110 protein-coding genes and 1 tRNA gene (1 of these 111 running past the window's edge) are annotated in these 114,674 nt (G+C 56.8%); 60 read left to right on the forward strand and 51 right to left on the reverse strand.

The window, feature by feature from the left end; genetic code table 11:
• From AC2FF7_RS07350 to AC2FF7_RS07365, 4 genes are all read left to right on the forward strand, one after another.
• On the forward strand, positions 1–187 hold a 187-nt coding region (locus tag AC2FF7_RS07350), incomplete at its 5' end, for a hypothetical protein (RefSeq protein WP_496905435.1).
• A gap of 514 nt (positions 188–701) precedes the next feature.
• Positions 702–1,274 carry a carboxymuconolactone decarboxylase family protein gene (locus AC2FF7_RS07355; RefSeq protein WP_496905436.1) on the forward strand — a complete coding sequence of 191 codons (573 nt, stop codon included), beginning with the start codon at positions 702–704 and terminating at the stop codon, positions 1,272–1,274.
• Positions 1,275–1,496: 222 nt separating this feature from the next.
• The gene (locus AC2FF7_RS07360; protein ID WP_496905437.1) at positions 1,497–2,276 is read left to right on the forward strand and encodes a methyltransferase domain-containing protein; all 780 of its coding nucleotides are present in this window, start codon (positions 1,497–1,499) and stop codon (positions 2,274–2,276) included.
• 481 nt (positions 2,277–2,757) lie between these two features.
• Positions 2,758–3,609, forward strand: coding sequence for a LysR family transcriptional regulator (locus AC2FF7_RS07365; RefSeq protein WP_496905438.1), 852 nt, complete (start codon positions 2,758–2,760; stop codon positions 3,607–3,609).
• A gap of 163 nt (positions 3,610–3,772) precedes the next feature.
• Here the strand turns inward: AC2FF7_RS07365 and AC2FF7_RS07370 are convergent, their stop codons facing one another.
• From AC2FF7_RS07370 to AC2FF7_RS07380, 3 genes are all read right to left on the reverse strand, one after another.
• Positions 3,773–4,282: a MaoC family dehydratase gene (locus AC2FF7_RS07370; protein ID WP_214648111.1), complete on the reverse strand. Its 510-nt coding sequence runs from the start codon at positions 4,280–4,282 to the stop codon at positions 3,773–3,775.
• A gap of 66 nt (positions 4,283–4,348) precedes the next feature.
• Complete coding sequence (locus tag AC2FF7_RS07375) at positions 4,349–5,140, reverse strand: class I SAM-dependent methyltransferase (protein ID WP_496905439.1); 792 nt, start codon at positions 5,138–5,140, stop codon at positions 4,349–4,351.
• A gap of 62 nt (positions 5,141–5,202) precedes the next feature.
• Positions 5,203–6,123, reverse strand: coding sequence for a sulfurtransferase (locus AC2FF7_RS07380; RefSeq protein ID WP_496905440.1), 921 nt, complete (start codon positions 6,121–6,123; stop codon positions 5,203–5,205).
• 266 nt (positions 6,124–6,389) lie between these two features.
• Between AC2FF7_RS07380 and AC2FF7_RS07385 the strand changes: the two genes are divergently transcribed.
• The 7 genes from AC2FF7_RS07385 to AC2FF7_RS07415 all read left to right on the forward strand — a co-directional run bounded on the left by AC2FF7_RS07385 (position 6,390) and on the right by AC2FF7_RS07415 (position 18,570).
• Positions 6,390–7,670 carry a tetratricopeptide repeat protein gene (locus AC2FF7_RS07385; RefSeq protein ID WP_496905441.1) on the forward strand — a complete coding sequence of 427 codons (1,281 nt, stop codon included), beginning with the start codon at positions 6,390–6,392 and terminating at the stop codon, positions 7,668–7,670.
• Positions 7,671–8,055: 385 nt separating this feature from the next.
• Positions 8,056–9,702: a hypothetical protein gene (locus AC2FF7_RS07390; RefSeq protein WP_496905442.1), complete on the forward strand. Its 1,647-nt coding sequence runs from the start codon at positions 8,056–8,058 to the stop codon at positions 9,700–9,702.
• 192 nt (positions 9,703–9,894) lie between these two features.
• The gene (locus AC2FF7_RS07395; protein ID WP_496905443.1) at positions 9,895–10,671 is read left to right on the forward strand and encodes a hypothetical protein; all 777 of its coding nucleotides are present in this window, start codon (positions 9,895–9,897) and stop codon (positions 10,669–10,671) included.
• Positions 10,664–11,215 (forward strand): hypothetical protein, encoded by a 552-nt coding sequence (locus AC2FF7_RS07400; RefSeq protein ID WP_496905444.1) that lies wholly within the window; start codon positions 10,664–10,666, stop codon positions 11,213–11,215. Before AC2FF7_RS07395 ends, AC2FF7_RS07400 begins: the two co-directional genes overlap by 8 nt.
• Positions 11,216–11,418: 203 nt before the next feature.
• Complete coding sequence (locus AC2FF7_RS07405) at positions 11,419–13,404, forward strand: TniQ family protein (RefSeq protein ID WP_496905445.1); 1,986 nt, start codon at positions 11,419–11,421, stop codon at positions 13,402–13,404.
• A 389-nt stretch (positions 13,405–13,793) separates the two neighbouring features.
• Positions 13,794–17,621, forward strand: coding sequence for a hypothetical protein (locus AC2FF7_RS07410; RefSeq protein ID WP_496905446.1), 3,828 nt, complete (start codon positions 13,794–13,796; stop codon positions 17,619–17,621).
• Between the two features lie 157 nt (positions 17,622–17,778).
• On the forward strand, positions 17,779–18,570 hold the full coding sequence (locus AC2FF7_RS07415) for a DUF1194 domain-containing protein (protein WP_496905447.1): 792 nt from the start codon (positions 17,779–17,781) through the stop codon (positions 18,568–18,570).
• A 210-nt stretch (positions 18,571–18,780) separates the two neighbouring features.
• Here AC2FF7_RS07415 and AC2FF7_RS07420 read toward each other — a convergent pair.
• Positions 18,781–18,855: transfer RNA gene (locus AC2FF7_RS07420), tRNA-Gln, on the reverse strand.
• 282 nt (positions 18,856–19,137) lie between these two features.
• On the opposite strand from AC2FF7_RS07420, the gene AC2FF7_RS07425 reads away from it, so the two are divergent.
• Positions 19,138–20,046 carry a haloalkane dehalogenase gene (locus AC2FF7_RS07425; RefSeq protein WP_480867938.1) on the forward strand — a complete coding sequence of 303 codons (909 nt, stop codon included), beginning with the start codon at positions 19,138–19,140 and terminating at the stop codon, positions 20,044–20,046.
• Between the two features lie 17 nt (positions 20,047–20,063).
• On the opposite strand, the gene AC2FF7_RS07430 is transcribed toward AC2FF7_RS07425, so the two are convergent.
• Positions 20,064–20,555 (reverse strand): SH3 domain-containing protein, encoded by a 492-nt coding sequence (locus AC2FF7_RS07430; protein WP_170353108.1) that lies wholly within the window; start codon positions 20,553–20,555, stop codon positions 20,064–20,066.
• A 168-nt stretch (positions 20,556–20,723) separates the two neighbouring features.
• Between AC2FF7_RS07430 and AC2FF7_RS07435 the strand changes: the two genes are divergently transcribed.
• The 4 genes from AC2FF7_RS07435 (at position 20,724) to AC2FF7_RS07450 (ending at position 27,611) form a co-directional block, all read left to right on the forward strand.
• Positions 20,724–21,710: a 2-hydroxyacid dehydrogenase gene (locus AC2FF7_RS07435; RefSeq protein ID WP_353393464.1), complete on the forward strand. Its 987-nt coding sequence runs from the start codon at positions 20,724–20,726 to the stop codon at positions 21,708–21,710.
• Between the two features lie 43 nt (positions 21,711–21,753).
• The gene (ggt, locus tag AC2FF7_RS07440; RefSeq protein ID WP_496905448.1) at positions 21,754–23,547 is read left to right on the forward strand and encodes a gamma-glutamyltransferase; all 1,794 of its coding nucleotides are present in this window, start codon (positions 21,754–21,756) and stop codon (positions 23,545–23,547) included.
• A gap of 24 nt (positions 23,548–23,571) precedes the next feature.
• Positions 23,572–24,969, forward strand: a complete 1,398-nt coding sequence (locus AC2FF7_RS07445) for an FAD-binding oxidoreductase (protein WP_480867934.1) — start codon at positions 23,572–23,574, stop codon at positions 24,967–24,969.
• A gap of 134 nt (positions 24,970–25,103) precedes the next feature.
• Positions 25,104–27,611, forward strand: coding sequence for a GcvT family protein (locus AC2FF7_RS07450; protein ID WP_170724373.1), 2,508 nt, complete (start codon positions 25,104–25,106; stop codon positions 27,609–27,611).
• A gap of 177 nt (positions 27,612–27,788) precedes the next feature.
• Here AC2FF7_RS07450 and AC2FF7_RS07455 read toward each other — a convergent pair whose 3' ends face one another.
• Together AC2FF7_RS07455 and AC2FF7_RS07460 are read right to left on the reverse strand one after the other, a co-directional pair.
• Complete coding sequence (locus AC2FF7_RS07455; protein WP_170352258.1) at positions 27,789–28,442, reverse strand: DUF938 domain-containing protein; 654 nt, start codon at positions 28,440–28,442, stop codon at positions 27,789–27,791.
• On the reverse strand, positions 28,442–29,506 hold the full coding sequence (locus tag AC2FF7_RS07460; protein ID WP_480867932.1) for an NAD(P)/FAD-dependent oxidoreductase: 1,065 nt from the start codon (positions 29,504–29,506) through the stop codon (positions 28,442–28,444). Before AC2FF7_RS07460 ends, AC2FF7_RS07455 begins: the two co-directional genes overlap by 1 nt.
• 121 nt (positions 29,507–29,627) lie before the next feature.
• On the opposite strand from AC2FF7_RS07460, the gene AC2FF7_RS07465 reads away from it, so the two are divergent.
• Both AC2FF7_RS07465 and AC2FF7_RS07470 read left to right on the forward strand, forming a co-directional pair.
• Positions 29,628–30,020 (forward strand): hypothetical protein, encoded by a 393-nt coding sequence (locus AC2FF7_RS07465; RefSeq protein WP_331251788.1) that lies wholly within the window; start codon positions 29,628–29,630, stop codon positions 30,018–30,020.
• A gap of 3 nt (positions 30,021–30,023) precedes the next feature.
• Positions 30,024–31,256, forward strand: a complete 1,233-nt coding sequence (locus AC2FF7_RS07470) for an HlyD family secretion protein (protein ID WP_496905449.1) — start codon at positions 30,024–30,026, stop codon at positions 31,254–31,256.
• A gap of 40 nt (positions 31,257–31,296) precedes the next feature.
• Here the strand turns inward: AC2FF7_RS07470 and AC2FF7_RS07475 are convergent, their stop codons facing one another.
• The 10 genes from AC2FF7_RS07475 to xdhA all read right to left on the reverse strand — a co-directional run bounded on the left by AC2FF7_RS07475 (position 31,297) and on the right by xdhA (position 41,978).
• The gene (locus AC2FF7_RS07475; RefSeq protein WP_170352261.1) at positions 31,297–31,665 is read right to left on the reverse strand and encodes a ribbon-helix-helix domain-containing protein; all 369 of its coding nucleotides are present in this window, start codon (positions 31,663–31,665) and stop codon (positions 31,297–31,299) included.
• Between the two features lie 16 nt (positions 31,666–31,681).
• The gene (locus AC2FF7_RS07480; RefSeq protein WP_170352262.1) at positions 31,682–31,996 is read right to left on the reverse strand and encodes a muconolactone Delta-isomerase family protein; all 315 of its coding nucleotides are present in this window, start codon (positions 31,994–31,996) and stop codon (positions 31,682–31,684) included.
• Between the two features lie 27 nt (positions 31,997–32,023).
• Positions 32,024–32,419, reverse strand: coding sequence for a VOC family protein (locus AC2FF7_RS07485; protein ID WP_496905450.1), 396 nt, complete (start codon positions 32,417–32,419; stop codon positions 32,024–32,026).
• A gap of 203 nt (positions 32,420–32,622) precedes the next feature.
• Complete coding sequence (locus tag AC2FF7_RS07490) at positions 32,623–33,696, reverse strand: BMP family ABC transporter substrate-binding protein (RefSeq protein ID WP_496905451.1); 1,074 nt, start codon at positions 33,694–33,696, stop codon at positions 32,623–32,625.
• Positions 33,697–33,730: 34 nt separating this feature from the next.
• Positions 33,731–34,651: an ABC transporter permease gene (locus AC2FF7_RS07495; protein WP_170352265.1), complete on the reverse strand. Its 921-nt coding sequence runs from the start codon at positions 34,649–34,651 to the stop codon at positions 33,731–33,733.
• Positions 34,651–35,733: an ABC transporter permease gene (locus tag AC2FF7_RS07500; RefSeq protein ID WP_170753505.1), complete on the reverse strand. Its 1,083-nt coding sequence runs from the start codon at positions 35,731–35,733 to the stop codon at positions 34,651–34,653. The genes AC2FF7_RS07495 and AC2FF7_RS07500 overlap by 1 nt, the downstream gene beginning before the upstream one ends.
• A gap of 38 nt (positions 35,734–35,771) precedes the next feature.
• Positions 35,772–37,289 carry an ABC transporter ATP-binding protein gene (locus AC2FF7_RS07505; RefSeq protein WP_480867925.1) on the reverse strand — a complete coding sequence of 506 codons (1,518 nt, stop codon included), beginning with the start codon at positions 37,287–37,289 and terminating at the stop codon, positions 35,772–35,774.
• A complete protein-coding gene (gene xdhC, locus AC2FF7_RS07510) occupies positions 37,286–38,221 on the reverse strand; it encodes a xanthine dehydrogenase accessory protein XdhC (RefSeq protein WP_496905452.1) in 936 nt (311 codons plus the stop codon). Before xdhC ends, AC2FF7_RS07505 begins: the two co-directional genes overlap by 4 nt.
• The gene (gene xdhB / locus AC2FF7_RS07515) at positions 38,221–40,623 is read right to left on the reverse strand and encodes a xanthine dehydrogenase molybdopterin binding subunit (protein ID WP_496905453.1); all 2,403 of its coding nucleotides are present in this window, start codon (positions 40,621–40,623) and stop codon (positions 38,221–38,223) included. Before xdhB ends, xdhC begins: the two co-directional genes overlap by 1 nt.
• Positions 40,620–41,978 carry a xanthine dehydrogenase small subunit gene (gene xdhA / locus AC2FF7_RS07520; RefSeq protein ID WP_496905454.1) on the reverse strand — a complete coding sequence of 453 codons (1,359 nt, stop codon included), beginning with the start codon at positions 41,976–41,978 and terminating at the stop codon, positions 40,620–40,622. Before xdhA ends, xdhB begins: the two co-directional genes overlap by 4 nt.
• A gap of 343 nt (positions 41,979–42,321) precedes the next feature.
• Here xdhA and dnaE point away from each other — a divergent pair, with 343 nt between their 5' ends.
• The 3 genes from dnaE to AC2FF7_RS07535 all read left to right on the forward strand — a co-directional run bounded on the left by dnaE (position 42,322) and on the right by AC2FF7_RS07535 (position 46,483).
• Positions 42,322–45,822 carry a DNA polymerase III subunit alpha gene (dnaE, locus tag AC2FF7_RS07525; protein WP_496905455.1) on the forward strand — a complete coding sequence of 1,167 codons (3,501 nt, stop codon included), beginning with the start codon at positions 42,322–42,324 and terminating at the stop codon, positions 45,820–45,822.
• Between the two features lie 77 nt (positions 45,823–45,899).
• Entirely contained in the window at positions 45,900–46,112 is a 213-nt protein-coding gene (locus tag AC2FF7_RS07530; protein ID WP_170352272.1) for a YMGG-like glycine zipper-containing protein, read from the forward strand.
• Positions 46,113–46,117: 5 nt separating this feature from the next.
• The gene (locus AC2FF7_RS07535) at positions 46,118–46,483 is read left to right on the forward strand and encodes a hypothetical protein (RefSeq protein WP_480867914.1); all 366 of its coding nucleotides are present in this window, start codon (positions 46,118–46,120) and stop codon (positions 46,481–46,483) included.
• 4 nt (positions 46,484–46,487) lie between these two features.
• Here AC2FF7_RS07535 and AC2FF7_RS07540 read toward each other — a convergent pair whose 3' ends face one another.
• A complete protein-coding gene (locus AC2FF7_RS07540) occupies positions 46,488–46,682 on the reverse strand; it encodes a SlyX family protein (protein WP_170352274.1) in 195 nt (64 codons plus the stop codon).
• Between the two features lie 124 nt (positions 46,683–46,806).
• Here AC2FF7_RS07540 and hisS point away from each other — a divergent pair, with 124 nt between their 5' ends.
• Genes hisS through hisG form a run of 3 tightly spaced genes read left to right on the forward strand, consistent with a single transcriptional unit; the run spans position 46,807 to position 50,072 of the window.
• Complete coding sequence (gene hisS, locus AC2FF7_RS07545) at positions 46,807–48,294, forward strand: histidine--tRNA ligase (RefSeq protein WP_480867913.1); 1,488 nt, start codon at positions 46,807–46,809, stop codon at positions 48,292–48,294.
• Between the two features lie 3 nt (positions 48,295–48,297).
• Entirely contained in the window at positions 48,298–49,386 is a 1,089-nt protein-coding gene (locus AC2FF7_RS07550) for an ATP phosphoribosyltransferase regulatory subunit (protein ID WP_170788148.1), read from the forward strand.
• On the forward strand, positions 49,383–50,072 hold the full coding sequence (gene hisG, locus AC2FF7_RS07555; protein WP_170753491.1) for an ATP phosphoribosyltransferase: 690 nt from the start codon (positions 49,383–49,385) through the stop codon (positions 50,070–50,072). The genes AC2FF7_RS07550 and hisG overlap by 4 nt, the downstream gene beginning before the upstream one ends.
• On the opposite strand, the gene AC2FF7_RS07560 is transcribed toward hisG, so the two are convergent.
• Positions 50,069–50,500, reverse strand: a complete 432-nt coding sequence (locus tag AC2FF7_RS07560; RefSeq protein ID WP_353393499.1) for a DUF1489 family protein — start codon at positions 50,498–50,500, stop codon at positions 50,069–50,071. The genes hisG and AC2FF7_RS07560 overlap by 4 nt on opposite strands.
• Before the next feature lie 129 nt (positions 50,501–50,629).
• Here AC2FF7_RS07560 and AC2FF7_RS07565 point away from each other — a divergent pair, with 129 nt between their 5' ends.
• A complete protein-coding gene (locus AC2FF7_RS07565; RefSeq protein WP_496851119.1) occupies positions 50,630–52,912 on the forward strand; it encodes an adenosylcobalamin-dependent ribonucleoside-diphosphate reductase in 2,283 nt (760 codons plus the stop codon).
• 552 nt (positions 52,913–53,464) lie between these two features.
• On the opposite strand, the gene AC2FF7_RS07570 is transcribed toward AC2FF7_RS07565, so the two are convergent.
• From AC2FF7_RS07570 to AC2FF7_RS07585, 4 genes are all read right to left on the reverse strand, one after another.
• A complete protein-coding gene (locus AC2FF7_RS07570; protein WP_496905456.1) occupies positions 53,465–54,160 on the reverse strand; it encodes an SDR family oxidoreductase in 696 nt (231 codons plus the stop codon).
• Positions 54,161–54,170: 10 nt separating this feature from the next.
• Positions 54,171–54,680 carry a nuclear transport factor 2 family protein gene (locus AC2FF7_RS07575; RefSeq protein WP_496905457.1) on the reverse strand — a complete coding sequence of 170 codons (510 nt, stop codon included), beginning with the start codon at positions 54,678–54,680 and terminating at the stop codon, positions 54,171–54,173.
• 60 nt (positions 54,681–54,740) lie between these two features.
• A complete protein-coding gene (locus AC2FF7_RS07580; RefSeq protein WP_496905458.1) occupies positions 54,741–55,397 on the reverse strand; it encodes an alpha/beta hydrolase family protein in 657 nt (218 codons plus the stop codon).
• Positions 55,398–55,528: 131 nt separating this feature from the next.
• Positions 55,529–55,975, reverse strand: coding sequence for an Lrp/AsnC family transcriptional regulator (locus tag AC2FF7_RS07585; protein ID WP_170753446.1), 447 nt, complete (start codon positions 55,973–55,975; stop codon positions 55,529–55,531).
• 521 nt (positions 55,976–56,496) lie between these two features.
• Here AC2FF7_RS07585 and AC2FF7_RS07590 point away from each other — a divergent pair.
• From AC2FF7_RS07590 to rpsD, 7 genes are all read left to right on the forward strand, one after another.
• The gene (locus AC2FF7_RS07590; RefSeq protein ID WP_170753444.1) at positions 56,497–57,591 is read left to right on the forward strand and encodes an aromatic ring-hydroxylating oxygenase subunit alpha; all 1,095 of its coding nucleotides are present in this window, start codon (positions 56,497–56,499) and stop codon (positions 57,589–57,591) included.
• A gap of 19 nt (positions 57,592–57,610) precedes the next feature.
• Entirely contained in the window at positions 57,611–58,045 is a 435-nt protein-coding gene (gene gloA / locus AC2FF7_RS07595; RefSeq protein ID WP_170352300.1) for a lactoylglutathione lyase, read from the forward strand.
• A 4-nt stretch (positions 58,046–58,049) separates the two neighbouring features.
• Complete coding sequence (locus AC2FF7_RS07600; RefSeq protein ID WP_170352301.1) at positions 58,050–58,448, forward strand: cupin domain-containing protein; 399 nt, start codon at positions 58,050–58,052, stop codon at positions 58,446–58,448.
• Positions 58,449–58,550: 102 nt separating this feature from the next.
• Entirely contained in the window at positions 58,551–59,990 is a 1,440-nt protein-coding gene (locus tag AC2FF7_RS07605) for a glutamine synthetase family protein (protein ID WP_496905459.1), read from the forward strand.
• A 15-nt stretch (positions 59,991–60,005) separates the two neighbouring features.
• Complete coding sequence (locus AC2FF7_RS07610) at positions 60,006–61,022, forward strand: alpha/beta fold hydrolase (protein WP_480867905.1); 1,017 nt, start codon at positions 60,006–60,008, stop codon at positions 61,020–61,022.
• A gap of 950 nt (positions 61,023–61,972) precedes the next feature.
• The gene (locus tag AC2FF7_RS07615) at positions 61,973–62,467 is read left to right on the forward strand and encodes a hypothetical protein (protein ID WP_480867903.1); all 495 of its coding nucleotides are present in this window, start codon (positions 61,973–61,975) and stop codon (positions 62,465–62,467) included.
• Between the two features lie 219 nt (positions 62,468–62,686).
• Positions 62,687–63,307, forward strand: coding sequence for a 30S ribosomal protein S4 (gene rpsD / locus AC2FF7_RS07620; protein ID WP_170352305.1), 621 nt, complete (start codon positions 62,687–62,689; stop codon positions 63,305–63,307).
• 88 nt (positions 63,308–63,395) lie between these two features.
• On the opposite strand, the gene AC2FF7_RS07625 is transcribed toward rpsD, so the two are convergent.
• Entirely contained in the window at positions 63,396–64,289 is an 894-nt protein-coding gene (locus tag AC2FF7_RS07625; RefSeq protein ID WP_496905460.1) for a hypothetical protein, read from the reverse strand.
• Between the two features lie 293 nt (positions 64,290–64,582).
• The gene (locus AC2FF7_RS07630; RefSeq protein ID WP_480867899.1) at positions 64,583–65,044 is read right to left on the reverse strand and encodes an Lrp/AsnC family transcriptional regulator; all 462 of its coding nucleotides are present in this window, start codon (positions 65,042–65,044) and stop codon (positions 64,583–64,585) included.
• A 102-nt stretch (positions 65,045–65,146) separates the two neighbouring features.
• On the opposite strand from AC2FF7_RS07630, the gene AC2FF7_RS07635 reads away from it, so the two are divergent.
• From AC2FF7_RS07635 to AC2FF7_RS07650, 4 genes are all read left to right on the forward strand, one after another.
• A complete protein-coding gene (locus AC2FF7_RS07635; protein ID WP_496905461.1) occupies positions 65,147–66,562 on the forward strand; it encodes an aminotransferase class V-fold PLP-dependent enzyme in 1,416 nt (471 codons plus the stop codon).
• A 65-nt stretch (positions 66,563–66,627) separates the two neighbouring features.
• The gene (gene hisC, locus AC2FF7_RS07640) at positions 66,628–67,713 is read left to right on the forward strand and encodes a histidinol-phosphate transaminase (protein WP_480867895.1); all 1,086 of its coding nucleotides are present in this window, start codon (positions 66,628–66,630) and stop codon (positions 67,711–67,713) included.
• Entirely contained in the window at positions 67,710–68,630 is a 921-nt protein-coding gene (locus AC2FF7_RS07645; RefSeq protein ID WP_480867893.1) for a prephenate/arogenate dehydrogenase family protein, read from the forward strand. The genes hisC and AC2FF7_RS07645 overlap by 4 nt, the downstream gene beginning before the upstream one ends.
• Positions 68,627–69,442: an extensin-like domain-containing protein gene (locus AC2FF7_RS07650; protein WP_480867892.1), complete on the forward strand. Its 816-nt coding sequence runs from the start codon at positions 68,627–68,629 to the stop codon at positions 69,440–69,442. The genes AC2FF7_RS07645 and AC2FF7_RS07650 overlap by 4 nt, the downstream gene beginning before the upstream one ends.
• A gap of 6 nt (positions 69,443–69,448) precedes the next feature.
• Here AC2FF7_RS07650 and AC2FF7_RS07655 read toward each other — a convergent pair whose 3' ends face one another.
• A complete protein-coding gene (locus AC2FF7_RS07655; RefSeq protein WP_480867890.1) occupies positions 69,449–70,069 on the reverse strand; it encodes an FkbM family methyltransferase in 621 nt (206 codons plus the stop codon).
• A 252-nt stretch (positions 70,070–70,321) separates the two neighbouring features.
• The gene (locus AC2FF7_RS07660; RefSeq protein ID WP_480867888.1) at positions 70,322–71,323 is read right to left on the reverse strand and encodes a DUF2125 domain-containing protein; all 1,002 of its coding nucleotides are present in this window, start codon (positions 71,321–71,323) and stop codon (positions 70,322–70,324) included.
• 67 nt (positions 71,324–71,390) lie between these two features.
• Between AC2FF7_RS07660 and AC2FF7_RS07665 the strand changes: the two genes are divergently transcribed.
• The 3 genes from AC2FF7_RS07665 to AC2FF7_RS07675 all read left to right on the forward strand — a co-directional run bounded on the left by AC2FF7_RS07665 (position 71,391) and on the right by AC2FF7_RS07675 (position 74,853).
• A complete protein-coding gene (locus tag AC2FF7_RS07665) occupies positions 71,391–71,921 on the forward strand; it encodes a gamma-glutamylcyclotransferase (protein ID WP_480867886.1) in 531 nt (176 codons plus the stop codon).
• 70 nt (positions 71,922–71,991) lie between these two features.
• Positions 71,992–73,170: a biopolymer transporter ExbB gene (locus AC2FF7_RS07670; RefSeq protein WP_170352315.1), complete on the forward strand. Its 1,179-nt coding sequence runs from the start codon at positions 71,992–71,994 to the stop codon at positions 73,168–73,170.
• Positions 73,171–73,173: 3 nt separating this feature from the next.
• On the forward strand, positions 73,174–74,853 hold the full coding sequence (locus AC2FF7_RS07675; protein WP_480867884.1) for a peptidoglycan -binding protein: 1,680 nt from the start codon (positions 73,174–73,176) through the stop codon (positions 74,851–74,853).
• An 801-nt stretch (positions 74,854–75,654) separates the two neighbouring features.
• On the opposite strand, the gene clpA is transcribed toward AC2FF7_RS07675, so the two are convergent.
• Both clpA and gloB read right to left on the reverse strand, forming a co-directional pair.
• Complete coding sequence (gene clpA, locus AC2FF7_RS07680; protein ID WP_170352317.1) at positions 75,655–77,979, reverse strand: ATP-dependent Clp protease ATP-binding subunit ClpA; 2,325 nt, start codon at positions 77,977–77,979, stop codon at positions 75,655–75,657.
• Positions 77,980–78,154: 175 nt separating this feature from the next.
• On the reverse strand, positions 78,155–78,922 hold the full coding sequence (gene gloB / locus AC2FF7_RS07685; RefSeq protein WP_480867882.1) for a hydroxyacylglutathione hydrolase: 768 nt from the start codon (positions 78,920–78,922) through the stop codon (positions 78,155–78,157).
• Positions 78,923–78,984: 62 nt separating this feature from the next.
• Here gloB and AC2FF7_RS07690 point away from each other — a divergent pair, with 62 nt between their 5' ends.
• The 7 genes from AC2FF7_RS07690 to AC2FF7_RS07720 all read left to right on the forward strand — a co-directional run bounded on the left by AC2FF7_RS07690 (position 78,985) and on the right by AC2FF7_RS07720 (position 85,359).
• Positions 78,985–79,719: a methyltransferase domain-containing protein gene (locus tag AC2FF7_RS07690; RefSeq protein WP_170352319.1), complete on the forward strand. Its 735-nt coding sequence runs from the start codon at positions 78,985–78,987 to the stop codon at positions 79,717–79,719.
• 312 nt (positions 79,720–80,031) lie between these two features.
• Positions 80,032–80,592, forward strand: coding sequence for a F0F1 ATP synthase subunit delta (locus AC2FF7_RS07695; protein ID WP_170352320.1), 561 nt, complete (start codon positions 80,032–80,034; stop codon positions 80,590–80,592).
• Complete coding sequence (gene atpA / locus AC2FF7_RS07700; RefSeq protein WP_170352321.1) at positions 80,593–82,131, forward strand: F0F1 ATP synthase subunit alpha; 1,539 nt, start codon at positions 80,593–80,595, stop codon at positions 82,129–82,131. It abuts the gene before it with no gap.
• A 12-nt stretch (positions 82,132–82,143) separates the two neighbouring features.
• Positions 82,144–83,022 carry a F0F1 ATP synthase subunit gamma gene (locus tag AC2FF7_RS07705; protein WP_170768996.1) on the forward strand — a complete coding sequence of 293 codons (879 nt, stop codon included), beginning with the start codon at positions 82,144–82,146 and terminating at the stop codon, positions 83,020–83,022.
• A 20-nt stretch (positions 83,023–83,042) separates the two neighbouring features.
• The gene (atpD, locus tag AC2FF7_RS07710) at positions 83,043–84,467 is read left to right on the forward strand and encodes a F0F1 ATP synthase subunit beta (RefSeq protein ID WP_170352323.1); all 1,425 of its coding nucleotides are present in this window, start codon (positions 83,043–83,045) and stop codon (positions 84,465–84,467) included.
• 12 nt (positions 84,468–84,479) lie between these two features.
• Complete coding sequence (locus tag AC2FF7_RS07715) at positions 84,480–84,890, forward strand: F0F1 ATP synthase subunit epsilon (RefSeq protein WP_170753407.1); 411 nt, start codon at positions 84,480–84,482, stop codon at positions 84,888–84,890.
• Between the two features lie 118 nt (positions 84,891–85,008).
• Entirely contained in the window at positions 85,009–85,359 is a 351-nt protein-coding gene (locus tag AC2FF7_RS07720) for an H-type lectin domain-containing protein (protein WP_170352325.1), read from the forward strand.
• A gap of 16 nt (positions 85,360–85,375) precedes the next feature.
• On the opposite strand, the gene rpiB is transcribed toward AC2FF7_RS07720, so the two are convergent.
• Together rpiB and AC2FF7_RS07730 are read right to left on the reverse strand one after the other, a co-directional pair.
• Entirely contained in the window at positions 85,376–85,825 is a 450-nt protein-coding gene (rpiB, locus tag AC2FF7_RS07725) for a ribose 5-phosphate isomerase B (RefSeq protein ID WP_496905462.1), read from the reverse strand.
• A gap of 57 nt (positions 85,826–85,882) precedes the next feature.
• Positions 85,883–86,902: a ribose-phosphate pyrophosphokinase gene (locus AC2FF7_RS07730; RefSeq protein WP_170352327.1), complete on the reverse strand. Its 1,020-nt coding sequence runs from the start codon at positions 86,900–86,902 to the stop codon at positions 85,883–85,885.
• A gap of 108 nt (positions 86,903–87,010) precedes the next feature.
• On the opposite strand from AC2FF7_RS07730, the gene AC2FF7_RS07735 reads away from it, so the two are divergent.
• Entirely contained in the window at positions 87,011–87,613 is a 603-nt protein-coding gene (locus AC2FF7_RS07735) for a 2-hydroxychromene-2-carboxylate isomerase (RefSeq protein WP_480867980.1), read from the forward strand.
• An 8-nt stretch (positions 87,614–87,621) separates the two neighbouring features.
• A complete protein-coding gene (locus tag AC2FF7_RS07740) occupies positions 87,622–88,437 on the forward strand; it encodes an alpha/beta fold hydrolase (RefSeq protein WP_496905463.1) in 816 nt (271 codons plus the stop codon).
• On the opposite strand, the gene AC2FF7_RS07745 is transcribed toward AC2FF7_RS07740, so the two are convergent.
• From AC2FF7_RS07745 to AC2FF7_RS07780, 8 genes are all read right to left on the reverse strand, one after another.
• A complete protein-coding gene (locus AC2FF7_RS07745; protein WP_480867875.1) occupies positions 88,429–89,463 on the reverse strand; it encodes a threonine aldolase family protein in 1,035 nt (344 codons plus the stop codon). The genes AC2FF7_RS07740 and AC2FF7_RS07745 overlap by 9 nt on opposite strands.
• Positions 89,463–89,936 carry a YcgN family cysteine cluster protein gene (locus tag AC2FF7_RS07750; RefSeq protein ID WP_170783791.1) on the reverse strand — a complete coding sequence of 158 codons (474 nt, stop codon included), beginning with the start codon at positions 89,934–89,936 and terminating at the stop codon, positions 89,463–89,465. Before AC2FF7_RS07750 ends, AC2FF7_RS07745 begins: the two co-directional genes overlap by 1 nt.
• Entirely contained in the window at positions 89,933–90,865 is a 933-nt protein-coding gene (locus tag AC2FF7_RS07755; RefSeq protein ID WP_170352331.1) for a bifunctional riboflavin kinase/FAD synthetase, read from the reverse strand. The genes AC2FF7_RS07750 and AC2FF7_RS07755 overlap by 4 nt, the downstream gene beginning before the upstream one ends.
• Positions 90,866–90,912: 47 nt before the next feature.
• Positions 90,913–91,356, reverse strand: coding sequence for a MaoC family dehydratase (locus AC2FF7_RS07760; protein ID WP_170352332.1), 444 nt, complete (start codon positions 91,354–91,356; stop codon positions 90,913–90,915).
• 100 nt (positions 91,357–91,456) lie between these two features.
• Positions 91,457–92,332 carry a TIGR01459 family HAD-type hydrolase gene (locus tag AC2FF7_RS07765; RefSeq protein ID WP_170352333.1) on the reverse strand — a complete coding sequence of 292 codons (876 nt, stop codon included), beginning with the start codon at positions 92,330–92,332 and terminating at the stop codon, positions 91,457–91,459.
• 106 nt (positions 92,333–92,438) lie between these two features.
• Positions 92,439–93,515, reverse strand: a complete 1,077-nt coding sequence (locus AC2FF7_RS07770; RefSeq protein ID WP_170753394.1) for a DUF389 domain-containing protein — start codon at positions 93,513–93,515, stop codon at positions 92,439–92,441.
• A 131-nt stretch (positions 93,516–93,646) separates the two neighbouring features.
• On the reverse strand, positions 93,647–94,567 hold the full coding sequence (locus AC2FF7_RS07775) for a manganese-dependent inorganic pyrophosphatase (RefSeq protein WP_170756422.1): 921 nt from the start codon (positions 94,565–94,567) through the stop codon (positions 93,647–93,649).
• Positions 94,568–94,667: 100 nt separating this feature from the next.
• Complete coding sequence (locus AC2FF7_RS07780; RefSeq protein WP_480867871.1) at positions 94,668–95,648, reverse strand: TraB/GumN family protein; 981 nt, start codon at positions 95,646–95,648, stop codon at positions 94,668–94,670.
• A 137-nt stretch (positions 95,649–95,785) separates the two neighbouring features.
• Between AC2FF7_RS07780 and AC2FF7_RS07785 the strand changes: the two genes are divergently transcribed.
• The 6 genes from AC2FF7_RS07785 to AC2FF7_RS07810 all read left to right on the forward strand — a co-directional run bounded on the left by AC2FF7_RS07785 (position 95,786) and on the right by AC2FF7_RS07810 (position 101,585).
• A complete protein-coding gene (locus AC2FF7_RS07785; protein ID WP_209194921.1) occupies positions 95,786–96,460 on the forward strand; it encodes a DUF2161 domain-containing phosphodiesterase in 675 nt (224 codons plus the stop codon).
• Positions 96,461–96,612: 152 nt separating this feature from the next.
• Positions 96,613–96,900 carry a co-chaperone GroES gene (gene groES, locus AC2FF7_RS07790; RefSeq protein WP_170352338.1) on the forward strand — a complete coding sequence of 96 codons (288 nt, stop codon included), beginning with the start codon at positions 96,613–96,615 and terminating at the stop codon, positions 96,898–96,900.
• A 57-nt stretch (positions 96,901–96,957) separates the two neighbouring features.
• Positions 96,958–98,598 (forward strand): chaperonin GroEL, encoded by a 1,641-nt coding sequence (groL, locus tag AC2FF7_RS07795; RefSeq protein ID WP_480549186.1) that lies wholly within the window; start codon positions 96,958–96,960, stop codon positions 98,596–98,598.
• A gap of 184 nt (positions 98,599–98,782) precedes the next feature.
• Positions 98,783–99,625, forward strand: coding sequence for a DMT family transporter (locus AC2FF7_RS07800; RefSeq protein WP_496905464.1), 843 nt, complete (start codon positions 98,783–98,785; stop codon positions 99,623–99,625).
• Positions 99,626–99,663: 38 nt separating this feature from the next.
• Positions 99,664–100,437, forward strand: a complete 774-nt coding sequence (locus tag AC2FF7_RS07805; protein ID WP_480867865.1) for an alpha/beta fold hydrolase — start codon at positions 99,664–99,666, stop codon at positions 100,435–100,437.
• Positions 100,434–101,585, forward strand: coding sequence for an alpha-D-ribose 1-methylphosphonate 5-triphosphate diphosphatase (locus AC2FF7_RS07810; protein ID WP_480867863.1), 1,152 nt, complete (start codon positions 100,434–100,436; stop codon positions 101,583–101,585). Before AC2FF7_RS07805 ends, AC2FF7_RS07810 begins: the two co-directional genes overlap by 4 nt.
• Before the next feature lie 60 nt (positions 101,586–101,645).
• Here the strand turns inward: AC2FF7_RS07810 and AC2FF7_RS07815 are convergent, their stop codons facing one another.
• From AC2FF7_RS07815 to AC2FF7_RS07830, 4 genes are all read right to left on the reverse strand, one after another.
• Entirely contained in the window at positions 101,646–102,713 is a 1,068-nt protein-coding gene (locus AC2FF7_RS07815; protein WP_480867862.1) for a 5-(carboxyamino)imidazole ribonucleotide synthase, read from the reverse strand.
• A 3-nt stretch (positions 102,714–102,716) separates the two neighbouring features.
• The gene (locus AC2FF7_RS07820) at positions 102,717–103,472 is read right to left on the reverse strand and encodes an NAD(P)-binding domain-containing protein (protein ID WP_480867861.1); all 756 of its coding nucleotides are present in this window, start codon (positions 103,470–103,472) and stop codon (positions 102,717–102,719) included.
• Entirely contained in the window at positions 103,469–103,954 is a 486-nt protein-coding gene (purE, locus tag AC2FF7_RS07825; RefSeq protein WP_170352345.1) for a 5-(carboxyamino)imidazole ribonucleotide mutase, read from the reverse strand. Before purE ends, AC2FF7_RS07820 begins: the two co-directional genes overlap by 4 nt.
• A 65-nt stretch (positions 103,955–104,019) precedes the next feature.
• Complete coding sequence (locus tag AC2FF7_RS07830; RefSeq protein ID WP_170352346.1) at positions 104,020–104,244, reverse strand: YdcH family protein; 225 nt, start codon at positions 104,242–104,244, stop codon at positions 104,020–104,022.
• Between AC2FF7_RS07830 and AC2FF7_RS07835 the strand changes: the two genes are divergently transcribed.
• The 5 genes from AC2FF7_RS07835 to AC2FF7_RS07855 all read left to right on the forward strand — a co-directional run bounded on the left by AC2FF7_RS07835 (position 104,243) and on the right by AC2FF7_RS07855 (position 106,876).
• Positions 104,243–104,389, forward strand: coding sequence for a hypothetical protein (locus AC2FF7_RS07835; protein WP_170352347.1), 147 nt, complete (start codon positions 104,243–104,245; stop codon positions 104,387–104,389). The two genes, AC2FF7_RS07830 and AC2FF7_RS07835, sit on opposite strands and share 2 nt — an antisense overlap.
• A gap of 18 nt (positions 104,390–104,407) precedes the next feature.
• Positions 104,408–104,821, forward strand: coding sequence for an Hsp20 family protein (locus tag AC2FF7_RS07840; RefSeq protein ID WP_058280036.1), 414 nt, complete (start codon positions 104,408–104,410; stop codon positions 104,819–104,821).
• Between the two features lie 5 nt (positions 104,822–104,826).
• Positions 104,827–105,051, forward strand: coding sequence for a DUF1150 family protein (locus AC2FF7_RS07845; RefSeq protein WP_170352348.1), 225 nt, complete (start codon positions 104,827–104,829; stop codon positions 105,049–105,051).
• Between the two features lie 80 nt (positions 105,052–105,131).
• Positions 105,132–106,016 carry a PhzF family phenazine biosynthesis protein gene (locus AC2FF7_RS07850; protein ID WP_496905465.1) on the forward strand — a complete coding sequence of 295 codons (885 nt, stop codon included), beginning with the start codon at positions 105,132–105,134 and terminating at the stop codon, positions 106,014–106,016.
• Positions 106,016–106,876, forward strand: a complete 861-nt coding sequence (locus AC2FF7_RS07855; protein WP_496905466.1) for a hypothetical protein — start codon at positions 106,016–106,018, stop codon at positions 106,874–106,876. Before AC2FF7_RS07850 ends, AC2FF7_RS07855 begins: the two co-directional genes overlap by 1 nt.
• A 51-nt stretch (positions 106,877–106,927) precedes the next feature.
• On the opposite strand, the gene AC2FF7_RS07860 is transcribed toward AC2FF7_RS07855, so the two are convergent.
• From AC2FF7_RS07860 to trxB, 4 genes are all read right to left on the reverse strand, one after another.
• Positions 106,928–108,646: a bifunctional sulfate adenylyltransferase/adenylylsulfate kinase gene (locus AC2FF7_RS07860; protein ID WP_170753371.1), complete on the reverse strand. Its 1,719-nt coding sequence runs from the start codon at positions 108,644–108,646 to the stop codon at positions 106,928–106,930.
• A gap of 217 nt (positions 108,647–108,863) precedes the next feature.
• Positions 108,864–110,534: an adenylate/guanylate cyclase domain-containing protein gene (locus tag AC2FF7_RS07865; protein ID WP_496905467.1), complete on the reverse strand. Its 1,671-nt coding sequence runs from the start codon at positions 110,532–110,534 to the stop codon at positions 108,864–108,866.
• A 60-nt stretch (positions 110,535–110,594) separates the two neighbouring features.
• The gene (locus AC2FF7_RS07870; RefSeq protein WP_480867852.1) at positions 110,595–111,053 is read right to left on the reverse strand and encodes an RES family NAD+ phosphorylase; all 459 of its coding nucleotides are present in this window, start codon (positions 111,051–111,053) and stop codon (positions 110,595–110,597) included.
• 3 nt (positions 111,054–111,056) lie between these two features.
• The gene (trxB, locus tag AC2FF7_RS07875) at positions 111,057–111,998 is read right to left on the reverse strand and encodes a thioredoxin-disulfide reductase (protein WP_480867850.1); all 942 of its coding nucleotides are present in this window, start codon (positions 111,996–111,998) and stop codon (positions 111,057–111,059) included.
• 227 nt (positions 111,999–112,225) lie between these two features.
• On the opposite strand from trxB, the gene AC2FF7_RS07880 reads away from it, so the two are divergent.
• Positions 112,226–112,726, forward strand: coding sequence for an Lrp/AsnC family transcriptional regulator (locus AC2FF7_RS07880; protein WP_170352355.1), 501 nt, complete (start codon positions 112,226–112,228; stop codon positions 112,724–112,726).
• A gap of 116 nt (positions 112,727–112,842) precedes the next feature.
• On the opposite strand, the gene AC2FF7_RS07885 is transcribed toward AC2FF7_RS07880, so the two are convergent.
• The 4 genes from AC2FF7_RS07885 to pgeF form a co-directional block, all read right to left on the reverse strand.
• Complete coding sequence (locus AC2FF7_RS07885; protein ID WP_170352356.1) at positions 112,843–113,619, reverse strand: Hint domain-containing protein; 777 nt, start codon at positions 113,617–113,619, stop codon at positions 112,843–112,845.
• 2 nt (positions 113,620–113,621) lie between these two features.
• On the reverse strand, positions 113,622–113,780 hold the full coding sequence (locus tag AC2FF7_RS07890; RefSeq protein WP_170352357.1) for a hypothetical protein: 159 nt from the start codon (positions 113,778–113,780) through the stop codon (positions 113,622–113,624).
• A 173-nt stretch (positions 113,781–113,953) separates the two neighbouring features.
• Complete coding sequence (locus tag AC2FF7_RS07895; protein ID WP_269149638.1) at positions 113,954–114,082, reverse strand: hypothetical protein; 129 nt, start codon at positions 114,080–114,082, stop codon at positions 113,954–113,956.
• Between the two features lie 271 nt (positions 114,083–114,353).
• Positions 114,354–114,674, reverse strand: the final stretch of a protein-coding gene (pgeF, locus tag AC2FF7_RS07900) for a peptidoglycan editing factor PgeF (RefSeq protein WP_480867846.1). Its footprint extends 438 nt past the window's final position; the window shows 321 of its 759 coding nt (coding positions 439–759); the start codon falls outside the window, past its right edge; the stop codon is at positions 114,354–114,356.

The following is a 114,674-nucleotide window of genomic DNA, read 5'->3' on the forward strand; positions in this document are numbered from 1 at the left end:
CACCCGAAACAACTGGGGCATAAACGGGGGCATTTCTGGGGTATCGGTGACCCAAGCGCCTGCTGTCATTCCATGTTGCAAATTGAGCATAAGCGTGCACGAATCAGCACTTTCTCGCATAGGTTGTTCAAAAAGGCCTCTTAAAAACAACAGCTTAAAGAGCGGCAAATTTGATGAAACACCATAACTGTGCAACGCGTAAAGCATAAGCGTGCAAGACCAAAATCAGGAGGCATAAGAGTGCAAAAGTAGAACAAAGACCAAGACCACTAGAAGTGCCGGCCCATGCCGCAAATATTGAAACAACACTCGTCCATCGCAGATTTGATGGGCTTCGGCGAGCATCGCACCTCGAAGACTTTTTCGAGAGCTACCCACTACACCGAAATCGGATGTTGAGATGGCTCGGGTCAACTTCCGCTTTATCGGGCAAAGCTTCGCTTCTCTGCCGCGCAGCATCCCGACTGTACTACGTCAGCGATGCGCAGAATGCTGACTTTGCAAATTTACGAGAACGGCTCAAATGAAATTGCCTTTAACCAAGCAGCAACAAGTTGGGGGTGTCGTCTGGCAAACTTACCGTTCGCAATATCCCAATAGAATCTCTGAGCGGAACCCGAAATTGCTTTAAGGTTGCGTAAACAACGTTGGTTCCTCACTTTGAGAAAACGTAATCCATAGCAAGATTGAAAGAGAATTAAATGAAACGCCTGTTTCCATCTCTGCCGGAGAACGCGAAACTTGGAAGTGTCTATCAAGCCTTTCCAGACAAGCTTTCTCCGCTGTGCGCGTACGAAAGTCTTGTGATGAGGGGCGAGAGCGATCTCTCGGTTGCTGAACGTGAACTAATCGCAGCTTATGTCTCTGGCTTGAATGCTTGTGCGTATTGCCATGGGGCGCACATCGTTTTCGCCAAAGCCTACGGTATTGAAGTCGAGACAATCGAGGCACTGATGGAAAACCGCGATACGGCTCCCGTCGAGGATCGTCTCAAACCGTTGCTGGCATACATCGAAAAGCTTACTGTCTCTCCATCCCGAATGACGGAAGCAGACGCCCAAGCGGTCTATGCGGCAGGCTGGTCGGAGAGTGCGTTGTTCGATGCTATCCAGGTCTGTGGTGTCTTTAATCTCGTGAACCGTTTCATAGAAGGAACCGGTGTTCAAAGCCCTGGCAACGACCCAAGACAAGCAGACGAAGCCACTTTGGATCGATACCGCAGCGACACTTTCTATACCGATTTTGGACGAGAGAACGGCCTCGACATCCCCTGAATTGATGTTGTTCTTACGTTCGAACGACGACAAAAAGCTGGTCCGATAAAACGGCAGATGCGTCCTTCGCTCTCGAGGTTATATCATTCGTCGGATCAAGTCGGCGCATTCATTTGATGTTGGTGGATCCATGCTCAAGACTCAACGATCCATCCTGCTTTTCGTAGATAACCCATTTTCTGATAAGGTTTGGAGACCTGTGGGCTTTGTAAGGGTGGAGAGTTGCTTAAGTTTGACGCTGAAACAACGAGATTACTAGAAACCGCCTATCAGGGAGCTGAATTGACGCGGCGACGACAAGCGTCATTTGATGCGCTGCGCCCTGCTCCCGGTGAAACTATTTTGGACATCGGTTGTGGCAACGGGATGTTAACAGCGGAGTTGGCCCGCGCAGTTGGCTCGGATGGCTATGTCATCGGGATCGATCCAAGCGAGGATATGACAGCAGCCGCAAGAGAACGATGCCGTGACTATGCAAACGTGGAGTTTCATGCTGGTGCCGCGAATAGCTTGCCCATTGAGGATGAGAGTGTTGACAAGGCCGTCTCGGTACAGGTCTTTGAGTACATCGAAGACGTAGACGGTGCGTTGGCTGACACACTGCGGTGCGTCAAACCCGGCGGGCGGCTTGTAATCAGCGATCTGCACTTTGGCAGCTTGATTTGGTTCAGCGATGAGCCTAGCAGAGTGCAAAAGATGCTGACGTCCTGGAACCAGCATTTTGTGAGTGGTTCCGTCCCGGAAAGACTGCCCGCGCTGATAAAGGCTCGCGGCAACCATGTGGAAGATGTCTTGTCGTTCACAATGACAGATCACCAGTTGAAGCCTGATGGCCTCGCAATCATGATGATGCACCTCATGAAGCAATACGCTGTCGCAAATGACCATGTTGATCCCGCAGTTGCGCAATCGTGGTTTGATGAGCAGCTCAGCCTTGCAAGGACTGGACGCTTCTTCTTTTCGATGACCCAATTTATCGTCGTGGTGCGCAAAAAGGGGTGATTGAGCGAAGTAAATCGGCCTAGGTTCTCTCGCGGGCTTCATGAAAGTCGCTATTCAAGAGACCCCCATTGGTGTCACAGTCGCCCCAACAAGTGCTGCGAGTCTTTTGTCCATACTTAATTGTCGTCAGAACCTGCCTGGATACAGATTCATCATGTTCTGTACGTCAAGCTCACTCGAAAACGCATCGGGATTACTCCAGATCACGTCATTAATATAGTCGCGTTCCGCGTGAAGATCGTTGGCTGTAGGCCTCGGCTTCCGGGTTTCGGGAAAGGCTCTTTCGGTCCAACTGAATAGTCCACCAAATACGGTCCAGATGCTGGGTGACATTGTATGAGAAGCCATCTCGTGGTCCTTTCCGAGTTACTTGCGCTGTCGCAACAACGGTAACTGTTCACTCGTTTTTCTGGTATCCGGCACAAAATTGTGCTGTTCTACAAAAATGAAGAGCGGGTTCCGAAATTGGTCGGATATTCGTGTGTTCCTCTCTGTCTTCAGAGAAGGGTCGACGCTTGCGGCCTCCAGAAAGCTAAAGGTCTCCCAACCGACGGTTGCACGACGCATTGATGTTCTCGAAAGAGAAACAGGCTTGACGCTTTTTGAGCGCGGTACGCACGGGTTCAAACCGACCCCAGAAGCCCTTCGCCTCGTTCCCCTCGCCGAAGCAATCGAGACTTCAGTCCTTGAATTTGCCGATTACGCGAAAGAAATGACGTCGACACAACCCATCCGTATCACCGCTTATTCAGCAAACTTCTCTGCACGCATGATTGAAATCGTAAACGAGTTTTCGGCCGACAATCAGGATGTCGCATTCGAGTTTTTGTCCAGCGTTCGGGCGCTGGACCTGATGGCGGGCGAGGCCGACATTGCTTTGCGCCTTGCAAGAACCCATCCCGATCCTGACCTGATCTGTCGTAAGATCAGCACGGCCCGCTGGTCTTTGTTCGGCAGCAGAAATTACGCGGACAAATTTGGCTTACCGGGGTCAACTAATGATCTGGCCGGGCATCAGTTTGTTACCTTTCAGCGGGACGATGTACCAAATGTATTCCACGAATGGTTGACCAATCACGTGGAGCCGGACCAGATCGTCATGTCTTTCACTGAACTGGAGCTAATGCATGCGGCGATCAGGTCAGGGCAAGGTCTTGGGATCAGCAATGTCAAGCTGGTTGAAACAGACATGTCTTTTATCCGATGTTTCGACGAAATCCCTGAACTTGCGGTGCCGCACCTAATGCTCATTTCGCCGGAAGCCTATCGTCGGCCAGAGGTTAGAGCCTTCGTTAAGTTCTTCGCACCTCGCTATGCGGCAATCTACAAGTAGTTATTTAGGCAATAAGGATTGAGAACACGCGAACAAGCTTTTTTGCATGTGCGCCAAGACCGCAATTGCGAATAGAAGCCTTATGCGACGAGCCCCAGGATACTCTTGGAGAAGACAATGGGAGGTCAAATTGATCGGCGCGCCCAAGTCGCTGCAAACTGCCTTAACTCCGATATGCCATCACGTGGTGCATGATCAGATTAAGAACTTCAACATCGTTCTGGTTAAATGTCTGGTATCGGAATTTGACCGTTCCCCGGTCGGGCTTCGAACGTGATGGTGTAATTGCCTCAACCGTGACGCGCACGCTGATCGTGTCACCGGAATACACAGGTGCCAGCCACCGCACCTCGTCCATACCATGTCCACCCAGATTGGTGCCGGTAAGTACACCAGTGTCGCGGAACAACCTGAAAGTAAGCGCTATTGTCTGAAATCCACTGGCTATGAGACCGCCGAAAATCGACTCTGCGGCAGCCACTTTGTTAACGTGGAAGGGCTGCGGGTCATGAACCAGTGCGAAGTCAATAATCGCTCCCTCGGTCAGCGTAACGCCTCCGGTTTCGAAGGTTTCGCCAACCGACAAATCGTCGATGTATTTTCCACTAGCCATGGCAAAAGTATAGTTTGATGCAGACTCAACCGTCAACGCCGAGCCAGGCTCGGCCGCCACTAATGCCGCATTGTCTTTCGACCATGGCAAAGATCGTAATGGAGAACTAAGTCAGTGGTCGTTGACCTATGCCGCGGCGACAAATAGGTGCGCTTCTTGCGGTACGTGCAATACGCCTTCTTTGTCATATCTAGACAAGGCGTCTGCAACCTCTTCCACGACCTTGTTGGTGACGTCAGCACCTGCATCCCTAAGATCGGTTTCGATTGGCAGCGCCATGATTTGCGCGCGAAGATCAATAAATCTTCGCTCAAGTACCAATGGCTCGTGACGAGCTATCTTGAAGCCTGCATCGACCAACAAGTTCGAAATGAGGTCCCCATCTCGAAACGAAAAAGGCGCTCTGGCTTTTACTGCGGCATCTGTTCCAACATGCCGTTCGAGAGCTTTTGCAAGCGCTCCATTGAAGGGCGACACTGCGCGCCAACATGTCAAAAATAGCTGACCGTCATTGCGTAAGATCCTATGAACTTCCTGCAAAGCGGTGGATTTGTCGGGGAAGAACTGAAGCCCCTGTTGTATGAAGGCATAGTCAAACGTAGCATTTTCGAAAGGTAACTCGGTTACATCTGCTGCATACCACTCGAGCACATGACGACAATCCGGCTGATTGGACTGCGCGACCTCAATCATGGTTTCGTTCAGATCTACGCCAACCACCCGCCCTTCGCCCGTCAGTTTCCTTGCAATCTCTCGCGTCAAAGCCCCGGTGCCGCATGCAATGTCGATGACACAAGTCCCGCTTCGAAGCTGAACCTTCTCCATGGTTGCTTCAGCCAATGGGCCGAACATCGCAGGCACACTATGGTTGTTGTACTTCTGCGCAGCTTCTTTGGTCAGCCGAAAATTGTCCGCCATCAAAAAATCCTCCTAGCAACGCGTCAAAAACGGACCACCCTCAGTGACCCAAAATCGTAGTCTCACGATGTTTCAACCGGCAGGCTCTCATCGGCGCTCCACTCAGCCCATGAACCATCATACAGGCGGGACTTTTCAAACCCCATTTGGCGCAGCGCAAGGAGCCCACAAGAAGCAGCTATGCCACGGCCGCAATAGGCGATGACCTCATCGTCAGTTTGAATTCCCTTGTCCTGATAGTGCTTGAGGAGCTTGGAATGATCCGCCAACTTGAATGACCCACGTTCCTTTAGTTTAGCTGCACGTTCGGATATGGGTGTGTGTGCCAAGTCCGGATCGATGTTCGATATCGCCGGTATGTTGACCGCACTGGGGATATGTCCCGAGCGACCTCCCCATGTGTGAACTCCGTCGCCTCGGAAGAGGTCGTTTGGTAGAAAGTCCACAATTCTGACCTCGGGCTTACCCATCGCATCCAAGACATCAGCTTTGCGGGCAATCCAATTGCTCTGCACTGTTGGTTTAAAGTCACCATGCTCAACGGTTGGATCGCCAGTTTCAGTGGGTCGACCTTCGAGTTTCCATTGCTGCAAGCCGCCGTCCAAGACCTGCACGTTTTTATGGCCATAATGCGAAAGTGCCCACCAAAGACGCGCAGACGCCAACGGAAGCCCGGAGTCATCGTAGACCAAGACATGACTGTCGTTGGAAACACCCAACTCGCGCATCCTTTTCCCAAAATCCTCTGGCCCGAGCATCATGTCGGGAATGTTCTGAGTGCTGTCTGCAAGCTCTGTCGACATGCCAACATACACGGCGCCAGGAATGTGCTCGGCTTGGAACTCGCTCCTATCGTCATAGGCCACGCCCTTGCCGTTTTCCTCCCTAAACTTCCAGCGAACATCAATGATGCGTAGTTTCGGGTTAGTCAGGTTATCTGCCAACCAAGCCGTATCAATGAGCGGGCGAGTTTGGGTTGTCATACCTACGTTCTCCTCTAACCGGACGCGGGTCGAGCCGTATGGAATAATCCCCAAAATTGCTTTCGGAGTCCAATTTTGGAAAATCGGGATTTGATATAGCAAATATGGTTTAAACGGCATGTTGATGATTTAATGAGACTTCTGAAAGAAACGGATGCTGAAATCATGGCGCCTCGGAACGTCGATTTCCTTTGACTCGTTTATGGGTAGGCATGCTCATATAGCTCACTGACGGACAGGTTTGGTACAGATAGTGGAAGGTTTGGATGCTTGAAGATCGGTACGGAAGCCCGCTAACGACCACATCACAAACTGCGCGAGACGCCTACGTTGAAGGCATCGACCGATTTCTGGGTGCTTTTGATGATGTTGAAGAAGCTTACCGTTCTGCAATGCAGGCAGATGATAGCTTTGCCATGCCCCATGTTGGGCTTGCGCGCTACCTTGTTACTGTCGGGCGTGGACAAGATGCAAAGCGTGAAATAGCCGTCGCAAAGGAACTGTCGCATGGCGTCAGCCCGCGCGAAGCCGCCCAGATCGACATTATCAGCGATCTCATTGAGGGGCGTGCACCGCAGGCCTACAGGCGCATCCGAGATCACGTCACAGACCATCCGCGAGATATTTTGCTTGCTCAGACATGTACCAGCGTATTTGGCTTAATAGGGTTTTCAGGTCAGGCTGGACGCGAGGCGGAGCAGCTTGCGTACACAACCCTGTTGAAGCCACACTATGGCGACGACTGGTGGTTTCTCTGCCAGCATGCATTTGCCCAGATGGAGGCCGGACAGATCGGCCCGGCCGCGGAAAACATCGAGCGCGCGCTTGAGTTGAAGCCAGACAGCGCACACAGTGCACATGTCAGGGCCCATCTCTACTATGAGAACGGGGAGACGGACGCTGGCTACGCTTATCTGCGCGAATTCTGGCAAGACTATCCCTTCACAGCGTATCTGCACTGCCATCTCAGCTGGCACGTCGCTCTGTGGGCGCTTGAGAGCGGCGATGTGGCAGGTATGTGGAAGCTGTTCGATGATTATGTTTCCCCCGACCGACCTCCTGCGCCACCACTGAACGTTCTGACTGATAGTGTGGCAATTGTTCACCGCGCCTTTTTGACTGGCGAGCAAATTCCTCAGGAGCGTTGGCAACAACTCAGCGACTATGCTGTTCAGTTCTTTCCTTCACCTGGCTTGGCTTTTGCGGATGTTCACGCTGCTCTTGCGCATGCGATGGCTGGAAACAGAGAGCGTCTGGAAACAACCATTGACGGCGCAAAGGGACCCGCAGGCCCCACCGTTGCTTCGGTCGCAGGCGCATTCCGTGCGTTGGCGGATGGAAATGCGGATGAAGCGATTGAGAAATTCGTCAGGGTCATGTCTGAGCACGAACGCCTTGGTGGTAGCCGGGCGCAACGCGACATTATTGAGTTTTCATTGGCGCATGCTCTGGCAATTTCAGGACAATCGAATGAAGCTCGACGCATTCTCAACATGCATCGACCGCATACCTCTCACGACCATGCAGTTGCCACGCTAGAAGGATAGGGTGCCCGCATTTTTGACGCCCGCAATGAGCGCAAATTACACGTTTTCAACGCCACTTAGAACGGAGGCTGTCGCACGACGTTACCAAGCCCCAAAAGTGATAGTTGGCGGAAAAGACCAATCTGACTGCTAACATCAGCTTTCTCAAAAGCCCGTCTTAGGATTGTGCGAGCGGTGTTTGTGGTCTTGTCGGTGGGCTACTGTGGAGGGATTGGACGGCGCGTCACTCACGCGGCCAACAAGCTGATCAGTCGCCCAGAAGAGTGCTTCGATCTAATGGAACTCAAATAAGACGGGTCTATGCCTTGGATCGGCTTTGATGTCGCTAGTATCGAGAAACAACCCATTGTGGTAATCTACTACCTTTAATTTGGGGGTTATTGTGATGGAATACTATGATCTCGGTAGCTACAGCCGAAAGATCACAACCTCGTCGGACGAAGCCCAGCTTTGGTTTGATCGTGGTTTGGCTTGGACTTACGCGTACAACCACGAAGAAGCGATTGTTTGCTTTCAGAATGCCGTGGCTGCGGATCCAAATTGCGCAATGGCGCACTGGGGCATCGCGTATTGTATTGGGCCGAACTACAACAAGCCCTGGGAAACATTCGAAGAAGACGAGAAGCCTGACTGTATCGCCTTGGCGAAAGCGTCAATCCAGGCTGCTGCGTCGTTAAAGGACCGGCTGACGCCTGTTGAACGCGCGCTAATCGATGCCATTCCAGCGCGTTATCCATCCTCATCGGATATTGAGGATTTCAGCCCGTGGAATGATGCCTTCGCTGATGCGATGCGAAAGGTTCACTCCGAATTCGATCAGGACCTGGACGTGTCTGCGATTCTGGCCGAGTCGCTCATGAACCGGACACCTTGGCAGCTTTGGGATTTGCCGACCGGAAAGCCCGCCGAAGGGGCCGATACGCTCGAGGCAATATCCGTGCTCGAAAATGCGTTCGATACACTTTACGGAGCATGGGAGCACGCAGGACTATTGCACATGTACATTCACCTGATGGAAATGTCGCCCCTCCCCGAACGGGCACTGCGTCACGGCGATGTGCTCAGCACGCTGGTGCCCGAGGCCGGGCATTTGTTGCACATGCCGACCCATATCGACGTGTTGTGCGGAGACTACATGAACGTGGTACTGCGCAATCACAAAGCCATATTGGCAGATCGCAAGTTTCTGAAGCGCGAAGGCCCTGACAATTTCTATTCCGTCTATCGGTGCCACAACTATCACTTTAAAATATACGGTGCGATGTTCTTGGGGCAACCATCGGCAGCAATCGAAGCCGCCGATGAGCTGATCGACACCTTGCCGTCAGACACTCTTCGGCCGATGGCGGACTGGTTTGAAGGCTTCATACCAATGAAGCAACATGTGCTGATCAGGTTTGGTCGCTGGCAGGATATTCTCAATCAGGATCTGCCAGAGGATGAAGAGCTTTACAGCGTGACAATTGCCATGATGCGGTACGCAAGGACGGTTGCCTTGGCCAACCTACACAGGGTCGCCGAAGCCGAGAGTGAAAAAGCCATGTTCTATGATGCTCTGGCCAGAGTTCCTGAGACCCGAATGCTGTTCAACAACACATGCCAGGACATTCTGAAGGTCGCTGAGCAAATGATGCTGGGTGAGCTGGCCTATCACGCAGGAGAGTATGAGACGGCCTTTGACCATCTGCGAAAGTCAGTCGAGATCGACGACAACTTGCCATACGACGAGCCCTGGGGCTGGATGCAACCCACCCGTCATGCGCTGGGTGCTCTTCTTCTTGAACAGGGCCAGATGGAGGAAGCCGAAGCTGTTTACCGTGCAGACCTTGGCCTGGATGCAACGCTTAGTCGGGCCTGTCAGCATCCGGGTAACGTCTGGAGCCTGCATGGCCTGCACGAATGTCTCACCAGGCGCGGTGAAACGGTCGAAGCCGCCCACATCAAGCTACAACTGGACAAGGCCACTGCCCGCGCCGAGGTGCCGATCAAGGCATCGTGTTATTGCAGGCAGAAGGCTTTGGCCGCCGAGTAATCACTGATCAACAGCAATGGCCGGGCTATTTGCGAGGCCCGCTTCTGCCCTAGACCGGGACTCGTTTAACTTCGTTGATGGCAACCGTCTTGGCGACCACAAGACTGCCAAGCATCGCTTGGATGCCGTTTTGCGGTAAATCAACCGCATGGTAGCAGTTCATGAGAAAGCTGACGCGCTGAAGGATGGGTGATGAAACAGGTTGTCGACTGGAATGACATCCGCACAAGCGTGCTGAGGGAGCTTGGAGAGCCTCGCCAGGGATGGGCTGACCATCTCGCACTGGTGCTTGAGGATGTAAAACGCAGTGTTGCACAACACCCTGATATCTTTGGGGATGAGTTGCCGGTGGTCGTGCAGATCAAGCAAAAACTCGGCGGATTGCGCATCTACACACGAGAATGCAATCGAAATATCCTCGATGAGCTGGAGACGCGTGTCGAAGAGATCGAGAGGAGGTGTGAGAGATGCGGAAATTCTGCCGAAATCCAAAACATAAGGGGATACTTACTCACCCTTTGTTGCTGGTGTTACAACCGCTACCTCGAAGATCGGTTTGAAGGCGCTGAGATGATGTGGCCAACAGATCTTGAGCTCAACGTAGCAAATCGCTTTCCAGACCTGGTGAGCGCTGATACGGCATCATTATGGCCAAGCATTGGTCCGGGCAGGCTGGTCTTGCTTGGCCGGTTCCTGGCAGAGGCGGAGCATCTGGTTCGAGAGACCTCTGAGACACCGATTCAAGTGCAGATCTCGGATGTGACGACGGGCTCAGACGGTTCAATCCAGATCATCTTCCGTCGGTACGATCAATGCCTGGATCTCCCGCTCGAACGTCTTGTACTGGACAGCAAGCGCACATGTGCAAGATGTGGTCATGTCGGGGGTATCGTACGGAAGAAGAACAAGGCAACTTCCCTGTGCGCGCACTGTCAGGAGCAAGGCGATTGGAACCCCTTCGATGAGTGATGAAAAGAACGAAGTGGAGATCACCAATGGCTCTGGCAGCGTCAACAAGGATCTTGGCTTGCCAGAACCCATTATCAGCCTGGCGTTCTGCGATCTGAGGATCGTCGCCCTCAGAGGACAATTCTACCCAGTTGAAATCGCGGTTTTGAGGGTGGTGGATGACGAAGCCCGAATTTGGTCGTCTCGCATCTACCCTGCACTGTCGTGGTCCACGCAGGTCTTGGACGCATCTCCTATTAACCTTTCGACGGCTCCAGCCGCCGTAGATGTAGCCAATCAAACACTGGATCTTATTGAGAGCTGTGCATCTGGTTGGATCTACTCGGATTCTTCGGCAACAGGAGCCCTAATCGAACGCCTACTTGCGGAGGCAGACGCCGGCTATCTGCAAAAAGTGGACATTCTCCCTGCCAATCAGCTGTCTGATGAGATGCGTGATCAGCTGGAAGCGAACGAGCGGGTCTCAGATGATCCAAGTGATGAGGTAGAGCGGTTGTGGAACTGCTTCCAAGCAGCGAAGGAGATGAGTGATGAGCTGTCTTAAGAAGAGGTGCTCCGTCGTCCGTTGGAATCCGTTTCCACAGATGACTTGTTTGCCGAGATTCGAGCACGGTTGAAAACGGAGGAAGAGTTCTGACCGGCATTGTTAGCTGTTGTTCAAGCGCACGTAGTGAAGGTCGTTCCAAGGCCCAACGAGGTGGCAGAGTGGACGGATGAATGGATTAAAGAGAACAAGTGGCCAAAGGATTGGCAAAAAATCACGAAAGGGTCTCCTTCGCGAATATCAGAACAGCGGTGGACTTAGTAGAGGAGCTTGATCATACAGGCGGAACTGATCCAAGCCGCAGTAAACGATTGCACATTGTGTCCAAGCCTCTTCCCCTTCGCGTCGAACCAAAATTCAGAGAAACGATCCCATCGTTTCTGTCACGTATGGCAGCAGTAAATGGTGTGAGCGCATCTAACTTCGCCTTGGACATGGGTTTTTCACTCAAGAAGATAGTTCAACTGGATGAAGTTGCTTTGGACTACTTGACCACTTGCAGCGGGTTGACGGGAACTGAGGTCGAAGAACTCGTTTCATGGACTGGAAAAGTCGCCGGGGACGTTAGGATGGTTTTTCGGGATGAAGTCCTCGGGTCTCGTTCACTTAGAAATCCGGTAATCCGAGGCTGCCCGCATTGTTTACGTGAAGACGCTGAGATTGAACAAATTAAACCTCATGCTCATATGACGATGCGTGGGGATTGGCAGTTTCGGAAAGTTGATCTTTGCATTAAGCACTCACACCCGTTGGTAGAGCTTTGGGAACGGAATTCCCTAACAGAAAGATATGACTTTTCGTCTCGTTTATCGGCGATTTTGGATGATATCCAAGAACGCCGGTTGGAGCTGCCTCAAGTCGAGATATCGCCCTACGATCATTGGCTCGATTCACGACTGCGAACCGGAGCCGACGACACGTGGCTGTCCGGCCATACTCTTTATGCCGCAACAACATTCTGCACGCTTCTTGGGACAGAGCTCTTACGGTTGGAAGCCTCATCTGACTTGGACCAGTTTGCGCAGCTGCGGAGGGCCCGCGCTCTTGGGTTTCAGGCAGCAAGCCAAGGAGAGGCCAAGATCAATGGCGCTTTAGATCAGCTTGCCAAGCTTGCAGAGGCTGCCAAAGCCGGGCCACAGAAGGCCTTTGGCCGTATGTTTGTTGATTTTGGTCAAGCGCACTTGGAAAAAGTTGACTTCGCCCCGTTCCGAAAAATACTGCGGGACTGCATCATCCGCCACTGGCCAGTTGCTGCCGGAGAAACCGTATTGGGGATAGTGCAACCGGAACGGAAACTGCATTCAATCATTACGGCTTCTCAAGAAACAGGCATCGGGCAATCGCTAATTGAGCAGTTTCTGGTTCACGCTGGCGCAATTGGTTCTGACGACGACAGGCCTGCGGCACGCAAGACTTTTGAAGCCGTAAAATATGCTGAATTGTTGGCTGAAATACCGACGCTGGTCGGCCCAATCGCCATGCAACAAGCGATAGGCGCAACAAAAGGAGAGTTTGCATCGCTGGCTCAAAGTGAAATCCTAGTACGACGGATTCCCAACGCAAAAGTAAAGTCACCTTGGCGCATTTCAGATGGTGTCGCACTGGTTGATGAACTCCACGAGCTCGCGATATCACTCGAAGCAATTGACGAGAGCTGGGAGCGGATTCAAGACGCTAAAAACCGCACTAATCTGAGTTTAGCCGCTATCATCAAGCAGGTGCGAGTCCAGAAACTCCAACTAGGACGGCGGGTGGACCTTGAAGGCTACACCGCTTTTTGCGTTCTGAAAGAAGAAATCGACGCGATGAAGAACGAAGAGGTAGAGTCCACAGGTGGTCCAATGATCACTGCGGCTGCGTTTGGTCGTTCGGTTGGAATACGTACTCAGGGATGGTTTGAAAGGCTTTCTTCTGCCGGCCACACACCCGCAACTCATAGGCCGCATCCAAAATACGGTGGTGACTGGATCTATGCCTCAATCGGAGACATTGAGGAGTTTCACAAACGCTTCGTGACTTCGAAGACAATAAGAGACGACTTTGGTCACTATAGGAGGTTTTTGCTAAAGAAATTGAATAGGTTTGCGCCAAACGGCGAGGACTATGGACCGCTCTTTCTGCGCGAGGATGTCGAAGCTTTACTGCATAAAGATGGTTGGCTGGAGCCAAATCGTCGACGAAATGAGTAAAAATCCGGCGTTCAGTGAGTTTACTTGTTAGAGCGTAGTGCGCAGAAAGCGGTCTTTGCAAAGTCTTGCGGACGGCCCTTTGCTGCCGTTGCCGTTCGGTCTAGATTGCTGCGACGCGGCCCGTCAGAGCTGACTTTCGCTGCGAGCTCGAATTTCGTACTTCGTCTACTCAAAGGATAAATTTCAACGATACGACCGCCGTATGGTTCGCCAGCAGATGACCGAGCGAGAGAGCAAAATGAAGCACGTAAGCAGATTGCTAAGGCAGCCTCGAAAGGTTGGTACGAAACAGCCACCGGCTGGTTCGCTCTAGTTGCAGCAATCACTGGATTGGTTGCAGCTTGTGCTAGCCTTTGATCAGCATTCAACTAAGCGGAATTTCCAATTGCATGATACTTTTCGAACTTGAACCATCTGATATTTCCAACCTCAACGACGCTGATTTGCGCGAACTGGTTGGTAGATTATGTGAGGCAGAAGCTGTCACACAGGGACTGCCCACTTCAAAAGTGAACTGGGGTGGCGCTCAAGAAGCACCAGACGGTGGGCTTGACGTGTCCGTATTCGACCTCGGTGAACTATCTTCCCCAAATTTCTTGCCACATCCGGACACAGGCTTTCAGGTCAAAAAACACTCGATGAGCCGTGCCAACTGCAAGAAGGAAATGCTTGAGAAAGGTAACGTACGTCCAATCATCAGGGAACTCGCAAAGCGAGGCGGAAGCTATATCATCGTCAGCGGCAAAGATGATTGCTCAAAAGACATGCTTGACCGCCGCATCGCTGGGATGAACGAAGCCGTTGCATCCTTAAAGCACCGCAAAAAACTTTATCTCGATTTCTACGGCAGAGACCGTCTTGCGGCATGGTTACGGCGTCACCCTGGCGTTTCTCTTTGGGCGCGGAATAAGCTTGGAAAACCCCTCTCAGGTTGGACTACTTTTGGTAGATGGGCTGCCACGCCGGAAGCTTTGGAAGATGACTATCTGGCTGATGACCATCCATGTGTTCAATTTTCATCTGGGTCAAATCGCGACCCACTACCCCTAATTGAGGCCATCAATGAGACGAGACAACGGGTCCAGCCATTTGGTAGCGCCACAAGAGTTACGGGCCTCTCAGGTGTCGGCAAAACTCGATTTGTTCAAGCGCTTTTTGAGGAGACCGTCGGCGAAGATGCTCTTCCTTCTACTGCGACTATCTACGCAGACTTAGGGGAAGAGCTAGAACCAACCGCCACAGGACTTGTCAGCTCATTGATTGCCAATGATGTCGCGGCCATCCTTATCCTCGACAACTGCCCTCCAGACGTTCATCGGCAGTTGCAGAAAAAGGTTACAAATTCTGGGACCAAACTGCGGCTGATTACCGTTGAATACGACATCTCTGACGACAAACCGGAAGAGACAGAAGTAGTCCACATCGAACCTTCAAGCGAAGAAACAGTATCCAAACTAGTCCGCCGCCGTTTCCCCGACCTCAATCGGGTCAACGCCGACAAGATTTCTGAATTTGCAGGTGGAAATGCGCGGGTAGCCCTCGCACTTGCGGCTCGTGTCGAGCCCGAAGAAACGCTGAGCAGCTTCTCGGACGAAGTATTGTTCAAGCGTCTTTTCAATCAGCGAAATGATGCGAACACAGACTTGTTGGAAAGCGCAGAACTGCTTTCTTTGGTCTATTCATTCAATGTCTCCGCTACTGAGTACAACGACGAACTTGCAACGCTGGCTCGTATTGGTGCGACCAACAAAAGAGATTTGAAGCAGGCGCAAGCCGAACTGCTACGCAGGCAACTCGCGCAAAAGCGCGGCAACTGGAGAGCTGTGCTGCCACATGCACTTGCGAACAAACTTGCCCGCAGAGTACTGGACGTACTTGAACCAGATGAAATCAACGAAGAGCTGTTCAAACCCGAGAATATCAGATTGTTTAAGTCTTGCGCCCACCGCGTGGGGTATCTGCACGACTGTGAACCTGCACAGGAGCTTGCAAAAAGCTGGATTGCGGACGGAGCGCCCCTTCATGACTTGGCAAAATGCGATGAACAACAGCTGGCCTGCTTGGACTACATCGCACCAGTCTTTCCAGAAATAATTCTGTCTTCTTTGGAAGTTGCGTGTCGAGATGCGACCTTCGCCAGCCGAAGCAACCCGAGGTTCAGCACCTTTGTCCATCTACTCAGGCATCTCGCATATGATAGCGAGCTGTTTGACCGCGCAATGGAGCTCATGCTCAAGTTTGCGATGAGTGAAAAACAGGGCGAAAACCATTACAGCGTTGTTTCTCAAATCAAGCAGCTCTTTTCATTGTTGTTGTCAGGCACTCTTGCTTCGGCGAAACAGCGACAGCAAATTGTACGCCGGCTCTTCTTTTCCGCAAACCAGCGTGAGCGAGAAATCTCAGTTGAACTTTTTCATATGGCTCTCAACGCAAACCATTGGACTTCAATTGGCCCCTTCGACTTCGGTGCGCGAAAAAGAGGGTTCGGTTGGCGGCCGTCAAACAAGGAAGAAGCGCTCGAGTGGTACGAGGGTTTCATCGCCATCTTGGAGCAAGGTCTCGCTTCAAATGATGACAACATAGTCGGCACCTCCAAATCTTTGTTGGCGGACCATTTCCGTGGCTTGTGGACTTGGGCTGGCTGCTTCGAGTCCTTGGAAAATCTGATACGACAGTATGGTTCCGGTGGAAGTTGGCCTGCGGTTTGGATGGCAATAAAGAGTGCGCAATACTACGATAAGGAACGTCTCAATGATGAGTATCTCGAAAAGTTAGCGGAACTGGAGGCGTATACCGCTCCGAGCGACCCCTACTCAGAAATTGAAGCCTACGCCCTTACCAACACGTGGGACCATATGGAGTTTCGGGAAGGCAAGCATTCTGAAAACGAGGAACAAATTCGAGACAAGGTTGCTGGCTTAGGCCGCTTGGCAGCGGTTGAACGAAGCTACATTGACCAGCTTGGCGACCGCCTTTGGGAAGACCACATTGACGCTCTGGTTTACTTCGGCATGGGCATCGCAGAAGGGAGTGAGAATAAGAAGGATACCTTTGAATTCTTGGTTTCAAATCTGCGTTCGTCGAGTGCTGAGAAGCATCGCACGACCTTGTTGTTTGGCTACTTGAGACAAGTGCACAACGAAGACCCATCATTGTTCCGTAGCCTTTTGGAATCGACGCTAGGGGAAGAGAAGCTCATCAACCATTTTGTCTACCTTCTGAGCGCTGCTGACATTGCGCCTTGGGGCACGGAAAAACTCATCGAGCTTGCTAAGCAAAAGGCCCTAATGCCGTGGAGCTTTTCGCAAATCAGTGTTGGCCGTATCCACGAACCCATACCTGACGAGAAACTAGCGGAACTCCTGACTGCAATTCTGGAGATGGACGACGGGGTCTTTGTTGTGTTCGACATCTTGAATATGCGCTTTCATTTGGACAAAGACAGCGATTACTACCCAAGTGAAGTCGTGCTGGCGGTTGGCCGCGATGCCATCGAACGCTTTTGCGCAATGCATCGTGAAAGCATAGGAAACCGTCATCAGCACAACCTTGATACAGTAGCAGAGTTTTGCTTAACGGCTGATGCTCCACAAGAACAGGTTGGTGAAATTGTACGCTTACTCTGTGACGGTGTTGAAACCTTCAGACTGTATAGTTTTGAGTTGGGGGAGCTAATTGCACCCTTGATATCGAATTTTTCGAGACTGCTTTTGGAGCGCGTTTATGACGGCAGCGAAAAGGAAGACAGGCTCGCGCACATGATATTCCGCGAACGTATATCCGGTCGTGGCGAGCCCGCACTAAATCGGGCTCCCGTAAGTGAGTTGATTGATTGGGCCAACTCAGAACAGGAAAAACTCGAGAAGCTATCCAAGGCTATAAGGACGTTTTCGACAGTTGAAGCGGGTAATAGCCCACTCGATCATCCTAAGATAGTCGCGGTGAGTGAACACGCAAAAGCCCTTCTTGATGTGGCGAGCGATAAAGAACCTGTGTTACAGATGATTTTCGAAGGAGCTTGGCCTAGTGGATGGTCTGGCTCTCTTGCCGATATTTTGGAGGCCCGTGCAACGGCCTTTGAAGAACTACTGTCGCATCCTTCAGATGTGGTCCGGGCTTCTGTGTCCGAAAAGCTTGAGGTGCTGAGGCAGGCGGTTCGTAGCAATCGAGAAAAGGAATCTGACGAGCACAATAAGCGCGAACAACGGTTCGAGTAAGCGATCCTCTCGCATATCCGCTGAAGTGACATTCGTATCCTCAACGATTGAACCAAGCCGTCGTGTTGTAGAGCTATTTGTCCACAAAAACTTGATCAACCACTTGAAGCTTGACTTAACAGCGCATCGCGCCATCCGTTAAGTGATGCTACGAAACTTGCTCCTGGCAATTGTCGCAATTGCCTCACTCTCGGCAACTCCTGTCGCGTCTGAGAAAATTGAAGTCGATCTGGAACTGGCCCTTCTTGTCGACGTTTCAAGGTCGATGACTGAGCGAGAACTCGAGATTCAGCGGCTGGGTTACGCCGCAGCCTTGATGTCGGATGAAGTCTTCGCCGCTGTTCAGTCGGGCCCTTTGCAACGGGTGGCTTTGACATACGTCGAGTGGGCGGGAACACAAGACGTTATTGTTGACTGGATGCTGTTAGAAACGCGCGCTGATCTGAATGAGTTTGCGGGTGTTCTGACCACGCGTTTCGATCCCGCCTTGCGCCGCACTTCAATCTCTGAGGCCCTGATCTTCGGGGCAAGGATGATCGAAGGGAACAAATTCGAAGGTCTGCGTAAAGTTATCGACGTATCTGGCGACGGGCCCAACAATCAGGGTCGCCCGGTTTTGCAAGCCCGTGAGGCAGTATTGTCGAAGTCGATCACCATAAATGGGTTACCGCTGATGACCCGTGAAGGTATGGGGAGTCAGTGGCACCTCGACGATCTTGATGTCTACTATCAGAACTGTGTGACGGGCGGACCTGGTTCATTCGTAATCCCGGTGCTTGACTGGCAAGGTTTTGCGGAGGCCGTACGACGAAAATTGGTTCTGGAAATTGGGTCAGCGCCAGCAATAGGAGAGGCTATGAAGGCCCAATACATCGCACCCTCAGACTATGACTGCCTGATTGGCGAGAAGATCTGGGAACGGAACCAACAAATCTGGAGCGAACCCTAGACGCGGCCTTTGCATCAACCACCCGAGGTTCGATACAAAAAGTCAGCAGCAATTTTCTGAGGAAAACTAGTGTTCTGCGCTTTCAGTAGAAATGCACAGATGGTGATAAATCTTCGACACAGTGTGAGTAGACAAACTTATTGACATCGATTTGCACGAACCGAGTGAAATTTGCACGCTTATGGGTAATTCGCACATGTTCCGATGAACTGGCTGGGGTGGTAGGATTCGAACCTACGATACACGGTACCAAAAACCGCTGCCTTACCACTTGGCTACACCCCAACGGTGAGGCGCTATCTACGATTGTTGTCTGGGGGGTTCAAGTCCTTTCAGGCAAAAAATCAGCTCAGGTTAAAATATTTTTTCAAACCTGAGCAGCCGCCATACTGGGGTCTTCAGGACAGCATTAAAGGGATCGCTTTTTCAAGGCTCGTAGCCCTCAAGCTCTAGAAGATCGCCGCAAAAACGGTGTGCTCGGAAACCGCTGCTAGGCATTGTGATGTGACAGGCAACCTAAGTGCGTGCCATTCATTTAAATAGCCCATCATAAAAAGTAGGTGAAAGATGAAATATCTGCGCACACCAGACGAACGTTTCCAAGAGTTGTCGGACTACGATTTCACTCCGCATTACACACAGATCGACGACACTGAAGGCGGGTTTATGCGAATCCACCATGTCGACCAAGGACCGCAAGAGGCCGCGCCTGTCTTGATGATGCATGGTGAGCCAAGTTGGTCATACCTGTACCGACATATGATTAAGGGATTCGTTGCGCAGGGTCATCGGGCGATTGCACCGGATTTGATTGGCTTTGGGCGGTCGGACAAACCGACCGAGCGCGACGATTACACCTATGCGCGCCATGTGGCCTGGATGGGAGAATGGCTTCGCAAAACGGATCTACATAACATTACGTTGTTCTGTCAGGACTGGGGCGGTTTGATCGGCCTGAGACTATGGGCAGAAATGCCGGACAGATTCGCACGTATTGTGGTTTCGAATACGGCTTTACCCACTGGTGATCAGCCAATGGGTGAGGCGTTCGAAAATTGGCGGACATTCAGTCAGACTGTCCCGGTTTTTCCGGCAGGTGGCATCCTTCAAGGCGGAACCGAGACGAGCTTGTCCGACGAGACATTGGCAGCCTATGACGCGCCGTTTCCCGATGAAAGCTACAAAGCCGGAGCGCGCCAGTTCCCCATGCTTGTTCCCGCGTCACCGGACGATCCGGCCGCTGGACCTAACAGGCAGGCTTGGGAGGTGATACAGGGACTTAAAACTCCGGTTCTTACGGCCTTTGGCGCAGATGACAAAGTCATGGCAGGGATCGATCAGATATTCCAAAAACTGTGCCCCGGCGCTGCGGGACAACCGCATGTCGTGCTGCCCAAGGCAGGCCACTTTCTGCAAGAGGATGTTGGCACCGAACTGGTAAAGCTGACCTGCGATTTTATTGAACGGACGTCCTAGTTACCGGAGCAAGCCGATCATTCGCGAACTTCACCGGGGTCTACACCCCAAAGATTCGACTTGAGTGTCCAACCTTTGTAACCACCGGCTGAGATCCGACACCAGTCAATGGTGCAACTGCCCAGCCGGGCAACAACTCCGGCCTCGAACTGGGCGCTGACCGGTGAGTTCGGATCGGGGTTGGTGTATACGGGCAGCATTTCGGATTCGATCAAAACCGTCCGTACGCCGGACAACAAAGCATAGTGTACCCAGCCACCGGCTCCGTCGCGATCCTGAACCTTCCGCCAGTTTCCGAATTCGGCCGTCACCTGCAAGGGCATCCCACGCCGTTTGAAGACCCAGTCGATTCGATGTGTCAAAGACGGGCCGCGCCGTACATTTCCCTCGGCCGCCTTCATCGAGACGAAACGCGGCAGCGGCAGGTTTGTGACTTGGCCGCGTTTATCCTGTGCAGCTGCGCTTGACGCGCAAATTCCTATCAGGATCACGCTTATCAGCGCCGCTATTCGGCGTTTTGCGGGTAGAATACCACTCACTGACGGTCTGCTCTTGTGCCTGTTGATCTTGTTTCGAAAAAAGGTGGTTTCAATGCCCTTGGGGTTCTTGTGCCCCGCCTTTTCCTGCGCCACGATGCCATGGCGCGCGAAGTTTTGCAAAGCAGTGGGAGTGCACAGGTGCCAAGAGAACGTCTGAGTGTTGTCGTTACGCGACGGTTGCCCGAGGCGGTGGAAACGCGATTGAGCGAACTGTTCGATGTTCAGCTGCGTACAGACGATGCCCCCATGACCCGAGATGAGCTTGTCGCCGCGGTCAAAGAGGCAGATGTGCTGGTTCCCACCATCACCGATACAATCGACGGCGGGCTGCTGGGGCAGGCGGGTGAGAACCTGCGTCTGATCGCCAACTATGGTGCAGGGGTCGACAATATTGATGTGGCAACCGCCCGCCAGCGGGGCATTCTGGTGTCCAACACTCCGGGTGTGCTGACCGATGATACCGCTGATATGACCATGGCTCTGATTCTTGCCGTGACGCGTCGTATTCCCGAGGGGCTCTCGGTGATGCAAAAATCCGAATGGGATGGCTGGGCTCCTAATGCGTTGTTGGGCGGCAGAATCGGCGGGCGCCGTCTGGGCATCCTTGGTATGGGCCGGATCGGTCAGGCCGTAGCGCGGCGGGCCAGCGCCTTTGGGATGCAGGTGCACTACCATAACCGCCGCCGGCTACGGCCTGAAACGGAACACGAGCTTGAGGCAACCTATTGGGAAAGCCTTGACCAGATGGTTGCTAGGATGGATGTGATTTCTATCAACTGCCCGTCGACACCGTCCACTTTTCACCTGATGAACGCGCGGCGGCTGAAGCTGATGAAACCCTCGGCGGTGATCGTGAACACTTCGCGCGGCGAGGTGATCGATGAAAACGCTTTGACCCGGTTGATCCGCTCGGGCGAGATCGCCGGGGCCGGTCTGGATGTGTATGAGCACGGCACCGATGTGAACCCACGCCTGCGGCAATTGTCCAATGTCGTGTTGCTGCCTCATATGGGGTCCGCGACATTGGAAGGCCGGATTGAGATGGGCGAAAAGGTCATTATCAATATCAAAACATTCGAAGACGGCCACCGCCCACCGGATCAGGTGGTTCCTGCCATGCTCTGACACATCACGCAGGCTGGTTGCTTTTATTTTTTAGGAGGACACTATGAAACGAAGTCTGATTTCAGGATTGTTATTGTCCGTCATGGCCTTTGCTGGCCCGGCCATAGCGCAAGAAGCAGCCGACACCGTCGCACCCGAAGGTGGTTCGACCGGGCAGGTTCAGGGCCTGACCGAAGAGGTCATCGCCGCACTTGAAGCCAAGCTTGCGGGCGAGCCGGTCACTTCGGAAAACTGGATGGTCGCAGCAGCGAACCCGCTGGCAGTTGAAGCTGGGGCCAAGGTTCTGCGGGCCGGAGGATCAGCTGCCGATGCGATGGTTGCCGTTCAGGTTGTACTGGGTCTGGTTGAACCTCAGTCGTCGGGCCTTGGGGGCGGTGCGTTCCTGGTCTGGTATGATGCCGCAACCGGTAAGATGACCACGTTGGATGGCCGTGAAACGGCTCCGTTAGAGGCAAACCATCGTCTGTTTCAGGATGAAAATGGCGAGCCGCTCAAGTTCTTCGATGCTGTTGTCGGCGGCTTGTCTGTCGGAACACCAGGCACCCCGGCACTGTTGGAAGAAGCGCATCGCCGCTGGGGCCGCAGCCCATGGCCCAGCCTTTTTGCAGACGGGATCACACTGGCTGACGACGGATTCCTGGTTTCGCCCCGGTTGGCAAGCCTTGTTGAAAAGGACGCCGAGCGACTGTCACGTTTTCCGGTAACGGCCTCGTATTTCCTGCCGGATGGCAAGCCGCTTGAGCAGGGGCAGCGTCTGGTGAATCCGGACTATGCTGACACGCTGCGGGCGCTTGCCAGCGAAGGCTCGGCTGGCTTCTATGGCGGAGAGATCGCCGCCGGGATCGTTAGCACCGTTCGCGGGGCCGAAGGCAATCCCGGTGTATTGTCGGGTATCGATCTGGCGCTTTATCAGGTGATCGAACGCGAACCGGTCTGCGCGACCTATCGCGCCTACGAGGTCTGCGGCATGGGGCCGCCATCTTCCGGCGCGCTGACAGTTGGGCAGATCCTGGGCATGTTGGACGGGTATGATCTGGCCGAGTACGGACCAGAAGATATCAATACCTGGCGTCTGATCGGAGATGCCTCGCGGCTGGCTTTCGCTGATCGCGGCCGCTACATGGCCGATCACGACTTTGTCCCGATGCCGACACAGGGGCTGGTCGACCCCGGCTATTTGTCCGAACGCGGAGAGCTTTTGAACACAGATGGTGCTTTGATCGACGCGAAACCGGGTAACCCGGCCTTCGATCACGCATCAAACTGGGCAGATGACGTGTCGATTGAGCTGCCATCGACATCGCATATTTCGATCGTGGATCAATACGGCAATGTCCTTTCGATGACCACGACCATTGAGAATGGGTTTGGATCCCGTCTCATGACCAACGGGTTCTTGTTAAACAACGAATTGACGGACTTCTCGTTCAAGACCCACAAGGATGGTGTGCCAATTGCCAATCGGCTTGAACCCGGCAAGCGACCCCGGTCTTCGATGAGCCCGACAATCGTAACGCAGGACGGTAAACCGGTTCTGGCCATCGGCTCGCCCGGAGGCAGCCGGATCATTGGCTATGTCGCCAAGTCGATCATCGCGTGGGCAGACTGGGATATGGATGTCCAGCAGGCCCTGTCCTTGCCGCATCTGGTCAACCGGTTCGGCACCTATGACGTGGAACAAGGCACTGCAGCCGAAGGGTTCACGGATGGTCTGACCGCGCTGGGATACGAGGTTAATCCACGCGACCTGACCTCGGGGTTGCACGCGATCGAGATCGGCGACGTTCTGATTGGTGGCGCGGATCCAAGACGTGAAGGCATTGCGCTGGGCGAATAACCCAGCGCCTCAACAAGGAGCAGCATGGTGCAGGCAGTTGCGTTGCCCCGGAATGAAAACGGGATACAAACGGTTGTCGGAATTCTGAAACAGAAATTCGGCGACCGGTTGCAAACCGGTAAGGCCATTCGAGAACAGCATGGCCACACGACGACCTGGATTGAAAACCAAAGCCCCGACGCCGTTGTTTTTCCGCATTCTACCGACGAAGTGGCCGAGATTGTCAAAGCCTGCGCCACTCACAAGGTTCCGGTGATCGCGTTTGGCACCGGAACCTCGCTTGAGGGGCATGTGAATGCGCCTGCCGGAGGAATTTCGGTTGATCTGACACAGATGAACGAGGTGCTGGCCGTGAATGCCAGCGATCTGGACTGTGTCGTGCAACCCGGTGTCACGCGCGAAGATCTGAATACCCATCTGCGCGATCAGGGCCTGTTCTTTCCAATCGATCCCGGCGCGAATGCGTCGCTGGGTGGAATGGCGGCCACGCGCGCCTCGGGTACGAACGCGGTGCGCTACGGTACGATGAAGGATAATATCCTCAGCCTTGAGACCGTGATGCCCGATGGGCAGATCATACGTACCGGCCACCGGGCTAAAAAATCCTCGGCCGGGTATGATTTGACCCGTTTGCTGATCGGCGCCGAAGGCACGCTGGGCATCATTACCGAGATCACCTTGCGACTGCAGGGCATCCCCGAGGCAATCTCCTCGGCGCGTTGTTCTTTTCCAACCGTCGATGCGGCCTGTCAGGCTGTGATGATGACCATTCAATACGGTGTGCCTGTTGCCCGCATAGAACTTCTGGACGAGATGTCGGTGCGCGCCGCCAATGCCTATTCCAATCTGGCCTTGCCGGAAACGCCGCTGCTGTTGCTTGAGTTTCACGGCTCGGAACACGGTGCCGTCGAACAAGCCGAGACCTTCGGTCAAATCGCTGAAGAATTTCAGGGTACGGATTTTACTGCGACCACGACCACCGAAGAGCGGAACAAGCTGTGGCAGGCCCGGCACGATATGTATTGGGCAAGCCTGCAGCTTCGGCCGGGCGCGCGCGGAATCTCTACCGATGTCTGCGTTCCGATCTCGCGACTGGCCGAGTGCGTCACGGCCACGCAAGATAAGGCGCAAGAACTGGGCCTGATGGCCCCCATGGTTGGGCATGTCGGAGACGGCAACTTTCATACCTTGTTGCTGATCGACATGGACAATGCCGATGAGGTCGCAAAAGCAGATGGTTTTGTGGGTTGGCTGAACGATCTTGCGATCTCGATGGAGGGTACCTGCACCGGAGAACATGGAATCGGTCAGGGCAAGCGTCCGTATCTGGTCAAAGAACTGGGTGAAGCCACTCGTTATATGGCAGCCATTAAGGCGGCGCTGGATCCCGACAACATCATGAACCCCGGCAAAATTCTGTAGCTGCTTCACTTCCATTTGAGTGAATGCGCCACCAAAGGTCGGTTTTGCCCTTTTTTGCGTCGGCTGGACTTCGCGCTTAGACGCAGGCTTGGGCATAAACCTTGCCAAACAGACTCAATCCGGAGAGCGGGCGAATGAAAACCCAAGTCAAAGCACTGGTTGTCGGCGGCGGTGCCGTCGGGACCTCGATTGCATACCACCTTGCCAAGGCAGGCTGGGACGATGTGATGCTGATCGAACGGGACGAGCTGACATCTGGTTCTACGTGGCACGCAGCGGGCTTGTTGCCACTGTTCAACATGTCCTATGCGACCACCCACATCCACAAATACTCGGTCGATTTCTACAAGACGCTTGAGGAAGAGACCGGCCTGAACGCGGGCTTTGCCGTGGTCGGCAACCTTCGCATGGCGCAGACTCAAGAGCGTATGGACGAATACATGCTCTATGCCTCGACCGCCGAGACCTGTGACGTGGCTTATGAATGGCTGACACCCGAGCAGATCAAGGAACGCTGGCCGCTGATCGAAACCTCGGACCTGAAGGGCGCGATCTATCACACCGAAGATGGCTATATTAACCCCGCAGACGTAACGCAGGCGATGGCCAAGGGTGCCCGTCAGCGCGGAGTTGATATCGTCCGAAAACTGCAGGCCGATGCTTTCCACTGGAACGGCACCCACTGGGAAGTCACCTGCACCAAGATGGTCGAAAAGGGCGGCAACCTTGTCGAAAGCGACGAGCAGGTGGTTATCACGGCCGAACATGTCGTGACCGCATCGGGTAACCACGCACAGCGCACCGCCAAGATGCTGGGCATCAAGATGCCTGCGATCCCGGTCGAGCACACGTTTATCGTCATGGACAAAGACCCCGAGCTGGTCAAATGGCGTGAAGCCGGTAACCCCGAACACCCTGTTGTTCGTGACGCTGACAACGAGTCCTATGCGCGAGAGGAACGTGGCGGCTGGATTTTGGGTATCTACGAACACGGTGCTCCCGCGCGCTTTGAACATGGCGTGCCCGACAGCTTCCGTGCTGACCTTTTCCCGCTGGATCTGGACCGGATCGCGGATCAGTACATGGCGATGGCTGAGCGTGTGCCGTCCTGCGCCGAATCCGGCCTGAAAGACGATTTTAACGGCCCGATCTGCTATACCCCCGACGGCAACCCGCTGGTTGGTCCGGCTCCGGGCCTGCGCAATATGTGGCTGGCCGAGGGCTTCTCGTTCGGGATCACTGCTGCAGGCGGCACTGGCTATTACCTGGCGCAGATGATGGTTGACGGCGAAGCCGAGATCGACATGGCCTCGCTGGACCCCAAACGGTATTCGTCGAACTGGATGACCACCGAATTCGCGGCGCGCAAGAACGAAGAATGCTATGAGCACGTCTACATCCTGCACCACCCCGACGAAGAGCGTGAAGCCTGCCGTCCGCTGCGTACTGTTCCGGCCTATGACCGCCAGAAAGCGCGCGGTGCTCAGTTTGGCTGGGTCAACGGCTGGGAACGTCCGAACTATTTTGGCCCCGTCGATGCGCCTGATAACTTCGACAAAGAAAGCCGCAGCTTCCGTCGCGGTGGCTGGTGGAAACACGCCGTGGAAGAAGCCAAGGCGATCCGCGAAGGCGTGGGCCTGATCGACGCGTCGGCCTTCACCAAGCACGTCGTCAAAGGCCCCGGTGCGACTCAGTTCCTGGATTGGTTCACCTGCAACAAGCTGCCCAAGGTCGGTCGCATCAACCTGACCTACGCGCTGACCTCGCATGGGACCACCCGCACCGAATACACCATCGTTCGCAATGGCGAGAACAACTACTACATCGTCTCTGCCGGTGCCTGGACCGAGTATGACGCGGATTATCTGCGCAAGGCGGCCGAGGACAAGATGGAGGAGTTCGGTTACATCGAGATCCAGGACGTGACCACCCAGTGGGGCGTCTTCGCCATCGCCGGACCCAAGTCGCGTGACGTTCTGAAAGAGGTCATCAAAGACGCCGATCCGGAAACCGCATTGTCCAACAAACGCTTCCCGTGGCTGTCGGCCCGTCAGATCGAGCTGGGCATGTGCCCGGTCAACGCGATCCGCGTGGCCTATACCGGCGAACTGGGTTGGGAACTGCACCACCCGATCGAGATGCAGAACTATCTGTTCGACCTGCTGGAAAAAGCCGGTGAGAAACACGGTATGAAGCTGGTCGGCGCCCGCGCCCAGAACTGGCTGCGTCAGGAGAAATCCTATCGCGCCTTCGGCACCGAGCTGGGTCGCGATGCAACCCCGCTGGAAGCCGATCTGCCGCGCTTTGTCGACCTGTCGAAAGACTTCTACGGCAAGGCCAAGCTGGAAGAGACCGGTGTGCGCGTGAAGTGCTGCACTCTGCTGATTGACGGGCCGGACGATGCGGACCCGTGGGGCCGCGAGGCGCTGTATACGCCGGAAGGTGAACGCGTGGGCCGTCTGACCTCGGGCGGTTATTCGGTCGCGTTCGAGAAATCTATCGGCATGGGCTATGTGAAGCCTGAGCTGGCGGTCGAAGGCACCAAGCTGCAAGTTAAAATACAGGACAAGCTGTGGGATGCGGTTGTGACCTGCGACAGCCCATATGATCCAAAGAACGAAACCATCCGAAAGGACGGTTAATACAGAGTATCAACTCGGGCGGCGCAAAAAATGCGCCGCCTGAAAAATCCGATTTGGCAGGTCAGGCGTTTTCGGTCAGAGAAAGCCGTGAATTACTGCAGAAGCTGTAGGCTCGTGTGATAGGATAACCCAGCCTAACGGGGTAGCAGACACACCGGCAACAGGTTTGGGTTTCGATCAGAGGCCAGGCTTTTCCACTACAAACGCCAAATTGTTTGCAGGCATCTCAATGGTTTTCACAAGGGTGAGGCCCTGTTCCAGCATACACCCGATAATGTCTTGATCGTTCTTGTACCCGATTTCCGTATCTTGTTGCACCAACGCGTCATGGAACCGTTGGTCACCATCACTGGTCAGTTGCCCTGATCGCATGAAAGGCCCGTAAAGGATAAAGCGTCCGCGTGGATTCAGGGCCTTTGCAGCCTCAGTCAGAATGGTTTGAGTTTCCTGCCAGCTGATCAGATGCGTCAAGTTGATCAGGACAATCAGGTCGCGTTCACCATACTCTTCATGCCACCCCGCTGCCGTTGCATCCAATTCCACAGAGTTGGCAATATTGGCATGCTCGGCAGCATACGTGTCGATGCTAGAGCGCCGCTCTGGCTCAATTTCAGTCGGTTGCCACACCAAACCGGGCAGTTTTCGGGCGAATGCGCTGACGTGCTGCCCTGTGCCACTGGCAAGCTCCAGCGCTTGGCCAGCGGTCGGAGCCCATTCCGCAAGTAGGTCTGATAAGGCTTCGGTGTTGCGGGTGGCCGCCGGGGCGATCATTCGGGCGCCCTCGGCCTGCGTTGCAACACTGGCGTTTGCGGGAAGGGTGCGTTTGCTCATTATCGGAACCTGCAGGGCTTTAGGGCGTTTACACTGTCTGCGTCTAAGTCAGAGGTCGCGCCAGTTACCAAATCTGCAACCAGCTTAGACGCGGCGGGCGATGTCTGGAACCCATACCCGCCCTGACCGGCAGACCAGATAAATGTCGGCTCGGACGGTTCCGGCCCCAGAACCAATGTGCCGTCCGGGGCAAAGCTGCGTAGCCCAGCCCAGTTGGCCTCAAGCCGGGTAACGGGTTCAGTCATCATTTCTTCGTACCGGGCCAGCCCTTCGGCAAGGATCATGTCGTCCGCATAGGCGTCATGTGGCGGCACAGGGGTCGCCTCGGACGGAGAGACGATCAGACTGCCTGCGTCTGGTTTGGCATACCACCCTTCGCCTGCACCCAGCATCATGGGCCAATCTCGAACATCGTAGCCACCCGGAGCTGGAATGCGTGCCATCGATCGTCGCTTAGGAGTGATACCAACCGGCGCAATCCCAGCCAAAGCAGCGACCTCGTCGACCCAGGGTCCGGCGGCATTGATGACAAGGCGCGCTTCGTAACGATGTTGACCGTCAACCACCCAGTTCTTGTTTTTTTTCAGGGACGTGACACGGTTTTTTGTCAGAACCTCTCCGTCATTGCGGCGAATGGTTCGGGCAAAATCCTGCATCAAACGGTCGGTGTCGATGTCGAATGCGGCGTCGCTGATCGCCGCGTGGCTCAGGACCTCTGGGTTCAGGATAGGCACACGCGAAACTGCGTCCGAGTTGGAGATAACTTGCATTGAAAGATCGCTGACATCGCGGTCAAAGGCCTCTTGCTGCGATGCGTTGGCAACCAACATAAGACCGCGTGGAGTAAGATACCCACCTTCGTGCAGAAACCCGGCGCTGGCCCGGTTCAAAGCAACGACCGATGGAGGGCCATAGCTTTCCTCGAACAAGGCGGCCGAGCGGCCAGAGGCGTGGTACCCAAGGGCGTCTTCGGCCTCGAGCACGGCAACTTTACCGAAAGCAGACAGGCGCGCCCCGGTGCTGAGACCAGCTATCCCTCCACCGATGATGAGGAAATCTATCATGCCGCTTGAATCCTTGAAAAAAACCGCACAGACGGGGCAAGCCGCGCAGCGCATACTAAGCAGGCTTGAATTTGGGCATCAACCCATCCAAACACGTCATATACAATTATAGGAGGGCAGGGTGACAGCCGCAGATTTACACCCAATGGCCACGGGACATATTCCGCACTACGTGGTCCAGGCGGATGGCAGTGATTATCTTTTGACGTTCATGTTCGTGTTTACGGTCGGTGTGATCATCTTGATCGGTGTGGGGTATTTCACGCTGCATTCGATTCCGGAAAAAATCGCACACGAATCCAATCATCCACAGTTTCAACTGGTTGGTATTCTTGCCCTGCTGGCCTTGTTTACTCATAACGGCTTGTTCTGGATTGCCGCCATCTTGGTCGCCGGTTTTCAATTTCCCGACATAGGTGCGCCATTGCGTGCGATTGCCGATGCGATCCGATCTTTGGGGCCGCAGCGTCAGGATCCAACCGCGCCCCCGTCGCCCGAGCATCAGGAGCAATAAGATATGCTTGAAACGCTGATGTGTGCACTGGTCACGGTGCTACCGGATTATTTGTTCCGTCGCTTTGTCCAAGGCAAACGGATCGGGCACGAGATTACCCTGTTCACCATGTGGTATGAGTTGCGCTGGGGTCTGACCACCTGCGCCATTCTGGCGCTCACCGTGATCACTACGCTGTTCTATTTTCACCCTGCCAGCAAGACAGCAGCGTCTTACTTTCGTACGGTGACAATCCTGCCGCAATTGGGTGGACGCGTCGCCGAGGTTTATGTGACCAACAACCAGCTGGTTGTTGCTGGGCAGCCCATTTTCCGAATGGAAGATTTTACCCAAACGGCAATGGTCGAGGCCGCCCATGCGCAGATCGCACAGGTTCAGGCCTCTTTGAAAGTGGCCGAGACCGATCTGGCCGAAGCGACTGCCGGAATTGCGGGTGCCAAGGCCTCGCTGGATCAGGCGTTTGAGGACCTTGAGCGTAACACGACTCTGCGCGACGAAGGGTCCAGTGCCGTGCGTCTGGCCGAAATTGACCGGCTGGAAAACATCGTGGCTGAACGCGAAGCCAAACTTGTGGCTGCAGAGGCGAAACGAGCCGCTGTTGTTCAACAGATCGAAGAGCTGATCCCGGCACAGCTTGCCAGTGCGAACGCGCAACTGGACGCGGCCCTGACCGAGCTGGACAAGACCGTTGTTGCCGCAGGTGTGACAGGTCGGATCGAGCAATTCGGCCTGCAGGTCGGCGATTTCGTAAGCCCCTTGTTGCGCCCTGCGGGCATTCTGGTGCCGTCGCATTCGGGGCATGATCGGTTTCAGGCCGCGTTCAACCAGATGTCTGCACAAGTCATCAAGCCCGGCATGATTGGCGAGTTGGGTTGTATGACCAAGCCCTTTACCGTCATCCCAATGGTCGTGGTGCAGGTTCAGGACGTGATCCCATCCGGGCAAATGCGCCCGTCCGACGAATTGCGTGACGTGCAGGCCAACACCTACCCTGGCTCGATCCTTGTTTACATGGAACCGCTCTACAAAGGCATGGCTGACGACATCCCTACGGGCAGCAACTGTTTGGCGAATGTCTACACCAGCAATCACGAGAGGCTGGAGCATGAAGATCTGGGCTTCTGGCATGCAGCGTTCTTGCACGTGGTCGATACGATCGGTGTGGTTCACGCAGCGGGTCTGCGCTTGCGGTTGATCCTGATGCCTGTGAACACGCTGGTTCTGAGCGGGCATTAACGACAAAATGGCTGCATAGTTACAGAGACGCCCCAAAACATCATAGTTTTGGGGCGTTCTCGGCGCGGGCCTTTTGTTCAAGTGACAGAATATCTTGGGCTGGAAGCAAAGACAGGTTGACGTGTGCTTCAAGCGGGATCAGGCCGCGTAGTTGCAAATCAAGATATCGCAAACAACAGACCCGCAAGAATGACGTAAAATTACCTACATCATGCCCTGCATCCAGGCTTTCATTGTATAGCCTGTGCAACAGTTGGGGCACGGTAAGCTCATCCCTCTCGCTGACGGTTTCAAGCGTACGCCAGAAGAGCTCTTCCAGGCGCACGCTGGTGACCATACCTTCCATTCGGAATGAACGGGTGTGAGAAGCCCAAAGCGCCGGATCGGCATCGATAAACAACTGGCACATTGGGTTCCCCTTCGCTTCAGCGTCCCAGCCGCTCTTTGACGTCGGCCGCGAAGTCTTCGTATCGACGCAATGACTTCACCTCGACCTTAACATGATGACCCATTTTCTGCATGATGGGCAGATCGAACAGAATCCTGTCCAAAGTATCTGGATCCTCGACATCGACGATCGCCGTCACTTTGCGTTCACCGACAACCTTCCACAAGTCTTTGACGACGCCCGCCGACTTCGCGCCCAAGGCGGCTTCGGCCTCTTCTGCCCAGACTCCCAGCAGACCTTGCTGGGCCATCGTAGCATCGTATTCAACGTTGAAATTCAGTTGATAAAGCATGTTTTCCTCCGAGTTTTTTTGACGCGTTTAGATAAAGCGACCACCTTTTTCGATCACTTCGATTTGATAACCGGCGGGGTCCGACACAAAGAAAAACCGCGCTACGCGCGTTCCTCCGGGACAGAAATCCACGATGTCTTTGGGATGGGCTCCTAGATCACGGATGTGACCATGCATGGCGTCCAGGTCATCGACGACAAAGGCGATGTGACCGTATCCATTACCCAGATCATAAGGTTCACTACGATCTTTGTTTATGGTCAGTTCTAGCTCGAAATCGGAACCTTCCGAAATCATGTAGATCAGGGTAAAGCTTTCAAAGTCGAGCCGATCCTTAACCTTCAAATCAAAAGCTGTCTTATAAAACGTCACGGCCCGGTCTTCATCGATAACCCGGATCATGCTGTGTGCAAGTTTTGCCATCTGCGCACCTCCTGCGGCTTTGTACCGGGCAGAGAACGCGAAGTGGTATTATAGGACTAATACAACCCTGAATTTTTGCTGAAGAAGGCGTGCAACTCGGTTGATGGTTGCCGCCCTCAAGGCCAAGGTACACGTCAAAAGCAGACCAAGAAAAAAGGCCCGCAAATTCTGCGGGCCTTACAAGTATTCGCTGAGATACTGGTTTACTGCGGAATTTCGCCTTCCAGCCCTTCAACGTAGAAGTTCATGCCAGCCAGGGTACCGTCATCGGCTGTTTCGCCGTCCGCCAGCCAGTCGCTGCCGTCCTGCTTTTTGATCGGGCCGGTGAAGGGGTGGTATTCACCTGCAGCCATTGCGGCTTTCAAAGCCAGCGCCTCTTCCTTGACATCAGCAGGTACCGCGTCGGAAATCTCGCCGATAGCGACCATGCCTTCGCGGATACCGTCCCAGGTGTTCGCGCTTTCCCATGTGCCGTCCATCACGGCCTTGGTCCGTGCGATGTAGTAAGGTGCCCAGTCATCAATGATTGACGAGACGCGCGGGAAGGGGGCGTATTCGCTCATGTCAGATGCCTGGCCGAAGGTGACAACGTTGCCCGCTTCTTGTGCGGCGGCCTGCGGTGCGGTCGAGTCAGTGTGCTGCAGGATCACGTCCGCGCCCTGTTCGATCAGAACGGTGGCCGCGTCAGCCTCTTTTGCCGGGTCAAACCAGGTGTAGGCCCAGATGATCTTGAACTCGACATCCGGGTTTACGGCTTTGGCGTGCAGATAGGCCGAGTTGATGCCCCGGATCACTTCAGGGATCGGGTAGGATCCAATATAACCGATGATATTCGACTTAGTCATCTTACCCGCTATGTGACCCTGAACCGCGCGGCCTTCGTAGAAACGCGCCGAATAGACCGAGACGTTTTCGGCAGTTTTATAGCCGGTCGCGTGCTCGAACTTCACGTTCGGGAATTTCTTGGCAACGTTGATGGTCGGGTCCATGTAACCAAACGAGGTGGTAAAGATCAGGTCTGCGCCTTCCAGCGCCATCTGCGTCATTACGCGCTCGGCGTCGGGGCCTTCTGGGACGGACTCGACAAACACGGTTTCAACCTTGTCTCCAAACTCTTCTTCAATGGCCAGACGACCTTTGTTGTGTTCGTATGTCCAGCCGCCATCGCCGACTGGGCCAACGTAAACGAAGCCGACCTTTGTCTTTTCGTCGGCCATTGCGCCCGAAGCCAGCCCGAGCGCCATGGCGGCGCTTGCCAAAAGTGTAGTGAATTTCATGTGGTACTCCCCAAGTTGGTTCAGTTGGCCCCGTCTAGTGCGAGGCATGGAAGGTCCGGCCCAGTGAGGCAGGTGCGCTGCTCTTGTCGGCCGAAAGGATCACAAGCACAAGGATCGTGATGATGTAGGGCGACATTGCCAGATACTCGACCGGAATAGCAACGCCCGCCGCCTGCAAATTGAGCTGCAAAACGGTGATACCGCCGAACAAATAGGCACCCAGCAACGCACGCCACGGCTTCCAACTGGCGAACACCACCAGTGCAAGGGCGATCCAGCCAACCCCGGCAGTCATGCCCTCGGTCCATTGGGGCACACGGATCAGGCTGATGTAGGCTCCGCCCAGGCCCGCACAAGCTCCGCCGAACAGGATCGCCATGACGCGGATCTTGATGACTTTGTAGCCAAGCGCGTGCGCGGCATCGTGGTTTTCCCCGACCGCGCGCAGGATCAGACCGACACGAGTGTACTTTAGCGTAGCCCAAACCGCTGCAGTCAAAGCGATGCCGACATAAAGGATAGGGTCGTGCTGGAACAGGATAGGACCGATCACCGGAATATCGCTGATCACCGGGATATGGATATCTCCCATGCTCGGGGGTTTGACGCCTACATAGCTTTGCCCCATCAGAGCGCTAAAGCCGAGTCCGAACAGGGTCAGGGCAAGACCGCTGGCGACCTGGTTGGCCAAGGCCACCTGTGTCAGCACCACAAACAATAAAGACAGAACCGCGCCGCCAATGGCTGCCGCGATAAAGCCCAGCCAAGGTGACCCGGTCTCGACCGAGATCGCAAAGCCACTGATCGCGCCGACGATCATCATGCCCTCGACGCCAAGGTTCAAAACACCTGCTTTTTCAACAACCAGCTCTCCGATCGCGGCCAGCAGCAGGGGGGTTGCGGCCACCATCAAAGAGGCGACCAGAAGGACGGGGTTAATTTCACCAAGGTCCATTACGCCACCTCGCTACGTGCCGCACGGATGCGGTAGTTTGTCAGAAGATCGAAAGCCAGCAGGAAGAACAGAAGCATCCCCTGGAACACCTGAATTGCAGCGGCGGGCAGGCCCAGTTGGGATTGCGCGATTTCACCGCCGATATAGGTCAGCGCCATCAAGCCGCCGGCCAGCAGGATACCCACCGGGTGCAGCCGGCCCAGAAAGGCCACAATGATCGCAGTGAAACCGTAGCCTACGTTAAAGTCGATGCTGACCACGCCCGAAGGGCCTGAGACTTCGAACATCCCCGCCAGACCGGCCAGAGCGCCGGACAGGCCCAGACAAAACAGGATCAGACGGGCCGGGTTCACACCGGCAAACTTCGCAGCGCGCGGAGCTTCACCGGTCAAACGGATGTGAAAGCCCAGCATGTGCCGGTTCAGAAGGACATAGGAAAAGATCACTGCGATGAGGGCTGTCACGACGCCCCAGTGCATCCCAGATCCCGCGATCAACTCGGCATTATGCGCACTGTCATAGGATTGCAGATTACGCGATCCGGGAAAGCCAAACCCCTCGGGGTTTTTCAACAAGCCAAGCGACACCGAGGCCAGCATCTGCTCGGCGACGTAGACCAGCATCAGCGAGACAAGGATTTCGTTGGTGCCAAAGCGAACCTTCAGAAAGGCCGGGATCATCGCCCAGAGCCAGCCACCGAATGCCCCCGCGATTACCATGATCGGAAAAATGTAAAACGCGTCCAGAGGGTAAAAGGCCAGACCCGCACCGGCCCCAAATATGGCGCCCATGATATACTGCCCCTCGGCCCCGATATTCCATATGCCGGCACGGAAACCCAGCGACAGACCAATGGCGATCAGCACCAAAGGCGCCCCTTTCACCAGCAGCTGCGGGCGGTAATAGAATGCAAACTCACCGAACAGGGGTTCCCAGAAAATGGTGCCGATGGCCTCGACCGGGTTCTTCCCCAGAATGGCGAACAGCAGCCCGCCGAATACCATTGTCGCCAACACCGCGACCAAAGGGGTGGCATAAGACCACGCCTTGGACGGCTGTGGCCGTTTCTCCAACACAATCATCCGCTCATACCCCCGTTTTCGTCTTTTTCTGTAATAGCTTAGACATGGGCGACCTCCATGCCATGCGCGCCGCCCATCATTAGGCCAATCTCATCCACGGTAAGGCCCGTAGTTGGTCGAGGCGCGCTGAGGCGACCTTCGTTGAGGGCGGCGAAACTGTCGGAAATCTCCATCAGTTCATCCAAATCCTGACTGATACAGACAACCGCCGTGCCCTTGGCTGCTAAATCCAGAATAGCCTGCCGGATCGACGCCGCAGCTGCCGCGTCCACGCCCCAAGTCGGTTGATTCACCACTAGCACATCCGGGTTTTGTAGCACTTCGCGCCCAATCACGAATTTCTGCAGATTGCCGCCGGACAACGAGCGCGCGGCGTTTTCCGGGCCTGGCGTGCGCACGTCGAAGGCGCTGATGATCTTTTCAGCGAAACTTTTGGTCTCGGCCCATTTCAGGAAGCCATTGTTTTCTAGACCTTCCCGAACCGATCCAGTCAGTAAGGCATTTTCCGTGAGGCTCATGTCCGGTGCTGCCGCATGACCCAGACGTTCCTCGGGCGCGGTTAGAACGCCCAGTTTGCGACGCGTAGTAGGTCCCAGCAAGCCGATGGGCTGACCGTTGAACTTAATAGCATCAGCTGCGGTGGTGATTTCGCCCGACAGAACGCCCAGTAATTCATCTTGCCCGTTGCCTGCGACACCGCCGATGCCCAGAACCTCGCCCTTGCGGACTGTCATGTGAACGTTGCGCAGCGCAGTGCCGAACTCGGACGGCGAAGGCACAGATAGCCCGCTGACATCCAGCGCGACTTCGCCGAAGTCACGCCCCGACCGTTCGGGCGTTTGCAGGGTTGAACCGACCATCATCTCGGCCATGTCCCGCGCTGATGTCTCGGCCGGAACGCATTCGCCCACATTCTTTCCCAGACGCAGAATTGTGGCGTGGTCACACAACGTACGGATTTCTTCCAGCTTGTGCGAGATATAAAGGATCGAGGTGCCTTCGGCCCGCAATTTGTTCAGCGTTTCAAACAGGATTTCGACCTCTTGCGGGGTCAAAACGCTGGTGGGTTCATCCATGATCAGCAGCTTGGGGCCCTGCAGCAGACAGCGGATGATCTCGACCCGCTGGCGTTCACCTGCCGACAGGTCGCCGACGGTGCGATACGGGTCCAGCGGTAAGCCATAGGTTTCGGATACTTCGCGGATACGCGTGGCCAGATCGCTCATCTTGGGCGGGTTTTCCATCCCCAGCGCGATGTTTTCGGCCACGTTCAACGCGTCAAACAGAGAAAAATGCTGAAACACCATCGCAATCCCGTCGGCCCGCGCCGCGCGGGGTTCCGCCGGAGCAAAAGGCTGGCCGCGCAGCAGCATGGTGCCGCTGTCGGGTTTCACCAGCCCATAGATCATCTTGACCAGCGTGGACTTGCCCGCGCCGTTTTCGCCCAACAGGGCGTGTACTTCGCCTTCGCCGATATCAAAGGACACCTGATCATTGGCCACGACGCCGGGATAAGCCTTGGTCAGCCCTTGCAGACTTAAAAGTGGAGTGGTCACGCGCTCTGGTCCTTCTTCAGTTCGTTCTGCCAAGCCGGGCGCAGTAGTTGCGCGGCGACGCCAATGGCGATCATCTGCGGGTGTTTGCCCAGACCAGGATCGCCAATCGGGCAGGTGATCTGCCTGATCCGTTCCGGGGAATGGCCAAGGGTTGTCAGCCGCGACCGGAATCGCGCCCATTTCGTAGCTGAGCCGATGAGGCCAGCAAAGCCAAAACCATGCGTCAAAAGGCGATTACACAGCTCCAGGTCCAGATTATGTGAATAAGTAAGCACAAGATGCTCGGCATCGGCTGGGGCGTGCCGGACCAGAGCGGCGGGTTTGGGCGTTGGAATCGGGGTGACACTGGTCGGGATCTGCGTGGGAAAGCGTTCAAGGCCGGTATCGACCCATGTGATCGCAAGATCAGGCAGGGGCGACAGCACCTCAACCAGCGCCCGCCCCACATGGCCTGCGCCCCAAATCCATAGCTGCCGGGTCGGTTTGTGAACGGGTTCGACCATCCAGCCGTCGATCAATTGCGGCTCGGGCGCGACGCCCTGCGCGCGGGCTGCGGCCAGCAGGCGCTTGACCGAAAGTGGCATATCGCCGCCTGACGGGGCACGTGCGATGACTGTCTCATCCAGCGCGTCCAACGCGTGTTGGTCGTAAACCTCGCTCAAAAGCGAGACCGCCCCCCCGCAGCATTGGCCCATATCGGGGCCAAGCGCATGGTGGGTCAGTTGCATTGGGACGGACTGCGCCCGTGCGGCGAGCGCCGCCTGATGCTCCAGCGTACCGCCACCGATCGTGCCGGACTGACCGTCCGCCGAAACCAGCATGGCGGCGCCGACCTCGCGCGGGGACGAGCCTTTGATGGCAGCGATGACCACGCGGGTCACGCGCCCGTGAATCTTGACCGCCTCCTGCAGAGCTTCAAGGTCAAATCCCATCAGGTGCCGCCTTTCATCCGCTGGACACCGCGCCAGAGTTCCTCTGCCGTGGCGGGCGCGTTCAGGGCCGGGTAGCCATCCCCGCTGGCCGCCACTGCGTTCGACAGGGCCAACCACGCAGAAATACCTAGCATGAAGGGCGGCTCACCAACCGCTTTGGACCGATAGATCGTGTCCTCGCGGTTCTCGCCGCCCCATAGCGAAACGTTGAAGATATCGGGCCGGTCGGAACAGGCGGGAATTTTATAGGTCGACGGCGCATGGGTGCGCAGGTTGCCCTTGCCGTCCCAGACCAGTTCCTCGGTCGTCAGCCATCCTGCGCCTTGCACATAACCGCCTTCGACCTGCCCGATATCCAGCGCGGGGTTCAGCGAGGCCCCCGCATCATGCAGGATATCGGTGCGAAGAATGCGGTTTTCGCCGGTCAGCGTGTCCACCACGACCTCGGTGACAGACGCGCCGTAGGCAAAGTAAAAGAAAGGTCGCCCTCTGCCTGCGATCCGGTCCCATTCGATCTTGGGCGTTTTGTAGAAGCCGGTCGCCGACAGGCTGATGCGGCCCTGATAGGCCAGAGCGGCGGCTTCGGCGAAGGTATAGCGTTCCTCGCCAACTAAGACATGCCCATCCGTGAAGGTCACAGTCGCGGGATCGGCCTGGTGCCGTTCGGCCAGATAGTCCGTCATCCGGTCGCGGATCGTGTCACAGGCGGCTTTCACAGCCATCCCGTTCAGATCGCTGCCCGAGGACGCTGCCGTGGCCGAGGTATTCGGCACTTTGGCCGTGTCGGTGGCGGTGATCTTGACCATCTCCAGCGGAATGCCGAACCGCGATGCGGCCACTTGCGCGACCTTTTGGAACAGGCCCTGTCCCATCTCGGTCCCGCCATGGTTCAGGTGGACCGAGCCATCCTGATACACATGCACCAGTGCGCCCGCCTGATTGAGGTGGGTCAGCGTAAAGGAAATCCCGAATTTGACCGGCGAGAAGGCGATACCCTTCTTTATCACGCCGTTCTTGGCGTTCCACTCGGCGATGGCGGCCTTGCGAGCGGCATAGTCGCTGGATTTCAGAAGCGCTTCGGTCATGCCGTGCAGTTCGAAATCGCTGACCTCCATACCGTAAGGCGTGGTGTTGCCGCCTGCGGGTAGGGGACGAACGGGGGCATTCCCGGTTTCCACAGCACCTCGGCTGGTCAGGTCTTCGTGCGGGTCGGGATGACCCAGTGGTTTCGCGTGCAGCGGCTGATCGGCCACTTTATGCGCAGGCTCATAGTAGTTGCGGCGACGCAGCTCGACCGGGTCCAGCCCAAGCGCGTGCGCGGCGTGATCCATGACACGTTCGATCCCGACCATGCCCTGCGGCCCGCCGAACCCGCGATAGGCGGTCGCAGATTGGGTGTTGGTCTTCAGACGATGGCTTTCAATCCGGGCATTCGGCAGCAGATAGGCGTTGTCCGAGTGCAGCATCGCGCGGTCGGCGACGGGCAGGGACAGGTCCTGTGCCCAGCCGCAGATGACGTAGTGATGGAACGAGACGCCCTGAACATGGCCGTTCTCATCAAACCCAGCTTTGTAGGCAATGCGGAAGGCGTGACGCTTGCCGGTGATGATCATGTCATCATCGCGGTCATATCGCATCTTGCAGGCCTTGCCGGTGGCGCGGGCGGCGATGGCGCAAGCCACCGCCAGAGCGTTGCCCTGACTTTCCTTGCCGCCGAATCCTCCGCCCATCCGACGGGTTTCGACCCGCACGGCGTGCATGGGAACGCCCAAAGCATCAGCTACCTTGTGCTGAATCTCGGTCGGGTGCTGGGTCGAACTGTGGACCAGCATGTCCGCGCCTTCATTCGGCACGGCCAGAGCGGCTTGGCCCTCCAGATAGAAATGCTCCTGCCCGCCAAGTTCGAAACTGCCTTCAATCACATGGCGCGCGTTGGCAATGGCTGCGTCCGCGTCGCCCTTGGCATAGATGCGGGGGCCGTCCTCGAACCGGCTGTCGGCGGCCAGCGCCTCTTCGATTGTCAGGATCGGTGTGTCTTCGGCATAGTCAATCTTGCCCAGCCGTGCAGCCTTGCGGGCGGCCAGATGGCTGGTCGCCACCACCAGAAACACCGGCTGGCCGATATAATGGACCGTTCCGTCCGACAGCAGCGGCTCATCATGGATCGAGGGCGAGACATCATTGGCAAAGGGCAGGTCATCCGCCGTCATCACCTGCACCACACCCTCGGCGGCTTTCACCGCCGACAGGTCCATCGCGATGATTGTGCCCTTGGCAATCGGGCTGAGGCCAAAGGCCAGATGCAGCGTGCCTTTGGGCGTTGGGATATCATCCACGTATCGCGCAACGCCTGCGACATGCAGCGGGGCTGCGTCATGGGGGAGGGGTTTGGTCACGCTCATGCCGTCACCTTCAGTACGTCGGTCACTTCGCCCTGATCTTCGAGGAAATACCGCTCCAGCATCGCCTTGGCGGTTTCCAGACGATAGGTGGCCGAGGCGCGCATATCCGTGAGTGGTTGGTAATCGTCAGCAAAGGCGGGCAGCGCGGCCTGAATGGTCGCAGCGGTCCAGGGTTTGCCGATCAATGCGGCCTCGACATGGGTGGCCCGCTTCGGAATGCCCGCCATGCCGCCAAACGCAATGCGCGCCTGGCTAACGGTGCCGTCCGTGACGGTGATGTTGAAGCAGCCGCAGACGGCTGAGATATCCTGATCGAACCGCTTGCTGAGCTTGTAGCATTTCAGGCGATCTGGCTGGCGGAGGAAGCTGACCGCCTCGACAAATTCTCCGGGCGCGCGGTCCTGTTTGCCGTAGTCGATGAAAAAATCTTCGAGCGGGATCGACCGGCGCGTGTCGCCCTTGCGCAGGTGCAGAGTTGCACCAAGGGCGATCAGGGCGGGCGGGTTGTCTCCGATGGGGGAGCCGTTGGCGATATTGCCGCCCACGGTGGCGGCGTGGCGAACCTGCACGCTGGCATAGCGGCGGATCATTTCGGCGTAGGAGGGGTGGAGATCGGCCAGCGCCGCGCCCATCCGGTTCATGTCGACCATGGTCCCGAGGCGGATTTCACCCTCGGTGATAGTGATGTTCTTGAGGTCGTCGCAGCGGTTCAGGAAAATCACCGGATCCAATTCGCGCAGCTGTTTGGTGACCAAGAGGCCCACATCGGTCGCTCCGGCAATCAAGGTGGCCTCCGGGTGGTCTGCGTAGATCGCGGCCAGTTCGTCCGATGACGTGGGCAGCATTGGTTGGGCAGCGGCATCCACGGGCGCGTCCTTGACCCAGACTGGTACAGGCATTGCCTCGATAGCCGTGGCGGCGCGGATGATCGGGGCATAGCCCGTGCAGCGGCACAGGTTCCCGGCCAGTTGTGTGTCATGGTCGGTCGCGCCATTCGCGTGGCTGGCGACCATCGACATGACGAAGCCCGGTGTGCAGAAACCGCATTGCGATCCGTGCAGATCGACCATCGCCTGCTGCACAGGGTGCGCCTCGCCATTGGGGCCGCTTGCGCCTTCGACGGTGCGCACGGCCTTACCGTGCAACTGGGGCAGGAACAGGATGCAAGCGTTCAAAGCCTTAGCACCGCCCTCATCTGTCACCATCACGGTGCAAGCGCCGCAGTCGCCCTCGTTGCAGCCTTCCTTGGTGCCGGTCAGGCCGCGATCCTCGCGCAGCCAGTCCAGCAGGGTGGCGGTCGGATCGACATCCGACAGCTCCACTGTCTCTCCGTTCAGAAGAAACGTGATGTTCATGCGTGAAACCCGTCGCCTTACCCGGTTGCGCCCCTGCGGCCCTCCTTCGATGCGACGTAGAAAGAGTGGCGGGCGAATAGCTTGCCGTCAGATGTTAGAAATAGCTCACCCGATCTGGCAAGAAAAACTGCCTGTGGGATGTACCATTACACCGGGCGGCGATGAAATTGAAATTGGTGTCTACCGTACAGTGCTTTGAAATTAAAGTGTTTTGCCTTCTTGGGTCGTTGCTGCTGCCGAAGCACCTTCTGGAAAAGCCGAATAATCCAAGCTGATTTTTTAGGCATTCCATCTATGCGGTTCCCGCTTTTGCCGCGCGCCTGGCTGGGATAGCTTGGGCTTCATGAGCAGCACTCCTCGATTCATCCACCTTCGTGTTCACACAGAATATTCCCTGCTGGAAGGGGCCGTGCGGCTGAAAAAGCTGCCTGGCCTGTGTGAAAAGGCCGATATGCCCGCCATCGCCGTTACTGACACCAATTCGATGTTCTCGGCGTTGGAGTTTTCCGTGACCGCCAGCGGGGCCGGCGTGCAGCCGATCATGGGCTGTCAGGTCGATCTGACTTACCTGCAAGCGCAGCCGGGGGAAAAGCCCAAAGCCCCCGCGCCGCTGGTGCTGCTGGCGCAGTCTGAGGTGGGGTATGAGAACCTGATGAAGCTGAGTTCCTGCCTTTATGTGGACAAGGGCGGGCAGTTACCGCAGGTCACGTTGGAGGAGTTGGCGGATCGCTCGGACGGCTTGATCTGCTTGACCGGTGGGCCGGAAGGGCCTGTGGGGATGTTGCTGCAACAGGGCCAGCGCCCAGCGGCTGAGGCTTTGGTGGATCGGCTGGCCGGGATGTTCCCGGATCGCCTGTATATCGAATTGCAGCGCCATCCGGGTGAGGGGGGGCAACCCGAGGCCGAACGTCTGACCGAGCGCGGCCATGTCGAGATGGCCTATGCCAAGAACCTGCCTCTGGTCGCCACCAACGATGTCTATTTCCCGACCTCGGATATGTACGAGGCCCACGACGCGCTGATCTGTATCGCCGAGGGCGCGTATGTCGATCAGCAGGACGGCCGCCGCCGCCTGACGGCGCAGCATTATTTCAAGTCGCAGCAGGAAATGGTGACGCTTTTTGCCGACCTGCCCGAGGCGATTGAGAACACGGTCGAGATTGCGCGCCGTTGCGCTTTTATGGCCTATCGCCGCGATCCGATCCTGCCGAAATTTGCCGATGATGAGGTCGCCGAGCTGCGGCGTATCGCCAATGAAGGCTTGCAGAAACGTCTGGCGGTGATCCCGCATGCGGTGACGCCCGAGGAATATCAGGAACGGCTGGATTTCGAACTCGGCATCATCGAGGGCATGGGCTTTCCCGGTTATTTCCTGATCGTCGCGGACTTTATCCAATGGGCCAAGGATCACGACATCCCGGTCGGGCCGGGGAGGGGCTCGGGTGCGGGCTCGCTGGTGGCTTATGCGCTGACGATCACAGACCTAGATCCGTTGCGGTATTCGCTGCTGTTCGAGCGGTTCCTGAACCCCGAGCGGGTCTCGATGCCCGACTTCGATATCGACTTCTGCATGGATCGCCGCGAAGAGGTGATCCGCTATGTTCAACAGAAATATGGCCGCGACAAGGTGGGGCAGATCATCACCTTTGGTGCGCTGCTGTCCAAGGCCGCTGTGCGCGATATCGGGCGGGTGCTGCAGATGCCCTACGGGCAGGTGGACCGCCTGTCCAAGATGATCCCTGTCGAGGGCGTAAAGCCTGTTTCCATCGAAAAGGCTCTGAAAGACGAACCCCGCCTGCGCGAAGAGGCGCGGAACGAAGAGGTGGTGGACCGGCTTCTGACCTATGGCCAACAGGTCGAGGGGCTGTTGCGTAACGCTTCGACCCACGCGGCGGGGGTGGTGATTGGCGACCGGCCTCTGGACGCGCTGGTGCCGCTGTATCAGGATCCGCGATCCGACATGCCTGCGACCCAGTTCAACATGAAATGGGTGGAACAGGCCGGGCTGGTTAAGTTCGACTTTCTGGGCCTGAAGACGCTGACCGTGATTCAGAACGCGATGGATATCATCTTCAAGTCCGGGCGTCCTTTGCACATCGCGGCCGATGGCACGGAACTCTATGAACCCGCCGATGGGGCCGAGAACCAGATCAATGCCATCCCGCTGGACGACGAGGCGACGTATAAGCTCTATTCTGCCGCCAAGACGGTGGCGGTGTTCCAGGTGGAATCCTCGGGCATGATGGATGCGCTAAAGCGCATGAAGCCGACCTGTATCGAGGATATTGTCGCCCTTGTGGCGCTGTATCGTCCCGGCCCGATGGAGAACATACCGACCTATTGCGAGGTCAAGAACGGGTTGCGGAAAATTGAATCCGTGCATCCGCTGATCGACCATATCCTTGAGGAAACACAGGGCATCATCGTTTACCAGGAACAGGTGATGCAGATCGCTCAGGTCATGGCTGGGTACTCCCTTGGTGGTGCCGACCTGCTGCGCCGCGCGATGGGTAAGAAGATCAAAGAGGCGATGGATGCCGAACGCCCCAAATTCGAAAAGGGCGCGGGTGAAAACGGCGTGGATGCCAAGAAAGCCAGCGAGGTTTTCGACCTGCTGGAGAAATTCGCCAACTACGGCTTTAACAAATCCCATGCCGCCGCTTATGCGGTGGTCAGCTATCAGACCGGCTGGCTTAAAGCGAACCACCCGGTCGAGTTCATGGCCGGTGTCATGAACTGCGATATCCACCTGACCGACAAGCTGGCCGTCTATTTCGAAGAGGTCCGCAAAGGGCTTGAGTTGCCCTATGTGCCCCCTTGCGTGAACCGATCTCAAGCGACCTTCGATGTGGTGAACGGAGCGCTTGTATATGCGTTGGGCGCCTTGAAAAACGTGGGCGTTGAGGCGATGAACTTGGTGGTCGATGGTCGAGCGGAAAAGCCCTTTGTGAACCTGTTCGATTTCGCCCGCCGGGTTGATCTGAAAAAGGTCGGCAAACGCCCGCTGGAAATGATGGCGCGGGCGGGCGCGTTCGATCAGTTGGACAAGAACCGCCGCCGCGTGTTCGAAAGCCTTGATCCTCTGGTGCAGTATTCCGCGGCGATCCATGAACAGAAGAATTCGAACCAAGTGTCGCTGTTTGGTGAGGCGGGCGATGACCTGCCCGAACCGCGCCTGTCGCCCACGCCCGATTGGCTGCCCGCAGAACGGCTGAGCGAGGAATTCAAGGCCATCGGCTTTTACCTCTCGGGCCATCCGCTGGACGACTATATGCCTGCGCTGAAACGCAAGCAGGTCATGACGCTGGACGAGGTGACGGAAAAGGCACGTTCGGGTCCGTTCATCGCCAAGATGGCCGGTGTTGTTGCCGGTCGACAGGAGCGGAAATCGGCGCGCGGCAACCGGTTTGCCTTTGCGCAGCTTTCGGACCCCAGCGGTGCGTATGAGGTCACGCTGTTCTCGGAAACGTTGGAGAAATCGCGCGAGTATCTGGAAACTGGCGCGCAAGTTGTATTAACCGCCGAGGCCACAATGGAAGCTGATCAGCTGAAACTGCTTGGCCGCTCTGTCGGCCCGGTGGATACGGTAGTGGCCGAGGCGGGTGCGACCGGCCTGCGCATCTTTGTGGACGAGGAACAGGCCCTGCCTACCGTGGCCAAAGTGCTAGAGGACGCGGCTGGCGCGGCCAAAAACGCCGCGCGCGGGCCTATCCAATTGCTGCTGATGGCGCCCGGATTGCCGGGCGAGGTCGAGATGGATCTGGGCCAGAACTTCCCCATCAATCCGCAAATTAAAGGCGCGATCAAATCGCTGGAAGGCGTGATGTCGGTCGAGGAGTTCTGACCCCGCCTTTTGTTGCCAGACACAGTCCCGCGGGCTAGGCTGACTTTGGTCGGTTTCGGGCCAAAGGAGGGTTTGACATGGTGATTTTAGGTCTCGGGTTCAGAACTGTTGCGCTTGCTGCTGTGGCGTCGTTGGCATTTGCCTCGGCAGGGGTGGCTGATGACAAGAAGAAAAAGCAGACAATCGAAGGTGCGCTCATCGGGGCTGGTGTCGGGGCGTTGGTCGGAGACGGCAAGGGCGCAGCAATCGGCGGCGTAGCTGGTGCGATCATCGGGCATAACTGGAAATGAAAGCCATGATGAACACCTCCGGACTGATCCTAAGCGCCGTGCTCTTAATAACGCCAACTTTCGCTGCGGCGGATGAGGCGGCTGAACAGATGGTGCAGGATGCATTGCCAGTGATGCATTATACCTGCGCGTCGATTGCCGAAGAGGCAGACGGAGACGAAGCCTTTGTCGTAGAGGTCGTCGGGAAAATGACGGCCCTGTCGCTATATAACCGTCAGATCAATATCGAAGATCACGCAACGACCGATGAGGAAAAGGCCCAATTGCGTGAAGCCTTCATAGCGGCGCTTTCCGAAGGCTGCGCTGCGGACAAGAACGCTCTTTTGGGAGGTGTGGTCGACAATGCGGTGAAAATGACGCTGGGGTTATAAGCAGTCAGTAATGCGGCGGGCGTTCGTCTCCGAACACGACCCCACCTGATCCTTCCTGCGCCCGTTCAGCCTCGCGCTGCAACAGCATCTCGACGCGCCGGGTCAGGCGATCGATCTCACTCTGTTGGGTTGTAACGACCGTGTTCAACTCTTCGACCGTGCGGGTCAGGTGGGCGATCTGCTCTTCCAGATGCTGCATGGGGCTCTCCTTTGGGCGTGGTCATAGCGGCACGGGCGGGTCATGACCAGCGAAAGCGCGCCTTGCCCCGATGCGGGCCATGGGATAGACCGCGCGCGGAACATGAACCGCAAGGACGCCCCACATGGCCAAGCCCAAGAAACAGCCCCGCCCCAAGGCCGTCACGCCGAAAGGGTTCCGCGACTATTTCGGCCAGGAAGTCTCGCAGCGCACCGAGATGCTGCGGGCGATTGCGGATGTCTATCATCGGTATGGGTTTGATGCGCTGGAAAGCAGCGCTGTGGAAACCGTCGAGGCGCTGGGCAAGTTTCTGCCCGACGTGGATCGCCCGAATGAGGGCGTATTTGCGTGGCAGGAGTTTGACGAGGCCGGCAACGGTGACTGGATGGCCCTGCGCTATGACCTGACCGCGCCGCTGGCCCGTGTTTATGCGCAGCACCGCAACGACCTGCCAACGCCCTATCGCCGCTATGCGATGGGTCCGGTCTGGCGCAATGAAAAGCCGGGGCCAGGGCGGTATCGCCAGTTTTATCAATGCGATGCGGATACGGTGGGCACGGCCTCGATGGCCGCCGACGCCGAGATTTGCGCGATGCTGTCGGACACGTTGGAGACCGTGGGCATTCCGCGCGGTGACTATCTGGTGCGGGTGAATAACCGCAAGGTTCTGAACGGAGTGCTTGAGGCGATGGGGCTGGGCGAAGACGTAGCCGCCCGCGACAATGTTCTGCGCACCATCGACAAGTTCGACAAAGTAGGTGAAGCCGGTGTGCGCGAGCTGCTGACCAAGGGCCGACTGGATGCCTCGGGCGCGTTTATCGACGGTGTGGGGCTGAGCGACGATCAGGCCGAGCCGGTAATTGCCTTCCTGACCTCGAAGGCTGCGGATACCGCAGGAACACTGGCCAACCTGCGTGCTGCCGTGGGCGACAGCAAGATTGGCGCGGATGGGATTGCCGAATTGGAACAGATCGGCGCTCTGCTCGATGCGGGCGGCTATGGCTCGGACCGGATCGAGATTGACCCGTCGGTCGTACGGGGCCTCGGGTACTATACCGGACCGGTTTATGAGGCCGAGTTGACCTTTGAGATTTTCGACGAGAAAGGCCGTAAGCGGCAGTTCGGTTCGGTCTCGGGCGGTGGGCGTTATGACGACCTGGTCAAGCGGTTCACAGGGCAGGAAGTGCCTGCGACCGGCGTGTCTATCGGTGTCGACCGGCTGCTGGCCGCCCTGCGCGAAAAGGGCCGGATCGCGGCGCAAGCCACAGGCCCCGTGGTTGTGACCGTGATGGACCGCGACCGTATGGCCGACTATCAGGCGATGGTGGCCGAGCTGCGCAATGCAGGTATCCGGGCCGAGGTCTATCTGGGTAACCCCAAGAACTTTGGCAATCAGCTGAAATACGCAGACAAGCGGAACTCTCCCATCGCAGTGATCGAGGGGGGCGATGAAAAAGTAAATGGGATCGTGCAGATCAAAGACCTGATCCTTGGGGCCAAGATCGCCGAAAGCGCCACGCTTGAGGAATGGAAAGAACGCCCCAGCCAGTTCGAAGTGCCGCGTGGCGATCTGGTCGCCAAGGTGCGTGAAATTCTGGACAGTCAGGACTGACCCATGCCGAACCGTTCCCAGATACAAGCCCGCGCTGCCATGATGCGCGTGAGGTTCGAGGCCGCAGGCGCACAGGTCGTGGACCCTCCGCTGCTGCAACCGGCCGACACGCTGCTGGACCTTTATGGCGAGGATATCCGCGCGCGCGCCTACGTGACCTCGGACGCGCTGCGGGGCGAGCAGATGCTGCGCCCGGATTTCACCCTGCCCGTGGTGCAGATGCATATGTCCGACGGGGCCGAGCCCGCGCGCTATACCTATTCCGGCGAGGTGTTCCGCCGTCAGGAGCATGATCCGGATCGCTCGAATGAATACATTCAGGTCGGATACGAAGTATTCGACCGCAATGATCCCGCAGGCGCGGATGCAGAAGTCTTCTCGCTGCTCGCGCTGCAATTGCGAGGGCTGCCTTTGCGCGCGGCGACCGGGGATATCGGCATCCTGACTGCCGCTGTCGAGGGCCTTAAGACCACAGACCGGCGCAAGGCGGCGCTGATGCGGCACTTGTGGCGGCCTCGTCGATTCCGGGTGCTGCTGGACCGCTTTGCCGGTCGCAAACCGGGACCTGAAGGGCGCGACAGCCTGTTGGATGCAGAAAATCCGCTGGATACGGACATCCCGATGATCGGCAAGCGCCGTGCCTCCGAGATCGAAGCGCGGATCGCTGCCTTGCGCGAAGATCGCGACACACCGCCTATCTCCGACAACGAACTGGTTGGGCTGGAAACCCTGCTGAACGTGCGTGAGACCATGCCCTTTGCGTTGGAACAGCTGCGCGACGTGGCGGTGGATCTGCCGCAGATCACTCCGGCGCTGGACCGGCTTGAGGCGCGGATTGCCTCGCTACAGGCGCGTGGCGTGGATGTGGAACGTCTGGATTTCGAGGCCGCCTATGGCCGCACCTCGATGGAATATTATGACGGGTTTGTCTTTGGTTTCTACGCTGAGGGTCGCCCCGATCTACCCCCCATCGCCACCGGCGGGCGCTATGATGCGCTGACGCGGCAGTTGGGCAACGGGGCCGAAATTCCGGCGGTGGGCGGTGTCATCCGCCCCGACCTGATGCTGGAGATTGAGGAGGACGCGCAATGAGCCTGAAACTGGGCGTGCCCTCGAAGGGCCGTTTGATGGACAAGACCTTTGGTTGGTTCGAAAAGCGCGGCATCACCCTGTCGCGTAGCGGATCGGATCGGGAATATGCGGGTAAGGTTGAAGGCATCGACGGGGTATCTCTGATCCTGCTATCTGCTGGGGAAATCCCGCGCGAGCTGGCCGCGGGGCGCATTCATCTGGGTGTCACCGGCATTGATCTGGTGCATGAGAAACTCCCCCGCTGGGAACAACAGGTCGAGGAGATCTCGCAGCTTGGGTTTGGCAAGGCGGACCTTATCATCGCAACACCGGCTTGCTGGGTAGATGTGGACACGCTGGACGATCTGGACGCGGCGGCAGCGGCGTTTCGCAAGACCCACGGGCATCGGCTGCGGATTGCCACTAAATACCACCGGTTGGTGCGCGAGTTTCTGACCGATGCGGGAGTTGCCGATTACACTCTGGTCGATAGCCAGGGCGCGACCGAGGGCACGGTGATGAATGAGACCGCCGAGGCGATTGCCGATATCACATCTACCGGCGAGACGCTGCGGGCGAACCACCTCAAAATCCTGACCGATGGGTTGATCCTGCAATCGCAGGCGACCCTGTGGCGCAGCCGGGTGGCGAAATGTGACCCTGAGACAAAGGCCACTCTGAACGCATTGCTGGATCGTCTGCGCTAAAGCACGCCGATCTCGGCAAGCGCGCGATTCAGATCGTCGGGCAAGGCATCGTCCTGTTCTCGCCCTTCCGGCAGGTCGGCGGGGGTGTCCTCGGGTTTGAGATAGCGCCAGCCTTGGAATGGGCGTTTGAGCGCCGTCTGGGTGCGATGGACCTGCGGGTCCAGCACGATGGCGCAGCGGCGAATGCCGTCCTCGCCCCGGACCTCATCCAGACGCAGGATGCGCTGACGGCATTGGATCACGCCCTTGATCACCCAATAGATTGATCCGCCATTCAAAATCTCAGCCTCGCGCTTGGGCCACATGCGGGTGACATGGCGCGGGCAGCCGTCCTCGTAAAGCGGTCTGCGACTGTCCTGCCACGCCATCAGCGTATCAACGCTTTCCGATCCGACGGACAGTTTGATGAGGTTTACGTACTTATCCACAGCTTTCCCACAGAGTCGTCCCAAGGCCCACCTTTATATTGTAGCTCGCTATGCGGCGTCATCAAGGTGTTGTGGTTTGGATGTGAATTGCGGTAATCTGGATACCTCTTTCAAAACAGGGAATCACCAATGAGCCGCTTTGCCGCCCCCATCGCCGAGCAGATCTGGGACATGAAATACCGCTTTAAAGAAGCGGATGGCACGCCCATCGACCAAACAGTCGAAGACAGCTGGCGGCGCATCGCCCGCGATCTGGCGCGGGTCGAGGATGACGCGGCCCATTGGGAAGATAAGTTCTACGCAGCGCTGGAAGATTTTAAATATCTGCCCGCTGGTCGCATCACTGCGGGTGCAGGTACGGCGCGGCAGGTGACTCTGTTCAACTGTTTCGTCATGGGCACCGTGCCCGACAGCATGGGCGGTATTTTCGACATGCTGAAAGAGGCCGCGCTGACCATGCAGCAGGGTGGGGGGATCGGTTACGATTTCTCGACCATCCGCCCGCGGGGGGCGGATGTAAAAGGCGTGGCGGCGGATGCTTCTGGACCTTTGTCGTTCATGGATGTGTGGGACGCGATGTGCCGGACGATCATGTCCGCAGGCTCGCGTCGTGGGGCGATGATGGCGACCATGCGCTGCGACCACCCCGACATCGAGCAGTTCATCACAGCGAAATCTGACCCCGCGCGCCTGCGCATGTTCAACATGTCGGTTCTGGTGACGGATCCGTTCATGGAGGCCGTCAAGGCCGATGGCCCGTGGGAACTGGTCTTTGGTGACAAGGTTTATCACACAGTTCAGGCACGCGATCTGTGGAACAAGATCATGCAGGCCACCTATGACTATGCCGAGCCGGGTGTGATCTTCATCGACCGTATCAACAAGGCCAACAACCTGAGCTATGTGGAAACCATCGCCGCGACGAACCCGTGTGGCGAGCAGCCCTTGCCGCCTTATGGTGCGTGCCTGTTGGGTTCGATCAATCTGGCGCGACTGGTGGCGGACCCGTTTGGGGATACGGCGCATTTGGATGAGGCCGCCTTGCAAGAGCTGGTCGCTACGGCTGTGCGCATGATGGACAATGTTGTGGACGCGTCGAAATTCCCGCTGGCCGAGCAGGAAGCCGAAGCACAGGACAAGCGCCGGATTGGCTTGGGTGTGACGGGTCTGGCAGATGCGCTTTTGATGCTGGGTCTGCGCTATGGGTCCGACGAAGCGGCGCGTCAGACCGAGCGCTGGTTGCATGCGATCGCCCGCGCCGCCTATCTGGCCTCGGTCGATTTGGCGAAGGAGAAGGGTGCGTTCCCGCTGTTTGACGCCGAAAAATACCTGGCCAGCGGCAACATGCAGCAAATGGATGAAGACGTGCGTGACGCGATCCGCGAACATGGCATCCGCAACGCGCTGCTGACCTCAATTGCGCCGACTGGGACGATTTCGCTCTATGCAGGGAACGTGTCTTCGGGGATCGAGCCGGTCTTTGCCTACGCCTACACGCGCAAGGTATTGCAAAAGGATGGCTCGCGCACCGAGGAAGAAGTAGTAGATTATGCCGTGCAGATGTGGCGCGACAAATTCGGCGATGTAGCTTTGCCCGATTATTTTGTGAACGCCCAGACGCTTTCCCCGTCTGACCACGTCAAGATGCAGGCGGCGGCGCAGAAATGGATCGACAGCTCGATCTCGAAAACCATCAACTGTCCCGAAGATATCAGCTTTGACGCCTTCAAAGACGTTTACATGCAGGCCTGGGATCAGGGCTGCAAAGGTTGCACGACCTATCGCCCGAATGACGTGACCGGTTCAGTCCTGACAGTTTCCGAAAGCGCCGACAAAGCCCCCGGCGAAAGCGCCGATGCCCCGCATCAGGTGGATGGCGGCGAGGTTGTCTATATGTCCGAACCACTGGACCGCCCGCAATCGCTGGAGGGATCGACTTACAAGTTGAAATGGCCCGATAGCGAACACGCGATCTATCTGACCATCAACGATATCGTCATTGGTGGCCGTCGCCGTCCGTTTGAGGTGTTCATCAACTCGAAGAACATGGAGCATTACGCTTGGACTCTGGCGCTTACGCGGATGATCTCGGCCGTGTTCCGTCGTGGAGGAGATGTGTCCTTTGTGGTCGAAGAGCTGAAAGCCGTCTTTGATCCACGCGGCGGTGCGTGGGTTAAAGGCAAGTACATCCCTTCGATACTTGCTGCGATTGGGGGCGTGATCGAGCAGCACCTGATTAATATCGGTTTCCTTGAAGGCGAGGGCATGGGGCTGAAATCAGATCCGCAGGCGCAGGTCGTCAATATGGATGCTCCGCGTGGCAAAGCGTGCCCGTCCTGCGGGCAGTTCGACATGGCAATGATCGAAGGCTGCATGACCTGCCGCAGTTGCGGCCACTCTAAGTGCGGATAACATTTAGACTGCTGTGGAACAGTTAAAATCAGCGTCTGTTTGCAATCTAACCAGCTAAAACAGCAACTTTGATTGTCAAAACTTTGCCACTGCATTTGAGGCAGTGGCAATTTCAACGAAATCGGGTTGTTTTGCGGAATATCTGCGCTTTGGCGCGCGCTCCGCACAAAGCTGGTGTGCGCAAAGACGCATTTTTTTCGCCGGTTTGGGCTTCGTCCGCGCGCGGGGGGTGGACGGGCCGGTATCTAGATATGACTTTCTTGCTTCGCCCGACCTAACCGATGGTTAGCCCTGGGTTCTTGAAAGCGGGGAAACTTTGCACCCAATGCACACCGCGCACAGTCTAACCGACCTTAATGTCATCGCGCAGGCGGCTCACCGTAATCTGGGTGTCGCGATGTTGCCTTTGGACATGGTAGACCGTGAGTTGCACTAGCTGCAGGTCACAGGTGCCACACCTTTGACGCGGGATTTGTTTGCCGTCTATCCCAACCGCCGCCTATTGCCAGCGCGGGTCAGGAAGCTGATTGACTTCGTGACACCGGGCTGAACCTACCAATTGATTGCGACGCCGTCGCGAAAGAACCCACCGGTCGGGCCATATTTCGTCAAGGTCGCAGCCCAGACAACACCTTTTGCGCCCTCGGAAACCGGCCGTCCACCACCACCCATATCTGTGGCGACCCAACCGGGGCAAACGGCGTTGACGAGAATGCCATGAGGTTTCAATGCGGCTGCGGTCTTGACGGTCAGCGCGTTCAGAGCCGCTTTGGACACGCCATAGCCGGGCGTTCCGGCGGACATGCTGGTCAGCGATCCCGCACCAGAGGACACGTTGACGATCCGGGCATCTGTTCCTCGTTTTAACAGTGGTACCGCCGCAATCGTGGTATCCCAAGGGCCGAAAAGGTTCGTATCAAACGCTTGACGCACCCGGTCAAGATCGGCGAGGTGGACCTCTTGGTCGGTGTCATAGTCCACGCCCGCATTGTTCACCAAGACATCAAGGCGGCCGTAGACCGATTCAACCATCAAGAAGAAGGCAGCCGCGACAGAGTCCGGACTAGAGACATCCAGTTGCAAGGCTTCCGCCCCATATCCGATTTCATCCGCAGCAGCTTGCCCTTTTGCCAGATCGCGTGCACCGATCAGAACCTTCATCCCATAGTCATGGGCCAATTGCCGTGAGACTTCTTTGCCGATACCGCGATTGGCGCCGGTCACGAGTGCGATGCGCTGGCTGGTCATGGTCCTTCCTTCAATTCGCTTCAGCGGCGCGCTGGCCGGCAAGAGCCACAAGCCCACGGTCACCAGATTCCCAGATTGCAGTCATGGTCATTGATGTGACAACCCATCGATCGTCTGATTTCTCAAGCTCATAGTCATAGCGGCCACCCAGCACCCACAAGGCGTCATCAAGACGATGGGTTGCGGTGAAATCCGCCTGTGCCGTGGCGGATATATCGGACAGGGAGGTGACGGTGTGATTGGTCACCATATGGTGCGTCGCGTCGAAACCGGGCAGAAAGGCGGACCAGCCCGCCACAAGCGCGTCGGCGGGTTGCGTGACCGCGTCTCCGCCCCAGAGGCTGGTGTAATCCGTCGTGACGGTATCGGCAAACGCGCCGCGTACGCGGGTCCAGTCGTGGCGGTCAGCGCCTGCCGCGATGTCGGTAATGGCGGTCGAGATATCGGCTTGCTGCTCGGCAAAAGCTCCGGTTCCGATCATAGAGGCGGCCGCAAGGGTCGATGTGAGTTTTCTACGCATGAGGATACTCCGAATAGTTGAGGGTGGACGCCGAACGATTGCTCGGCGTCCCGACAGGTCTTAGTTGCTTGAACTGGCTCGGAAGTGGTCAGCGACGGTGTCGGCTGCGCGGGTGACATCCTCGGGATTGTCGTAGAAGTCGAACTGCGTCACATCCTCCAGCCATTGCGCAGTCGCCTCGCCTGCGAAACCGGCAAGGAAGGTCTGAACGCCCTGTGGGATCGCTGCGCTTTCCGAGTGCACAATGGCCAGCGGTTTATCCAAACGCTGCGGATTGTCGGCGGGATGATAGGTCAGCCAGCCTTCCCAGCCCGCATTGTTCCACTTGTCGTCATATTCCGGGATCGCGCCACGGTCGGCCTCATAGTAGTATCCGCCGATTGGCATCAGCACGCCCTCGGCACCCTCGGGGCCTGCGGCAGGAATGATCTGGCCGCCAGCGGCCTCGGCGGCATGGGACACTTCAATCAGCCCTGCGACACCTTCTGCACCGCCATAAACCGCCTCAACGATCTGGGCGTTCTGCAACCAAGGTGCAACCAGACCCAGCCGCTGAACCAGTGGATTGCCAGAGACTGCATCGACCATATACCCGGCCGAGGCGCAGATCCCCAGGCCGTTGATGTGATCGGCATCTACTTCGGGCAGGGTCGCGACGAATGCGATCGCTGCTTTAATATCCGATGTCTTCGCCTCTGGGCTTTCGACAAAACGCACGTTGTTCGGCAGATCACCCGATTTGCCCCAGCCGCGGAAATCGAGGTATTAAGTTTGCCTCTGATCACGTAACAAAAGTTACATTTGTGACTATTTCGCTGTGTTAGTTTTGCCGATCGACTTCTTGCTGATCACTCCTGCAGACTCTGCTTTAGCAGGAACTGGTTCTTGAAATTCTTCAACCCTGGCATAACGTCGGCATTGGCAATATCGTCACTCGCGTGGATATCAAACTCCAGAAAGTCCTTCAAAGCGTCATCATCGTCGCTAACCAGTTCGATTATTAGGTCATAGCGACCCGCGACCCACAGGATAAAGACAACGCGTGGGTTCTTTTCAAGCCGCTCGGCAACTTGCCTTGGAGTCACGCCGGTTGCAACGTTCAACCCAATCATCGCGTCAGTAGTATATTCTGTTGCCACCGGATCCGACATCGCGACAATCCGAAGCATATTGTTGTCTCGCAGCCCGCTCACCCTGTTGCGTATGGTTCCTTCCGACACATCCAACTGTTGTGCAATTTCAGAAAAAGCCATTCGGCCATCCTGTTGCAAAAGACGGATGATCTGCTGGTTCAAATCATCATTTGGCGATCGAATGCTCTGAGTAGCACGCGCGTTCGATTGCTTTTTGACTGACATAGGCTTGACGCTCGATTGCTGTATTCGCAGCCATGATTACGAAAGAGCATCGATATCCGCAATTCTCTTTGGTGAATTCTGTGGAGGGAAGTGTGAAAAACGACATACATCAGATCTCCTCGTCACAATTGACCAGCGCAGGATTGCGGAATGATAGCCGGATTTTCTGTTGATTCATTTTGATTTTGCGATTCCCGTCGCTGTGTCATCCGAAAATTTCGAATTTCGTATCATGATGCCGTTTTTTGACAAGATACCTTCTGATCCTTGCTCAACACTGCAAGTTAACGGCGAATATCGAAGCGCAGAGGTGTGAGTAGTGCGGTATTCGTAATTTCAAGCCCTGAGTCCGGCGCGGCAGGAGAGAGCCTGAAAATAGGCAGCCCGCGGGAAACAGTGAATTCATGCACACGCCGTTCGAAAAGTGGGTGCTGCTGTCAGTATCGAAAGGAGGACAAATGACAATAGCCGAGCAGAACACGCAGGCTGCTTTTGGTGGGCCTCGGCACGGCCTGACCGCCGACGCATACCGCAGCGAAGATTTCTGGCAGCGGGAATGCCAGACGGTTCTAGCCAAAAATTGGGTGTTTGTCGGGTTTGCTCATCAGATGAACAGCCCAGGTGATGTACTTCCTATCACTTGTGCCGACTTACCACTTCTGGCGGTACGCGGTCGTGACGATGACATACAGGTGTTTCACAATGTCTGCTTGCACCGCTGCATGACACTGGTCGACAAGCCCAAGAATGTCGGGAAGCTAATCCGCTGCCCGTATCATGCTTGGGCCTATGATCTGGATGGACGCCTGCGGGCCGCGCCACACTTTGCGGGCACCGGCAAGCAGGAGTTCGACGGTTTTGACATCAAAGAGCATCAATTAAAACGCGTGCGCACTTATGTCTGGCACGACTGGATATTCGTCAATCTGGATGGGAACGCTCCTGATTTCGAAGACTATGCCGCACCTCTGATCAACCAATTGGAAGGGATTGACTACAGCAAGTTGGAGCCTATTGGACTGCTCGATTTTGGTGAGATCGACACCAATTGGAAGCTTATAATGGAGAACTTTATCGAGCCCTACCACGTTCAGTTTGTTCATTCCTCAACTACCGATCAACCGTTGGAAAATCACTATACGATCATCGATGGCACCTGCATCGGTAGCGCGGTGGACCTTGAGGAAGAATTGGGCACATCGGACAGTTTGGGTGTTAGCTCAAGGTATCTGACTCTTTATCCCAACTTCATTTTGGGCCGCTATTTCCCAGATCAGCTGGGTGTCTATCTCAATGTGCCCGTCGGTCCAGGAAAGATGCGCCAATACCGAGCGCTTTACACTACGGAAGGCCAAGACTTGAGCGCCAAGGAAATAGAGGCCCTCAGGAACCTATGGTGGGATGTCCACAAAGAAGACCACGAGATGGTTGAACGCATGTTCGAGGGCCGAAAGTCCCCGGTGGCCAAGGATGGGGGCCTGTTGTCACCTGCCTGGGAGGACAGCGTGCGCGCCTTTCAGGATTTGATCGAGCGTGACGTGGCGGGCGCCTAAATAAGGAGGATCAAGACCAATGAGCAACTCTATATCCAAGGGGTTTCGTCTGGCCCATACGATGATGCGGGTCACAGACATGGAAAAGTCGCTGGACTTCTATTGCGGAATTCTGGGTATGGAGGTGCTGCGGCGTACCGATTATCCCGAAGGTAAATTCACCAACACGTTCATCGGTTACGGGCCGGAAGCCGAGTTTCCCACACTGGAGCTAACCGCCAATTGGGACCAGGACACGCCTTACGACAAGGGCAATGGCTGGGGCCATATCTGCATTGAAACTCCGGATGTTTACGCCGCCTGCGAGCAACTGTCAGCCGCTGGGGTAAACATCACTCGCCCGCCAGGGCCGATGAAGAATGGCACGAGGGTTATCGCCTTCTGCGAAGATCCTGACGGTTACAAAGTCGAATTGAACGAATCCATACTGAAACACTTGGCGCAGGAAGGCTGACCAAATGGGTGATACACCTCAACTTTTCAAATTCGACCTGGTTCAGAAACGCTACGACGCGATGGGCGACAGCGATACATACATTAAACCGATGGTGACCAGCGAGTTCAGCAAGTCAATGTGCGGCGGCATCAACGTACTCAATAATATCAAGGTGCCTTGGGACTTGACATGTGACGAGATCATCTACTGCCTTGAGGGCACTTTTCGACTGGTCTGCGACGGTGAAAGCTATGTCTGCAACCGTGGTGACGTGCTGTTTGTCCCGAAAGACAACCACATCTCATACGAGTCGGATGGCAAATGCGTGATCTTCTATGCTGCTTATCCCCACAACTGGAAACAGCTTGCCGGGATTACACAAGTTCCGGGTATCGACCCAGACGATTTCGTCCCGGGTTAAGCGCCTTGTGCGTTGAACGACAGGATAAGCAAAACAAGCGCCAACACCGGGGGTCGCCGTTGGTGAATTAAGTCTGATTGCCATTCGATTGGAGGATGCCAAATGCCCAAGGACAATGCAAACGCCCGAATCTACTATGAGCCATTCCACGAGGCTGTTGAGCGGAACCGTCCACGTATCCCTGAAGTTCAGCAACGTTTGGAAAAGGCAGGCGTCAAGTATGTGATGGCTGCGTGGATCGATTTGCATGGTATTCCCAAAACCAAACCCGTCCCGATGAGTGATTTCGAACCCCTGTGTCTTGGGAAAGGGCCCCAATTTGCAGTGCATTCTATTTCTTACGTACCCGAACTCAGTCCCGCAGACAGCGATCAGGTGGTGGTGCCGGATCTCGATGCAGTCTACGTCTGTCCGTGGGACACATCGATGGCGATCATTTTCTCTGATCTGTATTGGGAAGATGCGCCTTACAATGTTTGCCCGCGTCAGGCTCTGAAGCGCGCCATGCAAGAAGCTGCGCTGGAGGGGTACACCGGTTATGCCGGGGTCGAACCTGAGTTCATCGTGATGAAGTACGACGACGCTGGCCACCCGGTAAAGGCCTTTGACGACGACCCTGCAATCGGTGTCCGACCACGCCGCCAGGCTTTTGGATATGACGTTGAATACTCGATCGACTCGATGGCGTTTCTGAAAGACATGATCGACATCATCGAAGGTCTGGGTTGGAACCTGCATGACGTGGTCGCAGAGGGTGCGTATTCACAGTTCGAACTGGATTTTCACTATACCAACATGCTGGAGATGTCCGATCGCCTGGCCTTTCTGCGGATCACTTTGAAAGAGGTGGCCAAAAAGCATGGGATGTTCGTGACCTTTATGCCGAAACCGACAGTGGGTGACTGGCGATCTGGTGCGCATATCAACATGTCAATGCAACATGACAGCCGCCCGGGTGAAAACATTTTTGAAACACCCGAAGGTGAATGGAGCGATGAAAGTCGTTGGGCCGTTGGCGGACTGATGCAGCATGCCGAAGCTATCACGGCTATCACTTGCCCAACCGTGAACTCCTATAACGGGTTGGTGCCTCGTGTTGGTGGGTTTGAAGGCGGCACGGTCACCTGGGCCCCGACGAATATTACTTATGGTTTCAACAATCGCTCGGCCCAGTTTCGCCTGCCGCAGAGCCGGCATTGTATCGAAAATCGCGCGTGCGACATGACCATGAATGTCTATCTGGCAATGGCGATGCACCTCAGTTGCGCTGTTATGGGGATCAAGCACAGGATCGACCCGGGCAAGCCGACAGATTTTGACCTTTATTCGAAAACTGAAAATGAGCTTTCCGAGCTGGGAATCCGCCGGTTGCCGCGTACTCTTTTCAATGCGATCGAGGCTTTGCGGCACGACACTATGGCGGAACATGTGATGGGTCCCGTGATGCGTAAATCCTACCTGGAATACAAGAATGATGAGTGGGAGCGTTATCATCAATCGGTCACCGACTGGGAAGTTCAGGAATACCTAAGGCTCTACTAAGTCGGGAAGCATGAGATGATACCCGAATTTCAGATTTATGAGTTGGGTGACCTTCCTCTTTTGTCGGGCGAAGTACTGAAAGAGGCCAAGCTCGCCTATCAAACTTATGGCACGGTGTCTGAGACTGGCGACAACGTCATCGTAATGCCGACCTTTTACACCGGTACAAATTCCCGAAACGAAGGTTTCTTTGGCCCAGGGCGGGCGATCGATCCTGCGCGGCATTTCATCATTAGCCCAAACCTGTTTGGAAATGGTCGTTCGTCGTCACCATCGAATGCGCCTGCGCAACAGAGCGGCCCTCGCTTTCCGCTGGTGCAGATGTGGGACAACATCGCTGCCCAACACCGATTGATCCGAGATCACCTTGGGATCGAAAAAATTGCTCTTGTCGCGGGTTGGTCAATGGCAGGTTGTCAGTCTTACCAGTGGGCGGCGCAATACCCAGATATGGTGCGGGCAATCCTTCCATTCTGTGCGTCGGCCAAAACCTCGCCTCATAATTTCGTCTTCCTCGAAGGTGTCAAGGCGGCCCTTTGCGCGGATCAAAATTGGAATGGCGGTAACTATGTCAATCCACCCGAAGCGGGGCTGAAGGCATTCGGTCGAGTCTATGCAGGATGGGCTTTTTCTCAGACCTTTTTTCGCGAAGGGCTTTATCGGCAACTTGGCTTTCAAACCATTGAGGAGTTGTTGCGGGATTGGGAGCTAGATCATGTACTTGGCTGGGACGCCAACGATCTGTTGGCCAAGCTGGCGACTTGGCAAGCTGGCGACGTCTCTATCGGACCGCTTTACAACGGGGATTACAAATTGGCATTGGGTGCCATCAAAGCTCGTGCCATTTTGATGCCTTGCACGCAGGATCTCTATTTCCCACCAGAGGACAATGAAATCGAGGCCAGCCTCATGCCGAATGCCATCTTCCGTCCCTACCATTCGCCTTGGGGCCATTGCGCTGCTAACCCAGGAAATGATGTGGGCTTCACAGCGCAGTTGGACGCCAACATTCGAGAATTGCTAGGCGAATAGAGCGCGCTGGCACCGGTTGTTCCAAAGGTTTGCGACACATCCCGGCAAAGCGCCAAAGGTTGGGATCGCTGCGATCCACAACAGAGATTCTTGTTTCTTTCAGTCGGTCTTCGGGTTTCAGCCCCAGTTCTACTGCGGTGCCGCACAACACTTGCAAGCTTGTTGAGGTTTTGGATTTCGTGTGCACAGGCATCGCATAGAAGACAACTACAGTAATCAGAAACCAAAACACAAATTTCAGGCATTGCACGTCCTCGCGGACCTAGGCGAAATATGACTGCAAATTCCAAACGGCTTGTGGGGGTGCAGAGCTTCCGCAAAAAACGGGCCGCAGAGTTGAATGGTAACACAGCTACATTGGGGCCGTGCAAGCTCAGGAAGCACTTTTCAACGGCTGAAAGCGGCCGAGGTAAGGGTGTCTTTGCCCGAATGATGGTAAGCTTTTTCGAATATCACTGTGCAAAGTGGACTGTTATTTTCAATTCTACCTACCTAAAGGCACAGCGACCAGCTTGAGCATCGAAAAGGGTGTATGCAGGCGGCTGATGATCAGACAAAAGGCGAAATGAATACTAAACTGAATGTTGTTGGCGACAGCTGGGGGCGACACCCGGCGCTTCCATTCTGTGCCTTCGTTGGCAAAACAATACGGTTTGCATCCAGCTACACTTAGGCGAGCAGCTTCTCCGCGAGGGTTAGTTGGAGAAACGAAGCCAAATCCCTGCTTCATTATAGCCAGATACTGAAGCGTTCTCGGGCGGCACACTTATGCTGGATTTGACAACAATTTACGGTTTGCCGGCGGGATAGTTTCTCTGCAGATCCGAAATTATGATTCTCAATAGCAACAACTTTATGAACGTTACATTAACGTCTCTTTTCTGCCCGAATTATGGCTGATAAGAACGTCCACGTGAGCAGTGATTTGTTTCTAAGTGCAGGCGGTAAAGATGAGAACCGGACAAAGCGGTCGTGTGGCCATTTCGTGGGCGCAAACAGAATTGGATGGTCTTGAAGGGGCGCCATTGTCGTTCATGGCTGTAGGGGCAGTGTGGTCGTGGCGGGGACATATTCTCTGCGTTGAAGATTCCACAGACACGGCGAAGGGCTTGCGTTCTCGGCTGCCGGATCACTTTATCTCTGAACAAGAGCTGGATGGTGACGCGTTAGGCGTAATTGTTCTGACAAATGGTGCGCAACAGTATTCAGCTTTATTGCACAGCGTCGGCACCCTGGGCGATCCGGTTCTTGTGTTCGAAAATGGATTGCCTACGCGTGAACAAGAATTCTGGGTCGACGAGGTGATCGAGATCAGAGTTGCCAATGATCATGCCACGGGTACAGCGGATACCGTTATTGCATTTCCGACGCGACCCAGCATGGCTTCTGACATTCACCCAGTCCCGCGTTTGCCAGCGGTGAATGCTGCTCAGGCAATGGACTGAGCGACATCGCAGTTTTTGCGTCCGAAAAATCACATCTTCTCATGCTCCACGTGTTGACTCTGCCTGAGCTGGGGATATAAGCGCGGCTTCATTGGTGTTGGTGGCCCCCGCAAGGGGATGCCTGTCATGGGGGAAACCTCAAGAGGACAACGCCCTTCATAGTAGGCGTCTGCTCCCTTCGCGGGGGAACGCCTTCGACCACAAAGAAGGAGATCAGCCGTGACGAAACGCACGTCTGCCAAGCACAAAATCGACCGCCGGATGGGCGAAAACATCTGGGGTCGTCCGAAATCCCCGGTTAACCGTCGTGAATACGGCCCCGGCCAGCACGGTCAGCGCCGGAAGGGCAAATTGTCGGACTTCGGTCTGCAGCTGCGCGCCAAGCAGAAACTGAAGGGCTACTACGGCGACCTGACCGAGAAGCAGTTCCGTCGCATCTACGCCGAAGCTGAGCGTGTTAAGGGCGACACCGGTGAAAACCTGATCGGCCTGCTCGAGCGCCGTCTGGACGCCGTTGTATACCGCGCCAAATTCGTGCCGACCGTGTTTGCCGCACGTCAGTTCGTGAACCACGGCCATGTCAAAGTGAACGGCAAGCGGGTCAACATCCCCAGCTACCGCGTCAAAGAAGGCGACGTGATCGAAGTGCGCGACAAGTCCAAACAACTGGCTGTTGTTCTGGAGGCTGTTGCACTGGCCGAGCGTGATGTGCCCGACTACATCGACGCCGACCATTCGAAAATGACCGCGACCTTCGTGCGCGCCCCGGGTCTGAGCGATGTGCCTTACCCGGTCATGATGGAACCGAACCTGGTCGTCGAATTCTACGCGAAGAACTAATCTTCGCCGATACAGTTAATAGAAAAGGCCGCGATCTCCGCGGCCTTTTTTGTTTCCTACACTGTTCTTGTTCAGAACGTGTCCGCTATCAAACGATGTGCATGAAGAAATCGGCAGCGGATACTTCGACGTCTGCTTTGGCAGAAGTGCCGGTGTCAAAAGTGTCATCGGTAATTACGTCGATGTATTCACCTTCACCTGGCCCGAACTCGCCCCCGTTGTTGCCCGCCTTGATTGTAAGGCCGAGTATGTCGCAATCACCAAAGTCGGTCTTGTCGAGATATTGCTCCAGCTCTGCGACAGTGATTTCGTTAACACCATCGCCAAAATCGTCGATCTTGAACTTGATGACGTCGCCCTCGCAATCGAGGTAAAGGACAATGTTAGAGATGTCCTTGTCGACAGTAATACACTGTTCGATCTCATACATCAGGTCGTCGACGGCACCGCTTTCGTCAAAAGTGACCACAAGCTGCGATACATCTTCGAACTCGCTAAGATCAACAGTGCCCACTTTACCGTCAGAGCCGTCGCCTTCGGCCACGATGACAATGACCCCAAGCGAGTTCCCCTCGCTATCAAAGGCTTCGAATTCCGCACCACCTTCGAACGCATCGACCAATGCGATACTGGTAAGGTTCACTGGTGTGTTGAAATCAAACGTCAGCGTTCCGCCGCCTGCTTCGTCGTCAGGATCCGAAGAATCCCCGTCTTCGGAAACGATCAAAAGATTCCCCTGAGAGACTGTCGCCAAATCAGTGTCTTCACCAGTTGGATTGGCGCTGTCAAAAATCATGGCTTCGTTTGAAATCCCTGACGGAGAGTTTGAAACACCCGTCACTGTGAAATCGGCAAAAACAAATTGATCTCCGGTATCACCAGCCATCAACGGGCCGTTGTCATCACTTTCAAAGTCGATTGTCCGGGTCTTGGTGGACGACGTGATCGTCGCGATAGAATTAGGGTTACTCTTCTTGGGCATGGCCCCCTCCACATTTAACCAAACAAAACCACACGCAGAAGCTAAAGGACAAAAAGGCAAACAGCCTTAATGTCCACCCACGCGCGGCATACGCCCAAGAGGTTCTAGCCTTTAGGAAATCGCCCCCAATTCCCAGTGCGAATTCTCGCTTCTATCTTTTGGTCCTGAAACACCGGTATCATACACGAGTTTGTGACATTCTCAAGAAAATTGGTTTTTTACTTAATTTGACTGCATTTAATGCGTCGAGTCTGCCGTGAAATTCGCCTTTTTAAAGCGAATAGTCCGCTGCCCTAGATCGGTAACGGGCGTCCTTCGGCAATCGCTTCCATAGCGAAATAGGACGTAACACTATCCAGCTCGACCTTTTCGATCAGTCGCTGATAGACCTTGTCGTAGGACGCCATATCCTGGGTTACGACTTTCAGCTGATAGTCGTAGTCCCCTCCAATACGATGAAAATCTACAACTTCTGGAATTGTAAGTACGTGACTACGAAATGCTTGTAGCCAGTCTGCTGAATGATGCCGGGTGCGCAACATAACAAACACCACAAGGCTTAGGCCCAGTTTTTCTCGGGCGATCCGTGCTGTCGAGCCAATGATGACACCGCTTTCGTTCAACGCTTTCAAGCGCCGCCAACACGCGTTTTGGGACAGTCCGACGCGATCGGCCAGCTCTCGCTGGGACAGCGTGGCATCTTTCTGTAGTTCGCGTAGAATGCCTTCATCAATCTGATCTAAATTTTTCATCATTATTAATCATATGACACAATATATGATGAATAAATCCAAAAATATGTGAAGTTTTTTGATCGAATACCAATCATATTGATGGCACAACAAGGAGCCTGATCTATGACCCTGTCCCGTTTCCGCTCGACCATCCAATCCGCCAACTGCATCTCGACCCTGCCAGGCGGATTGATTGGAGAGAACGTTATGATCCCGGGTCTGAACGGGGACGTGCCGCTTGTGTATGCGGACTATGTCGCGTCGGGCCGCGCATTGCGGCAAGTCGAGGATTTTGTGGCCGAGCATGTGTTGCCGTTTTATGCCAACAGTCACACCGAAGCCTCCTATTGTGGGTCTTACATGACCCGCCTGCGCCGCGAGGCGCGGGCCGAGATTGCCAGTGTCGTTGGTGCCAAGGAAGAGGATGCGGTGATCTTTACCGGATCCGGCGCCACCGCGGGCCTCAACCGGCTGGTCAGCCTGATGGGAGTGAACGAGGCAGACCGGCCGGTTGTGTTGTTGGGACCGTACGAGCATCACTCGAACATCCTGCCATGGCGCGAAAGCAAGGCGCGGGTGATTGAAATTCCCGAAGCGCCGGGCGGTGGTGTCGATCTGGAAGTGCTAGAGCGTATTCTGTACGACCATGCCGCGTCGGATCTGATCATTGGGTCGTTTTCGGCCGCCTCCAATGTAACAGGCATTATCACCGACCCTGATCCGGTGACACGGATTCTCAAAGCGCATGGCGCGCTTGCCGTATGGGACTACGCCGGAGGCGGACCCTATCTGCCGATAAGCATGGGGCAGGGCGATACGTGCAAGGATGCAATTGTGGTCTCTCCGCACAAGTTTCCGGGCGGGCCGGGGGCCTCGGGTGTGTTGGTTGTTAACCAGAATATGGTGACGCGCCGCAGTCCAAGTTGGCCGGGCGGTGGGACTGTCAGCTTTGTCTCGCCATGGCGGCATGACTACAGCACCGATCTTGCAACGCGAGAGGAGGCCGGAACGCCGAACGTCATTGGTGATATCCGCGCGGCTTTGGCCTTTATCGTCAAGGACGCGGTTGGAGAAGATGAGATCGCCGAGCGCGAGGCGCGCTATAACCGTATGGCGATCGCAGGTTGGGGGAATAATCCTAACCTGACGCTTCTGGGTTCCGAAAACGCGCACCGGTTGCCTATCTATTCATTCCTGGTGCGAGATAACGCGGGGAATCCGGTACACCAGCAACTCTTCACGCGTATGTTGAGTGAAATCTATGGAATACAAGCGCGTGGTGGCTGCGCGTGTGCTGGGCCGTATGCGCACCGTCTTTTGGGAATCGACCAGTCGACTTCGGATGAGCTGCACGCGGCGTTGTCTGCTGGGGAAGAAATGAAAAAGCCTGGCTGGGTACGTCTGAATTTCTCGTATTTGATGAGCGAGGATACGGTTCGCTTCATCATCGACAGCGTCAATGATCTGTCGCGGCGCACGTCAGAGTTTGCCCCGTTCTACAGCGCCGACCCGGCGACTGCCCGCTTCAAAGCGGCGTGACGGAATTGCCGCTTTTCTCAACGCGTTGAGACAGGTATGAGAGGCTCCAATCAACGGAGCCTCTTATGACCAAGATTACCCCGCAACCCGGCATTATGGACATCGCGCTTTATCAGGGCGGTCAGTCGCATGTGGCGGGGGTTGCGCATGTGATCAAGCTTAGTTCCAACGAAAACCCCTTTGGTCCAAGTCCCAAGGCGATCGAAGCCGTGCGCGACAGTGCCGCCACCCTGCATCGCTATCCCAGTACGGATCACGCGCCTCTGCGCGAGGCAATCGGTGCGCGCTACGGGCTGGACCCGGCACGGATCATCTGCGGTGTGGGCAGCGACGAGGTGCTGCAATTCGTCGCCCAAGCCTATGCCGGGCCGGGGGATGAGGTCATCTATACCGAGCACGGGTTTTCCATGTATCCGATCATCGCGCGGATGGCTGGCGCGACACCTGTGATGGTTCCCGAAAAGGATCGCCATGTGGACGTGGACAACATCCTTGCCGCCGTGACCGGTCAGACACGGATCGTGTTCGTAACCAATCCGGGCAACCCGACCTCGACCATGATCCCTGAAAGTGACCTTGTGCGGTTGGCCGAGGCTCTGCCCGACAGTTGCCTGACGGTGATCGACGGGGCCTATGCCGAGTTTGTCGATGATTTTGATGGCGGGGCGTCCATCGTGGATCGGTTCGACAATGTGATCATGACTCGGACGTTCTCGAAAGTGTACGGTCTGGGTGGGATGCGCGTCGGCTGGGGCTATGCCGCGCAGTCGATCATTGATGTGCTCAACCGAGTGCGGCAGCCGTTTAACTTATCACTGACCGCTTTGGCGGCGGCCGAAGCTGCGGTTAAGGACGAAGAGTTCCTGTCTCACTGTCAGGCCGAAAACGCGCGCCTGCGGGTGTGGTTGTCCGACGAACTGGCCAAGATCGGCGTGCCTTCGGATGCGTCCTGCACCAATTTCATCCTCGCCCGGTTCACCGATCAGGCCGAGGCTGAGGCTTGCGATGACTATCTGAAAACCCAAGGTTTGATCGTGCGGCGTGTGGCGGGATACAACTTGCCAAATGCGCTGCGCATCACAGTCGGCGATGAAGACGCGTGTCGCCGGGTCGTTGAAGCTATCACCGCATTCAAAGAGGGCGCAGCATGAGCCAGGTTTACGATCGTGTTGCCTTGATCGGGTTGGGCCTGATTGCTTCATCCATGTTCTGGGCGATCAAACGCGCCGGGCTTGCTGGCGAAGTGACGGGGTATGCGCGGTCTGCCAAGACGCGCGAAATCGCGCGGAAGATCGGCCTGTGCGATCGGGTTTGCGATTCAGCGCAAGAGGCGGCCAAGGGCGCCGATCTTGTCGTTCTTTGTGTGCCGGTTGGTGCGATGGGGGCAGTTGCTGCAGACATCGTGCCTGTTCTGAAGCCGGGGGCGACCGTGTCGGATGTAGGCTCGGTGAAACGACATGTGATCGAGGCGGTATCGCCCCATATTCCTGATGGCGTGCATTTCATTCCTGCCCACCCGTTGGCCGGGACCGAGCATTCCGGGCCCGAATCCGGTTTTGCTGAACTGTTCGACAATCGTTGGAACCTGCTGGTGCCGGTCAAGGGGTCTGACCCTGACGCTGTGGCGCGGTTGCGCGCCTTGTGGGAGGGCATGGGCGCCAATGTCGATGAGATGGATGCCGATCACCACGATTTGGTGTTGGCGGTGACGTCTCATGCGCCGCACCTGATCGCTTATACTATGGTTGGTGTGGCCGATGATCTGCGTCGGGTGACGGATAGCGAGGTCATTAAGTACTCGGCCGCAGGTTTTCGGGATTTCACGCGCATCGCGGCCTCGGATCCGACCATGTGGCGCGACGTTTTTCTAACCAATAAAGACGCGACGCTGGAAATCCTTGGACGTTTTACCGAGGAGTTATTCGCCCTGCAACGCGCCATCCGAACCGGCGATGGAGAGCAGCTTTTCGACTATTTCACCCGCACTCGGGCGATCCGTCGTGGGATTATCGACGCTGGCCAGGATACTGATGCGCCGGACTTTGGGCGAGGAAAGACAACCTCATGACGCTTAAGGTATTGTGGATCGGATTGCTTGCGCTCAGCGCCACGAAGGCTTCTGCGGCGCCTTTGGATCAGTCCCTGGTCCCCCTTTCGCGCCCTGCAGAAAGTATTGTTTTAGCCTATGCGCAGCCGACCAGATTGCGCCCTGCCATGCGTCCGGAATCCGCTCAGGTTGTCGCTACCGCTGCGCGACCACTGGATTTGCCGTCGCTTGGACCGGATACATCGTTGATGCCTTACAAGCGGCCCAAGGCGGTCGAACAACAGGCGTTGTTCAAAAAGCGCAAGCTGCGCAAAGGCTCGGTCTGTGGTGATATTGCGATTCAGGGCAAGGCCGTTGGCAAGGTTCCGGGTAGGATCAAAGCCTGTGGGATCAAGGATGCCGTGCAAGTCACGTCGGTATCGGGGGTTGCGCTTAGCAGACCTTCTACGATGGATTGCGGCACGGCAATCGCTTTGAATGAATGGGTGGACAAATCCGTCAAGCCGACGTTCCGGCGCCGCGGACCCGTGGTCGAGCTGCAAGTTGCCGCGCACTACGCTTGCCGGACGCGGAACAATCGCACGGGTGCAAAAATCTCGGAACACGGCAAGGGGCGCGCGATTGATATCTCAGGTTTCAAGATGGCCGATGGTGAGGTGGTGACGGTTTTGAACGGATGGCGCAAGAACCCTTCAAAAAAGCAGTTGACCAAGATCTGGCGCAACGCGTGTGGGCCGTTTGGAACAGTGCTTGGTCCGAATTCGGATCGGTACCACCGCGACCATTTCCATCTGGACACGGCCCGGCACCGGCGTGGGCCTTACTGCCGCTGACCGAGCTTATTTTCTTTTGTCGAACGCCAGAAGGTCCGTCTGGCCCTGTATTGCGTCGAACGATTGCGCCGTTAGTGGTGTAGGTTGGCGGCCAAAATCGATGACGTGTTCATAGTGACTGAACAGAAGGTCACGCAGTTTTTTATTGTGAGCAGACGACTCTGAAGGGGTATATTCGAGGAACACTGCCGGGCGACAGGTTTGTAGCGTCTTCAATGCCCCTTCCAGCACTTCAAGCTCGTGCCCTTCGACATCAATCCATATCAAGGAAAGATCTTTGAAAGGCTCACTGTACTGTTCAAACAAGCGGTCAACCGTGGTGATATCAACTACTATCGCTTCATCGGAGTGATCGCCAATCCTTGATCCGCCCCTATTCATTTCGTTTGAAACGAAAGGCAATTGGCCGGAGGTGCTGGATGCACCCACTTGGAGATGCGTGACGCGGTCGCCCAGATTGTTGAGTTTTATGTTCCGCGTTAGCAGGTCATAGTTTTGTGGATCAGGCTCCAACGCAATGACATGCGTGCATTCAAGGTCACGGAAGAAATAGACAGTATGCGTTCCGATATTTGCGCCAATTTCCAGAACCGCACCAGCGCTCAGCGCAGCGCCTTCCTGTTTCAAGTAGTTTGAAAGCGCACTTAGAACCCCACGGCCGTATTCACCGCCTTAGGTGATCTGTTCTCCTATGACGTCATGTGGGTAGTAGATCAGGCAGTGATCCTGCATCTGGCGGAAAAAAACGACATCGTCTTTCCAGAGATCGCGCAAGATGGCGTTTCGAACCTTTTCAGCGCCCAGCGGGACAGTTTGTTGGACAACGCGGTTTTCAGACCCATATTCGACGCCCCTTGGACAGATTTAAAGCAGAAGTTGTTAGCGTAGGATCAAACGCGGTGCAGGCCCGATTGGCAAGGGGCCTAGCGCGACAAAGCCGTCGCGGAAATTAAGCTGCAAGTCCAGTGCGTTGGGGTTGCCGCCTAGGCCCGCCATGAAGTTTAAGGCACGGGTTACCGGATCAACCGCCTGATCGGGCAGGGCGCCTGCTGCATTGGCCATGGCAATCATATCGCGCCAGTTTTCTGCCTTGACCGCGATTTCGCCGGTGGGGATGCCTTGGGGGTCAACGTCCAACTCTCCGACAGCGAACAAGCGCAGCGCGCCCCATTTCATCTCGGCCAGACGGAGTTCAATGTTCACGGGTTGCGGCCTGCTCAGTTCCAGCGCGGACCGGTCCCAGGGTTTGTCGAATGTTGCACGCATGTCCAACTCGAGCGTTTCGAAGGTCTGCGGCAGTGTGGTGGCTGATCGCATTAGCGCGCGCAACTCATCCCCGGGCATGAAGGCATCAATGCGAGCGCTGATCATGTATGTTTCGGGCGTCTCAGTCTGCTCCATTACAAGCGCCAGGGTTTCGCCTCCGGCCAGAGCCTCGGAATTGTCGGCGACTGACCATGCTCCGGCTGTCAGCGCCATCTTTTCCAGGACCAGCGCAACACCGGGCTGAAGCTGTAGCTCAGCTTGCATATCAGCGGCTTGAATAGTCGATGTCTGATCAAAATAGGACAGCCGTTGCGGCGTGTCGGCAAAACGCAAAACCTGTCTGCCGGGCCAGATTGCGGGGCTTTGGAACTGAATCCAATCGGCGCTCCAGGCGGTGCCGTTGACCGGGTCGGCAAGCGCGGGACTGCTCAGGCGTGTTACGTGGTTCAACGGGTATCCGGCTGTTGTGACCTCAGCGAACTCGGCTTGCCAGCCCTGTTCTCGCTGCGTGTCGAACCAGGTCGTGATCGCGTTTCGCAAGCCGATGCCCGCGACGAACCAGTAAGCGCTCCAGATCACAGTTATGACAATGATGACTCGTATCAGCCCGCGCATGGCAGTTGGCCCTTTTTCCCACCTCAAATTTGATGTTTATAGGCGCAAACGGGCAAGGACCAGAGTTATGACGATGTGGGTTTTCGGATATGGGTCGCTGTTGTGGAATCCCGGCTTTCCTGTGGCCCGTAGTGAACGCGCGACTTTGATCGGCTACGCACGCTCATTTTGCATGAGTTCGATTCACCATCGCGGTACAGAGGATGAGCCGGGCCTTGTTCTGGCGCTGGATGAACAAGACGACGCACAGTGCAAAGGGTTGGCTCTTGCGGTCCAGCCGGGCCACGAAGATCGCACCTTACAAGAGCTGCGAGAGCGCGAGTTGATATCTTCCGCCTATGTCGAAAAGATGCTGGATGTGCATTTGGAAACCGGTGACACGGTCAATGCGGTCACTTACGTGATCGAAAAAGACCATGTGCAGTATTGCGGGGGAATGCCTTTGGAAGAGCAGGCCCAGATCATCGCACACGCCGTTGGTGGTCGGGGGCCAAACACTGAATACCTCTACAACACTGCCGAACATCTGGCCGAGATTGGCCTGCACGATGCCGATCTTGAGTGGTTGGCGCAACGCGTGCGTGACATTACCGCATAAACCCTTGGCGTAACCGGCGGATTTTCGCTAGATTTATCCTCAGAGCAGCTAAAGACCGGGAACCACGCGCATGGCGCAGGCACATCAAAGCGCGAGACCGCATTTCTCGCAACCCATTCGTCAGATCGTAACGATGTTGGTTGCGATTGCGCTGGCGGGTGGCGGAGTTTTTATGGCTCTGCCCTATGTTCTGCCTGTTTTCTACGCCAACCCTTACCTGAACGGGTTCATCCTGCTGGTATTTGGCATCGGCGTATTGGCCTGTTTTTATCAGGTGACACAGCTGATCGGCTCGGTTCGTTGGATCGAAGCCTTCGTCGGTGGCGTTGTACGCGAAGACGCTCGGACCCCGCAGCTCTTGGCCCCTCTGGCGTCGCTGCTGCGGGAACGTGGGGCGCGGTCTCAGATCAGCTCTAGCTCGACCCGGTCCATTCTGGATTCGGTAGCAGAACGGGTTGAGGAAGAACGCGAGATCACGCGTTACATCACCAATGTTCTGATTTATCTGGGCCTGCTGGGCACTTTCTTTGGTCTGGCGACAACTGTTCCGGCCATCGTTGACACGATCCGCAGCCTAAACCCCCAAGAAGGGGAAGAAGGGCTGGCTGTTTTCAACCGCCTTATGGTCGGGCTCGAGGCGCAGTTGCAGGGTATGGGTGTGGCCTTTGGGTCATCGCTTTTGGGTTTGGCCGGATCGTTGATCGTCGGCCTGCTTGAACTGTTTGCAGGTCACGGGCAAAGCCGGTTCTACCGCGAGTTGGAAGAGTGGCTGTCGTCAATCACACGAGTCGGGTTCGCTTCTGGTGATGAAGGTGGGGCTGAACTGGCGGTTCTTACTCCTGTACTGGATGCAATGTCGGAACAGATGAATGCGTTGCAGGATCTTTTCGAAGCGCAAGAGGCCGACCGCGCATCGGTGTCCGCCAACCTGAATCAGCTGGTCAGTTCGATAGGTGAAATGAACATGCGCCAGTCCGAGGCCGAAGGGGTCACAGCCGCGCTGGAACGCGTTGCTCTGGGACAGGATGCCTTGTTGGACCACATGCGCGAGCAAGGCACTGGCGATGGGATCGATGCCGAAAGCCGCATGCGCCTGCGGTCCATGGATGTTCAGTTGCTTCGTATTCTCGAAGAAATCTCGGCAGGTCGCCAGGAAAGCATGAGCGAACTGCGCAAAGATATTGAACTGTTGGTCAAGGCTTTGACCTTGCCACGGGGCGCCGTTCGCACCACTCCGGATGGAGAATAACCCATGGCCCTGTCTCGCCGCACAGGTCAACGGTTTCAGGGCTCTGTCTGGCCAGGCTTCGTGGACGCGATCACTGGGCTGTTGATGGTGCTGACCTTTGTCCTGACCATTTTCATGGTCGTGCAATTCGTTCTGCGCGAAACGATCTCGGGTCAGGAAGATGAGCTGTCTGCCTTGTCTGGCGAGGTTGCCGCGTTGGCCAACGCGCTGGGTTTGGAAGAGCGTGAGAACAGTCGGCTTGAGGCGCGGTTGGGAGCTTTGAATTCGACCTTGTCCCAAGTCGAAGGCGAACTTGTTGATGCTCAGTTGCGTCTAACTAATTTTGAAGATCAGGTCGCGGCGCTTCTTGCAGATCAGGAACGCGCGCGCGGGGCCATCGCGTCGCTGGAGTCGGAACGTGAGACCCTGTTGACCGAACAAGAAGCGTTGAACCTTGCCCTTGCCCAAAGCCGTTCGGAAATTGACGCACAGGCCGAGGCCGCGCGTCTGGCAGCCGCGCGCCGTGAGGCGCTTGAGGCACTTGTTGCTGATCTCGAACAAAGCGGCACGGCGCAAGAGGCATTGATTTCCGAGCTCGAAGAGCAGCTAAGCGCAGAAGAAACCGCCCGATTGGCCGAGGCAGCAGCGGCAGAAAACCTGCGAAACCGGCTTCAGGATGCGGATGCGGAACTGACGGCCATGACGCTTGCGCTAGAAGCGCAAAGGAAAGAGGCCGAGGATACGCTTACCCTTCTTGCGGCGGCGCAAGCCGCCAAGGCAGAGTTGGAGCGTCAGTTCGGCGAGTTGAATACTGAGGAGTTGCAAGCCCAGCTTGAAGCTGCCTTGGCTGCGCGCACGCAGGCCCAGACCGAAGCGCAGGAGCAGCGCACGCTAGCAGAGGAAAGAGCTGCGCTGCTGGCCGTCGCGCGCGAAGCGATCTCGGCAGAACAGGCGGTTTCCGCAAAAGCGCAGCGCCAAACCGCGCTGCTGAATCAGCAGATGGCCGCCCTCCGTAACCAGCTGGGCGGTTTGCAAGCCTTGCTGGACGACTACGAAGAGCGAAACGCTGCCGCCGACATCCGCATTCAGACGTTGGGGCAGGATCTGAACGCTGCACTTGCCCGTGCGGCCTCGGAAGAGCGGCGCCGCCGACTTCTGGAAGAGGCTGAGCGCGTCCGGTTGGAAGCCGAAGCCGAAAAGCTTTCGGGTCAGAACGAAGAACTGGCTGCTCAGGCTGAGGATTTGCAGCGCTATCGCTCGGAATTCTTCGGCCGGCTCCGGGATGTTTTGGGGGATCAGGAGGGTGTTCGGATCGAAGGAGACCGCTTTGTGTTTTCCTCCGAGGTTTTGTTTGATACCGGCTCGGCCGTCCTGTCCCCCGCAGGCCAGCTAGAGGTCGCAAAGGTTGCCAACATCCTGCGGACCGTGGCGGCCGAGATCCCAGAAGGGCTGAACTGGGTTATCCGGGTCGATGGTCATACCGACAACGTCCCGCTGGCAGGATCAGGTCGTTATCGCGATAACTGGGAACTTAGCCAGGGCCGCGCGTTGTCGGTCGTGCTGTACATGGTCGAAGCGCTGGGTATCCCACCGAACCGCCTGGCGGCCAACGGGTTTGGTGAGTTTCAGCCTGTAAACCCGGCGGACACGCCAGAAGCCCGCGCCCAGAACCGCCGGATCGAGCTGAAACTGACCGAACGCTGATTGTGTATCTCTGATTTGAGACGGTCTGAACCTACGCTAAAATAGCGGCGTAGTCGCATGGAAAAGGCCACGCGCATCCCTATATATGTACCCTAGGTTGAACGGGTAGGGATCGTGAAAGCAGGCGTTTCGGAACTTCGCTATATTGTTGATAGCGCACTAAGGGCTCCTTACCGTCGTGTAACAAGGTGCGAAATGCGCTGTGGGGCCGCGGTTTGGCTCAAACGGATCGAGCGTTCAGGTCCACACCTTTGGGTTGTGAAAGGGTTGCCCGGGCAAGCTTTTGATAGGGATCGTCGATCGCATCGCTTCCTGCGCAGTTGCGGAGTTCCAGTTCCGGCGGTTCTTCTGGAAAGCGACAGCTATTTTGTAATCGAAGACGCAGGGCATAGTTTGAGTGCCTTATGCGGCGACCCGCTTGTAACCAAAGTGGAGAAATTGGCAGCCTGCAGTGCGGCCGGGCAAGCACTCGCGCGTTTGCATGCAGCGGATTTGGCGCATGGGCGCCCCGCATTTCGGGACATGTGCTGGGACGGGCACAGAATACGCTTTATTGACTTCGAATATTTCGATCCAAGCCAGGCCGGATCGATTAGAAAAGCCCGAGATATTGGCATCGCACTTTTGTCTGCCCTTTCTCAAGGGGGTGAAGGCGTACGTTATGCCCGTTCGTTTTTGTCAGCGTATCGCTTGGCTCGCAGGAAGAGGTCGAAGCCGTATTTAACACCGCTATGGGATCAACCGAGATAACGGTGCAATGAAAAACCCGCCGCATTGGGCGGGTTTTTCTTTTCTCATCGATCAGTCAGCTGTGAGCAAGGGTGGTTTGTCGCCCGGTATGCGGGGCTGATCGGGGCCCAGAATTTCCAGGTTCAGATCGCCTTTCTTGACCGAAACGCGGACCACGCCGCCCTTGGCCAGCTTGCCAAATAGCAGCTCCTCGGCCAAAGGCTTCTTGATGTGTTCCTGAATGACGCGGCCCAGCGGGCGCGCACCCATCTTGTCGTCATACCCTTTGTCCGCCAACCATTCGGCGGCCTTGGGTGTCAGGTCAAAGGTCACATTGCGGTCCATCAACTGTGCCTCAAGCTGCAGCACGAATTTCTCGACAACTTGAAGGATGACCTCTTTAGGCAGCGGCGCGAACGAAATCACCGCGTCCAGACGGTTGCGGAATTCCGGTGTGAAGGTCCGTTCAATCGCAGCGGTATCTTCGCCTTCGCGACGGTCGCGTCCAAAGCCGATCGCGGCCTTGGCTTGCTCCTGAGCGCCAGCGTTCGAGGTCATGATCAGCACAACGTTGCGGAAATTCACCGTGCGGCCGTTGTGGTCCGTCAGCTCACCATGATCCATAACCTGCAGCAGGATGTTAAAGACGTCCGGATGCGCTTTCTCGATCTCATCCAGCAGCAGCACGCAATGCGGATGCTGGTCAACGCCGTCAGTCAGAAGACCGCCCTGATCGAACCCGACATAACCCGGAGGCGCACCGATCAGACGAGAAACGGCGTGTTTCTCCATGTATTCAGACATGTCGAAACGCAGCAGTTCTACACCCAGCGTATCTGCCAGCTGTTTCGCCACTTCGGTTTTGCCCACACCGGTCGGACCTGCGAACAGGTAATTACCGATGGGCTTTTCAGGTTCACGAAGGCCCGCGCGCGCCAGTTTGATCGCGCTGGACAGCGCGACAATGGCGTCGTCCTGACCGAACACCACCCGTTTCAGCGAGGTCTCAAGGTCTTTCAGAACCTCGGCATCGTCCTTGGTGACGTTCTTGGGCGGGATGCGCGCGATCTTGGCGACCACGGCCTCAATCTCTTTCACGCCGATGGTTTTGCGACGCTTGCTTTCCGCGACCAAATGCTGAGCTGCACCGGCCTCGTCAATCACGTCGATAGCCTTGTCAGGCAGTTTGCGGTCATTGATGTAGCGCGCCGACAGTTCCACCGCCGTTTTGATCGCGTCCGCAGTGTATTTGATCGCGTGATGCTCTTCAAAATACGGTTTAAGGCCGCGCAGGATTTTCACGCTGTCCTCGACCGAAGGCTCATTCACGTCGATCTTCTGGAACCGGCGGCTAAGCGCGCGGTCCTTTTCGAAATGCTGCCGGAACTCTTTGTAGGTGGTCGAACCCATCGTGCGCAGTTTACCGCCCTGTAGGGCAGGTTTCAGAAGGTTCGACGCATCCATTGCGCCGCCCGAAGTGGCTCCTGCGCCGATGACCGTGTGAATCTCGTCAATAAACAGCACGGCATCGGGATGCTCTTCCAATTCGGTTACGACTGCTTTCAGTCGCTCCTCGAAATCACCGCGATAACGCGTGCCCGCCAGCAAAGCGCCCATATCCAGCGAGTAAATCGTGGTTTCGGACAGCACATCGGGCGCTTCGCCCACGACGATTTTATGGGCCAAACCTTCGGCGATAGCGGTTTTCCCCACGCCCGGATCACCCACCAACAGCGGGTTATTCTTGCGGCGACGGCAAAGCACTTGAATGCAACGTTCAACCTCATCCGCGCGGCCAATCAGCGGATCTACATCCCCTGCACGGGATTTGGTGTTCAGATCAACGCAGTATTTGCCAAGTGCGCTTTCCTTCTGCTCACCTTCGCCAGCAGAGGGTTGCGTTTCGTCCTCGACCTGATCCGCGCCCGAGACCGATCGGCTTTCGCCGTAAGCTGGGTCTTTGGCGACGCCATGTGCGATGAAATTCACCGCGTCATACCGTGTCATGTCCTGTTCTTGCAGGAAATAGGCCGCGTTGCTTTCGCGTTCAGCAAAGATCGCAACCAGCACGTTTGCGCCCGTGACCTCGGTCCGGCCCGAGCTTTGAACGTGGATGGCGGCGCGCTGGATCACGCGTTGGAAAGCGGCCGTTGGCACAGCCTCGGACCCGTCGATATCCGTAACCAGATTAGACAGGTCTTCGTCGATGAATTCGACCAGAGTGCTGCGCAGCTCATCCAGATCGACGCTGCAGGCTTTCATAACTCGGATCGCGTCCGGTTCTTCCAGCAGCGCCAGCAGCAGATGCTCTAGCGTGGCGAATTCGTGTCGCCGTTCGTTCGCAGCCGCAAGGGCCGCGTGAATGGCTTGTTCTAATGTGCTCGAGAATGAAGGCACGCGGGTGCTCCTCTGTCTTGGGTCGGAAGGGGCGCGGGCTTTAGGCCGGATCCCCATCCCAACCGTGTCCTCATACTATTAGAGTTTGGTTGATCATGGCCCGGCTTCAAGGGTTTTCTTTCACTTGACAGTCACATTTATTGTGACCGTGGCCGTGAAGCGGGTGAAATAGGCATCAAAACCTGTCTTTTCTAGCCCGAATTTCTGCAAATACCGCAGCGGGTTCAGCGCCCGACATCCCTAAATGCGCTTGAATCGCCGGATCAGCGGCGCGCAGAAACGGATTTGTGGCCTTTTCCAGCGCCAAACTTGACGGCACCGTAGGTTCGCCAGCGGCACGGGCGCGGTCGATATCCGTCGCGCGTTCGCGCAGCGCGGCATTGTCTGGGTCGACGGTCAGAGCGAATTTGGCGTTGGATTGCGTATATTCGTGACCCGAACACACCAGAGTATCGTCGGGCAAAGCGGCCAGCTTGGATAATGAGTCCCACATCTGCGGGGCGGTTCCTTCAAACAGGCGACCACATCCCAAAGCCATCAAACTGTCGGCGGTAAATACAACGGCGCTTTGCGGCATATAGAATGCGATGTGTCCAACTGTATGGCCCGAGACATCCAGCACTTGCACCGTCTCTCCGCCCAACTCAAACGTATCGCCTTCGCTGACTTGTTGGTCCAAAGGGGGCAAACGATGCGCGTCCGCAGCGGCCCCTATGACTTTAGCGGGGTGCTTTTCCAGAATTCCGGGCAACCCGTCCACATGGTCAAAGTGGTGATGCGTCAGTAACACGTGGCTGAGTTTCCAGCCGCGCTGGTCCAGCTGGGCCAGAATGGGGGCAGCCTCTGGCGCGTCGATCAATGCGGTGTTGCCGCTTGCGGCGTCATGCGCCAGAAAAGCGTAGTTATCGCTGAGACATGGGATGGTGACGATCTCAAGAGGCATGGCCTTTTGCCCTTTCGTTGCTAGACTGCGCCGAAGCTAAGCCGATTGACCGGGTGTCCGCAATGCATCTTGATGTGCAGGATCTTAGGAATTTCTACTACCGCAGCACATTGGGGCGTGCGGCGCAGGCGGCGATCCGGGGTCGGTTGATCGCGCAATGGCCCGAAGCCAAGGGCCAGACGGTCGCCGGGTTTGGCTTTGCCGTACCCTTGCTGCGTCCCTATCTGGCAGATGCCCGGCGGGTGATCGGGCTGATGCCTGGACCGCAAGGCGTGATGCCGTGGCCCGCAGGGATGCCCAATGTCTCGGTCCTGACGGAAGAGACGATGTGGCCGATTGAGACCGGGCATGTGGACAAGCTGGTGGTGATGCACGGGCTTGAGACCTCGCAACGGCCGAGCGAGCTGTTAAATGAATGCTGGCGGGTTCTGGGCCCCGGAGGGCGCGCGTTCTTTATTGTGCCCAACCGCGCGGGGTTGTGGTCGCGAACGGACCGGACGCCGTTTGGCTTTGGACGCCCTTATTCAGCGACGCAGTTAGAAAACCAGCTTCGGGCGCATCATTTTGAACCGGAAAGCCATTGTTCAGCATTGTATCTGCCGCCGTCATTCCGCCGATTTTGGCTCAAGTCGGGCAGTTTGATTGAAAAGACGGGTCAGCGGATTCCCACGGTCATGGCCGGAGGTGTCTTGATGGTCGAAGCAACTAAACACATCCGGCCTCCAAGCGGCAGCGTCACAAAGGATCCTGTTCGTCGGCCGATCAAGGCGTTGGACGGTTTGCTGAAGCCCGCCTAACTTTTGTCCACTTTTGGAACTCCGCCACGCGAAGAAAATGCGGGAAAATGGTCACAGGAATCGCAAAAACCTACACTTTCGTAACATTTTTAGTCCCTTCCAACCGGACAAAAGGGTCGCACCCTGCGTAACTCCATGAAATCAAACATTTTGTGGATAAGGCTGCCCTCGTGATAATATGTTGCGAGCTGTGTTCGGCTCTGCTACATCCCCGGTGATTTTGATCCCCGACCGTATGGCCGGGGTTTCTTCACGCCCCCGGGGTAGCTGCCGCAACGCGAATTCGGGGCCTCAAATATCGGAAGGGTGGACGTGTCCGAACCAGCTTCGATTTCCACAGGCATTGCCGAGCGCTATGCCACTGCGATTTTCGAGATCGCGAAAGAGAATAAAGACCTCGCAGGTCTGGAGACCGGAATTAACGATCTGGCAGCAGCATTGGGCGACAGCGCCGAACTGCGTAACCTGATCGCTTCGCCTCTGGTTTCGCGCGCCGAACAGGAAGGCGCCATTACAGCGATCGCTGACAAGATGGGCCTGAACGCGATACTGCGTAATACGCTGGGTCTGATGGCGCAAAAACGCCGCCTGTTTGTTGTGCCGCAGCTGGTGCAGGTTCTGCGCGACATGCTGGCCGAAGAGCGTGGCGAAGTAACCGCCGATGTCGCCTCGGCCAAGGCCCTGACCAAGACACAGATGGAAAAACTGTCCAAAACGCTGTCCGAGCGTGTGGGCAAGACCGTGACAATCAATGCGACCGTGGATGAAAGCCTCATCGGCGGTCTTGTCGTTAAAGTGGGCTCGAAGATGATCGATAGCTCGATCCGTTCGAAGCTGAACTCCCTACAGAATGCAATGAAAGAGGTCGGATAAATGGGAATCCAAGCTGCAGAGATTTCTGCAATCCTGAAGGACCAGATCAAGAACTTTGGTCAGGAAGCAGAAGTGGCCGAAATCGGCCGCGTGCTGAGCGTCGGTGACGGGATTGCCCGTGTATACGGCCTGGACAATGTGCAAGCCGGTGAGATGGTCGAATTCCCCGGTGGCATCATGGGCATGGCCCTGAACTTGGAAAGCGACAACGTCGGTGTCGTTATCTTCGGTTCTGACCGTGACATCAAAGAAGGTGACACCGTCAAGCGCACCAACTCGATCGTGGACGTTCCGATCGGTGACGAACTTCTGGGCCGTGTTGTTGACGGTCTGGGCAATCCGCTGGACGGCAAAGGCCCGATCAATGCCTCCAAGCGTGGCGTTGCAGACGTCAAAGCCCCTGGCATCATCCCGCGTAAATCGGTGCACGAGCCGATGGCAACCGGCCTGAAATCGGTTGACGCGATGATCCCGATCGGCCGTGGCCAGCGTGAGCTGATCATTGGTGACCGTCAGACCGGTAAAACCGCCGTTGCTCTGGACACCATCCTGAACCAGAAAGTCTACAACGACGCAGCAGGCGACGACGAGTCGAAGAAACTGTACTGCATCTACGTGGCTGTTGGTCAGAAGCGTTCGACCGTTGCGCAGCTGGTGAAGAAGCTGGAAGAATCCGGCGCGATTGAATACTCGATCGTTGTGGCCGCAACCGCGTCCGACCCGGCGCCGATGCAGTTCCTGGCGCCGTACTCGGCGACCGCGATGGCCGAATACTTCCGCGACAACGGCCGCCACGCGCTGATCATCTATGATGACCTGTCGAAGCAGGCTGTGTCCTATCGTCAGATGTCCCTGCTGCTGCGTCGTCCGCCCGGACGTGAAGCCTATCCTGGTGACGTTTTCTACCTCCACTCCCGTCTGCTGGAGCGTTCGGCGAAGCTGAACGAAGATTTCGGCGCAGGCTCGCTGACCGCTCTGCCGGTTATTGAAACCCAAGGTGGCGACGTTTCGGCGTTTATTCCGACCAACGTGATCTCGATCACCGACGGTCAGATCTTCCTGGAAACCGAACTGTTCTACCAGGGCATCCGTCCTGCTGTGAACACCGGTCTGTCGGTTTCGCGTGTGGGCTCGTCGGCCCAAACCAACGCGATGAAATCGGTCGCTGGTCCGGTAAAACTGGAGCTGGCTCAGTATCGCGAAATGGCTGCGTTTGCGCAGTTCGGTTCGGACCTCGACGCCGCGACCCAGCAGCTGCTGAACCGTGGTGCGCGCCTGACCGAGCTGATGAAACAGCCGCAGTACTCGCCGCTGACCAACGCGGAAATCGTCTGCGTCATCTTCGCGGGCACCAACGGTTACCTCGATAAGATCGACGTCTCGGACGTTGGCCGCTATGAGGCCGGTCTGCTGGCGCACCTGCGCGGCAAGCACGCCGACCTGCTGAAATGGCTGACAGACGAAGATCCCAAGATCAAAGGTGACGCGTCCGACAAGATCAAGGCAGCGATCGACGAATACGCCGCGACCTTCGCGTAACGGGGGGTTCCGATGCCTAGTCTGAAGGACCTTAAAAACAGGATCGAGTCGGTCAAATCGACCCGCAAGATCACCAAGGCCATGCAGATGGTCGCGGCTGCAAAACTGCGCCGCGCCCAGGAATCTGCCGAAGCCTCGCGTCCCTATGCCGAGCGGTTCAATGCCGTGATGGCGGGGCTGGCGGCTTCGGTCGGGGGCAGCGACAGCGCCCCCAAGCTGCTCCGTGGTACGGGCAGCGATGATGTCCATCTGCTGGTTGTGATGACAGCTGAACGCGGCCTCTGCGGCGGCTTCAACTCGAACATCGCCAAGCTGGCCCGCCAAAAGGCGGAAGAGCTGCGCGGCAAAGGCAAGACGGTCAAGGTTCTGACCGTTGGCAAGAAAGGCCGCGACGCGCTCAAGCGCGATTTGGGCGATCTGTTCGTTGGACATGTCGACCTGAGCGAGGTCAAGCGCATTGGCTATGCCAACGCGCAGGACATCGCGAAGGACATCCTGTCCCGCTTTGACGGGGCTGAGTTCGATGTTGCCACGATCTTCTACTCGAAGTTCGTCAACGTCGTGACCCAGATCCCGACGGCACAGCAAATCATCCCCGCCTCGTTCGAGGACGACGCGGCAGGTGACGACAGCGGTGCCATCTTCGACTACGAGCCCAGCGAAGAGGCCATTCTGGCCGACCTGCTGCCCAAGGGGGTTGCCACCGCGATCTTCTCGGCTCTGCTCGAAAACGGAGCGTCTGAACAGGGTGCACGGATGTCCGCAATGGACAACGCGACACGCAACGCGGGCGAAATGATCGACAAGCTGACGATCCAGTTCAACCGCTCGCGTCAGGCCGTGATCACCAACGAGCTGATTGAAATTATTTCCGGCGCCGAAGCGCTGTAGAGACATACCGGAGACGAAACATGGCGAATGCAAAAGGCAAAGTCACACAGATCATCGGGGCCGTCGTCGACGTCCAGTTTGATGACGCACTGCCTGAAATTCTGAACGCGCTGGAAACCACCAACAACGGCAAGCGCCTGGTGTTGGAAGTTGCTCAGCACCTGGGCGAAAACACCGTCCGCACCATTGCGATGGACGCGACCGAAGGTCTGGTCCGTGGCGAAGTTGTGACCGACACCGGCGCACCGATCTCGGTTCCGGTCGGCAATGCCACCCTGGGCCGCATCCTGAACGTGGTCGGCGAGCCGATCGACGAAAAAGGCCCGGTTGAAGCAACCGAGGCCCGCGCGATTCACCAGCCCGCGCCCGAGTTCGCGGAACAGTCGACCGAGTCGGAAATCCTTGTGACCGGCATCAAGGTTGTGGACCTGCTGGCCCCCTACGCCAAAGGCGGTAAGATCGGCCTGTTCGGCGGTGCCGGCGTTGGCAAAACCGTTCTGATCATGGAACTGATCAACAACATCGCAAAAGTGCACTCGGGCTTCTCGGTGTTCGCGGGTGTTGGTGAACGGACCCGTGAAGGCAACGACCTGTATCACGAAATGATCGAATCGAACGTCATCAAGCCCGACAACCTGTCGGAATCGCAGGTGGCCCTGGTCTACGGTCAGATGAACGAACCTCCGGGAGCGCGTGCGCGTGTTGCTCTGACCGGCCTGACACTGGCCGAGCAGTTCCGTGACCAGTCCGGCACCGACGTTCTGTTCTTCGTCGACAACATCTTCCGCTTTACGCAGGCGGGATCCGAGGTTTCGGCTCTGCTGGGTCGTATTCCTTCGGCGGTGGGCTACCAGCCGACGCTGGCTACCGACATGGGCGCCCTGCAAGAACGCATCACCTCGACCAAGTCGGGCTCGATCACCTCGGTGCAGGCCATCTACGTTCCCGCGGACGACTTGACCGACCCCGCGCCGGCAACATCGTTTGCTCACTTGGATGCAACCACCGTTCTTAACCGTGCGATCTCGGAAAAGGGTATCTACCCGGCTGTTGACCCGCTCGACTCGTCCTCGCGTCTGTTGGACCCCGCGATTGTGGGTGAAGAGCACTACGCGGTTGCGACCGACGTTCAGCAGATCCTCCAGCGCTACAAGTCGCTTCAGGACATCATCGCCATCCTCGGCATGGACGAACTGTCGGAAGAAGACAAACTGACCGTGGCCCGTGCCCGTAAGATCGAACGCTTCATGTCGCAGCCGTTCGACGTTGCACAGGTTTTCACCGGCTCGCCGGGCGTTCAGGTTCCTCTGGACGTGACCATCGCGTCGTTCAAAGCTGTTGTCGCTGGCGAATACGATCACCTGCCCGAAGCGGCCTTCCTGATGGTTGGCGGCATCGACGAAGTGATCGCCAAAGCGGAAAAGATGGCCGCAGAAGCCGCCTAAGGAGTATCCCTGATGGCAAACACGATGCAATTCGACCTAGTCAGCCCCGAGCGGAGCCTTGCTTCGCTTGAGGCCACCGCGGTCCAGCTTCCCGGCGCGGATGGGGACATGACGGCGATGCCCGATCATGCCCCCACCATCACGACGCTGCGCCCCGGTCTGCTGAAGGTTGAGGCACCTGCAGGAGCCAGCGAATACCTGGTCACCGGCGGGTTTGCCCAGATCAACGGCGACGGCCTGTCGGTTCTGGCTGAAAAGGCTATCCCGGTTGCCGAAGTGACCCGGTCGCATCTGGACGACCTGATCGCGGAAGCCCGCGCTTCGCACGAGGCCGCAAAGTCTGGCGACGATCAGTCGATCGTAGACGATGCAGCCAAGCTGCTGGCCGACATGGAAGCGCTTGGGACGCATATGAGCCTGTAACGGCTTGTTGCAAATGGATCATTAGAAACGGCCTTGCGACAGTAGGGCCGTTTTTTTGTCGTGATTTCATCATGAAGCCGAATTAGATTTCGGGAATTGATAAAGAACAGACAATAAAATGAAGACGTTTCGAACCCATCCTATTGGTATCGACCAAGGCGAGACCGTGGTGTTTTCCGAATTTTCCAACGGTGGTGACATGTGGACCGGCAACGGTACGCGCGAGAGACGCTCGGCTGTGACGTTTCGCCAGCCGTTCCGATCTGCGCCGGTTGTTCAGATCGGTATATCCCTATGGGATGTGGACACAACCTCGGCGTTGCGGGCCGAAGTGAAGGCCGAAAACACTACGAACGAAGGATTCGACGCAGTGTTCCGCACTTGGTCAGACACGCGAATCGCACGGATTAGGGTGACGTGGACCGCGATCGGCGAGGTTGCGCATGAGGATGATTGGGACATCTCCTGATGCCCGTGGTCAAGTGTCAGTCAGTTGATGCTTCGATCATTCCGACGCGGGTCGCGTGACGGCCACCTTCGAACTCGGCACCAAGGAACGCGGCGACAATGTCCAGCGCTTGCCCTTCACCGACGACACGCGCGCCGATGGACAGCATGTTGGCGTCATTGTGCTGACGGATCATCCGGGCCGAGAATGCGTCAGAACACACGCCACAGCGTATGCCGGGCACTTTGTTTGCCGCCATCATGATGCCCTGTCCAGTGCCACATAGAATAATGCCCAGCTGACAATCGCCGGATGCGACGGCTTCGGCTGCGGCTTTGCCGTGGATTGGATAGTGCGTGCTCTCGGGTGTCTTCGGCCCGATGTCCACGACCTCCCATCCGAGGTCAGTGACATGCTTGGCGACGGCCTGACGCAGATCGATGGCGGCATGGTCGCTGGAAAGAACAATACGTTTTGCGGCTGTCACGGGACGCTCCTGCCTGTTGGGTTGGTACGAAAAGGGTGGCCGCGCCACCCTTGTCAATCAGTCCATGTGGTACATGGATTCGTAGATCGGGGTCAGGGTCTTGTCCTCGAACAAGGACGATACCGAGGTGCCGTTCCAGATGTTCAGGATTGCCTGTGTAAAGATCGGCGCGGTCGGCACGATCCGGATATTCTTGGCTTTGGCGACCTCTTTGGTGGGTTGGATCGTGTCGGTCAGAACCAGAGACTTCATGACTGAGTTTGTCACACGTTCCACCGCTGGGCCGCTCATGACGCCGTGGGTGATATAGGAATGCACCTCTTTCGCGCCGTTATCCAGCAGCACTTGAGCCGCCTTACACAGAGTTCCGGCGGTATCGCACATGTCGTCCACGATTAGGCAGATCTTGTCTTTGACGTCGCCGATGACAGTCATTTCGGCCACTTCACCCGCCTTTTCGCGGCGTTTGTCGACGATCGACAACGGCGCTTCGATCCGTTTGGCCAACTCGCGCGCGCGGGCCACGCCGCCCACATCGGGTGAGACCACCATGATCTCATCCATCTGGTCCTTGAACTGGTTTTTCACATCCAGCGCAAAGATCGGCGAGGCATAGAGGTTGTCCACCGGGATATCAAAGAACCCCTGAATCTGCGCGGCGTGCAGGTCCATGGTCAGAACCCGCTCGATCCCGGCGCCGGTCAGCATGTTGGCGACCAGCTTGGCTGAAATCGGCGTGCGCGCCTTGGTGCGGCGGTCCTGACGGGCATAGCCGAAATAGGGGATCACGGCGGTGATGCGCTGCGCGGACGAACGGCGCAGTGCATCGGCGATGATCAGAAGCTCCATCAGGTTGTCGTTTGCCGGGTTCGAGGTCGGCTGGACGATGAACATATCCTCGCCGCGCACATTCTCGAACACTTCGACGAAAATCTCACCGTCGTTAAAGCGTTCGACGCGCGCATCGACGAGGCCCTGATCGACGCCGCGATACAGGCTCATGCGGCGGGCAATGGATTCGGCAAGCGGAAGATTGGCGTTCCCAGCGATCAGCTTGGGTTCGTGGAGTGTCGGCATCGGCTGAAGTCCCCGGGCAGCAATGGCAAATGTGACAGATTCGTGATGTTGACACCGCTTACCACGGCCTTACCGTCCAGCAAAGACAACGCAGCGGAGAAAGTGAACATGGCCACCATTGACTACTATTTTGCGACAATTTCGCCCTTCACCTACTTGGCCGGAAACCGGCTTGAAGAGGTCGCGGCAAAGCACGGCGCGACGATCAACTACAAGCCGCTGGATATCATGGCGCTGTTCGGACGCACCGGGGGAACTCCACCGAAGGACCGGCACATTTCGCGCATCGAATACCGGGCGCAGGAACTGCAGCGGCAAGCCAAGAATCTGGGAATGGAGTTCAACCTGAAACCTGCTCATTGGCCCACGAATATGGCACCGTCCTCTTACGCTGTGATAGCCGCCGCCAAGGAAGGCTCGGGTGATGTCGGACAGCTGGTTCATTCCATTCTTCGCGCCTGCTGGGCCGAAGAAAAAGACGTCGCGCAGGACGAAGTGATCCGTGAATGCCTGTCTTCCGCAGGGTTCGATCCCTCTCTGGCCGATAGCGGCTTGCTGGTCGGGGCCGATACCTATGCCGCCAATCTTGAGGAGGCCGTAGACAAAGGCGCGTTTGGTGCGCCGTTCTATATCACCGAAGATGGTCAACGGTTCTGGGGACAGGACCGGCTAGAGGACCTGGACCGTCACCTGAGCGAGATGAAAGGGTGAAGGATTTGATGCCGTCGGTTCACGTCAGAACCTTGGGGCAGGGCGAGCGCAAAGTGCTGGCCCTGCATTGCACGATTGCTCACTCTGGGGCGTGGGCAGGGTTGGCGGGCGTGTTGGGGGATGACGCGACATTTGTCGCGCCCGATATGCCCTCACACGGTAAGAGCCCCGATTGGAACGAACAGGGCGATCTGTTCGATTTGTTGACCGAACAGACTGTCGAGCAATTGACAGAGCCGATGGATGTCATCGGTCATTCCTTTGGCGCGATGATCGCGCTGCGCCTGGCGATGGAACACCCAGATCTGGTCCGCAGTGCGGTTCTGATCGAGCCGGTATTCTTTGCCGTTGCCAAGCAGGGCGCGCCTGATCTGCTGGCGCAGCATGACCATGAGGCGCAACCTTATGCAAAGGCTTTAGCTGACGGTGATATGGAACTGGCCGCGCGCCTTTTCAACAGGATGTGGAGCACCGATGACAGCCCTCGCTGGCCGGACCTACCCGAACGGACCCGTGCCGCAATGACCCGCGGTGTGCATCTTGTTCCTGCGGTTAAAGATGATTTGTTCGAGGATAAAAAGGGCTTGCTGGCCCCCGATATGATGAGCCGCGCAAATATGCCCATTCTATTGGTCAACGGGTCACGTACACATCCCGCGATGCCCGCGATCTGTGAAGGGCTGCAACAACGCCTGCCCAATGCCTCGGGCTGTGTCATTGAAGGGGCAGGGCACATGGCCCCGATCACGCATCCTCGGGACATGGCGCGCGTGATACGCGATTTCTGGGATGGGCAGCCTTCGGAAGTGCTGACCTTACAGTAGTGCGATGAACTGGTCGATCTGTTCAGGGCTGATCGACCAGTCGCAGACCAGACGACAAGCAAGCGGCTCTGCGTCATCGGCCCCGTTCAGCTCTCCGCCCCACAGATGATAGACTGCACCCGCGTCGTGCAATTGCTTGTGCCGCGCGCGCGAGAATTCGGCGAAGATCATGTTTGCCTGCGGTTGATGCAGGAAAGAGGCCCCCTTGGCCCGCAGCCCGTCAGCCAGACGTGCGCAATTGTCATTGGCCTGACGCGCCATCTGCAACCAAAGGTCGTCCTGCAGATAGGCGGCCATCTGAGCCGACAAGTACCGGTGTTTCGAAAACAGATGCGCGCCACGTTTCCGGCGCAGCTCGAACTCCCAGGCTTTGGTCTCGTCGAAAAAGACGACCGCCTCGACCCCCATCAGTCCGTTCTTTGTGCCGCCAAAGCTGACCGCATCAACACCCGATTTCCATGTCATCTCGGCCGGAGAACAGTTCAGCGCGACCAGCGCATTGGTGAACCGCGCACCGTCCAGATGCACCGGCAGGCCGTATTCCTTGGCAACAACGCACAGCGCCTGCAACTCTTCCAGCGAATAAACCGAACCTCGCTCGGTCACCTGCGTGATCGAGACTGGCCCGCGTTGCGGCCCATGCACACCGCGAGTTTCTTCGGCCAGAATGGTGCTGCGCAATGCGTCTGCCGTCATCTTGTCACCACCGGGCACCAGCGTCAGCTTGGCGCCGCTGTAGAATTCCGGGGCGTTGCACTCGTCCTCGTGAATATGCGCAACGGGGGAACAAAACACGGTGTCCCACGGGTTCGCCAGCGTCGACAGAGCCAAAGAATTCGCCGCCGTCCCGGTCGCCACCAGATAGACAGCTGCCCCCGGCGCTTCAAAGATACCACGGATACGGTCGCGCACCTCGTTCATCAGCGTGTCGGCCCCGTAGGCCATCTGATAGCCCTCATTCGCGGCGCTCAACGCGGCCATCACTTGCGGGTGAACCGGTCCGGAATTGTCAGAGGCGAAATACATCAGTTGGGCTCCTCAATGATATAGTCTTCCCACTCTTCCATGGGGGTTTCGAACTCGGACACCGTGCGCCCCTGAACCGAGACCCCGGCGGCGTGTACGCTGTCGGGCGTACCAGATATCAAAGGGTGCCAGTCGTAAAGGGGTTTGCCCTCCCACAGCAGCCGATAGGCGCAGGTCTGGGGCAGCCAATAGGCGTGTTCATCGATATTATCGGGCGTCATCACGATGCATTCCGGCACGAATTGGTGGCGGATGTCGTATTGGGTGCAACGGCAGGTCTCATCGTCCAGCAGACGGCAGGCAACGCAGGTCAGGGCAACCTCGCCCGTATCTTCGTCTTCCAGCTTATTGAGGCAGCATTTACCGCAGCCGTCGCACAGCGCCTCCCACTCGCGCTGGTTCATCTTGGTCAACGGTTTGCGTTCCCAGAAGCGGGCGGACAGGCCGTTGCGGTCAATCGGGTCGGTGGTCATAGCGCTGCCAGTAGCGCACGGGCCTTTTCGCAATCTGCATCCATCTGGGTGATCAGCCCGTCCAACCCGTCAAACGTCATCTCGGGGCGCAGGTATTCGACCAGACCAACCGAGAGCGTCGCGCCATAAAGATCACCCGAGAAATCGAACAGGAACGTCTCGATATTGGGGACTTCGCCGTTAAACATGGGGCGCGTGCCCACCGAGGCCGCGCCGTGATAGCTGCCCTGATGCGGGCCATCCAGCACATCAACCAGCACCGCATAGACGCCGAACTTCGGAGGGTGTAGCCCCTCGATCGACATGTTGGCGGTGGGATAACCCAGCTCGCGTCCGCGCTGTTCGCCGCCAATCACCTCGCCCTCGATCCGGTGCCAGTGGCCCAGCATCGCGGCGGCATCCCGCGGGCGACCTTCCGACAGCGCAGTACGGATCGCGGTCGAAGACACGACGTTTTCCGACCGCTCCATCAAGGGGGCGATGGTGACGCCAAAGCCCATCTGGGCCCCGAACCGCACCAGATCATCGGCGGTGCCGCTGCGGCCTTTGCCGAAACAGAAATCGGCCCCGACCACCACATGCGACAGCCCCAGCCCGTCACAGATCACATTGCGTGCGAATTCTTCGGGCGTCAGCCCGGCCAGCGCCGCGTTGAAGGGCAATTCATAAAGCTTCTGCACTCCTAGTTTCTGCAACCGATGCGCGCGGGCATTGCCGCGCATCAGGCGAAAGGGCGGGCTGTCGGGCGCAAAATATTCGCGCGGGTGCGGCTCGAACGTCATCACACCCAGCGGCGCGTCGGGCGCGGCGTTACGTGCCAGCTCGATCACTGAACGGTGGCCGATATGAACGCCATCAAAGTTGCCGATGGCCACACTGGCACTACGGTCCTGAGGCTCGACAAACTGGAAATCCCGAATAATGCGCATAGCGCCTGCCTAGCGGGACTGCGAGGCAGGTTCAAGGGTTTGAGACGTCAGTCGAACTTGCGCGATGGTGCCAGCACCATGGCCTCGCCCATCAACACCTTTTTGCCGTCCACCGCACAGTGGCAATCCAGCTTGACCCGTCGCTTGGCAAAGTCGATGTCGATCACCTTGACCTCGGCGTAGACCATGTCACCGGGGCGAACGGGGGCCAGGAATTTCAGCGACTGCCCCATATAAACTGTGCCGTGGCCCGGCAGTTGTTCACCGATCACGGCCGAGATCAGGCCGGCGGTCAACATCCCGTGGGCAATGCGCCCCTCAAAGATTGTGTCGCGGGCATAGTCGTCATCTAGATGCACGGGATTACGGTCGGTCGAGACCTGCGCGAACATTTCGATATCCTCGTCCGTCACCACTTTGCGCAGGTGGCGGGTCATGCCCATTTCGATGTCTTCAATACAGATCGTGCCGCGCGGAAGATTGTCCAACATGTCACCCTCACTCGATTTCAGTGGGCAACAAAAAAACCAAAGTCACCCAAGTTGGGTAACTTTATTACTTCGCAACTGCAGAAAATCAAGTCTTTTCTGACTAACGTAGCCGTCCGATCGTATAGGTGGGGTTGATGTTTTCCCTTGCGATATAATCGGTTAAGGACTCGTGGTGCGGATGGTGCGACGTTTTGGTTTCCGCCGCAGCCAGTCCGCCCGAAATGAACAGAGAATCAATCCCCTCACCCATGCCCCCCAGAATGTCGGTATGTGGGCCGTCGCCGATGACCAGAATATCCCCATCCGAGATATCGTGACCCAGCTCCTGCAGCCGCCGCCGCGCCAGATCATAGATCGGCGGATGCGGCTTGCCGAAGTAAAGGCTCTCGCCCCCCATCTCGGTGTAGAGCTTGGCCAAAGCGCCCGCACACCATTCCCGAACCTCGCCCCGGTCGACCACGATATCTGGATTGGCGCAGAGAAGTTTCATGCCCTTCTGCTTGGCATAAAGGAAATCCGCGCGGTTGACGTCAGGGTCGGCCATTGGATCGAATGGTCCACAGCAGACAATCCCTTCGGCCTGATCCAGTGGCACACGCTCGATTTGAATTGGGTGGTGCAAAATCTTCAGTGGCTCGAAAAAGCCAGCATCGCGCGCCCATTCTCCCATGAAGTAAACTTTTTCGCCTACAGCGCCTCGAAACATAGCTGAGCGCGCCGAGTCTCCGCTTGTGGCGATCGTATCATATGCATCGTTGGGAACGTTGAATTGTTCCAGTTGCTCGGCCACCCCCGCGCGGGGCTTGGGCGAGTTGGTGACCAGAACAACAATGCCCCCTTTGGCGCGATAACCTTGAAGCGCTGCCACGGCTTCGGGATAGGCGGTTATGCCGTTATGCACACAGCCCCAGAGGTCGACAAACAGCGCTTTGTAGCGATCGGAGATTTCATCAAGTTTGTGAATAATCTGAGTCATTGAGCTGCCCCCGAGGGTCTGGAGTCGAAGTTGTGCCAGCTATGTCAAAGCTTCGGTCTTTTGACCATCCCAGCTGCAAATTTTCTGAATGAATAGCCGTATGCGATCAGTTGTCTTCACTGATTTCCTCGACGTCTGGTGCCTGTTGAACGTTTTCAGTGCCTAGAATGACCTGGGCACCGATCCTGTTCTGAAAGCGAACGACAACCAGATAACCCGGCCCCAACTCGTTGCGCAGCACGTCGACTAGGGGGTTCTCGCGCAGGCTTTCCGGCAGGAGGCCTGCGATTGAAGACACCTTGAACGCGGCTTCAATTGGCAGGTCAACGATCAGCCAGATATCGGCTTGCTTGCGTTGAGCGTTGACGTCGACGCGAATAATCTCGACCGAGACTGGGTCAGCCCAATCGCGAATTGTCTGCGCCAATTGCGCTTCGGTCCGGGTTTCCAGATAGCGGTTATATGTCGACTTGCCCAATTGAATGACAACGAAGGTCAAGAACGCCAAGGTCACAACGACGCTGGCAGTAAAGTTCAGCTTGCGACGCCCCTTGCTGAAAACCACCGAACGAGCAGCGTACACGATGTAGACCGCGCAAGCCGATAGGATGATCGCCCCAAGGTTTGTTGCGAACAGCAAGCCGGCCTCATAAGCTTCAGCCGCTTCTTCAAAATACATCAATACCCCCGAGGCGGATAACGGGGGCACCAAAGACACGCCGATCGCAGCACCTGGCAGCAGGCTAACTTCTGATCGATTTATCTGCACATACGCTCCGGCGACGCCAGCCGCCAAGGCAACGATCAGATCTTCAGTTCCGGGATCGGTACGCGCCAGAACCTGATCTGGGATCAGAATTCCGCGGGGAACATCGGCGATATAGACAAGAAACCAGGCCAGAAAGACGCAGATAACTGCCGCCCCGCTTACAATCAGGGCAAGCTTAAACGCACGTCCCAGCCACCCCATGACCATCGAGGCAGCTATCCCCAGTATCGGTGTCATCAACGGTGCGACCAACATGGCGGCAATCACCACTGCGCCTGAATCGCGAAGCATCCCCATGGTCGCGATCACCACCGACAATGTCAAAAGCATCGCAAATCTGCGCCAGTAGGCCGCTCGGTCATGCCCTTCGAACCGAAGGATATCCCTGGTGGTGCTGAATTTTCGTTTACTCATTCCTGCGACCAAGACCCAAGCAAGACTATCCGCACCAGACTATCAACGGATACGCTCTATGCAAAATCTTGTGTCTTAACGAAAAAAAGGCGCCCCGATACAGGCGCCTTTTGTTTGTGGTGCTACGAAGATCACACTTTGAGGTTGGGGATGATCTGCTTTTTCCGGCTCATGATTCCGGGCAGAACCACGGCGTCGCCGTTTACTGACGCACCAAAGCTCTTCTCGGCCACGCCCTTCACAAGGTCATTGGGCACAAGCAGAGTGGCTTCTTCGTTGAGGATGTCGACGACAAACAGCAATACCTGATCAACGCCGTCTTCCTTGGCTACGTCCACCATTGACGCGGCTAGGCTGGCTTTGCGGTCCAGAACGACGCCCGGAGCGGTGGTTTCTAGGACCGAGACGCGGAACTTGGTGCCGTCGACTTCGTATTCCTTGCTGTCCATGCGGATTAGTTCGGCGTCCGAGAACGAGGATACGTCCGATTTTGCCGCGAACATGTCAGCGGCATAGGCCGAGACGTCCAGACCCAGCTCAGCCGCCAGTTTCTCGGCCACTGCGCGGTCATGCGCGGTGGTGGTAGGCGAGCGGAACTCCAGAGTGTCCGACAGGATGCAGGTCAACGCTGCGCCTTTGACGGCGTCGGGCATTTTGGCCGCGTCGTCGCCCATCAGGTCAACCATGATAGTCGCGGTGCAGGCCAGCGGGCGCACGGTGATGTCGATGGGGCCTTTGGTTTCCAGACCGCCAACCAGTTTGTGGTGGTCGATGATGGCGCGAATGTCGGCGCTGTTGACGCTGGCAGGCAGTTCGGCGGGGTTGTTGGTATCAACGATGACAACTGGCGCGTCCGCGTCTACGTCTGCGATGATGCGCGGCTTGGGCAGGTCCCAGCGCTGCAGCATAAAGGCGGCCTCGGTGTTGGGTTCACCTAGCAGCACGGGTTCGGCCTGTTCGCCTTTGACTTCGTTCAGGTACCAAGACCACAGGATCGGAGAGCCGGTGGAATCGGTGTCGGGGGATTTGTGTCCAAATACGAGGGTTGTCATGTCTGCGTCCTGAGGAAGGTAAATTTGCGCGCCTTATAGGGCGGTCCGACGCGCTTGTCACCCGCCCCTGCGTAAACTGCGACGAAGGGTAAATTTTTCCTTAGAACGGCGCGCGTTCCAAGGTGTAGCCAGCTTGTTGCAATTGGTTCAGAAGGCCGAATTCGTCAGCAAGATGCCCCGCGCCAACGGCGATGACTGCTGTTTGGTCCTGAATATTCAGAATATGCTGCATCCAGTTGTTGTTGCGCCCGACGAGCAGCTGATCTTCAAAGCTGCCCCATTCCTCGTCAAAGACATCTTGTGACAGGCCCGAAGTCTCAAGCCCCTGTAGGCGAGCAAAGTGAAGAATCTCGCCATGTTTTTCCTCGATATAGGCGTTGACCATTGTAGCGAGCTGATCTTCGCTGCTTTCAAAGGCGCTGGCCATTCGCACCAGGGACTGAACCTGTTTTTCCAGCGGATGTTCATTGAACATCGCCATCAGGTCTTCGATTTCTTCCAGTGAGTACTGAGGTTTTCCGAGTTCGACAGCCAGATCAGTCAGGCGTGCATCCATGCCATAGCTGGCATCTTCGTCCTGGGTCATACATGGCGGGACACCCAACATCATGCTCAGGAACCACGGGCGCATTTTGGCGGCCATCCAGCCGGGGATGCCTCGATCGGCCAATCCGGTGGACAGGGCGGCCCAGTCTTCTTCAGACATCAGGTCAATCAAGGTTGGGCCCGAAGTTATCAGAACAGGGCTGAGGTCTTGGGCAAGCTGTTGCTCGAATCCGTCCATCTTGTCCTTGGTAACTTCGAAATAGAACGCGTCCGCGTCGGACAGGGCAGGGGCCAGACGTTCCATAACGGCATCCATGCGTGGATCATTCGTGTGCAGTGTTCCGATCATGTGCAGCACTGTATCGCCTTTGGTCGCGATCCAGTGGTTGCCTTCAGAAAACGGGGTGCCGCTTACCGCCTGATCAAGCTGCGCCCGCATGTCAGCAGAAAGATCCGGCCGAAGGTCTCGCCCTTCGCAGGCCGCATAGGCTGCCAAAGGAAAAAACAAAAAAGCAACAAAGAACAAGAAACGCATCAGGATCATCCCGTATTAACTCGGTACGTATATGTGGCGCGACCTTGCCTTGGCCAAGTGTTGGGTTCAAGCAAGTTGACCAATTGTCGGCGTTTTCTGTGTCTGGCATTCCACAATAAATCACTTAGCATGGCGCCATGGACCGTGAGCAGGATCTCTATCCCCCCATAAAAGCGCTGTTGGAGCGTCAGGGTTATACCGTCAAGGGTGAAGTGGGCGCGGCCGATATCGTGGCTGTGCGCGCAGGTGATGAGCCTGTTATTGTCGAGCTGAAACTGCGGTTTACTCTGGCCTTGTTTCATCAGGCGGTGGCGCGTTTAAAAGTTACGGATCAGGTCTATCTGGGCGTGTGCAAGCCTACCGGGCGCAGTGCGCGTCGGGCACTGAAGGATAATCTGGCCATGTGTCGACGTTTGGGGCTGGGCTTGATCACCGTTCGCGCGGATGGGGCAGTCGAGGTGCAGTGTGATCCGGGTCCTTATGCCCCGCGCAGGAACAAAGCCAAAGCGGCGCGACTGCTGCGCGAGTTTGATCGGTTGGAGGGTGACCCAAATGCAGGCGGGGCTACGCGGCATGGGATTGTCACTGCCTATCGTCAGGATGCGCTGAAATGTGCCGCTCATCTGGTGGAATGCGGAGCGACCAAAGGAGCCGAGGTTGCCAAGGCAACGGGTGTGACCACCGCCACCCGCCTAATGCGAGAGAACCATTACGGCTGGTTTGAAAAGGTCGACAAGGGTGTTTACGCCCTGACCGATGCCGGACAAGAGGGTCTGAAACACTGGGCTTACAGTTGGGATCAGCCCGAATAGGGGCCGCGGTTCAAAAAATCCTTCACGGCTTGTTGACTCGGGGAATTGCACCCCCTAGCTATGCGTCGTTATCACTCGACAAGCATGAGTGCTAACGCCCCGCCATCCGGCGAGGGGAGGATTAACAACTTTGAGCCCAAGGAGCTGCAAAGATGGCATTGAAACCGCTTCATGACCGCGTGCTGGTTCGCCGTACCGAAAGCGAAGAAAAAACCGCAGGCGGCCTGATCATTCCTGACAGCGCAAAAGAAAAGCCCAGCGAAGGCGAAGTCGTCGCAACCGGCGAAGGCGCACGCAAGGACAGCGGCGAGCTGATCGCAATGGCTGTGAAAGCTGGCGACAAGATCCTGTTCGGCAAATGGTCGGGCACCGAGGTTCAGGTCGACGGCGAAGAGCTGCTGATGATGAAAGAAAGCGACATCATGGGGATCATCGAGTAAGGCCCTCGCGCTTCACTCTGATCTTCATCTACAACTAATTTCTCAAGGAGAAACGACATGGCTGCAAAGGACGTCAAGTTCGACACCGATGCCCGTAACCGGATGCTGGCAGGCGTAAACATCCTGGCCGACGCGGTTAAAGTGACCCTGGGCCCCAAAGGCCGCAACGTGGTTCTGGATAAATCCTTCGGCGCACCGCGCATCACCAAAGACGGTGTTTCGGTTGCTAAGGAAATCGAACTGGAAGACAAGTTCGAAAACATGGGCGCGCAGATGGTGAAAGAAGTCGCCAGCCGCACCAATGACGAAGCCGGTGACGGCACCACCACCGCAACCGTTCTGGCCCAAGCCATCGTGCGCGAAGGTCTCAAGCAGGTTGCTGCTGGCCTGAACCCGATGGACCTGAAGCGCGGCATCGACCTGGCGACCGCCAAGGTTGTTGAAGGCATCAAAGACGCCTCGCGCGAAGTCAAAGACTCGGCAGAAGTTGCTCAGGTTGGCACCATCTCGGCCAACGGCGAAGCCGAAATCGGCCAGCAGATCGCAGACGCGATGCAGAAGGTTGGCAACGAAGGCGTTATCACCGTCGAAGAAAACAAAGGTCTGGAAACCGAGACCGATGTTGTCGAGGGTATGCAGTTCGACCGTGGCTACCTGTCGCCTTACTTCGTCACCAACGCAGACAAGATGATCGCAGAACTCGACGACTGCATGATCCTGCTGCACGAAAAGAAACTGTCCTCGCTGCAGCCGATGGTTCCGCTGCTGGAGCAGGTGATCCAATCGCAGAAGCCGCTGCTGATCATTGCCGAAGACGTTGAAGGCGAAGCGCTGGCAACTCTGGTTGTCAACAAACTGCGCGGCGGCCTGAAAATTGCTGCTGTCAAAGCACCGGGCTTCGGCGATCGTCGCAAAGCCATGCTGCAGGACATCGCAATCCTGACCGGCGGTCAGGTCATCAGCGAAGATCTGGGCATGAAGCTCGAGTCCGTCACCATGGACATGCTGGGCACCGCCAAGAAAATCGAAATCACCAAAGACGAAACCACCATCGTCGACGGTGCAGGCGAAAAAGCCGAGATCGAAGCACGTGTTGCTCAGATCCGCACTCAGATCGAAGAAACCTCGTCGGACTACGACCGTGAGAAGTTGCAAGAGCGCGTTGCCAAACTGGCAGGCGGTGTTGCTGTTATCCGTGTCGGCGGCATGACCGAAGTGGAAGTGAAAGAGCGTAAAGACCGTGTGGACGATGCTCTGAACGCGACCCGCGCTGCTGTGCAGGAAGGCGTTGTTGTAGGCGGTGGTGTTGCTCTGGTTCAGGCCGGTAAAGCACTGGAAGCTCTGGAAGGTGCAAACGCTGACCAGAACGCAGGCATCAACATCGTTCGTAAGGCAATCGAAGCGCCGCTGCGCCAGATCGCTGAAAACGCAGGCGTTGACGGTGCAGTTGTTGCTGGCAAAGTCCGCGAAAGCGGCGACGCCGCGTTCGGCTTCAACGCGCAGACCGAAGAATATGGCGACATGTTCTCGTTCGGCGTGATTGACCCGGCCAAAGTTGTCCGTACTGCACTGGAAGATGCAGCATCGGTTGCTGGCCTGCTGGTCACTACCGAAGCAATGGTTGCCGACAAGCCCCAGAAAGACGCACCCGCTGCAGGCGGCATGCCCGACATGGGCGGCATGGGCGGCATGATGTAAGCACGTCAAATTCGCCCCGGCGAATTTTGACGAGCCCGACAGGCGCTTGGCCAAAAGGCCAAGCTGCCGGAAGGGAAGCCGCAGAGCTTAGGAACGGGGTCGCCTTTGGGCGGCCCCGTTTCGTTTCAATCCTCGCGCCAGATTGTGAATGTGCAAACGGCCCTAAACCCATTATGCGGTTGTTATGAAACTGTTCCTGTTGACGGCCCTAACCATGGTTGCCTTTGCGGCCAACTCGATTCTCAACCGGCTTGCCATCGACAGCGGGGCAAGCGATCCGGCCGGATTTGCCACTGTGCGCGTACTGGCCGGGGCGTTTGTTCTGGCCGCGCTTGTTTTCCTCAAAGGGGGAAATCTGCCGCTTCGGAATATGCGGCGGATCGCAGGGGCAGGGTCATTGTCATTATACATGATCGGGTTTTCGATTGCCTATCTGACGCTGGATGCGGGATTGGGCGCGTTGATCCTGTTTGGTGTCGTGCAGATCACGATGTTTGCCGTGACCTCTGTTACCGGGGCCCTGCCTACCGTGCGCCAGATCGCTGGCGCGGTGATCGCGCTGGCAGGATTGGCCTGGGTGCTTTGGCCCACAGATCAGGTGCACGTCAATCCGGTTGGCGCGACGCTGATGACAGCCGCCGGGATCGGGTGGGCGATCTATTCGCTGGTTGGTCGGTCCGAGCCGGATGCTCTGGCCGGGACTGCGGCGAATTTCGTGGTCGCTCTGCCGGTGACGGCGTTAGCCTTGCTGACCGTCGGGGGCGATTGGCAGATGACTGGCTCGGGATATGTGCTGGCGGCTGTGTCGGGCGGTGTCACCTCGGGGATGGGCTATGCGCTGTGGTACCGCGTATTGCCGCAACTGGCCCCGACCACGGCGGCGGTGGTGCAGTTGAGCGTGCCGATCATTGCCATTTTGGGCGGTGCGGTTCTGTTGGGTGAGGTCGCCAGCTTGCGCCTGATCTTTGGTGCGGCACTTGTGCTGGGCGGTATCGCGCTGGCTGTTCTGCGCCTGAAACCGCGCTAGGGGTTTCATCACTCGCGCTTAGGGCTTATCTGGCCGCTATGAGAGTTCTGCTGACCTTAATTCTGTTCCTTCTGCCGGTTGCGGCCCAAGCGAAATGCGTAGTGCTTTTGCACGGGCTTGCACGGACCGAGGCGTCTTTTACCGTAATGGATCAGCTGTTCAAGGCGCATGGTTATACGGTTGTGCGACCGGGCTACCCCTCGACCGACTTGCCAATCCCGGACCTTGCGAACCAGACCCTGCCGGATGCGTTCGCGGCCTGTGGCGAGGATACGGTCAACGTGGTGGCCCATTCGATGGGCGGCATCCTGCTGCGCTATTGGCTGCAGGACAACATACCCGAAAATCTGGGCCGCGTGGTCATGCTGGGCCCGCCCAACCAGGGCAGCCAATTGGTGGACGAACTTAGCGCCTATGAGGTGTTCGGCATGTTGAACGGCCCCGCCGGCCTTGCGTTGGGCACCGGCCCCGAGGGCCTTCCGCGCATGTTGCCGCCGGTGGATTTTGAATTGGGCGTGATTGCGGGCAAAGACACACTGAACCCACTGTTTTCCTCGATGATTGATGGGCCGGATGACGGCAAGGTTTCGGTCGAAAGCACCAAGGTCGCGGGCATGAAGGACCATATCGTCCTGCCAGTGACCCACACTTTTATGATGAATAACCCGCGCGTCATGGCACAGGCGCTGCACTTCATCGAATTCGGTCAATTTGATCCTCAGATCACGTGGCTGGACGGGGTGCAGGATATCATCGACGAGATCTGCATCGGGCAGGATTGCTCCGAGCCCGAGTCGGAGCGTTCCGAATGAGCACATTGAACCTGACCCTGACCGGCGCAGAGGTTCTGCTTCCGGAGGATGGCCTGATCCCGACCGACCTGTTCTTGGCGGACGGTGTGATACAGGCGGATGCCACCGGGCGCCCTATTGATCTGTCCGGCTATCTGGTGCTGCCGGGCATCATCGACCTGCACGGCGACGGGTTCGAACGCCACATCGCCCCGCGCCGGGGTGCGATGAAACAGATGGACGAAGGCATCCTCTCGGTCGAGGCCGAACTGGCCGCCAACGGCATTACCACCGCCGTTCTGGCGCAGTTCTACAGTTGGGAGGGCGGCGTGCGCGGCCCAGCATTCGCTGGTCAGGTGTTTGATGCGATTGCCTCGGTTAAAGGCCGTGTGGTGACCGACCTGGTTCCCCAACTTCGGTTTGAGACGCATATGCTGAACGACTACGCCGGTCTGCCCGAAAAGATCGCCGCTTGGCAGGTGCCCTATGTGGTGTTCAATGACCACCTGCCGCATGACCGTCTGGCCGAAGGGCGCAAGCCACCGCGCTTGACCGGACAGGCGCTGAAAGCCGGGCGCAACCCGGACAAACATTTTGAGATGCTGCTCTCCATGCATGCCCGTTGCGGTGACGTTCCAGCGGCGCTGGATCAGCTGTGCGCGACATTGGCGGGGCAGGGGGTGCGCATGGGCAGCCATGATGACGCCACCGCCGAAACCCGGGCAGACTGGCGCGCACGCGGGGCGCAAATCTCGGAATTCCCCGAAACGCTCGACGCGGCTGAGGCCGCGCATACCGCAGGCGACCACATCATTCTGGGCTCGCCCAATGTGGTGCGCGGCGGATCGCACAAGGGCAATGTCAGCGCGCTGGACCTGATCACGATGGGACTGTGCGACGCGCTGGCCTCGGACTACCACTACCCAAGCCCGCGCCGCGCGGCGCTGATGCTGGCCAAATCGGGCCTGTTGGATATGGTCGGGGCCTGGGCGATGGTTTCTTCGGGGCCCGCGAAGGTGCTGGGCCTGACCGACCGGGGCACGCTGGCCCCCGGAAAACGCGCCGACCTGACCATTCTGGACAAAAACACCCACCGGGTCGCCGCAACAATGGCCAGGGGTCGGATCAGCTATATGACCGGGGATATCGCGGCCCGGTTCTTCAACTGATCCGCGCTTCATCTGGCTAAAAATACCTCCGCCGGAGGCATCGCGCGCCAGCGCGATTTCTCAGCGGACGATACGGTTGAAATGCCCCATCTTCCGGCCTGCCTTAACCTCGGCCTTGCCATAAAGATGCAGTGCCACGTCTCGTTCCTGCGCCAGCTCAGGCACACGGGTCATGTCGTTACCGATCAGGTTCTCCATCACCACATCCGAATGCCGCTGACCGTCGCCCAAAGGCCACCCGGCCACCGCGCGGATATGCTGCTCGAACTGATCCACCGCGCAGCCATTCTGCGTCCAGTGGCCCGAATTATGCACGCGCGGCGCGATCTCATTCACGATCAGGCCCTGCGGCGTCACGAACAGCTCAACCCCCATCACGCCCACATAGTCCAGTGCGTTCAGGATATTGGCTGCCAACAGCACCGCATCCGTGCGTTGCGCCGGGCGCAGGCGAGCGGGCACCGTCGTCGTGTGCAGGATGCCATCGCGATGCACATTCTCGCCGGGGTCAAAGCAGGCGACCTGCCCATCCAACCCGCGCGCCGCGATGATCGAGACTTCGTGGCTGAACTCCACAAACCCTTCCAGGATCGCAGGGGCGCCCGCCATATCGGCCAAGGCGGTCTCGGCATCCCCGGGTGCGCGCAGCCGGGCTTGCCCTTTGCCATCATACCCAAAGCGGCGGGTTTTCAGGATTGCAGGCGTGTCGATCTGATCAATCGCGGCCTTCAGGCTGTCGAGATCGGTGATATCTGCAAAAGGCGCGGTCTGCAGGCCCAGCCCTTGCAGAAAATTCTTTTCGGTCAGGCGATCCTGACTAACCCGCAGCGCCTCGCGCCCCGGACGGATCGGACGGTGGGATTCCAGCAGGTCCAGCGCCTCGGTCGGGATGTTTTCGAATTCATAGGTGATGACATCGACGGATTCGGCAAAAGCGCGCAGGGCGTCGGCATCGTCATAGGCCGCCGTGGTCACCCGGTCGGCCACCTGACCGGCGGGCGGGTTGGCACCGGGTTCAAAGATATGGGTCACAAACCCCAGTCGAGCCGCCGCGACGGACAGCATCCGCCCCAGCTGTCCACCACCGAGGATGCCAATCGTGTTGCCTGGTGCAAGCATGTCGGTCATTGTTCAGGTCTCCAACCGTTTGCCGATTGCCGTCAGGGCGTCGCGCAGCGCCTTGTGGGCCTTGTCCGTTTGCAATGCCTGCGTCATCTGCAAGCTCAGAGTTCCCTCTGTTGCCAGCGCATCGCGTTCTGCAGCAAGCCGACCCGCCCGATCCTTTTCCGTGGACGCAAGAAATCCTGCTATCAACTGGGTCGTATAGAACTCGGCTCCGTCAGCGTCACCAGTCTGTTCGGCTAGCCATTTCGAGCCGGTTGCCAACAAGTCCAGAACACCGGGAACCATCGCGCAGATCGCAAAATGGGCATTTAGCGAGGCTTCATTTGCGACTTTAACAACCGAGTTCTCGGGTGAGACCAGATTGGCCAACAACTGATCATTTCCAAAAGCTGCCATGGGGCAGCCGCCGTTTTCTAAAAAGCCCAGAGGGATTGTTTGCACGAAATCCTCCGCCGGAGTGCAAAGCGATCTGAGGTCCGTTTCGGACACCGCCGCCATAACCGATACGATCCGATGATCGGGGCGAAAGCTCAGAGGTTCGAGCACATCAAGCGCGGCTTGAGGCCGAAGGCACAGAAACAAGATGTCCGATTGGTCGATCACTGATTGCGGGTCGCCGACGGTTGCGTTGATGTCGGCCTTTAGCGCGGCTGAGACAGTGGTATTACGCTCAGTCACATAAATATCATGCCCCTTGCGTGCCAGCAGCCGTGCAATCGGCGCTGCTATATGGCCAGTTCCAATGAACCCGACGCGGCTCATCCTTGCGGTTCTTCCGGGATCGAGGCTGACAGGGCATCGCGCCACGCGTCCAAACGGCCCGCCAAGGCGTCGTCCTGCAGTGCCAGAATACCGGCTGCCATCAGGCCCGCATTGGCTCCACCGGCGGCGCCAATCGCCATGGTTGCCACCGGAAACCCTTTGGGCATCTGGACGATGGAATAAAGCGAATCGACGCCCGACAGCGCCCGCGTCTGCACCGGAACACCGATCACGGGCACGCGGGTTTTCGAGGCCATCATGCCAGGCAGATGTGCTGCCCCTCCGGCACCGGCGATGATCACATGCAGACCACGCGATACGGCGGTCTTGCCATAGTCCCACAACCGGTCCGGGGTGCGGTGGGCGGACACGATGCGCTTTTCATAGGCTATGCCCAATTCGTCCAGAATATTGGCGGCTTCTTTCATCGTGGGCCAGTCCGACTGGCTGCCCATGATGATCCCCACTTTCACGTCGCTCATCCGCTTATGTCCCTGCCTTCTGAGAGAGCGCGCACTATAGCCAAATCCGCATTCGAGGCAATGTGTCAGGCGATGATATCGGGGGTCAGGCGGTCTTCGATCAGACGGATGATGTCTTTCAGCCGCAATTTCTGCTTTTTCAAACGCTTGATGGTCAGTTGGTCGGCCGTACCGGTGCCTTGAAGTGCCTCAATCGCTTCGTCCAGATCACGGTGCTGGCGGCGAAAAACCTCCAGCTCGACCCGCAGAACGTCATCAGTTTTCATCGAAAGATCGGTGGGGGCGTTCATGGTCGACTCAGTGGTTATTGTGGTGCTTGTCACACAAGATAGTGTGTCAGGGTTTATCCTGCCAGACCTTGTGGACATCTGGCTACATTCCCATATTCTATTCTACGCGGTTGCCAGAACGGGGCCGCACCACACGTCGCTTTGACAATAAAGGACGAAATACGTGTCTAAACTTACCTTGGGCTCATACCCGCATCTTTTGGGGTTCGAGCAACTGGAACGCCTTTTGGAACGGTCTGCAAAGGCCGGAAATGAAGGATATCCGCCCTACAATATCGAACAGACCTCGGACTTTTCGTATCGGATCACGCTGGCCGTGGCCGGGTTCGCCGAGCAGGATTTGTCGATCACCATCGAGGATCGCCAACTGGTGATCCGGGGCCGTCAACGCGACGACAGCGAGGGGCGCATATTCCTGCATCGCGGCATCGCGGCGCGTCAATTCCAGCGCATGTTCGTGCTGGCCGACGGGGTTGAGGTGGGCGAGGCGATCATGGAAAATGGTCTGCTGCATGTGGATCTGACCCGCGCTGTGCCAGAAACCGTGGTGCAAACGATCAACATAAGAAAGGGGTAAGAGCAATGAATACACCGATTGAACTGAACGCCGAGGGCGACCGGATCGTCTATGTCAAAACGGTTGAAGTCGCCGATTTGCCAGAAGAAATGCGCGAGCAGGCAGGCGATCTGGATCAGATATATGCCGTCCATGATTCGGATGGGCAACGGCTGGCTTTGGTCGCCGACCGTAAGCTGGCCTTCAACCTCGCGCGCGAGCATGACTTCTCGCCGGTGGCCGTGCACTGACACGGCCCTTTGGGCGTTTTCCTCGTGACATCCGACGCTGACCGGGCGAGATATGCCTTGTAAAGCAAAGGGTCCGAGGAATGAGCTGGTTTGATTTTGACTGGGTAGATGCCTTTACCGATCGCGCTTTTGGGGGCAATGGGTGCGCAGTCGTGCATGGCGGCGCTGGTTTATCCGATGCGATCTGCATGGCCTATGTGCAAGAGACGTCTTTGGTCGAATGCACCTTTACCGGGCCTTCTGACATCGCTGATATCCGGGTTCGCTACTTTCTGGCCAGCCGCGAGATCCCCTTTGCCGGGCACCCAACCATTGCGACCGTGGCCGCCATGCGGTCACGCGGGATGATTGACGGCGACAGCCTGACGCTTGAGACGGGCGCGGGCCTCGTCGAAATCCGCCTGAACGGTGACGAGATCGAGATGACTCAGGTCGCACCGCAATTTGGCGCCGAGGTGCCGGCTGATTTGGTGGCCTCCGCGATCGGCCTGTCCACAGATGCCATCACTTCACCGCCGCAATTCGTGTCTACCGGCTTGCCGTTCTGCATCACCGTCCTGCGTGATCACGCGGCGCTGCGGGCCGCGAAACTGGCCGAGGGACCGCTGCGTGAGGTCGCGGCTATGGCTGGGTTCTCGGGTTCGGATATGGCCGAGCCGTTTCTGGTTGCACTGCAAGGCGCGACCGATGGCGGGGACACGTATTCGCGCTTGTTGCTGGCGCCGCCCAGCCCGCCTGAGGACCCGTTTACCGGGTCCGCCACCGGTGCGATGGCGGCCTATCTGTGGAAGCACGGTCTGATGGAGAAAGACAGCTTTGTTGCCGAACAAGGCCATGACATGGGCCGCCCGGGTCAGGCCACCGTTACGCGTGTTGGCCCGCCGGAGGCAATGACCGGCATCAAGGTGGCCGGGAGCGGCCATGTGCTGATGCGTGGGCAGGTCAATCTGCCGGAGGGAAATTGATGTCTGAGCCCGCAATTGCGATCCTGCCCTATGGGCACCGGTTGGGGCCGAAACTGAGATCGGTTTTTCTCAGCGATCTGATCTGGCCCGAGGGTTGCCCGGATCGTCTGACTGGCAAAACTGTCGGGGATCTTGAACCAACCGATCACCTGATCATGTATCCCAATTCCACCGTGCATCTGCGGTTGCGCCGGGGTACCCGCGCGCAGATTTCGCTGATGATGGGGGAACCCTCGGCCATCCACGCAAAACACGACAGGATACTGCGCTGGACATGGCGTCGGTTCTTTCGTGTGCTGACCTTCCATGACGTCCTGCTGCAAGGCATCCCGAATGCGGTCTTTCTGCCCTATGGCGTCACCATGGTGCCGGACTGGCAGAAGTTGTCCGTCGAAAAGATCAAGTCCTGTTCGTTGATCGCCTCGGCCAAGCGCGATCTGGAAGGTCACCAATTGCGTCATGCGGTCATCGACTGGGTGCGCGAGACGGGCGCGGATGTCGATATCATGGGTCGTGGTTATATGCCGTTTGACCAGAAATCCGACGGGCTGGCCCCGTATCGCTATTCTGTGGTGATCGAGAATGTGCGGGAACGGAATTATTTCTCGGAAAAACTGACGGATGCGATCCTGTGCGCCACTGTTCCGATCTATTGGGGCTGCCCGAATATCGGGGATTTCTTCGACACATCCGGCATGATCCTGTGCGAATCCGAGGCCGATATTCACCGCGCCGTTCAAGCGGCCTCACCCGAGGACTACGCTGCGCGCCTGTCGCATCTACAGGCGATCCAGCCCAAGGCGGCTGAATACGGTGATTTCGAAGCCCGCGCTGTTGCGGCCATTCGCGCCGAGCTCTGATCACAAAAAAGGCCCCCGCAGCGCGAGGGCCTGTTTCATGTGGCGGTCAGCTTAAGTCGCCGCGATCAGACCCATGCTTTCAAGCTTGAGCAGCACCTGATGGGCGCAGTTGTCGACCTCGACATTCTCGGTCTCGACGCTCAGCTCCGGGTTCTGGGGCACATCATAAGGGTCTGAGATGCCAGTGAATTCCTTGATCTTGCCTTCACGCGCAAGCTTATACAGACCCTTGCGGTCACGGCGCTCGCATTCTTCGATGCTGGTCGCAACATGGACTTCGCAGAAGGCACCGAATTGCTCGATCTCTTCGCGAACTGCGCGACGGGTGGTGGCGTAAGGCGCAATGGGCGCACAAATGGCGATGCCGCCGTTCTTGGTGATTTCCGACGCCACATAGCCGATGCGACGGATGTTCAGGTCGCGGTGTTCCTTCGAGAAACCGAGTTCCGACGACAGGTTCTTACGAACGATATCACCATCCAGAAGGGTCACGGGGCGGCCGCCCATCTCCATCAGCTTGACCATAAGCGCGTTGGCGATAGTCGATTTGCCGGAACCCGAGAAGCCGGTGAAGAACACGGTAAAGCCCTGCTGGCTGCGTGGTGGTTTGGTTTTGCGCAGCTCGGCCACAACCTCGGGAAAGCTGAACCATTCGGGGATTTCCAGACCTTCGGCCAGACGGCGGCGCAGTTCGGTGCCCGAGATGTTCAGGATGGTGACGTCATCCTTGTCCGCGATTTCGTCATTGGGTTCGTATTGGGCGCGTTCCTGCACATAGACCATGTGTTTGAAGTCGACCATCTCGACTCCGATCTCGTCCTGGAACTGGCGGAACAGGTCCTGCGCGTCATAGGGGCCATAGAAATCTTCACCGGCCGAGTTCTTGCCGGGGCCCGCGTGGTCGCGGCCCACGATGAAGTGGGTGCAGCCGTGATTGGCGCGGATCAGCCCGTGCCAGACCGCCTCGCGGGGGCCTGCCATCCGCATGGCCAGATTCAGCAGCGACATCGAGGTGGTCGAGGCCGGATACTTGTCCAGAACCGCCTCATAACAGCGCACGCGGGTAAAGTGGTCGACGTCGCCGGGCTTGGTCATGCCGACAACCGGATGGATCAGCAGGTTGGCTTGGGCTTCCTTGGCAGCACGGAAGGTCAGCTCCTGATGGGCGCGGTGCAGCGGGTTACGGGTTTGGAACGCAACGATGCGGCGCCAGCCCAGCTTGCGAAAATAGGCGCGCAACTCGTTCGGGGTGTCGCGGCGGGCGCGGAAATCATAGTGGACGGGTTGCTGGATGCCGACCACAGGTCCACCCAGATACACCTTGCCTGCGGTGTTGTGCAGATAATTCACGGCTGGATGCGCGTCGTCATCCGCGCCGAATACCTTTTCAGCCTCGCGGGATTTGTTCGGGGTCCAGCGGTCGGTCACGGTCATGGTGCCGAGGATGACGCCTTCCTGATCACGCAGGGCGATGTCCTGACCCAGCTCGATTGATTGGGCGAAGTCTTCGCTGACGTCCAGCGTGATGGGCATCGGCCACAGGGTACCGTCGGCCAGACGCATGTTTTCAACGACGTTGTCGTAATCGGCTTCGGACAGGAAACCCTTAAGCGGGTTGAACCCGCCGTTCATCAGCAGTTCAAGGTCACAGATCTGGCGCGGGCTCAGGTCCCAACTGGTCAGGTCAGCGGCTTCTACTTTCAGCTTCTGCGCCGAGTCGTAGGAGACATAGAGTTCTGGGATAGGGGCCAGATTGCTTAACATCGTCATCGGAATACTCTTGCGTAAGGGCAGTTTTGCCCGTGATTCATAGGTGTTTAAGGGGCGTTTGCCCCGATGATCAGGTGAAGTCCATATACATTCATGAAACAAAGGACGATATGCGCGGTTTTCGCTCGGATTGGAAGAATTTTCCACATTCAAATGCAAATGCCGACTGTGGTTCTTCGAATTGTCGGCAATTGGGCAAGTTCTAGGCCATGTGTTCCTAAGCAGCTATCCTAAGCGCCAGTAAGGTGGCGTTCCTTACCGGTAACGCAGGAATTGGGCGGGAAACCCCCCTTAGTTTGAAAGACTGTAGCCCCGTTTCGTCACCGTCATATCCGGCCGCGCGCAGAAGGTCCTCTGAGACCAAAAGCTCGACGCCCAGAGTTTTGGTCTCTGCCTCTAACCGGCTGGCAACGTTGACCGCGTCTCCGATAATGGTGCGTGTCGCTGTTCCGGCGGCACCGATTTCGCCCAGAACCAGATCACCCAGATGCAACCCCATGCCTATGCGAATATGCGAGCTGCCTTCTGCGTTGAGTTGCTTGTTGAATCGTTCCAGTGCGCGGCTGACATCGGCTGCGGCCATCAAACCAGCACGGGCGGAACTTGCGGGGTCGGCGGTTTCGAACACGGCCAAAAGACCATCGCCCATGTATTTGTCGACCACCCCACCTTCGGCAGTGATCGCAGGAACGATCGCGTCAAAAAAACGGTTCAGAAGGAAGACAATATCATAGGGCAGCTGTCCCGTCGTGCGCGACGTAAACCCACGCATGTCCAGAAACAGAACGGCAAGCTGACGTTCCTGGCCTTGGCTGGCATGTGCGCGGTTTCGAAGGCCATCAGGACGAAACATTCGAAAGGCCGTAATCGGCTGAGTCGGGCGGATTTGGCAAGCCAGCCGCGCGCCTTTGGGCGCCCGGACTGCGGCAAGGCTGCGGGCTTCAACTTCGCTTGGAGCCGGAAGCTCTGCCGCACCGTCTTCGACAATGACTCGGCACGTGGTGCAGCGGCCTTTGCCACCGCACAGGGCCGTATGTGGGATGCCATTGGCCTGCGATATCTCAAGCAGGGTCATGCCTTTTTCAGCGACGACCTCTGGTCCTTCGACATATGTAACGCGGACCGAATGTCTGCGCCGTAGAAGTTTGCGTCCCGCAAACACGGCCAACGAAACACCCAGAGCGATCCAAAAGGCCAATAGCGCATTGTCCTTGACGCTAAACAGAGCCTGAAATTCTTCGGGCGACGGCCAATTGTAATGCTCGATATATTGGTCGCGCAGAAACGGGTCGCCGAAATCGGCCCAAATCCGCCGCCCTTCTGTCAATAGTCCCGCCATCGCAAATGACGGGACGAACACGGCCAATCCGATCAGATAGGGGACTGTTTTGGGCCACCATTTGGTCAACCGCAGCCACATATGAAGACCAATGCAGCTGTGCACCCAAACGACCAGCAAGAGCATGCTTTGCATCCAGATCGCCGAGCTGGGCCACATCAGCGCGATGATGTATCCCATCTCGTCGTTCACGTTGAACACCTCGTGCGCGTAACGTGTGTGAACGATATGCGCGATCAGTTGCAGCGGGATCAGCAATCCCAGAACAATCTGCAATGCCATGCTCAGCGGCATTTTTAGTGTTTTGCGTTGACTGATCGAATAGAGCGCCAGACCCGAGTGAATGAACAAAGCAGCATAGAGCAAGGCGCTGCCGATGTCGTGACGGGTGACAGCGTGGCGGCCGTCTTGCATTCCGTGCAGGTAATCGGTGTGGAACAGGCCCAAGCCGATATTGATGAAGTGCAGGAATGCAAACGCGAAAAGGATCAGGCCACTGCCAATCCTCAGCCGGGTTATCCACCCGCCTTGCCACAATACGCTCTTCACTTCAGGTCACCTGTGAATTCTTGCCTTGTACCCCGAGTCTGATACGGGCGCGCGGGCGGGTCAAGAATAAGCAGGTACCCAGGTTTCTGACGGCGCATCGACGCAAATAAGCCGGGCACTGGTACGGAACAGAACCACATGGCTGAGCTGGGGCCGTGATCGAGAGCTATAGATCATGCCATCGGCACCTAAAGCTCGAGCCTTGTCCGAGAATTGCCAGGTTGGAGAACGCCCGCAGGTTTTTGCAATGTCTTGCCAAACGATGGATGCTTCGGGCTGACCTCTCAGGTCGACAAGACGTGCCTCTGTGATCCTTGCACGTTGCAGGATTCGCGGTGGGTCATCGCGCGATACATAGCGACGTATCGCGACTTCGACCCCTTCGGGGCTGAGAGATGCATAAAGTGCGGTCTGACCTGCATAGTGAAAACGCCCCTCTGGCGCCCGAGCGGGGGCCAAAGGGGCGTCTGAATGTGTTCGAAACAGAATTCTCCAGACCGGGCCGGAGAATTCTATCATTGGCTAGTCCTGCTCCGCCAGGAACCGCTCGGCATCCAGCGCTGCCATGCAGCCCATACCGGCGCTGGTAACGGCCTGACGATAGATGTGGTCAGTCAAGTCACCGGCGGCGAATACGCCAGGTATGGAAGTCTCGGTCGAACCCGGCTTGGTCACGACATAGCCACCCATGTGGGTTTCAAGCGTGTCCTTGACCAGCTCGTTTGCAGGGGCGTGACCGATGGCAATAAACACGCCCTTACAAGGAATCTCAGAGATTTCACCGGTTTTCACGTTCTTGACGCGCACGCCCTCAACGCCCAAAGGCGCATCGGTGCCAAGCACTTCATCCAGCTCGTGGAACCAAAGCGGTTCAATCTTTTCGTTTTTCATCAGGCGATCCTGCAGGATTTTCTCGGCCCGCAACTCGTCGCGACGGTGGATCAAGGTGACCTTGCTGGCAAAGTTCGTCAGAAACAGAGCTTCTTCCACGGCAGTGTTGCCGCCGCCAATGACAACGATTTCCTGTCCACGATAGAAGAACCCATCGCAGGTGGCACAGGCCGAGACACCAAAGCCTTTAAACTTGTCCTCGGACGGCAGCCCAAGCCATTTTGCGCGTGCGCCGGTCGCCAGAATGACTGCATCAGCTGTATAGGTCGTGCCGCTGTCGCCTTTGGCAGTGAAGGGGCGTTTGCTGACGTCCAGATCGCTGATGATGTCACCGATGATCTCACATCCCATTGCCTTAGCATGGTCCTGCATACGAACCATCAGGTCGGGGCCTTGAACCTCTGTATCGCCGGGCCAGTTCTCGACCTCTGTGGTGGTGGTCAACTGACCGCCGGGTTCAATGCCCTGCACCAGGATCGGTTCCAGCATTGCGCGGCTGGCATAAACGCCCGCCGTGTATCCGGCGGGCCCCGATCCTATGATCAGAACCTTGGTGTGTTTCGTTTCGGCCATGGTACCCCCAACTCGATCTGCCTGATGTGGGCGCGTGGCCCCTTGGCGACTGGATATAGCGACCCGATGGCGGTGCTTAAAGCCCCTTCCTGACAGAGAACCGCTATGCATTACGCGAATGGCGCCCATAAATAGGGCGTTTAAAATAAAGAATATTGCGCTAACGCGAAAGATTATTGCGCATCTTCTGGGTGCTGATATAACAACCGAAAAATCAGGAGCATTTTATGGTCGCGACACGGCTGGATGAGATTGACCGCAAAATTCTGGCGGAATTGCAGGCAGACGGTCGAATGACCAATGTCGAACTTGCGAAACGTGTCGGCATTTCTGCGCCTCCGTGTTTGCGGCGCGTCCGTACGCTTGAGGAATCCGGCCTGATCCGCGGTTACCACGCCGAAGTGAACGCGCGAGAGTTGGGATTCGAGGTTCAGGTCTTTGCCAGCGTTGGTTTGGAAAGTCAGGCCGAGACCGAACTGAGCGCCTTCGAAGAGCGGTGCCGCGACTGGCCCTTGGTCCGCGAATGCCACATGCTGAATGGCGAGGTTGATTTCATCCTGAAATGCGTCGCCCCTGACCTTAGCAGTTTTCAGCGGTTCCTGACCGGCGATTTGCTGACCACCCCAAATGTGGCCAGTGTTAAGACATCGCTTGTGATTCGAGGCGCTAAGGACGAGCCCGGTGTGCCGTTCGATGTTCTGGAAGAACGCATGAACCGGATGGCCTGAAGCGCATCCGTTTATGTGCGGAACAACATGGCGGAAGAATCGCTGTAACGATCAGGAACAGCACCCAACCCAAAAGAATCTGCATAAAGCCCCCACTCTGCAGCACTGACAAAAATTTACGCTGTGATCGCGTCCACCTCTCCGTCGCCAGCACGCGGCATCAGCAGCGGACCAAAATCATTCAGCGAATCGGCATGCGCGAACAGGTTCAGGTAGATCGAGCGCAAGGAATGGCTGATCATCCGAACTGCATTGACACCGGGATGATACGTCTCGAACTGCAGCCCGTCGATCTTGATCACAGAATGGCGCTTGAGACAGATATGGAACAGTTCGATCGGCGTTGGCGGCAGGGTTTCGACCACGCTCATTCCGTCCTGAAATTCGTGAACCGGGGTCAAAACGGTCTCATTGCCGTGCAGATGGCGCAGGTGGGACGGGGTTCCAACCAACCGCGCCGCTGGGCCCGCGATAACGCCTGAAAGAGGTTTCTGCATCCCGAATGTGTCGGCCATGATCCGCGTCAGAGGGCGAGTCCGACCTCGGGAATCCTCGCGTCCGGGAACCAGGGTCACAGAGCCTTTCCATAGCACAGTCTGAGACGAGCCATCCTGCGTCAGTACAGTATCACCGGGCAGCAGGTCCTCAATCGCGAGCGGGCCGGTTTCCGTCTCAATTAAAGATCCTCGGGTAAAGGCGCAGAATGCGTCCTCGAACATCGGCAAAGCGGGCGCGATATGGCGGGTCTGAGAGATATCGCCATTTGGCAGCAGCGCGCTCACTTCATAGCGCCGCAGTTGCGCCTTTGGTTTGTCCCTTGGCGCATCCCGCAGCATCGCCGAAGTATCGACGGCGTTTTTGGCCGCGCGCGAAAGCGAATGTGGAATAGGCATTTTTATTCCGTCCCTTCTATCATCCGTGCAGACAGGTTGAACCCTCCGTACAGGCCCGTCTGACCGATCTTTTTCTTTGTTTTGAATGAAAGGGCGACCTCAGGGCGAGCGTCAAACCGACGTCGCAACGTGATGGTATTCAGCACACCTTTGGTCAACATCTTGACCCCCCAGACAAACTCACAACAACGCCGGCGAAAATTACCCGCGCACACAACGCCCCTGAACCTGACCGCGGAAAATACCTGCGGCAGGTCACGCATCGGGCCGGAGCACCCCTCCGATGCGCGTCTTGGCCCCTGGAACCGGCAGCTTGGTACCCTGGGCGTCACGATCAGACCCCTTCCGCCAAACGACGGGCAACCCTGACCGAGTCGCTGGAAATGCTTTTCCACGGCATCTCCGGCGTCTTTTCGTTGGTCGCCGCGACAACGGCGCTCAGAAAGCGAGATTTTACCTTCATGATCTGGTCCTGCTCCTCTGGGGTTTTTGGGCCCCATTTCCCTTTGGTATGCCAATCTGACGCCATATTGAGGCAGCGATAAGGCTGATCCGGGATCAATTCAGGACAAAATGAAGGTTAGCAGCTCCTCTTTCTTCATACTGTCTCACACTGCTGGCGCATCGGCAGATAAACACCTGAGAGCGGACAATAAAACTCAACTTGTTACGACTCAGGTAGACACAAAGAATGTGGCAAAAAAGCGGCGAAATCGCCACAATTCAGTCTAGGTCTACAATTTGATTGCAGAAATAAGGCGGCCATAGTCCGCTTCTTTGGCGTGCGTAGATCGCCGGTAGGAATAGAATCTGTCGGGGTCTGAATAGGTGCAGTGCCGGGTCCATTCAGCTTGGCCTACGCCTGCCTGTCGAAGGCGATGCAAACCGTAAGCGGGAAGGTCAAATTGCAACCTGTCGCCTTCCCCATTTGCGAAGAAACGCAGATTTTCTGTCGTTTCTGCGACGAAATCATCCAGGAACTCAGGCCCGACCTCATATGCTTGTTGCGAAATCGACGGGCCAATCACAGCGACCGTGTTTTCGCGCTTTGCCCC

The organism is Ruegeria sp. YTSC325, from assembly GCF_059609525.1.

Excerpts from the sequence above, each read along its gene's own strand:
- AC2FF7_RS07355 (WP_496905436.1), top strand. The coding sequence starts at position 702 with ATGAAACGCCTGTTTCCATCTCTGCCGGAGAACGCGAAACTTGGAAGT.
- AC2FF7_RS07375 (WP_496905439.1), bottom strand. The coding sequence starts at position 5,140 with ATGGCGGACAATTTTCGGCTGACCAAAGAAGCTGCGCAGAAGTACAAC.
- AC2FF7_RS07380 (WP_496905440.1), bottom strand. The coding sequence starts at position 6,123 with ATGACAACCCAAACTCGCCCGCTCATTGATACGGCTTGGTTGGCAGAT.
- AC2FF7_RS07385 (WP_496905441.1), top strand. The coding sequence starts at position 6,390 with ATGCTTGAAGATCGGTACGGAAGCCCGCTAACGACCACATCACAAACT.
- AC2FF7_RS07390 (WP_496905442.1), top strand. The coding sequence starts at position 8,056 with ATGGAATACTATGATCTCGGTAGCTACAGCCGAAAGATCACAACCTCG.
- AC2FF7_RS07395 (WP_496905443.1), top strand. The coding sequence starts at position 9,895 with ATGAAACAGGTTGTCGACTGGAATGACATCCGCACAAGCGTGCTGAGG.
- AC2FF7_RS07400 (WP_496905444.1), top strand. The coding sequence starts at position 10,664 with ATGAGTGATGAAAAGAACGAAGTGGAGATCACCAATGGCTCTGGCAGC.
- AC2FF7_RS07410 (WP_496905446.1), top strand. The coding sequence starts at position 13,794 with ATGATACTTTTCGAACTTGAACCATCTGATATTTCCAACCTCAACGAC.
- AC2FF7_RS07425 (WP_480867938.1), top strand. The coding sequence starts at position 19,138 with ATGAAATATCTGCGCACACCAGACGAACGTTTCCAAGAGTTGTCGGAC.
- ggt (WP_496905448.1), top strand. The coding sequence starts at position 21,754 with ATGAAACGAAGTCTGATTTCAGGATTGTTATTGTCCGTCATGGCCTTT.
- AC2FF7_RS07445 (WP_480867934.1), top strand. The coding sequence starts at position 23,572 with ATGGTGCAGGCAGTTGCGTTGCCCCGGAATGAAAACGGGATACAAACG.
- AC2FF7_RS07450 (WP_170724373.1), top strand. The coding sequence starts at position 25,104 with ATGAAAACCCAAGTCAAAGCACTGGTTGTCGGCGGCGGTGCCGTCGGG.
- AC2FF7_RS07455 (WP_170352258.1), bottom strand. The coding sequence starts at position 28,442 with ATGAGCAAACGCACCCTTCCCGCAAACGCCAGTGTTGCAACGCAGGCC.
- AC2FF7_RS07460 (WP_480867932.1), bottom strand. The coding sequence starts at position 29,506 with ATGATAGATTTCCTCATCATCGGTGGAGGGATAGCTGGTCTCAGCACC.
- AC2FF7_RS07470 (WP_496905449.1), top strand. The coding sequence starts at position 30,024 with ATGCTTGAAACGCTGATGTGTGCACTGGTCACGGTGCTACCGGATTAT.
- AC2FF7_RS07475 (WP_170352261.1), bottom strand. The coding sequence starts at position 31,665 with ATGTGCCAGTTGTTTATCGATGCCGATCCGGCGCTTTGGGCTTCTCAC.
- AC2FF7_RS07480 (WP_170352262.1), bottom strand. The coding sequence starts at position 31,996 with ATGCTTTATCAACTGAATTTCAACGTTGAATACGATGCTACGATGGCC.
- AC2FF7_RS07485 (WP_496905450.1), bottom strand. The coding sequence starts at position 32,419 with ATGGCAAAACTTGCACACAGCATGATCCGGGTTATCGATGAAGACCGG.
- AC2FF7_RS07490 (WP_496905451.1), bottom strand. The coding sequence starts at position 33,696 with ATGAAATTCACTACACTTTTGGCAAGCGCCGCCATGGCGCTCGGGCTG.
- AC2FF7_RS07495 (WP_170352265.1), bottom strand. The coding sequence starts at position 34,651 with ATGGACCTTGGTGAAATTAACCCCGTCCTTCTGGTCGCCTCTTTGATG.
- AC2FF7_RS07500 (WP_170753505.1), bottom strand. The coding sequence starts at position 35,733 with ATGATTGTGTTGGAGAAACGGCCACAGCCGTCCAAGGCGTGGTCTTAT.
- xdhC (WP_496905452.1), bottom strand. The coding sequence starts at position 38,221 with ATGGGATTTGACCTTGAAGCTCTGCAGGAGGCGGTCAAGATTCACGGG.
- xdhB (WP_496905453.1), bottom strand. The coding sequence starts at position 40,623 with ATGAGCGTGACCAAACCCCTCCCCCATGACGCAGCCCCGCTGCATGTC.
- xdhA (WP_496905454.1), bottom strand. The coding sequence starts at position 41,978 with ATGAACATCACGTTTCTTCTGAACGGAGAGACAGTGGAGCTGTCGGAT.
- dnaE (WP_496905455.1), top strand. The coding sequence starts at position 42,322 with ATGAGCAGCACTCCTCGATTCATCCACCTTCGTGTTCACACAGAATAT.
- AC2FF7_RS07530 (WP_170352272.1), top strand. The coding sequence starts at position 45,900 with ATGGTGATTTTAGGTCTCGGGTTCAGAACTGTTGCGCTTGCTGCTGTG.
- AC2FF7_RS07535 (WP_480867914.1), top strand. The coding sequence starts at position 46,118 with ATGATGAACACCTCCGGACTGATCCTAAGCGCCGTGCTCTTAATAACG.
- AC2FF7_RS07540 (WP_170352274.1), bottom strand. The coding sequence starts at position 46,682 with ATGCAGCATCTGGAAGAGCAGATCGCCCACCTGACCCGCACGGTCGAA.
- hisS (WP_480867913.1), top strand. The coding sequence starts at position 46,807 with ATGGCCAAGCCCAAGAAACAGCCCCGCCCCAAGGCCGTCACGCCGAAA.
- AC2FF7_RS07550 (WP_170788148.1), top strand. The coding sequence starts at position 48,298 with ATGCCGAACCGTTCCCAGATACAAGCCCGCGCTGCCATGATGCGCGTG.
- hisG (WP_170753491.1), top strand. The coding sequence starts at position 49,383 with ATGAGCCTGAAACTGGGCGTGCCCTCGAAGGGCCGTTTGATGGACAAG.
- AC2FF7_RS07565 (WP_496851119.1), top strand. The coding sequence starts at position 50,630 with ATGAGCCGCTTTGCCGCCCCCATCGCCGAGCAGATCTGGGACATGAAA.
- AC2FF7_RS07570 (WP_496905456.1), bottom strand. The coding sequence starts at position 54,160 with ATGACCAGCCAGCGCATCGCACTCGTGACCGGCGCCAATCGCGGTATC.
- AC2FF7_RS07575 (WP_496905457.1), bottom strand. The coding sequence starts at position 54,680 with ATGCGTAGAAAACTCACATCGACCCTTGCGGCCGCCTCTATGATCGGA.
- AC2FF7_RS07590 (WP_170753444.1), top strand. The coding sequence starts at position 56,497 with ATGACAATAGCCGAGCAGAACACGCAGGCTGCTTTTGGTGGGCCTCGG.
- gloA (WP_170352300.1), top strand. The coding sequence starts at position 57,611 with ATGAGCAACTCTATATCCAAGGGGTTTCGTCTGGCCCATACGATGATG.
- AC2FF7_RS07600 (WP_170352301.1), top strand. The coding sequence starts at position 58,050 with ATGGGTGATACACCTCAACTTTTCAAATTCGACCTGGTTCAGAAACGC.
- AC2FF7_RS07605 (WP_496905459.1), top strand. The coding sequence starts at position 58,551 with ATGCCCAAGGACAATGCAAACGCCCGAATCTACTATGAGCCATTCCAC.
- AC2FF7_RS07610 (WP_480867905.1), top strand. The coding sequence starts at position 60,006 with ATGATACCCGAATTTCAGATTTATGAGTTGGGTGACCTTCCTCTTTTG.
- AC2FF7_RS07615 (WP_480867903.1), top strand. The coding sequence starts at position 61,973 with ATGAGAACCGGACAAAGCGGTCGTGTGGCCATTTCGTGGGCGCAAACA.
- AC2FF7_RS07625 (WP_496905460.1), bottom strand. The coding sequence starts at position 64,289 with ATGCCCAAGAAGAGTAACCCTAATTCTATCGCGACGATCACGTCGTCC.
- AC2FF7_RS07630 (WP_480867899.1), bottom strand. The coding sequence starts at position 65,044 with ATGATGAAAAATTTAGATCAGATTGATGAAGGCATTCTACGCGAACTA.
- AC2FF7_RS07635 (WP_496905461.1), top strand. The coding sequence starts at position 65,147 with ATGACCCTGTCCCGTTTCCGCTCGACCATCCAATCCGCCAACTGCATC.
- hisC (WP_480867895.1), top strand. The coding sequence starts at position 66,628 with ATGACCAAGATTACCCCGCAACCCGGCATTATGGACATCGCGCTTTAT.
- AC2FF7_RS07645 (WP_480867893.1), top strand. The coding sequence starts at position 67,710 with ATGAGCCAGGTTTACGATCGTGTTGCCTTGATCGGGTTGGGCCTGATT.
- AC2FF7_RS07650 (WP_480867892.1), top strand. The coding sequence starts at position 68,627 with ATGACGCTTAAGGTATTGTGGATCGGATTGCTTGCGCTCAGCGCCACG.
- AC2FF7_RS07660 (WP_480867888.1), bottom strand. The coding sequence starts at position 71,323 with ATGCGCGGGCTGATACGAGTCATCATTGTCATAACTGTGATCTGGAGC.
- AC2FF7_RS07665 (WP_480867886.1), top strand. The coding sequence starts at position 71,391 with ATGACGATGTGGGTTTTCGGATATGGGTCGCTGTTGTGGAATCCCGGC.
- AC2FF7_RS07670 (WP_170352315.1), top strand. The coding sequence starts at position 71,992 with ATGGCGCAGGCACATCAAAGCGCGAGACCGCATTTCTCGCAACCCATT.
- AC2FF7_RS07675 (WP_480867884.1), top strand. The coding sequence starts at position 73,174 with ATGGCCCTGTCTCGCCGCACAGGTCAACGGTTTCAGGGCTCTGTCTGG.
- gloB (WP_480867882.1), bottom strand. The coding sequence starts at position 78,922 with ATGCCTCTTGAGATCGTCACCATCCCATGTCTCAGCGATAACTACGCT.
- AC2FF7_RS07690 (WP_170352319.1), top strand. The coding sequence starts at position 78,985 with ATGCATCTTGATGTGCAGGATCTTAGGAATTTCTACTACCGCAGCACA.
- atpA (WP_170352321.1), top strand. The coding sequence starts at position 80,593 with ATGGGAATCCAAGCTGCAGAGATTTCTGCAATCCTGAAGGACCAGATC.
- AC2FF7_RS07705 (WP_170768996.1), top strand. The coding sequence starts at position 82,144 with ATGCCTAGTCTGAAGGACCTTAAAAACAGGATCGAGTCGGTCAAATCG.
- atpD (WP_170352323.1), top strand. The coding sequence starts at position 83,043 with ATGGCGAATGCAAAAGGCAAAGTCACACAGATCATCGGGGCCGTCGTC.
- AC2FF7_RS07715 (WP_170753407.1), top strand. The coding sequence starts at position 84,480 with ATGGCAAACACGATGCAATTCGACCTAGTCAGCCCCGAGCGGAGCCTT.
- AC2FF7_RS07720 (WP_170352325.1), top strand. The coding sequence starts at position 85,009 with ATGAAGACGTTTCGAACCCATCCTATTGGTATCGACCAAGGCGAGACC.
- AC2FF7_RS07730 (WP_170352327.1), bottom strand. The coding sequence starts at position 86,902 with ATGCCGACACTCCACGAACCCAAGCTGATCGCTGGGAACGCCAATCTT.
- AC2FF7_RS07735 (WP_480867980.1), top strand. The coding sequence starts at position 87,011 with ATGGCCACCATTGACTACTATTTTGCGACAATTTCGCCCTTCACCTAC.
- AC2FF7_RS07740 (WP_496905463.1), top strand. The coding sequence starts at position 87,622 with ATGCCGTCGGTTCACGTCAGAACCTTGGGGCAGGGCGAGCGCAAAGTG.
- AC2FF7_RS07745 (WP_480867875.1), bottom strand. The coding sequence starts at position 89,463 with ATGTATTTCGCCTCTGACAATTCCGGACCGGTTCACCCGCAAGTGATG.
- AC2FF7_RS07750 (WP_170783791.1), bottom strand. The coding sequence starts at position 89,936 with ATGACCACCGACCCGATTGACCGCAACGGCCTGTCCGCCCGCTTCTGG.
- AC2FF7_RS07755 (WP_170352331.1), bottom strand. The coding sequence starts at position 90,865 with ATGCGCATTATTCGGGATTTCCAGTTTGTCGAGCCTCAGGACCGTAGT.
- AC2FF7_RS07760 (WP_170352332.1), bottom strand. The coding sequence starts at position 91,356 with ATGTTGGACAATCTTCCGCGCGGCACGATCTGTATTGAAGACATCGAA.
- AC2FF7_RS07765 (WP_170352333.1), bottom strand. The coding sequence starts at position 92,332 with ATGACTCAGATTATTCACAAACTTGATGAAATCTCCGATCGCTACAAA.
- AC2FF7_RS07770 (WP_170753394.1), bottom strand. The coding sequence starts at position 93,515 with ATGAGTAAACGAAAATTCAGCACCACCAGGGATATCCTTCGGTTCGAA.
- AC2FF7_RS07775 (WP_170756422.1), bottom strand. The coding sequence starts at position 94,567 with ATGACAACCCTCGTATTTGGACACAAATCCCCCGACACCGATTCCACC.
- AC2FF7_RS07780 (WP_480867871.1), bottom strand. The coding sequence starts at position 95,648 with ATGCGTTTCTTGTTCTTTGTTGCTTTTTTGTTTTTTCCTTTGGCAGCC.
- AC2FF7_RS07785 (WP_209194921.1), top strand. The coding sequence starts at position 95,786 with ATGGACCGTGAGCAGGATCTCTATCCCCCCATAAAAGCGCTGTTGGAG.
- groES (WP_170352338.1), top strand. The coding sequence starts at position 96,613 with ATGGCATTGAAACCGCTTCATGACCGCGTGCTGGTTCGCCGTACCGAA.
- groL (WP_480549186.1), top strand. The coding sequence starts at position 96,958 with ATGGCTGCAAAGGACGTCAAGTTCGACACCGATGCCCGTAACCGGATG.
- AC2FF7_RS07800 (WP_496905464.1), top strand. The coding sequence starts at position 98,783 with ATGAAACTGTTCCTGTTGACGGCCCTAACCATGGTTGCCTTTGCGGCC.
- AC2FF7_RS07805 (WP_480867865.1), top strand. The coding sequence starts at position 99,664 with ATGAGAGTTCTGCTGACCTTAATTCTGTTCCTTCTGCCGGTTGCGGCC.
- AC2FF7_RS07810 (WP_480867863.1), top strand. The coding sequence starts at position 100,434 with ATGAGCACATTGAACCTGACCCTGACCGGCGCAGAGGTTCTGCTTCCG.
- AC2FF7_RS07815 (WP_480867862.1), bottom strand. The coding sequence starts at position 102,713 with ATGACCGACATGCTTGCACCAGGCAACACGATTGGCATCCTCGGTGGT.
- AC2FF7_RS07820 (WP_480867861.1), bottom strand. The coding sequence starts at position 103,472 with ATGAGCCGCGTCGGGTTCATTGGAACTGGCCATATAGCAGCGCCGATT.
- purE (WP_170352345.1), bottom strand. The coding sequence starts at position 103,954 with ATGAGCGACGTGAAAGTGGGGATCATCATGGGCAGCCAGTCGGACTGG.
- AC2FF7_RS07835 (WP_170352347.1), top strand. The coding sequence starts at position 104,243 with ATGGTCGACTCAGTGGTTATTGTGGTGCTTGTCACACAAGATAGTGTG.
- AC2FF7_RS07830 (WP_170352346.1), bottom strand. The coding sequence starts at position 104,244 with ATGAACGCCCCCACCGATCTTTCGATGAAAACTGATGACGTTCTGCGG.
- AC2FF7_RS07845 (WP_170352348.1), top strand. The coding sequence starts at position 104,827 with ATGAATACACCGATTGAACTGAACGCCGAGGGCGACCGGATCGTCTAT.
- AC2FF7_RS07850 (WP_496905465.1), top strand. The coding sequence starts at position 105,132 with ATGAGCTGGTTTGATTTTGACTGGGTAGATGCCTTTACCGATCGCGCT.
- AC2FF7_RS07855 (WP_496905466.1), top strand. The coding sequence starts at position 106,016 with ATGTCTGAGCCCGCAATTGCGATCCTGCCCTATGGGCACCGGTTGGGG.
- AC2FF7_RS07860 (WP_170753371.1), bottom strand. The coding sequence starts at position 108,646 with ATGACGATGTTAAGCAATCTGGCCCCTATCCCAGAACTCTATGTCTCC.
- AC2FF7_RS07870 (WP_480867852.1), bottom strand. The coding sequence starts at position 111,053 with ATGATAGAATTCTCCGGCCCGGTCTGGAGAATTCTGTTTCGAACACAT.
- trxB (WP_480867850.1), bottom strand. The coding sequence starts at position 111,998 with ATGGCCGAAACGAAACACACCAAGGTTCTGATCATAGGATCGGGGCCC.
- AC2FF7_RS07880 (WP_170352355.1), top strand. The coding sequence starts at position 112,226 with ATGGTCGCGACACGGCTGGATGAGATTGACCGCAAAATTCTGGCGGAA.
- AC2FF7_RS07885 (WP_170352356.1), bottom strand. The coding sequence starts at position 113,619 with ATGCCTATTCCACATTCGCTTTCGCGCGCGGCCAAAAACGCCGTCGAT.
- AC2FF7_RS07890 (WP_170352357.1), bottom strand. The coding sequence starts at position 113,780 with ATGTTGACCAAAGGTGTGCTGAATACCATCACGTTGCGACGTCGGTTT.
- AC2FF7_RS07895 (WP_269149638.1), bottom strand. The coding sequence starts at position 114,082 with ATGAAGGTAAAATCTCGCTTTCTGAGCGCCGTTGTCGCGGCGACCAAC.